75 protein-coding genes, 6 tRNA genes, 1 other RNA gene and 3 pseudogenes are annotated in these 91128 nt (G+C 28.4%); 39 read left to right on the top strand and 46 right to left on the bottom strand.

The window, feature by feature from the left end; all coding sequences use genetic code 11:
- Positions 1 to 736: 736 nt before the first annotated feature.
- Together L8X28_RS04975 and L8X28_RS04970 are read right to left on the bottom strand one after the other, a co-directional pair.
- Complete coding sequence (locus L8X28_RS04975) at positions 737 to 1240, bottom strand: hypothetical protein (protein WP_263665701.1); 504 nt, start codon at positions 1238 to 1240, stop codon at positions 737 to 739.
- Between the two features lie 134 nt (positions 1241 to 1374).
- On the bottom strand, positions 1375 to 1857 hold the full coding sequence (locus L8X28_RS04970; RefSeq protein ID WP_263665700.1) for a PIN domain-containing protein: 483 nt from the start codon (positions 1855 to 1857) through the stop codon (positions 1375 to 1377).
- 540 nt (positions 1858 to 2397) lie between these two features.
- Here L8X28_RS04970 and L8X28_RS04965 point away from each other — a divergent pair.
- Together L8X28_RS04965 and L8X28_RS04960 are read left to right on the top strand one after the other, a co-directional pair.
- Positions 2398 to 2880 (top strand): hypothetical protein, encoded by a 483-nt coding sequence (locus tag L8X28_RS04965; RefSeq protein WP_263665699.1) that lies wholly within the window; start codon positions 2398 to 2400, stop codon positions 2878 to 2880.
- Positions 2881 to 2902: 22 nt separating this feature from the next.
- On the top strand, positions 2903 to 4771 hold the full coding sequence (locus L8X28_RS04960; RefSeq protein WP_263665698.1) for a hypothetical protein: 1869 nt from the start codon (positions 2903 to 2905) through the stop codon (positions 4769 to 4771).
- A gap of 296 nt (positions 4772 to 5067) precedes the next feature.
- Here L8X28_RS04960 and L8X28_RS04955 read toward each other — a convergent pair whose 3' ends face one another.
- From L8X28_RS04955 to L8X28_RS08440, 7 genes are all read right to left on the bottom strand, one after another.
- Positions 5068 to 7197, bottom strand: a complete 2130-nt coding sequence (locus tag L8X28_RS04955) for an ATP-binding cassette domain-containing protein (RefSeq protein ID WP_263665697.1) — start codon at positions 7195 to 7197, stop codon at positions 5068 to 5070.
- On the bottom strand, positions 7194 to 7994 hold the full coding sequence (locus tag L8X28_RS04950; protein ID WP_263665696.1) for a HesA/MoeB/ThiF family protein: 801 nt from the start codon (positions 7992 to 7994) through the stop codon (positions 7194 to 7196). Before L8X28_RS04950 ends, L8X28_RS04955 begins: the two co-directional genes overlap by 4 nt.
- Positions 7995 to 8263: 269 nt before the next feature.
- On the bottom strand, positions 8264 to 9382 hold the full coding sequence (locus L8X28_RS04945) for a ThiF family adenylyltransferase (protein WP_263665695.1): 1119 nt from the start codon (positions 9380 to 9382) through the stop codon (positions 8264 to 8266).
- Positions 9366 to 9557, bottom strand: coding sequence for a hypothetical protein (locus L8X28_RS04940; protein WP_263665694.1), 192 nt, complete (start codon positions 9555 to 9557; stop codon positions 9366 to 9368). Before L8X28_RS04940 ends, L8X28_RS04945 begins: the two co-directional genes overlap by 17 nt.
- A gap of 1025 nt (positions 9558 to 10582) precedes the next feature.
- Entirely contained in the window at positions 10583 to 13117 is a 2535-nt protein-coding gene (locus L8X28_RS04935) for a DEAD/DEAH box helicase family protein (protein ID WP_263665693.1), read from the bottom strand.
- A complete protein-coding gene (locus tag L8X28_RS08445; protein ID WP_412175526.1) occupies positions 13110 to 14231 on the bottom strand; it encodes a DNA methyltransferase in 1122 nt (373 codons plus the stop codon). The genes L8X28_RS04935 and L8X28_RS08445 overlap by 8 nt, the downstream gene beginning before the upstream one ends.
- Positions 14194 to 15051 (bottom strand): DNA methyltransferase, encoded by an 858-nt coding sequence (locus L8X28_RS08440; protein ID WP_412175525.1) that lies wholly within the window; start codon positions 15049 to 15051, stop codon positions 14194 to 14196. The genes L8X28_RS08445 and L8X28_RS08440 overlap by 38 nt, the downstream gene beginning before the upstream one ends.
- A 145-nt stretch (positions 15052 to 15196) precedes the next feature.
- Here L8X28_RS08440 and L8X28_RS04925 point away from each other — a divergent pair, with 145 nt between their 5' ends.
- The 3 genes from L8X28_RS04925 to L8X28_RS04915 are packed head-to-tail and all read left to right on the top strand — an operon-like array spanning position 15197 to position 20014.
- Positions 15197 to 16474 (top strand): DUF2130 domain-containing protein, encoded by a 1278-nt coding sequence (locus tag L8X28_RS04925; protein ID WP_263665692.1) that lies wholly within the window; start codon positions 15197 to 15199, stop codon positions 16472 to 16474.
- Between the two features lies 1 nt (position 16475).
- A complete protein-coding gene (locus L8X28_RS04920) occupies positions 16476 to 19040 on the top strand; it encodes a TrlF family AAA-like ATPase (protein ID WP_263665691.1) in 2565 nt (854 codons plus the stop codon).
- A 26-nt stretch (positions 19041 to 19066) separates the two neighbouring features.
- Positions 19067 to 20014: an Abi family protein gene (locus L8X28_RS04915; RefSeq protein ID WP_263665690.1), complete on the top strand. Its 948-nt coding sequence runs from the start codon at positions 19067 to 19069 to the stop codon at positions 20012 to 20014.
- Between the two features lie 195 nt (positions 20015 to 20209).
- On the opposite strand, the gene L8X28_RS04910 is transcribed toward L8X28_RS04915, so the two are convergent.
- The 16 genes from L8X28_RS04910 to tig all read right to left on the bottom strand — a co-directional run bounded on the left by L8X28_RS04910 (position 20210) and on the right by tig (position 32039).
- Entirely contained in the window at positions 20210 to 20701 is a 492-nt protein-coding gene (locus L8X28_RS04910; protein ID WP_263665689.1) for a hypothetical protein, read from the bottom strand.
- 1123 nt (positions 20702 to 21824) lie between these two features.
- A tRNA-Leu gene (locus L8X28_RS04905) sits at positions 21825 to 21909 on the bottom strand.
- Positions 21910 to 21914: 5 nt separating this feature from the next.
- Positions 21915 to 21991, bottom strand: a tRNA-Arg gene (locus L8X28_RS04900).
- Positions 21992 to 22018: 27 nt separating this feature from the next.
- Positions 22019 to 22095 (bottom strand) — tRNA-Arg (locus L8X28_RS04895).
- A gap of 3 nt (positions 22096 to 22098) precedes the next feature.
- A tRNA-His gene (locus L8X28_RS04890) sits at positions 22099 to 22175 on the bottom strand.
- Positions 22176 to 22187: 12 nt separating this feature from the next.
- Positions 22188 to 22265 (bottom strand) — tRNA-Pro (locus tag L8X28_RS04885).
- 88 nt (positions 22266 to 22353) lie between these two features.
- Positions 22354 to 23076: a TerC family protein gene (locus L8X28_RS04880; RefSeq protein ID WP_263661625.1), complete on the bottom strand. Its 723-nt coding sequence runs from the start codon at positions 23074 to 23076 to the stop codon at positions 22354 to 22356.
- Between the two features lie 43 nt (positions 23077 to 23119).
- Positions 23120 to 23692, bottom strand: coding sequence for a phosphoribosylglycinamide formyltransferase (gene purN / locus L8X28_RS04875; protein ID WP_263665688.1), 573 nt, complete (start codon positions 23690 to 23692; stop codon positions 23120 to 23122).
- Positions 23683 to 25029 (bottom strand): NAD(P)H-hydrate dehydratase, encoded by a 1347-nt coding sequence (locus L8X28_RS04870; protein WP_263665687.1) that lies wholly within the window; start codon positions 25027 to 25029, stop codon positions 23683 to 23685. Before L8X28_RS04870 ends, purN begins: the two co-directional genes overlap by 10 nt.
- Positions 25013 to 26353 carry a DNA recombination protein RmuC gene (rmuC, locus tag L8X28_RS04865; protein WP_263665686.1) on the bottom strand — a complete coding sequence of 447 codons (1341 nt, stop codon included), beginning with the start codon at positions 26351 to 26353 and terminating at the stop codon, positions 25013 to 25015. Before rmuC ends, L8X28_RS04870 begins: the two co-directional genes overlap by 17 nt.
- A gap of 2 nt (positions 26354 to 26355) precedes the next feature.
- Positions 26356 to 27042 (bottom strand): NYN domain-containing protein, encoded by a 687-nt coding sequence (locus tag L8X28_RS04860; protein WP_263660669.1) that lies wholly within the window; start codon positions 27040 to 27042, stop codon positions 26356 to 26358.
- Between the two features lie 8 nt (positions 27043 to 27050).
- Positions 27051 to 28559 (bottom strand): YifB family Mg chelatase-like AAA ATPase, encoded by a 1509-nt coding sequence (locus tag L8X28_RS04855; RefSeq protein WP_263665685.1) that lies wholly within the window; start codon positions 28557 to 28559, stop codon positions 27051 to 27053.
- Complete coding sequence (def, locus tag L8X28_RS04850; RefSeq protein ID WP_263664912.1) at positions 28556 to 29080, bottom strand: peptide deformylase; 525 nt, start codon at positions 29078 to 29080, stop codon at positions 28556 to 28558. The genes L8X28_RS04855 and def overlap by 4 nt, the downstream gene beginning before the upstream one ends.
- Complete coding sequence (locus L8X28_RS04845) at positions 29077 to 30117, bottom strand: GGDEF domain-containing protein (protein WP_263665684.1); 1041 nt, start codon at positions 30115 to 30117, stop codon at positions 29077 to 29079. Before L8X28_RS04845 ends, def begins: the two co-directional genes overlap by 4 nt.
- A 12-nt stretch (positions 30118 to 30129) precedes the next feature.
- On the bottom strand, positions 30130 to 30720 hold the full coding sequence (gene clpP, locus L8X28_RS04840) for an ATP-dependent Clp endopeptidase proteolytic subunit ClpP (protein WP_012662167.1): 591 nt from the start codon (positions 30718 to 30720) through the stop codon (positions 30130 to 30132).
- Positions 30720 to 32039, bottom strand: a complete 1320-nt coding sequence (gene tig, locus L8X28_RS04835) for a trigger factor (protein WP_263659578.1) — start codon at positions 32037 to 32039, stop codon at positions 30720 to 30722. The genes clpP and tig overlap by 1 nt, the downstream gene beginning before the upstream one ends.
- A gap of 109 nt (positions 32040 to 32148) precedes the next feature.
- Here tig and folE point away from each other — a divergent pair, with 109 nt between their 5' ends.
- The 10 genes from folE (at position 32149) to L8X28_RS04785 (ending at position 40844) form a co-directional block, all read left to right on the top strand.
- Complete coding sequence (gene folE, locus L8X28_RS04830) at positions 32149 to 32721, top strand: GTP cyclohydrolase I FolE (protein WP_133318995.1); 573 nt, start codon at positions 32149 to 32151, stop codon at positions 32719 to 32721.
- Positions 32721 to 34028, top strand: a complete 1308-nt coding sequence (gene fliI / locus L8X28_RS04825; protein ID WP_220566469.1) for a flagellar protein export ATPase FliI — start codon at positions 32721 to 32723, stop codon at positions 34026 to 34028. Before folE ends, fliI begins: the two co-directional genes overlap by 1 nt.
- A 56-nt stretch (positions 34029 to 34084) precedes the next feature.
- The gene (locus L8X28_RS04820) at positions 34085 to 34573 is read left to right on the top strand and encodes a hypothetical protein (protein WP_133318996.1); all 489 of its coding nucleotides are present in this window, start codon (positions 34085 to 34087) and stop codon (positions 34571 to 34573) included.
- 53 nt (positions 34574 to 34626) lie between these two features.
- On the top strand, positions 34627 to 34806 hold the full coding sequence (locus L8X28_RS04815) for a putative motility protein (RefSeq protein WP_133318997.1): 180 nt from the start codon (positions 34627 to 34629) through the stop codon (positions 34804 to 34806).
- A 79-nt stretch (positions 34807 to 34885) separates the two neighbouring features.
- On the top strand, positions 34886 to 36031 hold the full coding sequence (locus L8X28_RS04810; RefSeq protein ID WP_263665702.1) for a hypothetical protein: 1146 nt from the start codon (positions 34886 to 34888) through the stop codon (positions 36029 to 36031).
- Positions 36032 to 36157: 126 nt separating this feature from the next.
- Complete coding sequence (locus L8X28_RS04805) at positions 36158 to 37336, top strand: NifS family cysteine desulfurase (protein WP_263665683.1); 1179 nt, start codon at positions 36158 to 36160, stop codon at positions 37334 to 37336.
- Positions 37337 to 37346: 10 nt separating this feature from the next.
- A complete protein-coding gene (locus tag L8X28_RS04800) occupies positions 37347 to 38318 on the top strand; it encodes an iron-sulfur cluster assembly scaffold protein (RefSeq protein ID WP_220566466.1) in 972 nt (323 codons plus the stop codon).
- A gap of 85 nt (positions 38319 to 38403) precedes the next feature.
- A complete protein-coding gene (gene nhaA / locus L8X28_RS04795; RefSeq protein ID WP_263665682.1) occupies positions 38404 to 39564 on the top strand; it encodes a Na+/H+ antiporter NhaA in 1161 nt (386 codons plus the stop codon).
- Positions 39561 to 40715: a Na+/H+ antiporter NhaA gene (gene nhaA / locus L8X28_RS04790; RefSeq protein WP_263665681.1), complete on the top strand. Its 1155-nt coding sequence runs from the start codon at positions 39561 to 39563 to the stop codon at positions 40713 to 40715. Before nhaA (L8X28_RS04795) ends, nhaA (L8X28_RS04790) begins: the two co-directional genes overlap by 4 nt.
- 54 nt (positions 40716 to 40769) lie before the next feature.
- Positions 40770 to 40844 (top strand) — tRNA-Glu (locus tag L8X28_RS04785).
- Between the two features lie 189 nt (positions 40845 to 41033).
- Here the strand turns inward: L8X28_RS04785 and L8X28_RS04780 are convergent.
- From L8X28_RS04780 to L8X28_RS04755, 6 genes are read right to left on the bottom strand one after another with little or no spacing between them, the layout of a single operon-like run.
- Positions 41034 to 41660, bottom strand: coding sequence for a trimeric intracellular cation channel family protein (locus L8X28_RS04780; protein WP_263665680.1), 627 nt, complete (start codon positions 41658 to 41660; stop codon positions 41034 to 41036).
- Positions 41661 to 41689: 29 nt separating this feature from the next.
- On the bottom strand, positions 41690 to 42733 hold the full coding sequence (locus L8X28_RS04775) for a Cj0069 family protein (RefSeq protein ID WP_263665679.1): 1044 nt from the start codon (positions 42731 to 42733) through the stop codon (positions 41690 to 41692).
- Between the two features lie 54 nt (positions 42734 to 42787).
- Positions 42788 to 43876, bottom strand: a complete 1089-nt coding sequence (gene aroC / locus L8X28_RS04770; RefSeq protein ID WP_263665678.1) for a chorismate synthase — start codon at positions 43874 to 43876, stop codon at positions 42788 to 42790.
- Positions 43873 to 44541, bottom strand: coding sequence for a ribonuclease III (gene rnc, locus L8X28_RS04765; protein WP_263659574.1), 669 nt, complete (start codon positions 44539 to 44541; stop codon positions 43873 to 43875). Before rnc ends, aroC begins: the two co-directional genes overlap by 4 nt.
- Positions 44534 to 44974, bottom strand: coding sequence for a ribonuclease HI (rnhA, locus tag L8X28_RS04760; protein WP_263660658.1), 441 nt, complete (start codon positions 44972 to 44974; stop codon positions 44534 to 44536). The genes rnc and rnhA overlap by 8 nt, the downstream gene beginning before the upstream one ends.
- Positions 44971 to 45933, bottom strand: coding sequence for a hypothetical protein (locus L8X28_RS04755; RefSeq protein ID WP_263665677.1), 963 nt, complete (start codon positions 45931 to 45933; stop codon positions 44971 to 44973). The genes rnhA and L8X28_RS04755 overlap by 4 nt, the downstream gene beginning before the upstream one ends.
- Before the next feature lie 74 nt (positions 45934 to 46007).
- On the opposite strand from L8X28_RS04755, the gene dnaG reads away from it, so the two are divergent.
- Entirely contained in the window at positions 46008 to 47795 is a 1788-nt protein-coding gene (gene dnaG, locus L8X28_RS04750) for a DNA primase (protein ID WP_263661618.1), read from the top strand.
- A 65-nt stretch (positions 47796 to 47860) separates the two neighbouring features.
- Entirely contained in the window at positions 47861 to 48844 is a 984-nt protein-coding gene (locus L8X28_RS04745) for an MnmA/TRMU family protein (RefSeq protein ID WP_133319009.1), read from the top strand.
- A 25-nt stretch (positions 48845 to 48869) separates the two neighbouring features.
- Here L8X28_RS04745 and L8X28_RS08435 read toward each other — a convergent pair.
- A pseudogene (locus L8X28_RS08435) lies at positions 48870 to 49250 on the bottom strand (methyl-accepting chemotaxis protein); the annotation flags it as partial.
- 1077 nt (positions 49251 to 50327) lie between these two features.
- Positions 50328 to 50951, bottom strand: a pseudogene (locus L8X28_RS08430) (hypothetical protein); the annotation flags it as partial.
- Positions 50952 to 51323: 372 nt separating this feature from the next.
- On the opposite strand from L8X28_RS08430, the pseudogene L8X28_RS08425 reads away from it, so the two are divergent.
- Positions 51324 to 51543 (top strand): annotated as a pseudogene (locus tag L8X28_RS08425) (hypothetical protein); the annotation flags it as partial.
- A gap of 16 nt (positions 51544 to 51559) precedes the next feature.
- On the opposite strand, the gene pbpC reads toward L8X28_RS08425, so the two are convergent.
- Positions 51560 to 53764: a penicillin-binding protein 1C gene (pbpC, locus tag L8X28_RS04730; protein ID WP_263665676.1), complete on the bottom strand. Its 2205-nt coding sequence runs from the start codon at positions 53762 to 53764 to the stop codon at positions 51560 to 51562.
- A complete protein-coding gene (locus L8X28_RS04725; RefSeq protein WP_263665675.1) occupies positions 53761 to 59046 on the bottom strand; it encodes an Ig-like domain-containing alpha-2-macroglobulin family protein in 5286 nt (1761 codons plus the stop codon). The genes pbpC and L8X28_RS04725 overlap by 4 nt, the downstream gene beginning before the upstream one ends.
- Positions 59047 to 59147: 101 nt before the next feature.
- Between L8X28_RS04725 and L8X28_RS04720 the strand changes: the two genes are divergently transcribed.
- Entirely contained in the window at positions 59148 to 59510 is a 363-nt protein-coding gene (locus L8X28_RS04720; RefSeq protein ID WP_133319014.1) for a hypothetical protein, read from the top strand.
- Positions 59511 to 59541: 31 nt separating this feature from the next.
- Positions 59542 to 59856: a hypothetical protein gene (locus L8X28_RS04715; protein ID WP_133319015.1), complete on the top strand. Its 315-nt coding sequence runs from the start codon at positions 59542 to 59544 to the stop codon at positions 59854 to 59856.
- Here the strand turns inward: L8X28_RS04715 and L8X28_RS04710 are convergent.
- Both L8X28_RS04710 and L8X28_RS04705 read right to left on the bottom strand, forming a co-directional pair.
- Entirely contained in the window at positions 59853 to 61724 is a 1872-nt protein-coding gene (locus L8X28_RS04710) for a mechanosensitive ion channel family protein (protein ID WP_133319016.1), read from the bottom strand. The genes L8X28_RS04715 and L8X28_RS04710 overlap by 4 nt on opposite strands.
- Positions 61721 to 62359 (bottom strand): carbonic anhydrase, encoded by a 639-nt coding sequence (locus tag L8X28_RS04705; protein ID WP_133319017.1) that lies wholly within the window; start codon positions 62357 to 62359, stop codon positions 61721 to 61723. The genes L8X28_RS04710 and L8X28_RS04705 overlap by 4 nt, the downstream gene beginning before the upstream one ends.
- A 160-nt stretch (positions 62360 to 62519) precedes the next feature.
- On the opposite strand from L8X28_RS04705, the gene L8X28_RS04700 reads away from it, so the two are divergent.
- The 9 genes from L8X28_RS04700 (at position 62520) to L8X28_RS04655 (ending at position 69673) form a co-directional block, all read left to right on the top strand.
- Entirely contained in the window at positions 62520 to 63221 is a 702-nt protein-coding gene (locus tag L8X28_RS04700; RefSeq protein ID WP_039629164.1) for a Bax inhibitor-1/YccA family protein, read from the top strand.
- A 102-nt stretch (positions 63222 to 63323) separates the two neighbouring features.
- Positions 63324 to 63668 carry a preprotein translocase subunit SecG gene (gene secG / locus L8X28_RS04695; RefSeq protein WP_133319019.1) on the top strand — a complete coding sequence of 115 codons (345 nt, stop codon included), beginning with the start codon at positions 63324 to 63326 and terminating at the stop codon, positions 63666 to 63668.
- 14 nt (positions 63669 to 63682) lie between these two features.
- Entirely contained in the window at positions 63683 to 64240 is a 558-nt protein-coding gene (gene frr / locus L8X28_RS04690) for a ribosome recycling factor (RefSeq protein ID WP_263665674.1), read from the top strand.
- 2 nt (positions 64241 to 64242) lie between these two features.
- Positions 64243 to 64851: an orotate phosphoribosyltransferase gene (gene pyrE, locus L8X28_RS04685; protein WP_133319020.1), complete on the top strand. Its 609-nt coding sequence runs from the start codon at positions 64243 to 64245 to the stop codon at positions 64849 to 64851.
- On the top strand, positions 64851 to 65267 hold the full coding sequence (locus L8X28_RS04680) for an RDD family protein (RefSeq protein ID WP_133319021.1): 417 nt from the start codon (positions 64851 to 64853) through the stop codon (positions 65265 to 65267). Before pyrE ends, L8X28_RS04680 begins: the two co-directional genes overlap by 1 nt.
- Entirely contained in the window at positions 65264 to 66286 is a 1023-nt protein-coding gene (locus L8X28_RS04675; RefSeq protein WP_263665673.1) for a ribonucleotide-diphosphate reductase subunit beta, read from the top strand. The genes L8X28_RS04680 and L8X28_RS04675 overlap by 4 nt, the downstream gene beginning before the upstream one ends.
- 302 nt (positions 66287 to 66588) lie before the next feature.
- The gene (locus L8X28_RS04665) at positions 66589 to 68106 is read left to right on the top strand and encodes a disulfide bond formation protein B (RefSeq protein ID WP_263665671.1); all 1518 of its coding nucleotides are present in this window, start codon (positions 66589 to 66591) and stop codon (positions 68104 to 68106) included.
- Positions 68107 to 68197: 91 nt separating this feature from the next.
- Positions 68198 to 68827, top strand: coding sequence for a protein-L-isoaspartate(D-aspartate) O-methyltransferase (locus L8X28_RS04660; RefSeq protein WP_263664091.1), 630 nt, complete (start codon positions 68198 to 68200; stop codon positions 68825 to 68827).
- A 105-nt stretch (positions 68828 to 68932) separates the two neighbouring features.
- A complete protein-coding gene (locus L8X28_RS04655) occupies positions 68933 to 69673 on the top strand; it encodes a carbonic anhydrase family protein (protein ID WP_263665670.1) in 741 nt (246 codons plus the stop codon).
- 11 nt (positions 69674 to 69684) lie between these two features.
- Here the strand turns inward: L8X28_RS04655 and L8X28_RS04650 are convergent, their stop codons facing one another.
- Positions 69685 to 70317, bottom strand: coding sequence for a poly(A) polymerase (locus L8X28_RS04650; protein ID WP_263665669.1), 633 nt, complete (start codon positions 70315 to 70317; stop codon positions 69685 to 69687).
- Positions 70317 to 72125: a translational GTPase TypA gene (typA, locus tag L8X28_RS04645; RefSeq protein WP_220567072.1), complete on the bottom strand. Its 1809-nt coding sequence runs from the start codon at positions 72123 to 72125 to the stop codon at positions 70317 to 70319. The genes L8X28_RS04650 and typA overlap by 1 nt, the downstream gene beginning before the upstream one ends.
- 127 nt (positions 72126 to 72252) lie before the next feature.
- Here typA and L8X28_RS04640 point away from each other — a divergent pair, with 127 nt between their 5' ends.
- The 4 genes from L8X28_RS04640 to L8X28_RS04625 are packed head-to-tail and all read left to right on the top strand — an operon-like array spanning position 72253 to position 76956.
- On the top strand, positions 72253 to 72591 hold the full coding sequence (locus L8X28_RS04640) for a hypothetical protein (protein WP_133319030.1): 339 nt from the start codon (positions 72253 to 72255) through the stop codon (positions 72589 to 72591).
- 3 nt (positions 72592 to 72594) lie between these two features.
- Positions 72595 to 74268, top strand: a complete 1674-nt coding sequence (locus L8X28_RS04635; protein ID WP_263665668.1) for a flagellar hook-length control protein FliK — start codon at positions 72595 to 72597, stop codon at positions 74266 to 74268.
- Positions 74269 to 74318: 50 nt separating this feature from the next.
- Positions 74319 to 75326: a flagellar hook capping FlgD N-terminal domain-containing protein gene (locus L8X28_RS08420; protein WP_220567070.1), complete on the top strand. Its 1008-nt coding sequence runs from the start codon at positions 74319 to 74321 to the stop codon at positions 75324 to 75326.
- Positions 75327 to 75330: 4 nt separating this feature from the next.
- The gene (locus tag L8X28_RS04625) at positions 75331 to 76956 is read left to right on the top strand and encodes a flagellar hook protein FlgE (protein WP_263665667.1); all 1626 of its coding nucleotides are present in this window, start codon (positions 75331 to 75333) and stop codon (positions 76954 to 76956) included.
- Positions 76957 to 76966: 10 nt separating this feature from the next.
- Here the strand turns inward: L8X28_RS04625 and L8X28_RS04620 are convergent, their stop codons facing one another.
- Positions 76967 to 77410, bottom strand: a complete 444-nt coding sequence (locus L8X28_RS04620) for a hypothetical protein (RefSeq protein ID WP_133319033.1) — start codon at positions 77408 to 77410, stop codon at positions 76967 to 76969.
- Positions 77411 to 77462: 52 nt separating this feature from the next.
- Between L8X28_RS04620 and ffs the strand changes: the two genes are divergently transcribed.
- Positions 77463 to 77560, top strand: an RNA gene (ffs, locus tag L8X28_RS04615) — signal recognition particle sRNA small type.
- A gap of 3 nt (positions 77561 to 77563) precedes the next feature.
- Here the strand turns inward: ffs and L8X28_RS04610 are convergent.
- Positions 77564 to 78787 (bottom strand): HD domain-containing protein, encoded by a 1224-nt coding sequence (locus tag L8X28_RS04610; RefSeq protein ID WP_263659558.1) that lies wholly within the window; start codon positions 78785 to 78787, stop codon positions 77564 to 77566.
- A 133-nt stretch (positions 78788 to 78920) separates the two neighbouring features.
- On the opposite strand from L8X28_RS04610, the gene L8X28_RS04605 reads away from it, so the two are divergent.
- Positions 78921 to 79592 (top strand): WG repeat-containing protein, encoded by a 672-nt coding sequence (locus tag L8X28_RS04605; protein ID WP_263665666.1) that lies wholly within the window; start codon positions 78921 to 78923, stop codon positions 79590 to 79592.
- A gap of 70 nt (positions 79593 to 79662) precedes the next feature.
- Here the strand turns inward: L8X28_RS04605 and L8X28_RS04600 are convergent, their stop codons facing one another.
- Genes L8X28_RS04600 through L8X28_RS04590 form a run of 3 tightly spaced genes read right to left on the bottom strand, consistent with a single transcriptional unit; the run spans position 79663 to position 83250 of the window.
- Positions 79663 to 80643 (bottom strand): ABC transporter ATP-binding protein, encoded by a 981-nt coding sequence (locus L8X28_RS04600; protein WP_263665665.1) that lies wholly within the window; start codon positions 80641 to 80643, stop codon positions 79663 to 79665.
- Positions 80643 to 82226 (bottom strand): ABC transporter permease, encoded by a 1584-nt coding sequence (locus L8X28_RS04595; RefSeq protein WP_263665664.1) that lies wholly within the window; start codon positions 82224 to 82226, stop codon positions 80643 to 80645. The genes L8X28_RS04600 and L8X28_RS04595 overlap by 1 nt, the downstream gene beginning before the upstream one ends.
- Before the next feature lie 19 nt (positions 82227 to 82245).
- Positions 82246 to 83250, bottom strand: coding sequence for an extracellular solute-binding protein (locus L8X28_RS04590; RefSeq protein ID WP_133319037.1), 1005 nt, complete (start codon positions 83248 to 83250; stop codon positions 82246 to 82248).
- A gap of 190 nt (positions 83251 to 83440) precedes the next feature.
- Between L8X28_RS04590 and cgb the strand changes: the two genes are divergently transcribed.
- Positions 83441 to 83869: a single-domain globin Cgb gene (gene cgb, locus L8X28_RS04585; protein ID WP_133319038.1), complete on the top strand. Its 429-nt coding sequence runs from the start codon at positions 83441 to 83443 to the stop codon at positions 83867 to 83869.
- A gap of 24 nt (positions 83870 to 83893) precedes the next feature.
- Here cgb and L8X28_RS04580 read toward each other — a convergent pair whose 3' ends face one another.
- Positions 83894 to 84367: a GlcG/HbpS family heme-binding protein gene (locus L8X28_RS04580; protein ID WP_133319039.1), complete on the bottom strand. Its 474-nt coding sequence runs from the start codon at positions 84365 to 84367 to the stop codon at positions 83894 to 83896.
- Between the two features lie 9 nt (positions 84368 to 84376).
- Positions 84377 to 86005 (bottom strand): multidrug ABC transporter permease/ATP-binding protein, encoded by a 1629-nt coding sequence (locus tag L8X28_RS04575; RefSeq protein ID WP_263665663.1) that lies wholly within the window; start codon positions 86003 to 86005, stop codon positions 84377 to 84379.
- A gap of 164 nt (positions 86006 to 86169) precedes the next feature.
- On the opposite strand from L8X28_RS04575, the gene L8X28_RS04570 reads away from it, so the two are divergent.
- From L8X28_RS04570 to L8X28_RS04560, 3 genes are all read left to right on the top strand, one after another.
- Positions 86170 to 86364: a hypothetical protein gene (locus tag L8X28_RS04570; RefSeq protein WP_263662111.1), complete on the top strand. Its 195-nt coding sequence runs from the start codon at positions 86170 to 86172 to the stop codon at positions 86362 to 86364.
- Complete coding sequence (locus L8X28_RS04565) at positions 86343 to 89837, top strand: filamentous hemagglutinin N-terminal domain-containing protein (RefSeq protein WP_263665662.1); 3495 nt, start codon at positions 86343 to 86345, stop codon at positions 89835 to 89837. The genes L8X28_RS04570 and L8X28_RS04565 overlap by 22 nt, the downstream gene beginning before the upstream one ends.
- Positions 89838 to 89847: 10 nt before the next feature.
- Positions 89848 to 91128: ShlB/FhaC/HecB family hemolysin secretion/activation protein (locus tag L8X28_RS04560; RefSeq protein ID WP_263665661.1), on the top strand; the 1281-nt coding region annotated here is incomplete at its 3' end.

Here is a 91128-nt window from a genome sequence, read left to right as displayed (position 1 = left end):
GTTATTTATATGGTGATAATATTTTAAATGAATATATCTAATTTTTCTATATATTATATTATTTTTATAATTAGTTTGTAAAATACTTTCTTTTACTTGCTTATAGATTTTTAATTATATTTTTCACAAACTATCTTTAAAATACAATTCTAACACATTTGTTGCCAATATCATCAAAAATACTTAATCGTAAATTTATTTTTTGCATAAGAAAATATTTTTTTAAATATTTTAAATTACACATTTACTGATTTTTTATTTATCTTAAAATTTTTCATAAACAAATTTGCATGTTTTTAATTTTAAAAATTATACTTTAAATTAAATTTATTAGGTATGCTATTTTTAATCAAACAATCAAATATTGATATTTTGAAAATAAAACATCTAAAGAATACATGCAAACTAAAAAAAGAGCTTTATCTTTAGCTTTGAAAACATTTAGCAAAAAATAAAAAACTTTTAAACTAACTTTCCTTATATTTTAATAAAGCTTTTAACTATTCTCTCTTTAATCTGTAATGACTTTTTTGTTGGTTTCATACTTTTTTAAAGTAATATTATAATAATTTATCATACTAAATAGATATTTTGATTAACAAACTCTAAAAATATATTGTCAACACTCATAATCAATGCGATAGTAAGTTTTTATCCGTATTTATATTAATCTAAATACTTATAAAGAGTATATTTTATCGTAACACTATTTACATTTATGTTTAATATAACCATTTTACTTAATTACTTCTATATTGCTAATATCATTAAGGCTAAAAATATCATCTTTGTCAAAAATTTCGCCAAAATCAACATCTGATGCAGAAAAATCAATCTGCGATATATCAATTATAACTATACTTTCAACTTTTAAAAGATACTCACTTTCCGTTCTAAAATAATGATCATTCAAATCTTCTATACATGAGAAACCATAATCTTCTGCATAATAATCACCTTTGAATATAAATAAATCTACAGCAACCATTATATTAAAAACAACCGGAACACCAATCTTTTTATTTCCATAATAAATTAATTTTGAAAAATCACACTCTATATTCTCTGGGGTATAGATACCAATAATTTGTGCAGAGTTATCATCACTTGGAATATGATGACTTGTAATTGTTACATTTTCAAGTTCTTTTACGTGATAATTTGTTAAAAAATTTTCAATATTTTTATTTGACTTTAAATGATCTACAAAAATTGAAGGATTTATATGATCAGTTAACATATCTTGAATTTTTTCATGTTTTATGAAATCTTCAATATTTTTAAATACAGTAATGTTAATTTTATCGCAGGCATCGTAAAGTCCATTATCAGCAACTAAAACGACAGTATTAGACTCTTTATTTTTAATATCTCCTATACATTCAAAAATAAAAGCATCGGGTATGTCTTTTCTGTTTTTTTACCTTTAAAAGGAGGTAAGCCTTTAAAATATTTCTTAAAGACTTCTTCAGCATGGTGTGGTTTAATGTCTAGTTTTTTTATTCTTAATTTAGTGCAAAAATTTGTTTCAAAGTCTTTAATTATATGTTCTATTGTATTGTTTTTAGCAATATTTATACTTTCTTTAATATTGGTAATTTCTTCAGTATTTATTAATAGCCTATTTTTTAATGTTTCTAGAGAGTCTTTTATTGAGTCGAATTGTTCTAGATATGGTTTTTTAAGTTGTTCTATATATTCATTTTCTATAATATATGGTAGATAAATTTTTAAAAGACCTTTGTCTATAAGTATCTTTAGTGATTTGTATCCTTGGCTTTTATAGTAAGCATTAGCACTTAGAACACTCGTATCGATAATTAAATGAATAGGCTGTGTAGTCTGTATAGCTTCCATATATCATCCATAATACCAATTTGAATATTTTTTATAAATATTCTATAGGATTTTTAAGTTAACCATTTGCAATCAAATTTTCACCTATAATTTCAAGTGTCATTAATTCAAATAGCTTCTAGCATATTATAAACAAATTAATTATAATGAAAACAACAAATACGATATTATAATTTATTTATTAAAGTAAAAAATAAATAACACAATCAATAGAAAACAGTATTTGTGCTTTCAAAAGTTAAATCAAATTATACTATAAAAAACTAATAAAATAATAAACACAGCCATAAAATCCGAGATTAGAAACAAATATAAATATGTGAAAAATTAAAATTATAATGTAGTATCATTTGTTTAAATGTTTTGGCCAATCTTCTGACTATTTAGATTTCTATGAAGAAAAGATGTGATTTGTATATAAAAATCCATATTATTAATATTTAATTTATCTTAATTATTTTTTTATAAATTTTAATTATAATTTTGGCAAATATATTTAATTGTAAAACTAATGAAATATTACTAATCTAGGATTGAAAAATGAAGATTATGAAAATACTAATGATTTTATATCTTATTTTTTTAATATATTATTCTTTAACAATGAACATAACTAATATTATTGTATATTTAGTTTTTATTTCTGTTATAGTTTTAGGTTTTAAAGGTTTCAAAATTGATAATACTTCGCAATATATAAAAAGTAATTTATACGAAAATACATATATAAAGAAAAATTTTAATTTAAAATATATATTTTTTAATATATCTATTATTATATCACCTTTTGTATTTAGGTTTATTTTACAAAACAATTATGATATCTTAATAAGCATTGTGTATTTTATTGTAGTATTTAGCTTATATTCTAAATTAAAAATAACAGCAGAAGCAATTCTTGCGGTTAAAAGTTGGCTTGATTATGCAAAATCAAAACCATATGCAAGAACAATTATGATATTCACAAATCTGAAAAATATAAAAAAAGAGAATATATTTTATATAAAAAAATATAATATTTAATACTTTAAATTCCTTAAAACATATGGACGATTATAAATTAATAAATCTTGGAGATAGTGAATTTTTATTTAAAACTGAATTTTTAGAAGAAACGTTATTAAGTATTGGGCATATCGCTTCTAAATATGATAGAATTTCCAATAAAGATATAGCAAAACAAATAAATAATGTTTTTTCTGATTTAAGTTTAGATGAAATTGAAAGTCTTGTATTATTACATGAATCAATAGATAAGTATCATTTTAAAGATGGGGATTTCTATATACATGATAAAAATTTAGATATTTTTATATTTTGTTCTTCATGTGGAATTGGAAAATATAACCATACAACCAACGAAGAAGAATATTTTTGTTCTGCAGTATGTCACGAAACAGAAAAAACATGTGAAAAAATTAGTAATATATTAAATCCGATTTTTAACAATAAAGATTCGCTTGAAGAGTATGCAAAAAAACGAGGTAAAATACTATCAAACATACCAGCTATAGTTACAAGTATTATTGGTGTTGGGCATAGTTGGGCTAAAAATTTTCAAGTTTTGCAAAATAGCAAAACAGGTCATGGTTTAGCAGCTGAAATAATGAACCATGAAAATGAAGATATTATTAAAAGATTCTCTGGAGCTGCGAAGATTATCGGGGGTGATAATGCTAAAAATGGAGCTGATAGATTAGTAGATGGTGTTGAAATACAGACAAAATATTATAAAACAGCCGTTAAATCAGTTAATTCGGGATTTGATAATAAAGAAAGTGGTAATTATCGTTACTATTCAAAGGACGGCAAACCAATGCAGTTAGAAGTTCCAAAAGATCAATACGATAAAGCTATCGAGATCATGGAAGAAAAAATAAAGAGTGGAAAAATACCAGGAGTTAATGATCCGGCGAAAGCAAAAGAGTTGGTAAAAAAAGGGAGTGTTACATATAATGAAGCAAAAAACTATTCCAAATTTTGTACAAAGGAAAGTTTAAAATTTGATGCTAAAAACAGTACCATAGTTGCTTCTGCTGCATTTGGAATTAGCTTTGTAATTAATACAGCAACATTATACTATGGTAATAAAAATTTAAAACAAGCATTAAAACAATCTTTTATTCTTGCTCTTGGTGCTGGTGGCAAATCGTTTGCGACTTATATGATTGGTGCACAAATCCAAAGATTGCCAATAATAAACAATCTATTAAAGCAACTTATAGATTTTAACTTTAACGGAGCAATTGGGAAGCAAATCGGGAAAAGCTTAGCAAGTTTTGCGGGAAAGGAAGCCGGAAAACAAGGAGTTAAAAGTGCCGCCAATAGTGTAATAAGAGGGAATATCGTTGCGGCGACTGCTGCAATGGCTGTTACTTCAAGTATTGAAATTACGCAAATGATGCGTGGTAAAATATCAGGCATGCAATGTGTAAAAAATATCGCGGTAAACGCCGGGGGTATAGCGGGTGGAGCAGCAGGAGCAATGGCTGGAGCTGTTGCGGGTTCTTTTATACCCGGAATAGGCACTACAATAGGAGCATTAGCTGGTGGTTTAGCTGGTGGTTTAGGTATTAGCTTATTTAGTAAAAAAATATTAGATAAATATATTGAAGACGATGATATAAAAAAGCAAAGAGTATTTTATTCTCACATGATTAACCTAAGTTCAATATTTAAATTAAATGAGAATGAAATTAATCAGTTTGGGGAGTTAGTGGATAATATGATAAGTAACGATAATAAGTTTTTTAATAAGATTGATATTAATAATATACTTCCTAGTTCGAACAGAATCTTGAAACCAATTGTAGTAACTATTGTCTCATCTAGAGAGAAACTTATTCCAAGTGTTTTTGAAAACAATGAATTGATAATGAAAATAGTAGAAGAAGATTTAAAAAAATCTGCTTAAACAATTGATTTAAGTTAAACTAATAAAAATTCTATTATTTTTTATTATCATTATCATAAAATATCTTGTTTTAAATGGTTATATAATAAAAATTATTTTTAGAGCTAGAAATCTTTTATTTTTTATTAAAATTATAAATATCACAACTATTATTACAAAAACTAGTAGATTTCTAATTTCTTATCTTTTAATACAAATTAAAATATCCAATTATGCGTGCAATTTTATTAATTTCAATTTAGCTAAATAAAACCGTAATGTGTGTAATATTTTATCTAATATTTTACAGTTAGAAACTAAAAAGAATTGTCGTTTAATATGTTAAATTTATAATCAGATAAGAATCCTTGAAATATTATCTTCCCACCATTAGAACCACTACCGGGTCCAAGCTCTATAATATAATCAGATTGCAAATATAATCTTGGATTATGTTCTATAATGATCGTAGTTAAAGTTTTTGCAGATTTTAAAATATTAATAATATTTTGGGCATTATTATAATCCAATCCAGAACTTGGCTCATCAATAATTAAAATCTTATTATCTATTTTCTTTAATAAGTTTTTTAGTATTTTTATTCTTTTTAGTTCTCCACCAGATAAAGTATTAATTTTTCTATTAAAAGACAAATGGCCAAGTGATAAATCCCGCATTAATGTAATAATTTTAGATAACTTAGAAGATCCTATATCGTCTAAATCGTTTATTTCGTAATTATAAATATCAAGTATTGATTTTTGCCTTATAGTATATTTTAACGCAAGCTCATTAAACATTTTACCATTACATTGAGGGCATACTATATCGATAGAAGATTCAAACCCTCTATCGTATCTTATAATGCCAGTACCATCACAAAATGGGCATATTATTTCACTTCCACCACTATTTATAAAATATGCTACATTTTTATTAAAATAACTCGAGAAAAAACTTGCAATCACCTTATTAGCTTCGAGATAAGATGCTACACTAGATCTTATATTACCTCTTGGAAGTCTTTGCGAAATATAAATACAGTTATCAATATTTTTTTCTAGAAATAAAGCCAATGATGATTTTCCAGACCCGGATTTCCCAACTATAGCCACAAAAGAGTCATAAGGAAGTAATAATCGTTGACTATTGATATTATTTATATTTATATTTATATTTAAAAAATTACTTTTTTTATATTTTTGATTAACCTCTATAGGTTTCAAAATTGGCAGTTTGTCTTCAATAATATAACCACCATTTTTTCCACCTACAGGGCCTAAACAAATTCTCCTATCGCACTTATTTAAAAATTCCAAATTATGCTCTACTAAAACAATTGTGTTTTTTCGCTCTTTCAGTGAAAGAATATTTTTCCATATATTTTTATAATCACTATGGTGTAATCCTGAACTGATTTCATCAATTATGATTAATAAATTCGACATGGGAATACTGACAAGATTTGCAAAATTTAACTTTTGAATTTCTCCACCAGATAAAGTAGGAATGCTTCTATTTAAACTGAGATAACCTATTCCAAAATCGCAACATGCAGTTAAAACATTTTTTATTCTTTCATGAAAAACATTGCTCTGTGTCATTCTTACAAGATCTATCATTGGGGTTGTCAAGAAATCATAAAACGAAATATTACCAATAAATATATTTTTATATATTTGCAAATTTATTTTAGAGCCATTACACGAATCGCAAATATTTTCTTTACAATATTCTATTACCTCTTTATAAACAGAAATTTTATCGCTGTTAAGTCTTTCTTGTAAATATAGCATTACTCCTATGTATTCCAGATGTTTTGTTCTTAATTTTTTATTATGCCTATACTTAATTGTAAAACAATGAGATTTGTTTATATACAAAAGTAAATTTTGTATTTCTGGCTGAAGTTCTCTGAAAGTTTTATTTTGATCAATATTATGATAATTACAAAATTCTAGAAATAATATTCTCAAATATTCATATTTTCTAAACGGAATAATCGGAGTGTCAATTATTTTGGCATCAAAATCTATAACCTTATTTGTATCAATCTCAAACACATAACCACTTGCTTTGCATTTTTGACATTCATTTTTTGGCTTATTAAGCCTTAACATATCATAATCAATATTCAGCATGCTTGATAAAGCAGAAGAAAAATTCAAATACGAATATATTGTAGAACGTGGATTTGTATTTAAATTTAATTGCTTTATAGCAATAACAGGCATAAGATCTTTATAATCTTTAACAATATATTGAATATCATCAATAAAACCATTTTCAATGGCATTAAATGAATTTGAACAAAGAGAATATATAGTATGTAAAGCAAGCGAAGACTTTCCTCCTCCACTAACACCATAAATACCTATAATCTCAGGAGTCTTGGTAAAAAAAGTAATATTTTTTAAGTTGTGCGTCTGAATACCTTGCAAAATCACTTCTGTCCGCACACCCTACATTTTGGATTTCTGCGAATATCTTTTCTCTCTATGTTCATTGTACGTATCTTAAATTCTATTCTTTGATTTAAATTTGTTAGCCTATTATAAAAACCGCACAAGATTTTAAAAGCCTCTATTGCAACCAAAGAAGCATTTATAGTACAAAGTGGGGTAAATGAACCTATTTTTCTGTTACTTCTACGAAGTTTAACAAGATTACCAGTGATCTTGTTCATGTCTTCAAGAGCATCACTAAAACACTGATAACAAGCGCTTTTATAAGGTATAATACTCTCGCCAATAAGCGATAAATGTAAATTATAACCACCACCAACAATGTGAGGTATATTTTCTTTCATACATTTATCGCCTATTATTTGCGTAGTTTTGTCGACATTCGGAAAATCAGCACAGTTTATTGCACAGCAAAAACTATCATAAAAATCATCGAAAAAAGAATCATCTAGTGCTTTATAATATTTTTTACAATTAATAAATTTACTTATATTTTGGAGTTTTTTTTCAATACAATCAATTTTAAATTTTCCTACATCATTCTCTGTAAAAAAATCTTGTCTATGTAAATTACTAAGTTCTACTTTATCATTATCGACTAATATAAAATTTCTTATTCCACTTCGAGCTAATATATCAACCACCCAACTACCAACCCCACCAAGACCTACAATAAAAACTGGTTTTTTTTCAAGCAGATCTAATATATTTATAACTTCACCTGTTGAAAAGCAATATTCCTCCAAAAAATTAATCAATCTATAATTTTCCGAAACCATATCATCTTCATACTCATTATCAACCTTAATCAGTATGTTTTTACTGTGTAAAAACGATGTAAGACTCTTTAGATCCGACTCAACGAAATTGCTTCGTCTGAATATTTCACCTAACGTAGTTTCGCCATCAAACTGTCTTAGAAGATCGATTAGATTATGATCAACCTTTATTGCTATACATTCCCTTATGTTTGTCTTAAAGAATTCCATTTTACCATTGCTATATGTTAATGCAACACTAGAACGAATTCTATATTTAACATTTTCCATCATTGCTTACATATCTCACAGTTTTTTCTTCTTACATGTTCCAGTGTTGTATATTTAATAACACCTTTATCAATAAGATACTCCCCTCTATTAGTAACATCACATTGTAACCCAAGAAAGTAATAGATTATTCTCAAGACTCCAAAACTTGCACTAAATAAACTACAAGCAGCAATACTTCCAGGTCCACCGAGTATAATATTTTTATTATCTTTTGATTTGGGTGAAAAATTCTTAATATATGTTGGGTGATAGTCTTTTAAGGCGATTTTAAAAGACTCTACATAACAATCAATGCATGGAGTAACATTCGGAATTATCATCTCCCCCGTGCTCATACTATGAGCATCAAATCCTCCGCCAACATAAAATGGAATATTAATATCCCACGCATATCTACCAATCTTCATTGAAATATGTCCGATGTACGGTTCATCTGCTGTATTAATAATCAAATCTGAATTTTTTGATATAAATTTTGCTAAATCAGTTTGAGGTAAAATTTTCTCATGGAACACTTCAATATTTATACTACTATTAATCTCCAATAGATAATCTTTAAGCGCATCGGTTTTAAATTTACCGAGATTAGCGTTATTACAATAAATATGCTTGATAAAATGTGAAGTTTTAACACGTTTGTAATCTATAAAAACAAAATAACCCACGCCCATTCTTGCTAATAGAATTGCTATAGCAGAACCAACGCTACCTAAGCCAAAAATAACAACCTTTTTATGCTTTATTTTTTGTTGTATATCTTCGTCATCAGACACACCCAGTAAATCATCAAAATATGCTACTTGTCTTTTATATCTTTCGTCAACATAGTTAAATTCACTAAGTTTAATCTCCTTAATAATACCATTTTTCAATAAGAAATCGATAAACCTAGTAACACTTTCTAATTCAAAATTATACTCGTTAACAATATCTTTCAGCGTCCTTTTTCCGTCCATTAAAGACAAGAAAAATAATATTTGATCATCAGATTTGATATAAATACTTTCCCTAGTATTAATCCGATAAAACTGTATTAAATTTTTTTCATTTTCCTGACTTGAAAATACCTCAATGCTATCTTTTAGCTTATAAATACCACTAATATTGAACAACACCGGACACAACTTCTAAATATTCACTCCAAGCGTCTAAGCTAGATTCATCTGAGTCATTATGTCTTGTACATACTCTAGTACAACAATCACTTCTATCACCACTGCAAGTTTCTGTATAATCTACATTAGAGTTTAAATATTTAATTTCTTCAAAGTCTAAAGATATTTTATTCATTTTAACTCCTTTTCTTATATCTTAAAAAATTATACATAAAAAAATTAAATATTTCATATAATATTTATAAAATTATTTTAATTTGTTTAATTTTATTAGATTTATAGAAAAATTCTGAGTGATTGTTTATTAAAACGAAAAAACTGGTAAATATTCCTAGAAATCATATATTTTATATTTTATTATTCAAAGCTAAATCCTTAAATAAGCTAAAAATAGTATTTATAAATTCATACGAGTATCTTCTAGCAAGTTTAAAAAAATACTCATAAAATATGTCAGCAAGACATAACTAATGTTTAGCTTTGTTTATCTTTAAAATGGAAATACATACTAATAAAAAGTTCTTTGAAGAAACAATTGAAATATGTTTTAAATTTTACTTTTACTTAGATTTTATAACAATGAATATTATCTTGCTTATATAAGTCCGTATTAATTAGAACAAAATAATCAAAAATTTAACAAGCCAACAATAATTAATTTTTATAGAAATTAACATCTATATCTTTTAATCTTTAAAAATAAATTTTTGTATCTATAAGTTTTAAATATATTTGTAACTTTTACCAGAGAATTAAAACCATAAAAAATGATTAATTTAATTATTTTACTTCTATTTTACAAATATAGAAAATATCCGTATAGAGCTAAATCTACAAAAATAGATTTATCTTAAGTGATTTGATTAAAACATTTGATGAAGAACTTTTGAGATATTACCAAGAGTTATAAAGGTGGGCTATACCAAGAAGTTCTTTGGAATTTATTATAATTATAATAGCCATAGCATTAAAGAAAACTAAAGCATAAAAATTACAGAGAGACAATACTATTCTAAGAAAACACTGTTGATTTTATACTCTTTCTAACTAACGACAAATAAAATCACACTCATGATTTCCTTGGTACAATATAATTATAAGTTGTAAGATCTATTTCAAATTATCTCGGAAAAATTAAAACAAGTAAATTTAAACAATAGAATAAAAATTCTAATGTTTAAATTTGAAAAACAGTGACTTTTATGTATTCAAAAATTCATCAAAACTACTAACAAATTTATCATTCATCTTTAAATCTTTGTTTATAAAAAACGGCAAGGATTGAAGGGTTAATTTCTTACCATCTTTAGTGGTAATTATTTTTCCCTTTAAAGCCTCTAAAAATTCTTCCTTCCAAGTATCTTTTGCTATTGCTAAATGCTCCCCTTTTGTTTCTATAAAACATTGTATACTTAAAAAATTATCATCATCTTTATTTTTCTTACCAAAGAAAATAAAATCAGGTTCAAATCCCATAGCATAAGTTACTTCATCTTTTCTATTGTCATAAATTTTAAATTCTTCAAATCCTTCATTTCTTATAACAAACCAGTCGGAAAAAACATTATCAATTTCATCTTTGTATTCTTCTATGAAAATTAAAAAATCTTTTTCTAATTTACTGTCAAAACAAAAAGTTTTGTGATAAAGCCACTCAAAATTCATTTCCTCGAAATTCTCTTTATTTTTAAATACTACCTTATTACCTATATTAAATTCATGAGTTATAAACTCACTTACTTCGTATTCTTGCTTTACGCCTTGCTTTATCGATTTAAAATTTTCTAAAATATATTTGGCTATTTCAAGATTGTTTATTTGATTAAATTCTTGTCGTTTTGAAAAACAAACAACTATATTTTTCAAACAATTTTCTATAAAATCTTTTTTACTTTTAAAAGCAAAATTTTCATTGATTTTATTAAAATCAAGTCCTAATATATTCATCGCCTTTAAAAAGTATATGCTATCTATATGATTAAGAGCAGATGGTTTTTGAAGATCATATTCTTCTTTGATTTCTTCAAATTTCTCCTCACTTTCTTTTATAGAATTTGAAAAATAAGGAATTTGCAAACCTTTTATTTTTTGCTCCATCTCTATTCTTGTAATGTAAAAATTTTTCAAATCACGTTTTTTGATTCTTTTATTATTAGCGTAATAAATTTTGTTATTTTTAATAATATCTTTTATTTTTTCATTGACTATTAAATCTATGCGTGTTTTTTCCTCCTCAAATAATAATCCTTCTTTATTCATACTTTCATTGAGTTGCTTAATAAACTCAACATCATTTCTAGTATGATAAGTTAATTTCTCTAAAGCATTTAACTCATTTTCAAGATCACTATCATACTTTCTTTTAAATTTAAGCTCATCATCAAAATCAAACAAATCGCTTTTGAAAGGATAATATCTAGCACCTCTTCCTATAAGTTGTGCTTCCTTTGTGGTTATTGTTTTACTTGCCTTTTTATTTCCAAGCCTAACTATATCAAAAAGATTTAAGACATCCCAACCTTCATTAAGTTTATCAACGCAAAAAATAACTCTTATTTGATTGTCTTTTTCTTCTAAGCTATTAAGTAAAATTTGATTTTTCTCTAGCGCTTTATCATCATTTGTGTTTAACATATAAAGCGTTTTAAAATTATTTTTCAAAAAATTTACAATAGTTTTTGCATAAGTATTTTGATATTCTCTTTTAAAAAACTCTAAGCTTTTATTTAAAAGATCACTTTCTTTGTTTATATTTTTATAAAAATCTTCTATATGCAAGCTTTCTAAATTATCTATAAAATCTATAAATTTTTCTTGATTTTGCATAGATTCTTTTATAGATTCACTCTTAAATAAAACAACAGGTTTTAAAACAATGTTATATTTTTGAGCCAACAACTCTCTATAAAGACTACAAAGCACAGCTCCTAAAAATCTATGTTCTAAACTATCATTATCATATTTCACTAAAAATATACGCTTAGAATATCCATCTTTACAAAATTCTCTTAAGGTGTATTCATAAATGATTTTATCTTGATATTTTTCCAAAACATTAAATTCTTGTGGAATAGTAGCACTAAATTCAAATAATAAATTTTCATTATTACTTTCATAGGCTCTTTTTATAATAGCTTCCCAACCTTCTTTAAGTTCATTTTCATTTTTATTTTTAGTATCACTATTTAAATGATGAGCTTCATCAGCTAAAAATACAAGCTTTTTGTCTTTTAAATCTTCAAAACTTAAAGAATTTTCCCTTTCATTTTTAAAAAGAGAAAACAGGGCTTGTATGGTGGTAAAATATATATTTATACAATCATCTTTACTTTCAAAAAGATTATTGATAATGTTAATTTCTATATTTTTAGAATCTATATTAATATCTTTAAAAAGATATTTGCTTGAGTATTTGTTGGCAAAATTTGCTTTTGTTTTTTCTAAAATAGAAGTAGAATTTACAAAAAAGATAAAATTTCTATATCCTTTTTTATAACAATCTAACATTAAAGCAGCCATTATAAGTGTTTTTCCACTTCCTGTTGCCATGTTAAACATTAAATGTCTTTGTTTTATGCTATCAAAATTTGCATAATAATGCTTTAGAGCTTTTTCTTGATAAATTCTTAATTCTTTTGATAAATTATCTTTTACATAAAAAGGAATTTCTATTTGTTCTATACCTCTTTTTCCAAATTCATCCTGTAAAAGCTCATGTAATTTTTTATTAAACATTTTCATCACCATAAAGTATTTCATTAAGTTTTATTGTTTCTTTAGATATAGCATAATCTTCATCTTTTATATCACCATATAAAACATAATCCATATTCGAATCTAAAACAAGTTTTAAAATTTCTTTTTTGCCTTCTAAGTCTAAATTTTCAAATTCTTTATCTTTTAAAATTTCATTTATATCTACTCTATAATCTAAAAAAGCTTTAGTTTTTAACTCTTGATAAATACTATCTAGTTCTTTTTCATCATTTAAATTTTGTATTTTTTCTTTATAAATTGCATTAAGTGGCATAAGCTCAGCATAAACAAAACTTCCACCATCTTGCCAATTTACTGCTTTGCTGATACCACCTTGTTCGCCTTCTATTACTTTTTTAAGTCTTTCTTTTGTAATAGTTTCTATATAATCCATTTGTTCTATGCCTATCCATTTGCGTTTCATTTTATGTGCTACGGCTAAAGTAGTGCCACTTCCTGCAAAAAAGTCCATTACTATATCGTTTTCACTTGTAGCAATTTCAATTATTCTTTGAAGTAAGGCTTCAGGTTTTTTTCCATTTTTAAATTCTATATTCCCTTGATTACCTATAATATCCCAGCTAATATCATTCCAAAAATTATCAAGGATTTGCTTTTTTATTATCTTATTTTTGTTGATATAAGCAATAGAATGTAACATTTGAACAATTCTTTTATTGTAAAAATATACGCTAGTATTTTGATTTTGATTTCTTCCTCTTATAGGCTTATATTCGATTTCGTAAAAGTTTTCATCTAAATTAGCAATCATTCTTTTAGCAAATGTACTTTGTGGATTATATGTTGTAAAATGACTATTAAAATTTTCTATGAAATTCTCATGTGTTAAATCAGCTGCTTTACAAATTTCATAATCAAGTTTATATATTTTCAGCATACCACATGTCTTGTCATTTTCTTCTTTTAATAAAACTTTATCTTTGATAACTATATAATTTTTGTAATTTTTCATTTGTTTCTCATCAAAATCAACATTTATATAAAATTTGTCATATGTAAAACTATTTCTATTTTTACAATATACAATAATATATTCAGTAACATCTAAAAATAAATGCGTCCTGTCCAACACCAGCCGACTGTTTCTTTTTGATATTAATTGTTCTTAAAAAATTATCTCTTCCAAAAATCTCATCCATAAGCACTTTTAAATAAGCTTGTTCATTATCATCACATTGCACAAAAATCACACCATCATCTCTTAAAAATTCTCTAGCTACTTCAAGGCGATTTTTCATAAAAGCAAGCCAAGTAGAATGATTAAATTTGTCATTATAATTAAAACTATCATTGCCTGTATTATAAGGTGGATCAATGTAGATTAATTTTACTTTATTTGCATAGAGTTTTTTTAAAGAATGTAACGCTAGTAAGTTATTGCCTTTTATGAGTAAATTTGGATTATCTTTTAAATATTCTTGTAAATTTTTATTTTCGCCTATTAGTTCAAAATTCTGCAAAGCTTTTTTATCAAATAACACATCTATTTCATCACGAGCTAGTATTTCATTGAAAAATATTTCTTTTGATTTTTGTTCATCTTTGCTTTGTCCGCCTTTTATAACACCATCTTTAAAAGCAAAATTTAATACTACTTCGTTATTTGTTTTTAAAAGAGATTTTGTTTTATTTGCAAGTCCTATTTTGTTAGCATAGCTTGTAAAACTACCACCTAAGCTTCTAAGATCTAAAAAATTCAAAAAATCATTAAGCTTAAAAACCAAAGTTTTTTTGCTAAAAATAAAAAATCTACTTTTAAATTCTTCTTTATGTTTACTTTGTTCTAAAAGATAATCAAATAATTTCTCATCATAATTTTGTGCTAAATTTCTAACTTGTCCTAAAGTTTCAAAATGTTCTTCTAAATCTTGCAATAATTTATCTTTTAGCATTTATTTCCTTTTTAATTATTTATAGTTTATTATATAACATTGTGATTAAAAACAAATATAAGCAAAATAAGATTTTTTTAACAATCAGTATTATATTATAATATAAATATAAAGTAAATTAAAATATATAATCTTAGGAGTTTATATGTCCGAAAAAGCTAGCATTAAATGCCCTCAATGTGGCAACAATATAAATGTAAATGAAATACTTTATCGTCAATTGGAATCTGAAATTTCACAAAAAAATCAGCTAGAAAGAAAAAAAATTGAAGAGGATATGGAAAGACAAAAAGAAGAATACAAAAAAGCTTTTGAGCTTCTAGATCAAGAAAAAGAAAATATCAAAAAACAAAAAGAAAGAATCGATGAAGAAATTTCAAAAGAAGCAAAAAATCTTTTAAAACAAGAAAAGCAAAAATTGGCAGATAGTATTCGAAAGGAAATAAATGATGATTACAAAGAAATGCTTGATTTGCTACAAAAAGAGCTTACAGAAAAATCCAATCAAGTTAAAGAACTAAACAAAAGCAAAGCTGAAATTGAAAAACTTAAACGTGAAAAAGAAGAAGTAGAAGCAAAAATACAAGCTGAAAATGAAATAAAATTTTCTAAATTACTACAAGAAGAAAAAATCAAAATACAAAAAACAGTTGACGAAAAAAATGAATTAAAATTTCGAGAACAGGAAGAAAAACTGGAGCAACTAAAAAAGCAACTGCAAGAAGCCCAAAGAAAAATGGAACAAGGCTCTCAACAGTTACAAGGAGAAATTCAAGAATTAGCCATTGAAGAATTTTTGAAAAATAAATATCCTTTCGATACTATCGAAGAGATAGCTAAAGGAGCAAAAGGTGGAGATTGTATACAAATCATACATACTAGAGAAGTACAAAATTGTGGAAAAATATACTACGAGAGCAAAAGAACAAAAGAATTTAAGCGAGAATGGATAGGAAAATTTAAAACAGATATAATTAACAAAGGAGCTGATGCAGGAATACTTGTTACAGAGGTATTACCAAAGGAGCTGGATAGAATGGGATTGATTGATGGCATATGGGTATGCACTTACGAAGAATTTAAAGCTTTGTCTTCTGTTATTCGAGATAGTATTATCAAAATAAACCAAGCAAAAAAATCACAAGAAAATAAAACTGATAAGATGAGTTTACTTTACAAATATCTTACTAGTACAGAATTTAAGATGCAAATTGAGACTATAGTAGAAGGATTTACGCAAATGCAAAAAGACTTAGAAAGCGAAAAAAGATCTATACAAAGAATCTGGAAACAAAGAGAAAAACAACTAGAACAAGTACTAGAAAATTCTATAAATATGTATGGCTCTATAAAGGGAATAGCTGGAAATAGTATAGCTAGTATTAATGTTTTAGAACTACCGTATTCGATCGAGGAAAATTAACATGTTAACAAATAATATTGGTTCTACTTGGCTCAAATGGGATTTACATGTTCATACGCCATATAGCAATATGAACAATAATTATAATTGTAGCGATGATAGTTTTATTAATGAAATAATCAGCAAACAAATTTCATGTGTTGGACTGACTAATTATTTTAACTTCAAAAAAGGAGATTATGAATTACAAAAAAAGTTAAAAAATAAAAATATAAGTGCTTTTTTAAATTTAGAACTTAGACTGGATTATCTAAATAAAGAAAATCAATGTTTAGATTTGCATATTATTTTTTCTGACTGTCTGAATGAAGAACACATTATTAAATTTTTGGCAAATGTGAATGTCCATGTAGATGGAGTTAAAAAAAAATTAAGTGATTTAGACTCGCAAAATGATTATGCTAAAGCTGTTGTAAATTTTGATGAACTAATAAAACATTTAAACGATGAATCTTTAAATATAAAAAATAGCTATTTGCTTGGATTTTTATCAAGAGGGCACGGAAACGCAAGAAGTAGTGCAAACTATAAAAAAATAAATAAATATACTCATTTTTTAATTCACTCAACAAACAAATTGGAAGCATTAAAAGATGATGTAGAACATTGGGAATCTTATGGAAAACGAGTCTTGCAAAGTAGTGATGCTCATGACTTAAATACAATAGGTAAAAAATTTACTTGGATAAAAGCAAAACCTACTTTTGAAGGACTAAGACAAATATTATACGAACCATCAAGAGTTTTTATTGAAAAAAATGAACCTCCAAAAGCAATACACAAAATTGAAAGTGTAGAATTAAAATTTGATGAAAATACCAAATGGGGTAACGATAAATTCTGCTTTGCAGATTTTAAAGAAATTATTTATTTTAGCCCCTATTTGACTTGTATTATAGGTGGAAGAGGTAGCGGAAAAAGCACTTTACTCAACCTAATAGCAGCTAAAATAAACAAATTAGATGAAAAATTTTTCAACGAACTTAATCCCAAAGAAATTAATTCTAAAGTTTTGTTTTCTCCAGAAGAAATAGAAAATATAGAATTTTTAGCACAAAACAAAATTGAAGAATTTGCAAAAAACTCAAAAGAATTCACCAAAGCAATATTTAACAGATTAAATAAAAATACAAATAACTTATTAATAGAAACCGAAGATGCCATTACAAAAGAACTTCAAGTATTTGAAAATCAAATAGATAATTTAAAAAATAGAATTAGTTTACATATTCGACTAAAAAACCACTGCAAGGAATTAAAAAAACTAGAATATATTGTCCGTTCTTTTGATGACCATGAGTATTTATCAAGCAAAGAAAAAATCCAAACAATAGAACAAAAACTTATAAAACTACTAAATTCTAGAGACAGAGTGAATAAACTGCTTAACAGTCTAAATGATATTGCAACTAAACATCATATTATTAAAATTGAAAATAGTTATGATTCTTATTATAATGATTTATATACAAAGATTCGTGAGCTAGCCACAAGCGATACAGGTGAAAAATATAAAGATAGTGAAGAAAATATAAACAGCCTAGAGAGTGAAAAAGAAACATATATAAGAAAAATTAAAAACTACTTAGATAGTAAAGGTTTAACGGAGGAAAACATCAATGATGTTCAAATTGCAACCTCTAAAATAGAAAACATCAAAGAAGAAATAAAAAACATCAAAGAAGAAATAAAAAAGATAAAAGAAGAAATAAAATCTTTCTCACACAATGATATTGATGAAAAAATTAAAAATTTCGAAAGCATTATCACTAAACAACTAAATATTGTTAATGAAAAATTTGAAAAAATATCCGAAAACAATAAAGATGAACTAAAAAATATAAAAATTCAATATCCAATATCTAACATAGATGATTTTTCTGACACTGCCATAGAATATTTTATAGAGAAAATTAAACATTTTAAAGAAATTGAAATTAAAGATAAAAGTACATTTAAAAATTATCTTAAAGAACTAACCATAAAAAAAGTATATGAATGTAAACAACACTACGAGTTTAAAAAAGATATAGATGAGTTCCTTAAAAGCAAAAATACCCAGACAGCTAAATTATTAAGTGAAATTTTCAGTAAAAAAATATTTTTTCAAATATATCAATTGGTAATTGCAAAAACCATCAGAAATATTAGTAAAAACAAGAATTTAGAAGTTACATATGATAATAAAAGTCTCAATAATGTATCATTTGGACAAAGATGCACTGCAGCTATTATCATTTTAGTATCATTAGGAAATAATCCAATTATCATTGATGAACCTGAAACTCACCTTGATAGCTCATTAATCGCAAACTATTTAGTAGATCTAATAAAAAAAATAAAAATGCATAGACAAATAATATTTGCTACGCATAATGCAAATTTTGTATTAAATGCAGATGCAGAATTAATTATCGAACTAGAAAATAACGATAATAAAACAAAAGCAAATTTATTTGCTATAGAAGATATTGATTTTAGATCAAAATTATTAAAGCTTGAAGGAGGAAAAGAAGCATTTAAAAAAAGAGAAGAAAAATATGGTTTTAATAACAAACAACTTTAGTTATATATTTTTAGGAATAAAGCTGCATGAATAAAAAAGGAAAATTAAATATTGATGAACAAATTGAACATATGAAAAACAAGGGTATTGTATTTAATATCATCGATGAAACTTTAGCTAAAAAAATTTTAAGCCATAAAACTTATTATTTTAAATTAAAATCATACGCAAAAATTTATCCAAAAACACAATCAGATAAATATGATAAATTAGAGTTTTCTTATATCTATGAAATATCAAAAATAGATATGGCTTTTAGAAATTTTCTCTTAAAAATTACGCTCGATACAGAACACTTGGTAAAAACATTATTTTTATATAAAATAAGTCAAGCAGAAAACGATGGTTATGAATTAGTAGATAGCTTTTTAAAATCAGAAGAAGGTTTGAATACAAAAATACTACTTAAAAAATATAAAGAGAAAATCACTCAAGGAAAGAGTGGTGGGTTATATGATATTTTAAAACATTATTCTGATGAAATACCAATATGGGTATTTGTAGAAATTCTAACCTTTAATGACTTTATCAAATTTTACACATTTTGCATAAAAAGCAATGAGAGTTTTTCTATATATAAAACATTTTCAAATTGGACTTTTGAAAGCATTAGATGGCTAAGAAATCTATCCGCGCATAACAATTCAATACTAATAAGGATAGATAATACTGTAAACGAAAAAAGAAAATATTTACTTAAAAAAATCAGTCCATATCGAAAAAATATAACAACAAAAGAAAATACATATACCCTAGAAGAAATGCTTCAAAACGCATTAATTGTTGATTTTTTAGAAGTAATTAATTTATTTTCAGAAATATGCAAAAACATCAAGAAAAAAAACTACATAGCAAGAGAATATGAAAATTTTGTTAATTATGCCTTGAGTAAACAAGCAGTAAACTCCAATATAAAACTAAAAAATTTCATAATTTTTACGCAAAAATCTTTAAAAGTTCTACTCAGAAATTAATTAAATTTTTAGAAAATTATCGATATAATACGCTATCGTCACGGCAAGTAAGATCCGTTCGAGCTTGCCAAAATTACACAAATAATAACTAAACACCACTTCCTTAACATAACCCAACAAAACAAGCTCATAAATCGATTTTAATTATTCAATGCTAGATTGATATTGCTTTATAGTAGATTTTTGATTTTAAGCTTATTTTTGTTTATATTTGGCGGTATTTAATTGCAATAAAATCTTTATAATATTTTCAAAGTCTTTAACATCTTCATTTAATAAAGCACATTTATTGCTTAATATGGCATATTTATAAGCATTGATAATATCTAAATCAGGATATTTTTCTTGTAAGCTTTTTATTTTACTTGATTGCTTTACTCTAGCAAGTTTTGATTTATAGAGATTTTTATATTTATCATAAAGCGAAGAGCTAATGCCAATTAAAGCACCTTCATTTTTAGTTTCTTTAAAGATTCTTAAGACGAATTTGATACAGCCATTTTTTCTGTTAATGCGTCTTGTATCATAAGGATTTTTTAAAGAATATTTAGTGCAATTTATTACCCAAGTGTGAATTATTTTTTCTAATCTATCACTTTTGTTTTGTGTAGGAGTTTCATCTAGTTTTATCTCATCATTAGGATTATCAGCAGATACAGTTTTTTTGAAAAATATATTTTTAAACACAGAATAACTTGCCTTTTTTAACAAAAATTTATAATATTTTATCATACAAAAATTACAAAATCATAACATTTTCATTTTTTAAAAAAAACACAGCAAATCTCAAAAAAATCTCAAAAAAATACTAAAGGTAACGAAAACATATAATATATACTTACGAAGTAATGTATTGCAAAAACGATTATTTTTAACAAAAATGACAAATTTTATAAAAATCTATAAAAAATACACCAAAAATTTATCAAAATATACGAAATATATACTTTTTAGGCTAAAGATAACGAAAATGGTATATCTGCTTAGCATGGAGTAGTGATTGTTTTAAAATGGGCTATTTTTTGATAAATTTTAACCTATAAAACTCCAAAAAGAAAGCTTTAAAATACAGCTTAAAATTTCCATTTTACTAAACTTTTTATCAAAACAAAAAAGGTAAGATTTTTTGAAAAAATTAACTTGTATTTTTTTGGATATTTTTTTATAACTTTAATAAAATGAAGATATATTTTAAGAAAAAATGAGAGTATTTTTAAGCTAGTGATCCAACTAATAAAATTTTAGTTTTTATGAAAAATAAAAAAGATAAAATCAAATTAATTTTTATTTTATTACCGATCATAATCACCTCCTTATAAATTAATAAAATATAAAAAGGATCATAGCTTAAGCTAATCGCTAGCTTAAAAATACTAAGTGATATAATTTTATAATAATTTTAAATTAAAATAATTTTTTTATATTTTTGATAAAAAGATTAAGATAATAAAATAATATTTGCTTAACCCCAAAAGCAAAAAACCGAAAAAGCTGAGAAACCATTATTTTACCAATACTAATAATTATAAAATTTCATATGTTTTAATGGTTTAACTAATTTTTAAGTCTTATGAATAAAATAAATAAATTATAATGTATTTAGTTTATACTGTCTTCTTTTAATAAAAAAAGAAATAGAAAATAGCAATTGAATATAAAAAAGTAAAATGTATTTTTTAAATATTTTTATAAAAGTCAATTTCTTTTTTAGATTATAGGAGTGTTAAAAATTAATTTTTGAGAAAAAAACCGCTACCAAAACCGCTCCCTGAGTTTTTTAAAAATTTTAGAAAGTAGCTTCAAAGCATGGTGGTGCGGATGAAAGGACTTGAACCTTCACGCATTGCTGCACCAGATCCTAAGTCTGGCGTGTCTGCCAATTTCACCACATCCGCAAAAGTGGTACGCTCAAGAGGATTCGAACCTCTGACCTACGGCTTAGAAGGCCGTTGCTCTATCCAGCTGAGCTATGAGCGCAAAAAAATAAAAGTAACAATAGGCTTATGGCGCGCCCGATAGGAATCGAACCCATAACCTACAGATCCGAAGTCTGTCGCTCTATCCAGTTGAGCTACGAGCGCTGATGGGGTGAGTGATGGGAATCGAACCCACGACCCTCAGGACCACAATCTGATGCTCTAACCGACTGAGCTACACTCACCATTTATAAAAATGGTCGGGGTGAAAGGATTCGAACCTTCGGCCCCTTGGTCCCAAACCAAGTGCGCTAACCAGACTGCGCTACACCCCGATGTATAAAAATAAAGCGTTATTCTACATAAAAAAATATTAAAAGTCAAGATAAATAAGAATATTTAGCATAAAAAATGCTAAATATTTTAAGAATTATTTGTTTGCTTTTTTTGTGAAATGATGTTTAAAATTTCAACTGCCAAAGAAAAGGCCATAGCTACATAAATATAGGCCTTATCTATATGAATATCAAAACTTTCACATACTAAAACAAAACCTATCATTACTAAAAATGCCAAAGCTAAAATTTTAATGCTTGGATATTTTTCTACAAAATCTGCAATTGGCTTAGAAGCAAAAAGCATTACTAATACTGCAATAATAACAGCAATAATCATAATCTCTATATCTTGAGCAATACCCACAGCAGTAATAACACTATCTAGAGAAAATACTATATCTATCACAGCTATTTCAGCAACTACAATCCAAAGTTTATTGCTGATTTTTATATTACTTTGACTTTCCTCTTGATGTGTTATACTTTCTTTGATTTCTTTGATAGATTTAACTATCAAAAACAATCCTCCAAGCAAAAGCACCAAATCCCTACCTGAAATTTCATTCCCTAATATACTAAATAAAGGTGTGACAAGTTTCATAACCCAAAACAAAGACAATAACAATAAAATTCTAGTAATCATCGCAAAAGCAAGACCTAAAACTCTACCCTTATCTCTATGTTCTGGTGGTAATTTAGAAACCAAAATAGCCAAGAAAATGATATTATCAATCCCTAGCACAATCTCTAAAGCTGTAAGCGTAAGCAACACTACCCACGCATCCACACTCAAAATCCACTCAAACATTTAACTTCCTTAAAATAAAAAGCGTAATTATAATGATAAAAAATTAATCATTTTCAAAAATTTCAACAATAGTTGCAGGTAAAATTTCATACTCTAATTTATGAATTTTATCTTCAAATTCTTCAAAGCTTAGTTTAGCTTTTTCAAACGCCTTTTGAGCAATGATTTTACCACCATCAAGCTCTTCGTTAACCCAATGCACGCTAACACCCGCAAGTTTCATATCGCTCTCATAACTTTCTTTGATAGCATGAGCACCTTTAAATAAAGGAAGCAAAGAAGGATGAAGATTAATAGCTTTTATATTTTGAGTGAAAATAGGACTTAAAATTCGCATAAATCCTGCTAAGATGGTCAGATCTGCTTGACTTTCTTTTATAATTTTTACTAATTCTGCATCAAATTCTTCTCTTGAAGTAAATTTTTCATGCTCTATGATTTTAGTATTAAGGTTATATTTTAAAGCTCTTTGTATACCATAAGCTTCTTTTTTATTGCACACGCATAAAACCACTTCAAAGGTATTTTTACCAAAAGTTTTTTTATGTAATTTTGCTAAAATATTTTCCAAATTACTTCCATTACCACTAAATAAAATTGCTAATTTTATAAGCATTTTAACCCCTTTATCAATTTTAAAGCATCAAAACTAATTTTGTTTTTCTTATAATTTTTAGCTACTAAAGCATGAGCTAATACTGCATTTTTAGCAGCTTCTAAAGCATTAAATTTAGCTCCAAGCAAAGCTGCTATCATACCACTTAACACATCCCCACTTCCACCTTTTGCTAAAGCTTCATTGCCACAATTTACTATAAAAAATTTTTCTTTTTGAGCAATAATAGGATTAGCTCCTTTTAATACCAAAACACATTGAAATTTAGAACTAAACTTTCTTGCATAAAAAAAGCGTTTGTTTTGAATTTCTTCTACGCTTATATCCTCATTAAAACAAAGTTTTAAAAGCATACAAAATTCTTTAGGATGAGGGGTTAAAACAACATCTTCTCTAGCAAGATATGAAAGTAAATTTTCACTTTGAAAGCAATTTGCGTCTAAAACTAAAGGAATGTTTTTTAATCTTTCATCTTTTAAAATACTTAAATCATCAAGTCCCATACCTATAGCAGCTGCATTTATTTTGCTTTCAATATCATCTTTTAGCATAATCAAAGGTGAAAAACTTTCTTTAGCCACTAAAGATACAAGTCCTGCTCCAAATTCTAAAGCACCGAGTCCAGCTAGAGTACCTGCACTTTTATTTGCAAAAATATAAATATGGCCAAAATCGCCTTTATTTGAGTTAATCTTTTTTGTAATAAGTTTTAAATCTTTTTTTTCTAGTAAAAAACTTGAAGTATTTTGCATGTAAGGTTTTAAACCCAAATTTGCAATTTTAATTTTACCTACAAATTCTTTTGCAAAATCTTCTAATAAAATTTCTTTAATCACTCCCATGCAAAGAGTGTAATCAGCCTTAAAACATAGCTCTTGTCCAAGCCCGCTAGGAACATCACAAGCTATTTTTAAAACCTTACTTTTAGCAATTTTTTTAAAAATTCTTTGCAAATTTTCATCTAAAGCTTTATTTAAACCACTCCCAAAAACACAATCAACAATGATGTCAAAATCTTTAAATTTAGGTTCTTTTTGTAAAAATTTAAAACCTATATTTTTTAAAATTTGCTCTTGCTTGATAAACATTGTATTTTTTTTATATGGCATAACAAAAGCAAAAGCTTTTTTTAAATGCCTTATAGCCACAAGTCCATCAGCTCCATTTCCACCAGTACCGAGCAAAAATAAAATTTTGGCATTTTTTATGTTTTTACTTTTTTTCTTAATCAAATTTGCAAGCTCTATGCCTGCATTTTCCATCATTAAAAACTCATCCAAACCTTTTTCAATAAGTTTTTTTTCATAAGAAATATTATCTTTAAATACTGCTTTCATCGCTCATCTCACATTTTATAAATTTTTGAGTTTTAGCGCCTAGCTCTTTAAGCTTTATCACTCTTGAAGCGATATTTCCACTTCCATGAGTAAGCTTTGTTTGCATATTATCTACATTTGAATTTAATCTTTTAACATTTTCTTTGATTTTTTCAAAATCATCCAAAACGCCTGCAAATTTATCATGAAATTTACCCAGTTCATCAAAAGCTTTTAAGATATTTTCATTACTTTGTATATTTTTCCATGAAATATTTATAGTATTTAATGCCATAAAAAGAGTGTTTGGTGTAGTTAAATAAACCTTTTTTTTATAAGCGTATTGATAAATTTCAAGATCTACATTTAAAATCAAATCTAGAATATTTTGATAAGGTATAAAAAGCAAAACAAACTCATAAGTGTGTTTATCATACTGCATATAAGGCTTTTTAGCTAACTCATCAATCCTTGATTTTAGATTATAAGCCAAATCAAGACAGGTATTTTTACTAATATCTTCAAAACTAAAATCACTTGGTAGAGAAAATTTTGCATCTATAACTATACTTTTTTGTTTATCTAAAAACACAACCGCATCAGGAATGTAAGTTTTACCCTCATCTTGAAATCTCTCTTGCAATTTATACTGCACACCCTCTACTAAACCACTATTTTCTAAAACTGATTTTAGTTGTAATTCTGCAAAATTACCACGAATTTTTTTATCTCCTTTTAAAATTTTAGCTAGCTTATCTGCATTTTCTCCCATATTTTGACTAAATTTAAACATATGATCAATTTGTGTTTTAATGCTAACTTCATTTTGACTGAGTTTTTCACTATATTCTTTAACACTTTTTTTCACAGGCAAGAAAATTTCTTCTAAGATTTTTTTTGTATCTTCATTGAGCATAAGTTTGTTTTGATTTAAGATACTAGCATTTTGTTTTTGGAAATTTTGCTCTAGCTCTTGTTTTAATCCCGCCAAACTTTGTTTATATTTTTCTTCTAATTTTATTAAGGTTTGAGTGTATTCTTCTTTTAAATTTGCACGCTCTTTTAAATGCATATTTAAAAGTTCTTGTTGAGTTTGTTCTTTTTGTGCTAATTTTGCCTCTAAAGCTTCATTTTTAGATAAATACGATATTTTTTCATCTAAAAGTTTGGAATTTTTTTCTATAAGTGTAGTTTTTTCAAACTCTAAATTAGAAAGTTGATTTTGCAAAGTCATATTGTTTTGATTTAAAAATTCTAACTTTACTTTTTCTTTCTGACTTTTAAATACCACCCATACAAAAGCTAAAATTACAACAGCCAAAAAAGCTATTAAGATATTTTCCATTTTTAAGCCTTTGCTTTTTCAAGGAAATAAATATTTTTCTCATTTGCTTCTTTAAATTGTTTCATCTTTGGTAAAAGTTCTTTCATCAAAGCTTTGAAATTTTTAAAGCCGAAATTTTGTGGAATAAAATTTGCATGTTTTCTGTTCATATTGGTACGAATTTGAGCATATTCTGCGCGACCTTTTTCTTCTATCAAAGCCTCTGCGATATTGATTAAATCTTTGATATATTCTTTTTCAATTATGACTTTTGTTTTTGATTTATCTTGATCTAAATAAAAGAATTCACTAAAGGAATTCACATAAGATTTTACAGCTTGCTTTAAACCCATGCCTATAACTTGTTTTTTATTTTCTTTTAGCTTCTGTATCAAACTAGTATAATCACTATCGCTTGATACAATAATAAAAATATCAATATCTTTTTCATAAAAAACACTCATAATATCAGTAATTAAATACATATCACTTGAATTTTTATTAGCTAAAAAATTAAATTGTTGCATAGCAATGATAGAATATTGTGCGATTTGTTCTTTCCAATTTTGTATATTTTTTTGAGTCCAATCTCCATAAATTCGCTTTATAACAATTTCTCCATAATCAGAAGCAATACCAAAAATCGATTTTGCGTATTTTGAAGGAATATTTTCCGCATCTATAAAAATTGCTATGCTTTTATTTTCCATTTTTGCTCCTAAATATTTCTCATTCTAAAACTTAATGCTTTTAAAATATGAGTTTTTAAAATCAACTCACTTTGCTCTAAATCTGCAATGGTTCTTGCTACTTTTATAGTTTTATTTACCCCTCTTTGAGAAAGATTATATGAATTTATAGCCTTTTGCAAAATTTCATTAGCAGAAGACTCTAAAATACAAAATTGTTTCATCTGCTCATCATTTAATTTAGCATTAAACTCTTCTTGCTGTCTTTGTTTTTGAAATAAAAATCCTTTAAATACCATCTCGCTCATTTGCTCTGATGTTAAACTCATTTTATCCTTATATGAAATTTCATCCATAGCTACATAAAGATCAATCCTATCTAAAATAGGAGATGAAATTTTATTTTTATATTTTTTAATTTCTATCTCTTGGCAACGACAATTTTGATTTTTAGAAAATAAATTTCCGCAAGGACAAGGATTTTGCGCACAAGCAAATAAAAATTTAGTTTCATAAATCACTTTGGTATTAACTCTTGAAATAAGAATTTTAAAATCCTCCAATGGCTCTCTTAAACTTTCTATGATTTGTTTTGAAAAATGGGGAAACTCATCAAAAAACAAAACTCCTCCATTTGCAAGTGCTATTTCTCCTATCTTGGCATTTTTAGTTCCTCCACCAAAAATACTAGCCCTAGTACTTGTATGATGAGGACTTCTAAAAACCCTACTAGCGCTAAAATCATCATCTAAAGAATTTAATGACTTATAAGCGTTTTGAGCTAAAATTTCTTTCAAGCTTTGCGGTGGCATGATAAAAGGAAGTCTTTTAGCACACATACTTTTACCGCTACCTGGACTACCTTCAAATAAAATATTATGCATTCCTAAAGCTGCTATTATACAAGCAAATTTAGCATTTTCTTGGCCTTTAACTTCCTTAAAATCATAAGGAAAGCTAGTGTTTTTTATATATTTTTCCCCATTAAGTTTTATAGCATTTTCAAATAAAGGATGAGCATTGCATATATGATAATTCTCATATTTTTTTTCTTTAAAAAAATCTACAGCCTGGGCTAAATTTTCTAAAGCATAAATTGTTAAATTAGGTATCATTGAAGCTTTTTGTGCTATGGCTTTTGGTACTACTACTTTAGCATTTTGTATTTTTGTACTTAAAAAAAGCAAGATAGAAAATAAACTAGCAGTGCTTTTTATACTCCCATCTAATCCAAGTTCTCCAAAAACAAAAAAATCATCTAAAATTTCTTTTTGAAATAAAATCAAAATTGCAATAGCTAAGTCAAAATGAGAACCATTTTTGGGAATATCCGAAGGACTTAAGTTGATAGTAATTTTTTGTGCTGGAAAGCTAAAATTCTGACTTAACAAAGTTGCTTTAATTCTTTCAGTGCTTTCTTTGATGGTAGAGTTTGCAAGACCCACTATGCTAAAGCCTGGCAAACCTCTTGTGAAAGTTGATTCTACATCGATGATATCAAGTTCTGTAGAAAAACTTGCACATTTTAGCTTTTTCATTTATTCTTTTTGGATTTTTTCTTAAAGTCTTTATCAAATTTTTGACGCTTTAAAAAAGAAAGTTTTTCTATAAATAAATGTCCATCAAGATGATCAACTTCATGTTGGATAGCCACTGCTAAAAACTCATGTGCTCGCAAACTTTGTGGCTTTCCAAACCTATCTTGATAGTCAAGTTGTATATTTTTATAACGCATTACATCTTCATAAAAACCTGGTATACTTAAACAACCCTCATTACAAGAAATTCTTTCATCATCTAAAGGTGTTATAATGGGATTGATGATTTCTAAAAGAGTTTGTTTGTCTTCTTTTTGCTCACCTTCTTCATCACCAATATCTACAAGTAAAGCTCTAATTGGCACATCAACTTGGATAGCTGCCAAACCTACACCTTTATTAGCTATCATTGTTTCATACATATCATCTAAAAGTATATGTAAATCTTTATCAAAATTTTCTACTTTTTTTGATTCTAAAAATAATCTTGGATTAGGATAGGTAATTATCTTTCTTATCATTTTTCTTTTTCCACTATTACAAAAGGTTCTAAATTTTTTCCCGAGTCTTTTAAAGCTTCAATGCATTTTTCTATTAATTCTTCACCTTTGCTGTCACTATTAACTGCACTAATAGCAACCTCCACATCTGCCTCTATTTCTTTATCTGCTAAGAAAAAATTTGAATTTTCTAAGGATTCTAAAATTTTATTGCATATTTCTTGTGCTTTTTCTAAATTAGTATGAGAGATCATTATAGCAAAAATATTATTTCCACAATGTGCTACTATATCACTTGAAGAAACATTTTTACTAAAAATTTTACAAACACTTTTTAAAAAGGCATTTTTCTCTTTTTGAGTATAAGTTTGCTCTAAAATTTCCTCTTTTACTCTAAAGAATATCAAAGAGGTATAATAATTATATTTAGCATTACTCTCTATGCTTTTTTCCAAATTTTCTAAAAAATATTTTTTATTAAAAACTCCAAATTTAGAGTCAAAATCACTCTGCTCTTCTATATGTTTATAAGTCTGTCTAACCTCATCAAAATTTTCTTTAATCTCATCTGAATACTTATCTAAAATGCTAGAAAATCTTGAAAGGTCTGTTTCAAGGGCATGGATTACATTAGAAACAGCTAAATTTCCTGTACTAATAGCAAGTTCTGAATTACGCCTTTTTAGCATATCTTTAACTGTTTCAAGATGCCTATAAATCATGGCAATATATTGCAATAATGCCGAAGTAGAATTAAAACTTTTCTTTATTTCTTGTTCTATATTTGCACGCTTAAGACCATCATTATTTTGCTCAAATTCCATAATCTCACCAACTTTTTTCTTAAAAGCTCCTGGACGCTCTTCAAGCATTTTTTGAAAATAAACCCCATAATTAGTAGGAGTTGGAGGCACATTATCTTTTACAAGTTCAGTTAAAATAGATTTCGCAAATTTCTCAAATTCGCCTCCACTAATTTTTTGAATTTTTGGAGCTTCTTTGGCTGGAGTTGGATCGCTATTTAAATTTAAATCAGCAAATAAATCATCATCTAGCATTGCTTTGTTTCCTTATTTAAAACTTTTTTCCAAAACCTTATCGATTAAACCATATTCCTTAGCCTCTATAGCACTCATAAAAAAATCTCTATCGGTATCTTTTTCTATTTTAGAAAGTTTTTGCTTAGTATTTTTTGCCAAAATATCATTTAAAATCGCTTTTAATCTTAGAATTTCTTTTGCCTGAATTTCTATATCTGTTGCTTGTCCTCTTGCACCACCTAGTGGTTGGTGGATCATAATTCTTGAATTTGGCAGAGCAAATCTTTTCCCTGGAGCACCACAACTAAGCAAAAATGCACCCATAGAAGCAGCTTGACCAATACAAATAGTACTTACATCAGCTTTAATATAATTCATCGTATCATAAATACTAAATCCACTTGTCACAACCCCGCCTGGTGAGTTAATATAAAGATAAATATCTTTTTGAGGATCTTCAGCTTCTAAAAACAAAAGCTGTGCCACGATAGAAGCAGCAAGATCATCATTGATCTCACCACTTAGCATGATAATCCTATCTTTTAAAAGTCTTGAGTATATATCATAACTTCTTTCGCCTCTGCTTGTTTTTTCAACTACATAGGGTATATATGAACTCATTATTTTTCACTTTCTTTTTCGGTTTTCTTTTTATCATTTTTTTTAAAAATATCAGCAAAAAGTTTTTCTTCAATTAAAGACATTTTAATGGCAGGTAATGCACCTTGCTTTTTATAATTATCTAAATGTTCTTGTGGGTTAAAACCATATCTATAAGCTTCAAAATAAATTGCTTGAATTAATTCTTGATCGCTTACTGTAACATTTCTAAGTTTTGCTAGCTCGTCTATAATGAAAGTTAATTTTACGCTTTTTTGCGCATCTTCTTTGAAACTCTCTCTTTTTTCTTTATATTTAGCCTCATCTTTAAATTCTTTTAATTCCTCTTCGCTTAAAGTTCTTAAAGAGCTTCTAAATTGCATATCTGTTTCTTGCTCTACTATATTTCTTGGTAAAACAAAGTCAAACTTAGCTACTAAAGCTTCTGCAAATTGATTTTTAAGCTCATCATTGATAAGTTTAAAGATTTTTTCATTTTTTAGTTGTTCTTTTAATTTTGCGTCTAATTTTTCAACACTTGGCTCTTTTTCTTCAGGAAGTAAGTTTTTTAAAAGCTCTTCATTTAATTCAGGTAATTTAAGTTCTTGAATTTCATGAATTTTTACTTTAAATACCGCATCTTTTCCTGCTAAATGTGCTGCACCATATTCTTTTGGAAAAGTTACATTAATATCTTTTTCCTCGCCTGCCTTTAAACCAATCATACCTTCTTCAAATCCTGGTATAAATTGTTTTGAGCCAATCTCTAAAACATAATTTTGAGCTTTTCCACCATCAAAAGCTTTACCATCAACAAAACCTTCAAAATCAAATTTAGCAAAATCGCCTTCTTTTAAAGCTCTTGCCTCTTTAATCGCTTCAGGAGTAGCAAATCTTTTTAATAATTCTTCTTTTTTTGCATCAATTTCTTTTTGAGTTACTTTTGGTGTATTATAAGTTGGAATTAGTTCTTCATATCCATCTAATTTTACTTCTGGCTTAAAAGATAATACCATTTGAGCTTCAATATCGCCATCTTTTCTATCAAATTTTTCAAAATATGGCTCACCTACTAAATCTTTAGCCTCTTTTTTAACTTCTTTTAAAGCACCATCTACAGCATTTCTTAAAAGATCTTGCTCCGCATCTCTTGTAAGCTCTTTTTCATATCTTTTAAGTATAGCAGCAACAGGAACTTTTCCTGCTCTAAAACCATCCATTTTCATAGTTTTAGACGCTTTTTTAGCTAATTTTTCAACTTCTGCTTTAATAGCTCCTTGAGCAATTTTCACAGTAGCATTTGCATTTGCAAAATCAATTAGTTTTGCTGTAACTTCCATAATATTTTCCCTTTTTAAATAAAATTTTTTGATAATATACCAAAATTTTCCTTATCACTTTATATAAAAATAAAAATATGTTAAAATTTTAATTTTTGATGGAGAAAAAATGCAAGAAAAATTTGAACAATCAGTAAAAAATATGTTAGAAATTATCGGGGAAAATCCGCAAAGAGAAGGACTTTTAAAAACCCCTACAAGAGTTTTTAAAGCTTTTGAATTTTTAAATAGTGGTTATAAACAAGATCCAAAACAAATACTAAATGATGCCTTATTTGAAAGCTCAAACAATGAAATGGTTTTAGTAAGAGATATAGAATTTTATAGTCTTTGCGAGCATCATCTTTTACCTTTTTTTGGGCGCGTACATGTTGCGTATATACCGGATAAAAAAGTCGTAGGTCTTAGTAAAATTCCACGCCTTGTGGAAGTTTTTGCAAGACGCTTGCAAATTCAAGAACAACTCACAGAACAAATCGCAGAATCTTTAATGGAACATGTAGGTGCAAAAGGTGTTGGAGTAGTTATTGAAGCAAGACACATGTGTGTTGAAATGCGTGGGGTGCAAAAAGCAAATTCTACTACTAGCACTTCAGCACTAAGAGGTAGCTTTTTAAAAAGTGAAAAAACAAGAAAAGAATTTTTCACTTTAATTAACTCGGCAAAACAGGTTAGATTTTAATGGGTTTAGAAAAACTTCGTAGTAAAATTGCTTCACAAAATCTTGCTAGTGTTTTTGGTCAGATTACTAAAATTTCAAGTACTAGTATAGAAATAAATGGCTTAAAAACTAGCATAGGTGATATCATTAAAATAGTTTCTAGTGAAGATGAGAGTAAAGAAGCTATGGCTATGGTGGTAGAAGTAGATGAAAATTTAAGCTATTTGAGTCCTTTTGGTTTTGTGGAAGGTTTTAAAATAGGCGATCGTGCTTTTATTAACGATGCAGGTATGCAAATAGGAGTTAGTGATGAACTTTTAGGAAGAGTAGTCGATCCTTTTATGCGACCAAAAGATGGTAAAGGACCTATTGAGGCAAGTAAATTTATGCCTATTATGCGAGCACCTATTGATGCAATGAAGCGAGGTTTGATAGAAGAAGTTTTTCCAGTAGGTGTTAAAACAATAGATGCACTTTTAACTTGCGGGGTAGGACAAAAGCTTGGGATTTTTGCAGGAAGTGGGGTTGGTAAATCAACTCTTATGGGTATGATAGTGAAAAATTCCAAAGCTCCTATTAAAGTTATAGCTTTAATAGGAGAGCGCGGTAGAGAAATTCCTGAATTTATACAAAAAAATCTTGGTGGTAAACTTGATGATACTGTCATCATCGTTGCAACAAGTGATGATAGCGCGCTGATGAGAAAATACGGAGCATTTTGTGCTATGAGTGTGGCTGAATATTTTAAAGAACAAGGTAAAGATGTGTTATTTATCATGGATAGCGTAACGCGTTTTGCTATGGCTCAAAGAGAAATAGGTCTTGCCCTAGGTGAACCACCTACAACAAAAGGTTATCCGCCAAGCGTTTTAAGTCTTTTACCTCAGCTTATGGAAAGAACAGGAAAAGAAGAAGGTAAAGGCACCATAACAGCTTTTTTTACCGTGTTGGTTGATGGGGATGATATGAGTGATCCAATAGCTGATCAAAGCAGATCTATCCTAGATGGGCATATAGTGCTTAGTCGCGAACTCACTGACTTTGGAATTTATCCACCTATAAATATACAAAATTCAGCCTCAAGGGTTATGGGGGATATTATCAGTGATGAACATAAGCTAGCTGCTAGAAAATTTAAGCGTTTAAATTCTTTGCTTAAAGAAAATGAAGTGCTATTGCGTATTGGTGCTTATCAAAAAGGTACCGATAAAGAACTCGATCAAGCTATTGCTAAAAAAGATTTTATGCAGCAATTTTTAAGTCAAAATCCTGAAGAAAGTTTTGAATTTGAAGATACGATTAATATGCTTAAGATGATTGATACATAATAGTTGGAATATTTTTTGCTTTTTTTGATAAAAAAGTCATGAAAAAAGGATAGATCATGTCAAATATAGCATTTTTAGATCATCAACAAAGCTTAGGTTTAAAATATACCGATATTTGTCAAAATATTTTTGAAAGAGAAATTTTTACACATATGTTTTTAGAATGCATAAGTTTTGTTTTATTAGAAGACAAAGCAAAATTAAAATATTTAAAAATTATCGCTTCAAAAGAAGATTTTATAATCGAATTTAAAATCAATAATCAAAAAAAATCTTTTATTATTAATAATAAAAAAGTTCTAAATGAAGAATTCAGTGCAAAAAGAATGACTCAAGATGAATATGAAAGAGAAGTGGCGAGAATTTATCAAATCGAAAGATATTTAAAAGCCCAAAATAATCTTCAAAATTTTTCTAATGAAATTAGCACTACAATGAAAAATCTTTTTAAAGATATGGATGAATTTAAAAATTATATCGATATGCTTGAAGCAAAAGAAAACACCCACAATCATTACTTATCAAAAATTTATAATATAGCTTAATATTTACCAAACTTTGCCGATAATACCTTTGATCCAAACAAAAGGAGTATGTTATGGGCGAAGTTACAAACAATCAAGCAAACTTAATGCTTAACATTGCAACTACTATGATGAAAAAAACCATAGAAGTTAATGAAAATGCAGTAATGCAAGTACTTGAAGGCGTAAATGCAAACCCTGCTCCAACTACTACTCCTACTGCTAGTTCAGGATTACTTGACATTTACGCTTAAAATTTTTCTCTTCAATTCAAAAATTTTGGCATAGCTTTTGCTTTTTAAAAGTTAAGCAATATTTTTGAAGAGAAGAGTTATGTTTGTAAATTCTAATGTTAATCCGTATCAGAATTTTGCAAATTATCCTTTTGCAAAAACTGGACACATAGAAGAAAAAAAAGAAAATACTAATATTAAAAGTGATTTACTTGATATCAATGGTTCTAATTTAGACTATAAAGTGACTTATGCAAGTGAATTTGGTTTTAGAATCAACGAGCAAGGTTTTTTTGAAAAAGATCTTAATAAAGCAGCTGCTTTGCCTCTTGATTATGATATTAATATAAAAAGTATAAGAGAAATTTCAAAACAACTTATAAAGCTTGATGAGAATTTAAATTATAACAAAATAGATTTACCAAGACTTTTAAACGCTTATCACAACACATTAAAAACTATAAATCCACAGTTTCAAAACAATGACAATGATTTTTTAAGTAAAACTCAAATTTCAGAGTTAAATCAAGGTTATAGTTATACTTATGAGGGTAAAATTTTAAAAGTTTATGAAAATGCTAAAAATTTACAAAATGCAAAAGAATCAAATAAAAATTTAAACACCTTAATGCTTGATAATAAAATAGGTGACTTTGCGTTTAACGCAAGCATAGAAAATACAGCTAGTAATCCTGTTATCAAACCTTATTTAAATAAACAAGGGGAGGTTTCTAAAAGTGGATTGCTGCTCAATTATATTTATCATGATTTAAAAGAACAAAATCACAATAAAGCTAATTTTTTTCTATCGCCTATTGAGTTGGATATGTCCTCTAGTGTAAATTTTCAAAAACTCATGAGAGGTCAAATGAGTATGCAAGATTATATTAATGAAAACAATAAAGAAAAAATGAGTTTTGATTTATATTTATATATCAATGGAGTAGATAAAAACAACACTTCAGAAGATAAGCTTTCAGTTTTCTTTCAACAATATATTAACTATCAACATAGCATTAACATGAAAGAATTTGCCAATTCAAGTTCTATTTATAGTCTTTATAGCGAGCAAGTTAGTAAAGAAATTGAAGTTTTAAAAGAAGAATTCAATCAAAATAATCCTAATATTGATCTTGAAAAAATCAATACTCAAAAAGAACTTTTAGATACTCAATTTTTAGAAAATAGAAAAAAACAAGCTAGTATTAACAAAATTTTACATTCTTATTTAAATGCTATGGCTTAACTTGTGCTAAAATAATAATGTAAATTATTACATAAGTTAAAAACTTACTTGATTTAATATTAAATTTAATATTTTAGTGTATATTAACAAAAAAGATAAAAATTATCCTAATTAAAGGAGTATAATTTGAAAGTATATTTAGATAACAACGCAACAACACAACTTGCACCAGAAGCTTACGAGCTTATGAAGCCTTTTTTAAAAGAGCATTTTGGAAACCCAAATAGCCTTCATCAATGGGGTAGTGCAACCCATCCTGCCTTAAAAGAAGCTATGGATAAACTTTATATAGGTGTAGGAGCAAGTGATTTAGATGATATTATTATCACTTCCTGTGCTACAGAAAGTATCAATTGGGTGTTAAAAGGTGTGTATTTTGATAAAATTTTAAATAGCGATAGAAATGAAGTAATTATTTCTAGCGTGGAACATCCCGCAGTAGCTGCTAGTGCTATGTTTTTAAAATCTTTAGGGGTAAAAGTTATAGAACTTGGTGTTGATCATGAGGGTGTTTCTAGCGTAAAAGATTTAAAAGAAGTTATTTCAGATAAAACTGCCCTAGTGAGTATTATGTGGGCAAATAATGAAACTGGTATGATTTTTCCTGTAGAAGAAATGGCTCAAATTACTCATGAATACGGAGCGTTATTCCATACTGATGCAACCCAAGCTGTTGGGAAAATCAAAGTTAATTTTGCAAAAGCTGGAGTTGATTTTGCTTCATTTTCTGCACATAAATTCCATGGTCCAAAAGGCGTAGGTGGGCTTTATATTAAAAAAGATATAGAACTAACTCCACTTTTACATGGTGGTGAGCATATGGGTGGTAGAAGAAGTGGAACTTTAAATGTGCCATATATTATAGCAATGGCAGAAGCTTTAAGAATTGCAAATACTATGCTTGACTTTGAAAATTCACACATTAGAAAATTAAGAGACAAACTAGAAGATTTAATTTTAGCAATGCCTGATACAAGCGTAGTTGGAGATAGATCAAGAAGAGTTCCAAATACAATTTTAGCAAGCATTAAAGGCGTAGAAGGTGAAGCTATGCTTTGGGATTTAAATAAAAATGGCATAGCAGCAAGCACTGGATCAGCCTGCGCTAGTGAAGCACTTGAGAGCAACCCTATCATGGAAGCAATTGGTGCTGAAAATGATTTAGCTCATACTGCTCTAAGACTTTCTTTATCTAGATTTAACACAGAAGATGAAATTGATTATACAGCAGAGCAGATAAAAAAAGCAACGCAAAGACTTAGAGCAATCTCAAGCACTTATGCGTATAAGCCTGAAAATATTTAAAGGATAAAAAATGGCAAAAAATAATTTAATTGGCGGATCTATTTGGGATGAGTATTCTCAAAAAGTACAAGATAGAATGAATAACCCTCAACATATGGGCGAATTTACACAAGAAGATGCACAAAAAGCAAATGCAAAACTTATTATTGCAGATTTTGGAGCTGAAAGCTGTGGTGATGCGGTTAGGCTTTATTGGCTAGTGGATGAAAAAACAGATAAAATCATTGATGCTAAATTTAAAAGCTTTGGCTGTGGAACAGCAATAGCAAGTAGTGATACTATGGTTGATCTTTGCATAGGTAAAACCGTGGATGAAGCTGTTAAAATTACAAATTTAGATGTTGAATTTGCTATGAGAGATAATCCGCAAACTCCTGCGGTTCCACCTCAAAAAATGCACTGTTCGGTTATGGCTTATGATGTTATCAAACAAGCGGCGGCACATTATAAAGGAGTCAATCCTGAAGACTTTGAAGATCAAATTATAGTTTGTGAATGTGCTAGGGTAAGCCTTGGAACTATCAAAGAAGTAATTAAACTAAATGATTTACATACAGTAGAAGAAATCACACAATTTACAAAAGCAGGAGCTTTTTGTAAATCTTGTGTTAAGCCCGGAGGACATGAGAAAAAAGATTATTACCTTGTAGATATTTTAGCTGAAACTAGAGCCGAAATGGAAAGAGAAAGATTAAAAGATCAAAGTAAAGCAGATATTGCTTTTGATGATATGACCATGGTTAAACAATTAAAAGCAGTAGAGGCTGTTTTAGATAGCGATGTGCGTCCGATGCTACACGGAGATGGTGGGGATTTGGAAGTAATTGATATACAAAAAAGTGAAAGTAAAAATATAGATGTATATATACGCTATCTTGGAGCTTGCAGTGGTTGCTCAAGCGGAAGTGGCGCAACTTTATATGCCATAGAAAATATCTTACAAGAAGAACTTAGTCCAAATATACGCGTTATACCTGTTTAAGCAGTTTTTCTGCTTAAACTTTTAAATTTCAAGCCTTTTTATGTTAAAATAACGCATTAATTAAAAATTTAAAAAGGCTATTTATATGCAAAGACTTCAAACCTTTGTTAAAAGCGAAACTTTTCCGGGTGTTTTGCTAATATTTTTCACTTTACTTGCATTAATTTTACAAAACAGCTCTTTAACAGATCAATACACCAACTTTTTAAATATTCCTTTTGGGTTTCAAGCAGGAAGTTTAGAAATTTTCAAACCTTTGCTTTTATGGATTAATGATGGACTTATTGCGATTTTTTTCTTTGCAATAGGACTTGAATTAAAATATGAAGTAACAAGAGGACAGCTAAATAGTATAAAAGCTATATCTTTACCTGTATTTGCTGCACTTGGTGGTATGATAGTACCTGCATTGATTTTTGCATTTTTTAATTATAAAGATGCTTTTGCTTTACAAGGTTGGGCTATACCAACAGCGACTGATGTGGCTTTTGCAGTAGGAATTTTAATGCTTTTAGGTAAAAAAGTACCTACTTCATTAAAATTATTCTTGCTTTCTTTGGCTATTTTTGATGATTTGGGTGCGATTATTGTGATTGCTTTATTTTACACAAGCGAGCTTTCAGTATTTGCTATGATCGCTGCTTTGGTATGTATATTAGCACTTTATTTATTAAATCATTTTCATGTTACTAAAAAATCCTTTTATATCATTATAGCTATAGTATTTTGGATAAGCATGCTAAAAAGTGGAGTGCATGCAACTTTAGCGGGTGTGATTACTGCTTTGTTCATACCACTTGAAACAAAAAATGGAAAATCTTTTTTAAAAGAAATCGAACATGATTTAGTGCCTTGGGTAAGTTATTTTATTTTACCTATTTTTGCCTTTGCAAATGCAGGTGTTGATTTAAAAGATATGGATCCAAGCTTTATGTTTTCTTCGGTTAGCTTAGGTATTATTTTAGGTTTATTTTTAGGAAAACAAATAGGTGTCTTTTTATTTTCATATATTAGTATAAAACTAGGCTTAGCAAAACTTCCACAAAATGTTAATTTCAAACAGCTCTATGGGGTTTGCATACTCACAGGTATAGGTTTTACCATGAGCTTTTTTATAGATGGCTTAGCTTATCAAAATAGTGATATTTTTGCATATTCAGATAAGCTTGCTATTTTAATAGCCTCTTTGTTAAGCGCTGTGATTGGCTATGTTTATTTAAAACTCATTTATAGTTTCAAAAAATGAAATTTAAAAACCTCCAAAGCTTTTTATCTCTTGAAATTTTAGGAGGATTGTTGCTTTTAATAGCAACAATCTTTGCTTTATTACTCAAAAATAGCCCTTATGGACAACACTATATGAATTTTTTAAGTGTAGAAATGGGTATAAAAATAGGAGCTTGGGAGCTTTTTAAACCTTCTTTGTTATGGATTAATGATGGGCTGATTGCAATTTTTTTCTTTGCAATAGGACTTGAATTAAAAAAAGAATTTGTTCAAGGAGAATTTAAAACTCTTAGCAATATTACGCTACCCTTAATAGCTGCTATAGGTGGTATAGTAGTACCTGCTTTGATATTTTGTGCTATTAATTTTAATGATACTTATGTTTTAAAAGGTTGGGCTATACCAACAGCAACTGACACTGCATTTGCTCTAGTTATACTTGCAATGCTAAAACAACGTATACCAAGCTCTTTAAAAATATTTTTAGTTTCTTTGGCGATTTTTGATGATGTAGGAGCTATTTTAATCATTGCTATTTTTTATACAGGTGAGCTTTCAACTTTGGCTTTTTTTGTTGCCTTTTGCTGCATTGTTGGCTTGTTTTTACTTAATCGCTTAGGTAATGAAAGAAAATCATTTTATTATATACTTGGTGCTCTGCTTTGGCTTAGTGTATTAAAAAGCGGAGTACATGCGACTTTAGCAGGTATTATTACTGCTTTATTCATTCCTGTATATACAAAAAACAATCATGCTTTATTAGAAGAAATTGAGCATGGGTTAAAATTTTGGATAGCTTTTATAATATTGCCACTTTTTGCTTTTGCAAACGCAGGAGTTGATCTTTCTAAAATAGAATTTCATATGCTTTTTAGTGGTGTAAGTATGGGTATATTTTTGGGACTTTTTATTGGAAAACAACTAGGTGTATTTGGCTTTGCCTATATGGCGATTAAATTCAAACTTGCAAAACTACCAAAAGATGCAAATTTTAAACAACTCTATGGAGTTTGTATACTCACAGGTATAGGTTTTACCATGAGCTTTTTTATAGATGCCCTTGCTTATGAAGTGAGTGATATATTTAATTTTGTAGATAACTTTGCAATCTTACTAGCCTCATTAGCTTCTGGTATATTTGGCTATTTTTACCTGCGTTTTATTAAATAATTAAGCTTTTTTTAAATTAAATAAGATATAATTTCATTTCTTATTTAATGTTTTGGCCCATTCGTCTAGCGGTTAGGACATCGCCCTTTCACGGCGGTAACACGAGTTCGAGTCTCGTATGGGTCACCACTCTTTTAACTCCTAAATAAAAATAGTATAAACAATAATTTTAATATTTAAGCTTAATATAAATTTAATATATCAAATAAATATTCTAAAATAGAATATAAATAAATATTGCTTACTAGCAGAGCTCGCAGGGATTTTATAAAAATATTATAAATAACAAAACTGCATTTTAAAATCTAAAAGATAAAATTAGTTTTCTTTATTTTCTCCATCCTTAAAAGAAAATATAGGCAAACTTAAACCATAATATATAGCCAAAAGTCTTGCTATGGTTCCTACAATCAATGAAGCAAGAATTACCCATAATTCATCTATGCCTAAAATATGCAATATATAATACAAAGCTCCTGTTAATATGGCCACACCTGCATAAATTTCTTTTTGAAATACAAGTGGTATCCTAGCACATAATATATCTCTTAATATCCCACCAAATACACCTGTAATCACAGCTGAACTCACAGCCACTATAAAACCATACCCCATTTCTATTGCAATTTGTGCACCTAAAACACTAAAAACAACCAAACCTATAGCATCTAAAATTAAAAAAAGTTTTTCAAGTCTTATAACATATTTAGCAATTTTTGTTGTAATCATAGCCGCAACACAAATCAAAATGACATATTCAGGAGTTTTAATCCAAGTTAATGGATGATGATCAAGTAAAATATCTCTGATAGAACCTCCACCAATAGCTGTTACCAAAGCTATAAATATCACTCCAAAAAGATCCATTTTATGTCTTCCTGCAGCAATAGCCCCCGTCATTGCATCAACAGTAATTCCGATAATATAAAGTATAGTTAAAAGCATAATGAGTTAAAACCCTTGTTAAACAAGGGTTAATTTTTACTTACAATATCAATGATATTTTGAGCTACTTTTTTAGCAATAGGCTCAACAAATTCAGCAGGAGAAGTAAATCCTACGCAAGAGCAGTTAATCTCACCTAAAACATATTTATCTTTACCATCTTCATCTGTATCTAAGATAAAATCCGCTGTCCAAATTAAAGGAATATCGTAATTTCCAAGTTTTGAACGAATTTCTGGTAAAGTTGCTAAAAACCAATCTACCAATTCTTGCCAATCTTTTGGCTCATCATATCTATATTTTGCACCTGAAAAAAGTGTAGCAGAGAATGCATCAGCACCTTCTGCAGGCTTTTTATGCACTACATAAATTGGAGTATGATAAAGCATTAAAATTCTAATTTCACCTTCTTTAATACGCGGTAAAAAAGTCATATCTACAAGCATACCATTATCACCCACAATGTATTGCTCACAAAAATCCATAAATTCACCAAGCTCTCTTTCTTCTGTATGATTGTCTTTTGCTTCTGTGCATTTGATTTTTGCATTTAATGGCACACTTGTAGCCCCCGCTGGCAGTTCATCTATTAATCTCACACGCCAAATTCCCTCGCCTGTTGAACCACGATTTTGCTTCAAAACCCTCTCGCCTTTTGCTAAGGTTTTTACAAAACTTTCTTTAAAAGTTTTAATATCATAATACGCATAAGTATCTTCAGGCACTAAAGCTGTTTTATTAAGCTTAGTAAGTGCATCTTTAGCACCATATCCTATCATCGCATCGGGATGAGGCATACCTATAACACCATTTGCACAAAGTTTTCTTAACATATCAAAGTATTCATTTTCTTCTTTTAAATTCCCTGGATTAATTCTAGAAACATAAGCATCAGCATTATTTTTTACATATTCATAAATTTTGTCTTTTTTTTCAACTTCAAAAAAGATAACCTCAGCGTTCCAACCTTGCTCTTTTAAAGCATTTACCATAGGCATAGTGTCTTTTCTATGGCCATCTTCACCTTTATCGCTACCACCTCTAACTTCAAAAAATACGATATTTTTTTTCATATTACTCCCTTTTTAAAGATATTTTATCATCATATCAAAATAAGTATTAAATTTTTATTTATTTTTTCCATAAATACATTGTAAATTTTGCAAATTTGAACTTGCATTTAAAAGCAAAGCATCAGCCATGCATATAGCTACCATAGCATTTACTACAACACTACCTCTTATACCCACACAAGGATCATGTCTACCTTTTAACTCATACATGATATTTTTTCCTTGAATATTTTGTGTTTGCTGGGGTAAAAATATAGAAGGGGTTGGTTTAAAATATGTTTTTATATTGATAAAATTTCCATTAGAAATTCCACCCAATATACCTCCGCTATGATTACTTAAAAATACTCCATCTTTTAACTCATCATTATTTTCGCTTCCATACATATAACTACTTTGAATGCCACTTCCTATTTCTACAGCCTTAACTGCATTTACACCCATAATCGCATGAGCAAGTTTAGAATCAAGCTTATCATACAAAGGCTCACCTAAGCCTATGATAGGGTTTTTCACTCTAGTAAAAACTCTTGCGCCTACGCTATTTTTAGCATTTTTAGCCTTTAAAATTTCATCTTTAAAGTTTTGCTCTAAATTTTTATCTAAAGCATAAACTTCACTATTTTTAGCATAATTAAAATCGAACTCATCATTACTAAGTTTGCTATCAATACTTCCTACCCCAAAAACTCCACTCACTATCTCTATGTCAAATTCTTTTAAAAGCATTTGTGCCACAGCTCCTGCTGCCACTCTTGCTACACTTTCTCTAGCGCTAGCTCTTCCACCACCTCTATAATCTCTAATGCCGTATTTGTGATAATAAGTAAAATCAGCATGTGCAGGACGAAACACATCTTTTTCATAATCTTTTGAGCGTGTATTTTCATTATACACCAATACACTTATAGGAGTTCCTGTTGTATAACCCTCAAAAACCCCACTTAAAACTTGAGCTTTATCTTCTTCTTTTCTAGGAGTGCTAAATTTATTTTGACCTGGTTTTCTTTTATCTAACATTTCTTGCAAAAAATCAAAGTCAAACTTCACCCCTGCTGGCATACCATCTATCACACAACCTATAACTTGACCATGAGATTCGCCAAAACTTGTAAATTTAAATCTTTTTCCAAAGCTATTCATAGTTTTCCTAATTTTTCAAGTGCTATTTTGGCACATTGTTGTTGGGCTTCTTTTTTACTACCTGCTATAGATCTTGCTACTTCTATACCTTGAATTTTTACTGCAATTTCAAATTGCTTTTTATGATCAGGTCCAAAAGCTTTCATCACTACATACTCGGGTGTGCCTGCCATATTTGCTTGTGTAATTTCTTGAAGTCTTGTTTTATAGTCTTTAAATAAACTTTGTGTATCAATATGTGGATAAACTTCATTGAGTAAATTTAATGCTATGTTTTTAGTTTTTTCAAAACCTATTTCTAAATACAAAGCTCCCATTAAAGCTTCAAAGGCATCAGAAAGTATAGAAGGTTTATTGCGTCCATCATTATTTTCTTCTGCAATAGACATAAAAATACATGTTCCAAGATCAAGTTTTTGTGCTAAGGTTGCAAAAGATTTTTCATTTACCAAAGCTGCCCTAAGCTTAGAAAGGTTTCCTTCTGAGTCTTTTTGGAATTTAAAAAACAAAAACTCCCCTACTACTAAATCCATTACAGCATCACCCAAAAACTCTAATCTTTCATTATTATAAGGCTTTTTATAGCTTTTATGTGTCAAAGCTTCGATGAGCAATTGCTCATTTTTAAAATGATAACTTAATCTTTCTTGGAGTTTTTTAAGCATTTATCAACCTTTCTTCTTGGAGTTTCAAAGCTGCATTTCTTGCTAGTTCATCACAACGCTCATTTAATTCATGGCCATTATGTGCTTTGATCCAAAAAGCAGTTATTTTATGATCTTTAGCAACATTTAAATACTCTTTCCAAAGATCAATATTTTTTTTACCTTTAAAATCTTTTTTTATCCAACCTTCAAGCCATTCATTAATACTTTGCACCATTAAATTTGAATCTGTGTATAATTTTACCTCGCATGGCTCTTTTAAAGCTTTCAAAGCTTGTATAATAGCCATTAACTCCATACGATTATTTGTTGTATTCTCACATGCCCCACTTTGTTCTTTTTGATGATTTTTATAAGTTAAAACATAAGCCCACCCTCCAAAACCAGGGTTATTTAAACACGAGCCGTCTGTATAAATTTCAATATTTTTCAAGCTTTTACCTCATAATAAATCTCACATTTTCCAAATTCATAACAAAATGGACAATGATAAAAAAACAAAGGACTTTGATTTTTGCAATTATTACACACATAAGTAAAGCTAAGATTAGCACTTAGCTTATTATCATTTAAAATTTTTAAAATTTTTAGTTTATGATTTTTAATAGAAATAGCTTTGGTACTTAAATTTTTTGCATAAAAAAACTCATGGTATTTTTCATCTTCAAGATTAAGTGGGCTTTTACATTCATTAAGTAAATCAATGACATTTTCAAATTGAGGCATTTGAGTAAGCTTATCTTTATAATGCAAAAAACAAAATCTTAAAACATACTCATTATCTTTGCTAAAAATTAAAATTTCTTTAATCTTTTGCTTTTGCTCTTTAGAACTTGCTTGAATTTTTAAAGCCTTTATCAAAGCTTTTTCTGCATATATATTTTCTCCAAGCTCAAATAAACATTCTAAAACATCTAAAACCTTATCATAATCTTTAAGTTTTAAATACACAATTTTTAAAAGTTTTAAGCTTTCTTTATTGCGTGCTTTGATTTTTAAAGCATTTAACAAAGCTTCTACACTACGCTCTAAAAATCCTGCTTTTAGATAAACTTGTGCTAATGAAAAAAAGATAAATTCTTTCTGGTTAGCCTCATTTGTCTTTTGCAAAGCTATGAGATAAATTCCCACAGCTTTTTCAAATTCACCACTTTTGGTAAAAATTTGAGCTAGGAAATTTAAATTTTCTATACTTAAATTGGCATTTTTTAAAATCTGCTGATGGGTAGAATTGATTTCAAATTTTTTTACAAAACGATCAAGCTTGCTTTTTTGATCTTTGCTTGCAAAAAACCGCCATATATAATGTGAGCTAGCAACGATAAAAATCAAAGCCGTCAAAACAATAAGACCGAATAAAGGATCGCGGTATTCTACAAAGAAAAAATCCATAATCTTGCAACTTAACTTTCAAATTTATAACAATTATAGCTAAATGCTTATATAATTTTCTTTAAGGTTTAAATATGATAGAACAAGCAAGTATAGAACAACTTTTACAAAAAACAGATATTGTTGATATTATAGCTCATTATGTTGAAGTAAAAAAACAAGGTTCAGGCTATGTATGCGTTTGTCCTTTCCATGATGATAAAAATCCTAGCATGCATATTAATTCTATTAAAGGATTTTATCATTGTTTTGCATGTAAAGCTGGGGGCAATGTTTTTAAATTTGTAATGGATTATGAGAAATTAAATTTTGTTGAAGCGGTAGAAAAGGTTGCTTCGTGGAGTAATTTTTCACTTACTTACACCTCACAAAAACAAGACAATAAAAAATCTATCACTCACATCTTACCTACTCTTAATGCTTTTTATAAGCAAAACTTAGCTAAAAACAAAGAAGCTTTAACTTATCTTTATAAAAGAGGTTTAAATGATGAGGATATTAGAACCTTTGAGCTAGGCTTTGCACCAAGTTCTAATGAAACACTAAGACTTTTACAAAATGAGCAAATCACTCAAGAAGAAGCCTTAGAGGTTGGCGCAATAAAACAAAATGAAAATGGTGCTTATGCAAGTTTTATCAACCGCATTACTTTTAGTATTTATGATCATAAAAATTTACTCATAGGCTTTGGTGGTAGAACTTTAGATGAAGCAAATATGGCAAAATATGTTAATTCACCTCAAAGCAAACTTTTTGATAAATCACGCGTTTTTTATGCACTCAATTTAGCAAAAGATACCATTTACAAACAAAAAGAAATGATAATTTGTGAAGGTTATATGGACGCCATAGCCTTTCATAAGGCAGGATTTAAAAATGCTGTAGCAGTTTTAGGAACAGCTTTAGGTGAAAATCACATACCTTTGATAAAAAGATTAGAGGCGAGAGTGATTTTGTGCTTTGATAATGATAATGCAGGACTTAATGCTGCCGTGCGTTCAGCACATTTACTAAGTTTAGCAAAAATTGATGGAAAAGTAGTTTTAATAGAAGGCGGGAAAGATCCGGCTGAACTAGTGGCCGCTCATCAAGAAAAATTGCTTTTTAATATTTTAGAAAAAGGTATAGAACTTGGAGAATTTTATATAAGAAATTTGATCACAAATTTTGATTTAAGCTCAGCACTTAGTAAGCAAAAGGCTTTAGAAGAGGTACAAAAATACACTTTTAACCTTGAACCTTTAATAGCAAATTCCTACACTACCTTAGTAGCAAATCTTTTGGGTGTAAATGTTAATGATATAAAACTTTCTAAAAATACTAGACAAAATATAAATTTTTTTACTCCTACAAAACAAAATAAAATCAACAACATAAGCGAGTTGGAGCTTTTGAAATTTTTATATGAAAATCAAAAAGCCATAGGACTTTTTAAACTTTTAAGTGCAAAAGAATATTTCTTACATCAAGATATTGCTAAGGCTATTTTAGAACAAAAAGACTTTAATGATCCTAGCATAAGAGAACTTTATGAGATCGAAAATATTAAAATTTTAAACAATTTAGAAGAATTTTTATATGCTATTTGCAAAATTAATTTTGCTCATTTTAACAAATTAAAAAACTTAAATTTAAAACAAGCCTTTAAAAAGCAAATTTATAATTTGCTCAATCAAAATTTAGAAAAAATCAAAAAAAACTATCAAAATGATGAAAATTTTTTTAATCATTTAATGGAAGTTTTAAAAAATGTCCAATTTTTAGATGATGAGGGAAGTTTAGAATTATTTTTAAGTAGATTACAAAAAAATATAAAAGATAAAAAAGCAATTCATTATAACTTTGAAGAAGAAGTTTTTTAAATAAAAACTTACATAAAAATTAAAAAATATTCACTACAATATGCCAAAAATTTCGAAAGGAAAAAATGAAAGCATTAGCACTTTTTAGTGGTGGTCTTGATTCTATGCTTGCTATAAAACTTATAAGCTCTCAAGGCATAGAGGTAAAAGCTTTAAATATCAATATAGGCTTTGGTAGCACAAGCGATAAAAGCGAACTCATGGCAAAACGCGCTGCTATGGCAGGGGCTAGTTTTGAAATGATAGATGTAAGAAATGCATATTTGCAAGAAGTTTTATTTAATCCTCAATATGGTTATGGAAAACATTTTAACCCTTGTATAGATTGTCATGCTTTTATGTTTAAAACCGCTCTTTCTATGTTAAAAGATGAAAACGCAAGTTTTATCATCACAGGAGAAGTAGTTGGTCAACGCCCTATGAGTCAAAGAAATGATGCTATGGCTAAGGTTAAAAAACTAGCACTTGATGAAGAAGATTTAATCTTGCGTCCAATGTGTGCTAAAAATTTACCTTTAACCAAACCTGAGCGTGAGGGTTGGGTTGATAGAGAAAAGTTAGAAAACATCAGCGGAAGAAGTAGAAAAAGACAACTTGAACTAGCTGCCAAATTTGGTTTTGAAGATTTTGAAAGTCCGGGTGGTGGATGTTTACTCACACTTGAGAGTTTTTCAAATAAAATCAAAGATTTTATTAAATTTGATAAAAATATGCAAGTTAATGATGCACAACTTTTAAAATATGGACGCCACTTAAGACTTCCAAATGGCTCTAAAATGATAGTAGGTAGAAATGAGCTAGAAAATCAATTTTTAAAAGAATTAAAAACTCAAAAATATGAAGAATTAAAACTCTTTGATTTAATCGGTGCTTATTCTTTGGTAGATGAAAATATCAATCCACAAGATCTTGAACTTGCTCTAAGCATAGCACTAACTTATGCTAAAACTCAAAATAATACAAAATACAAAATAGGTTTTAAAGATAAAATTTTCCAAAGTATGGCTTTTGAAGATAAAAATAAAATTCAAGAGTATTTTATAAATTAAACTACCCTTAAAAAGGGTAGTTTTTTTAGAATTTCTTTCTTCTAACTTCTGCTACAATATCAGCCGACATAGAATCAACTTCATTTGCTACAGAATTAGTTGCATGTGCAATTTGTGAGTTTTCTTTAGTTAAACCATCTATTACTGAAACAGATTGATTAATTTGTGAAATTCCTAAAGCTTGTTCTTTAATACTCTCACCCATTTCATTAATAGATTGAACTAAGATATTAGTATTAGCTTCAATCTCACCTAAAGACTTTTGAGTTCTTTCTGCTAAGTTTCTAACTTCATCAGCAACAACAGCAAAGCCACGACCATGTTCTCCTGCACGAGCTGCTTCAATAGCTGCATTTAATGCAAGTAGATTAATTTGATCAGCAATATCTCTAATAACATCAGTTACATCTTTAATATCGCTACTTTGTTTAATAACCTCTTCAGTTCTTGCTGCTACTGCGTTCATAGAAGCACTCATTTCTTCAACAGCAGCTGCGCTTTCTTGTAAAGAATCAGCTTGTTTTTGTGCGCCATCATTAAGCTTTAAAACACTCTCTTTTAAAGCATCAGCTTTAGTTTGAAGCATTTCCCCTTGTTTTAATGAAGCTTGAAGTATTTTTCTTATTTCTTCTCCGACTGCATTAAGCGATTTTTCTATCTCACCATCAGCATACTCAAGTTTATCTGAAAAATCAAGATTTTTAAAACTTTTAAAAACTCTTTCTATTTCATTTAAATCTTTACCAATTTTCATTTGCATATCATCAAGCATTTTATTTAATACTTCTTTTAATTCCACAAGTTTTGGATTAACAGGATTTGCTTTTATTCTTTGAGTAAAATGTCCTTTTTCTATATCACAAGATACTTCTAAGATATTTTGCACAGTTATGTCATCTTTTTCTAAACAAGTATGTATATATTGAACATTATCATTAATCATTAATGCCATTTTTCCAAGTTCATCATTATATCTAGGAATTAAAACCTCAACGGTTGGAAGCTCATGATTTAAGTATCTAAAAAATTTCATTAAATGATCTTGAAGTCTTTGTACTCTTATAGAAACTATTCTTTTTACTGAAGTACCAATCACAACTACTATAACAATTATCGCTATAATAGAATTAATCAAAATAATATTTCTTAAATCCACAATAGAAGCATATACAGATTCATTTGGGACAATAGCCAACATAGCCCAATAAATTCCCGTATTTGGCCATATTTCAAATACTCTTATAGCACCATGATATTCACTACCATCATCTGCTTTATAATCAATAGCTCCTGCATGGATAGTTTTTTGTGCTTCTATTATATGAGCTGTATTTTTATTAACCTCTGTAATCTTTTTTGTAACAAATTCAGCATTTGGATGCGTAGCTATAACACCATTACTTGCTATTAAAATCCTTCTTGCTCCTTGATAAATAGATCTTGAAGAATCATTTAAAAAATCAGCCGTAGGTTTAAGATCAAAAAGCATACCAACAACACCTATAGCCTTTCCTTTTTTATCTGCAATAGGTGCAGCTACATGAACACCTAGAAATTTATTTCCATGTATGTTATACCATCTTGGTTCTCCAAAATATAACTTACCCCCCCCCATCAAATTTTTTATAGCATTCGTTTTAGCAATCTCTTCACTTGCTGCTAAAGTTTGCATACCGCCAGCATTGTTAATATCTACATCTCTCATTAACACCATAAATTCATTATTATTTGAAAAATATTTTACATCAACACCCAAATTTTTATATGCAGTTCCGTCTTTTAAATAATAATAACCATAAGCTATATCTCCATTTGCATCAATGGCTTCTCCAAGGATATTTTCTATCCTTTTTGGGTTTATAGCACCTTCTGAAATAAGATTGTTTAAAGTTCTTTGTGTACCAATAGTACTGACGAATAAAGACCTAATGCTCGCTTCAGCTTGATTTCCATAACGATGCACAGAAGCTGTGAGTGTATTTTCTATTTGTGTATTTAAAATAGCTGTGGATCTGTTTATAATCAAAAAAGATAAAATACTTAAGATTAAAACAACCGTTATAATAGCTATTGCAACTATTTTAGCACCAAGACTCCAATTACGCATTTTTTCTCCTTTAGTTAATAAATTATAAATTTTTATAATTATAAAAACTTTTCATTAAATAAAAATTAAAATTTATTAAAATATTAAATATTTTATAAACAATAAAAATTATCAAGTTAAAGCTAAAGAATTGAGTAGTTTTTACAAAGAAAAGAAGTTGAAGATTTATTTAAATGGATGAATGAAAATACCAAATCACCTCGTTGGCTGAGCGTAAATGGAATAGATTATGATGAAGCTTATGTTAAAATTTTTCACACAAGCAAAAGCATAGATGAGTTTAAAGAAAAATACCTTGAGCTTCAAAATACATACTTTGTTGATTTTAGCAAAAAGATTAATAAACCTCAGGAAACTTTAGAAAAAGACAAAGAAAAATCTTTCAAACCTATACAAGGTGAAAGTAAAAATAAAGAAACCTACAAAGATGATAATACAAAAATGAACTTATAAAAAACTTTTAAAAAATAAATTTAGCACAAGAGAAGAATTAGAAATTCTTTTTGGTATGAAATTTAATGACGATGTGGGAGAATTTAATCAATTTCTTTCTCAAAATATCACTCCAAAAATTATAGATATTAAAGTTTAAAAATATTTTTATAATATTAAAATATATTAAATTTTATAAAATCATTAGAACCATTTTCACTAATAACATTAATAACATATTTACCTTTTTTTAAATCTAAAGATAAACTTTCTTCTTTTCCTTCAAAAATCAATTCTTGATTTAAATACCAAAAAAGTTTTTCTTTTTTAGGGTTTATAAGTTTAATTAACAATTTTTGCTTACTTTTTAAATCTTTTGGCAAAATGATATTAAGATTATTTAGCGGATATATGATTTTTAAATTTTGATTAGAGCTTTGTAAATTTTGCTTTTCTTTTGCAAAAAATGCTTGTGCATTAGAAGGTAAATTTAATATAATCTTTTTCTTTGCATGGATGAAATTTTCATCTAAAGAATTAACTTCTTTATTTTTATACATAAAAACTTCTTTTAAAAATGGTGAAGTTCTTAAGACATTTGCACTTTGCGGGTAAAGCACTTCTTTAAAGTCAAATTTATAATCATATCTATATCCTGTTTGATTTTCAATTTTGATAGAAACTAAATCATTAGGCTTTTCAAATTCTAAATTAACTCTCTCAAGTAAGGCTAAAAGTTCAAAAAACAATTCCCCTGCTATGCTTACACCATATAAATTTGCATTTGCCTCGCCATTAAAATTTCCAACCCACACTCCTAAAGTGTATTTTGGAGAAGTTCCTATAGCCCAGCCATCTTTTCTACCATAACTTGTGCCTGTTTTCCAAGAAATAATAGTATTAAAATCATATTGTCTTAAACCTGCTCTATCTAAATCCTTTAAGGTTTGTAAGGTTAAAAAGCTTGCTCCATCGCTAATAAGCTTTTTATTTTCTTTAGTAAATGCATTTTCTTCATATAAAAGCTCTTTAAAATTTCCATAATTTCCAAGTCCTAGATAGATTTTTACCATATCTTCTAAACTAAATTCTTTTGTGCCCAAAATCAAAGAAAGTCCGTATTTTTTAAAATTTTCATCTTCAAAATCTAAAATATCTTTGAGCTTATAAAAAAACTTCTCATACCCATATTCTGCAAGTAAGCTTACAAAAGGAACATTAAGTGATTTTTGCAAAGATTCTTTTGCACTAATAAAACCATGGTATTTTTTATTTGCATTTTGTGGAGCAAAGTTAGAAAAAAATGTAGGCACATCAAGCATTAAAGATTCAGGCACTATAAGTCCCTCATCTATGGCAAAAGCAAAAAGCAAAGGTTTTAAGGTTGAACCCACACTACGCTTTGCTATCACCCCATCAACTTGACCAAAACTTGCAAAATCATAAAAATCATTAGAGCCTACATAAGCTAAAACTTTATTTGTTTTGGTATCTGCTAACAATATAGCTAGATTTTTTATGCCTTTTTGTTGTAGTTTATAAGAATATTCTTTAGCTTTTTCTTCAAATTTAATTTGAATTTTTTTATCTATACTAGAAACGATTTTTTCTTTATCCGCTAAAAGCCTACGCGCTAAATGTGGAGCCAAGTTTTTCCTTGTTTTAAAGCTAGGAAGTTTTTCAGCCTTTGCAAGAGTTAAAATATCTTTAGAAAAATATCCCTTTTCAAAAAGCCTATCAAGCAAAGCATTGCGTTTTTTTAAAAGTCTATCTTTGTTTTTTTCAAGATTAATTAAACCTGGATTATTAGGAAGCACAGCAAGCAAGGCTGCTTCACTCCAAGTAAGATCTTTTAAATCTTTTTCAAAATAAAATAAACCCGCACTTGCAACACCTACTAAATTTCCTCCATAAGGAGCATTATTTAAATAAAGTCTTAAAATTTCTTCCTTATCATAAACGCTTTCTAAAGCAAAAGCTTTGATGATTTCATTAAATTTATTAAAATATGTGCGTTTGTTTTGCTCTAGAAGTTTGATTGTTTGCATAGAAATTGTACTTGCACCACTTCTTTTGCTTGAAAAAAGATTATTTTTAAAAGCCCTTATAAGCGCTAAAAAATCTACTCCATAATGAGAATAAAAATTTTTGTCTTCATATAAAAGAACTGCGCTTTTTAATTTTTGCGGTATAAACCCACTCTCTAAATGCCATTGTTCGTTAGAATCTAAAAATACACTAAGAATTTCTTTATTTTTATCAAACAAAACCTTACTATAAGTGCATTTAAATAAATCCTTACTATCAAAGCTAAAATAAATTAAGCCTATGTAAAAACATAGACTTAAAAAGCATATTGCAAGGCTTATTTTGATTTTCACTGCACTACTTTGACTCTTTTACTCTCACTTAAAGCTCTATAAGCATTATCATACATTGCTTCAGCATAAGCTCCACTCAAAGTATAAACACCTGGAGTAACAGCACTTAATTTCACAAAAAATTCTCTTGACTCATCAGAGTATAAAGGAAAGAAATACATGATTTTATCATCTCTTATATCTACAAAATCATAATAAGAATTTTTCACAAAATCAGGAGTTTCATCATCTAAAAGATCATGTACTATCTCCCATCCACTTGGTAAAATTTGAGTTAAAGCTATATTAGAAGTGCCCGGATAATTTTTATTTGATATTTTTAATTTCATATAAAAAATTTGAGAGCTTTTTATAGCACTTTCATCTATTTCATTTCCATTTTCATCATAAAAACTTCTTTCTATATACATACGCTGCGCAAAAGGTTCGACAATGCCTTTTTTAATTCCCTCTACTCCAAAATGCACATAAGTATCTTCTTTAGCTTCTATCAAAGCGCTGCCTTGATTAAACTCAAATTTAGAAAAACTTGCATTGAGCTTTTTACTCTCACCATTAATTTTTACACTTGCATTGATAGTTTTAGGATTTTCATCACTAAAGCTATTTGCCAAAGCATATAAAGCATAGCCTGTGCTTTGAGTGCTAAGCCAAGCTTGGCTTTCTAAAGTTTTTTTAATATCATCTAATAATTCATCATTATTTTTACCATAAATTATTTTATACGCATTTGCAATAATAGCTTCATCTCTTAGAAAAGATCCATAAGTATGAGTATAATTAGCTTTTTCATCAGGCTTTGTGCTTAAATTTTTAGCTATATTTAAAGCTACCTCATCAAAACCTGCTAATTTATAAGCTGCACTAAGTTGCCAAAGACTTACATTGTTTAAGCTTTGCAAATAAGTACTATCTTCATAAATAGCATTCATTATGCTTAAATTTGGCTCTTTGGCTAAAGCTAAAAGATATAAAGAATTTATTCTAATTTCTTTATTTGTTTGAGCTTTTAAAACATAGTGTTTTTGATAATCAAGCCATGCTTTAAACATTCCCTCGCTCACATAATAGCCTCTTTCTTTGGCTAAAATCATAAACATACCCGCATAATTACTTCCCCATGCATCAGAATCTTTAAGTCCTTGCCAATAAGCAAAGCCACCATTGGCAGTTTGAAAATTTGCGTATTTACTTAACAATGCATTGATATTGTTAATATTTTTTTGTTCATTTGCCCCTTGATCAAGTTTTTGCAAAAAGAGTTGCGGTAAAACTGCTGAAGTACTTTGCTCTATACATCCATAAGGATAATTTTGCAAGTATTTTAATCTATGATTTATATTTAAAATAGGCTTAGAACTCACACTTAAAAACGCCACTGGGTTGATATAATCTTGTGTGATTTTAAACTCCATAGAAGTATTTGCAGGAATTTTAAAAGATTTTCCCTCATAAGTAATCGTATTTAGTGCTTTTATGTCAATTTGAGTATTTTGAGTATAGGTGTAATCTTTTGCATTTAAACTTAACTCTATTTCTTCCACCCCAAACTTGCTTGAATTTACTCTTGTGTTAATATAAATATCTTTTGTTTTTTCATTACCAAAATCAATTAAAATTTCATCTTTTTCAAAATTTATGAGTGAATTTTTTGTTTTTAGTTTAAGTTTTGCATTTTTTACATCATCATCTACTTTAAATACCTGCACCAAAAGCTTAAACTCATCATCAAGTCTTAAAACCCTTGGCAAAGTTTCAAGCATTACAGCAGGTGCGCTAACTTGGATATCTTTAGAAGCACTGCCAAAACCTGCTAAGTTGTTCGCCACTACCATAACTCTAACCGAACCTAGATACGAAGGCATATTAAATTTTAATTTTGCATAACCATTTTCATCACTTTGCACTGGCTCTTGAAACAACACAATAGGTTTAAATCGCCTTGCTTTTTCATCATTTTTACTTTTATTTGCTCTACTTTCTAAGAAAACATCACCACCTGTAGTTAATACCTTGGAAGCATTAGAAATATTTTTAGTAATGATTTTATCATAGGTATCATATATGCTCATATTAAAGCGAATTTTTTGATAAAAATATCCCCAAATATCTGGGCTTTTAAAAGCATTCACATCAAGCAAACCCTCATCTACAATAGCTATGGTATAAGTATAACTTTGCTTGTTTTTACTTTGAATTTCTACTTCAAAATCTTGTTTTGGCATGATTTTATCCGGTACTTTTAAATCAAGCTCGATTTTACTTTGTTCATCTACTACATTCAAAGGCACTACACCAAAAAGTCTTAAGGCTCTATCGTTAGTGTATTGATTATAATCTTGAAGCAAAATCACACTCACATACACATTTGGCTTATATTCTTTAAGAATAGGAATTTCAACCTTTGTAATATCTTCATGCGTATCTATCACAAAGCGTTTTAAAACCTTTACATTATCATTTAAAGTAACGATGGCTTTTGCACCCTTAACACTTTCAAATTCAATAAAAGCTGTTTCGTTTGGTTTGTATTCTTTTTTATCGCTTTTTATTTTTAAAGAACTCACTATATCAGCATTACTTGGCGCACCAAAACTACTAATATAAAAAAACTCTCCTGTGCTTGTTTTACTTTGTGTATCTTCAAGCTCTATAAACATTTCACCATGGTATTCTTTGGGATCAAATTCTATTTTAACCGGTTTATCCTTACTTAAAATAGTTCCTTGGGTAATGATTTGTGTGTTTTTATCTTTTTTGAGTGATTTTAAAAAATCATCATAATTATCATAATCCCACCACCAAGAATAATCATTTGCATAAATAGTATATTTAATCTCCCTATTTGCTATCAAATTCTCATCTAAATCACTCACAATAGCTTCAAAATTAATTGTAGAACCCGAGCTTAAATAGTGATTTTTTAAACGCTTAATACCCACAAAATACTCATGTAATATCACTTGTGAATTCACAAGCGCTTCAACCGATCTTGAACCTTTTTCAAAAACCCTAGCCCTTATGTTAGCTTCAAGATTATATGGAGTATTTTTAAAAAAATCTTTTAAAGCAAATTCTTGCTTTACAAAGCCACTTTCATCTAAAATACCTTTTAAATTATCTTGATATTTTTGCACTAAAACACTAGGATTTGAAAAAATATATTCTGGATATTTTGAATTTTTATATTCTTTTTTACTTACAAATAAATCAGCTTGATATTGTAAATTACTTGCTGGTGTTCCAAAAAGATATTTTGAGCTAATATTAAAATCTAATTTTTCATTTTCTTTTATACTTTTTGGAGCTTGTATAGATACTTTTATACGATTTGGCACTATATTTTGCACTAAAATTTCTTTATCAAAAATAGCATTTGCAAATTCTACTCTAGCTAAATACACTCCGCTTAAAGCTTGTTGATCAAGTGAAATCTTTTTATAAAAAGTTCCATTACTCAAAGGATCAAGTTTAATTTTATCTAAAAACTTTTTATTGCGTGGATCAAAAAAACTCAAAAATATAGGGTGATTAACAGCTCCTTTATCATTTCTTGCAACCATAGTTAAATGTATATCATCACCTGGTCTATAAACCCCTCTTTCTGTGTAAATAAACACTTTGTTTTGAGAATTTTGCTCTAAACCATCTACATCAAAACCATCATATAATAAAGGCGAACTTAAGCGTAAAATAGAAGCTTGCTTATCTTTTGAAGCAATGATAAATAAAGTTCTTGACTCATCAATATCATCAAAAACAGCCAAACCATTATCATCGCTTGTCTTAGAAGCTAAAATTTGATTGCTTTTGCTAATTATATCAACCCTAACCCCACCTAAAGCCTTTTGTGTGGTAAAATCTCTTACATCGACAAAAAGTTTTTTATTTAAATTTTGAGCAATTAAAGCTATATCTGAGAAAATCAAATTTTTACTAATCTTTGCTTTTTGATCAAAAAATCTTTGCTTTTTCCAACTCTCCATACTCTCATCAAAAACATAATCAATATCTTCTTCTTTAAAATAAAGTTTGACTATAAACACACCACTTAAATCTTTTAAACCATCTAAAACTATCTCATTTTCTTGCCATTGATTTTTAATATTTTTAATATCAAAGTCTTTTTTTAATACTACTTCACTAGTATAATCACTCTCTGAAAAAATATCGCTATCATAATCACTTAAATTTTTAGCACCTTGAAGATTTTTATATCTTAAATATTCACTTAAATTATTTGAAAATACCTGATGAACTTCTAAATGGATCTTTTTAATATTTAAACTTTTAAAAGCTATTTTTTTACTCGCTTTGCTAGATAAAAATACCCCTTGATTTGTAAAACTTATAGCAGGCTCATAGTCTTTTAAGCTCACTTGAGTTTTATAGCTTTCTTTTGTACTAATTCCATCAGCGCTTTTAATCCCTTGAGCAAGTTGAATTTCATAAGTTTTATTTGGAGTAAAATTTCCTGTGAGCTTGATTTTATTCCCAAATACCAATGCTTTAAAATCTACTTTGGGTGTAATAAAAATCAACTCTTTTAAATTTTGATCTTGCGAAATACTTTGAGAAAAAAGTAATTCTATGTTTTTATTGATTATATTTGCATTTTGAAATACAAATTCGTTCTTTGCAAGTAAAATATATTCTAAATCTATATTTTTCTCTAAACCTAAAATTTCTTTATCAAAAACTACTTTTATATTAGTGTTTGTATTTTTAATTTTTAATGGCTTAGAATACACACTTGCTATATCATCTTGGATGATAATTTTATCTATTTGAATTTCTTTTTCTTGTGCATTAATTTTTACAGCTTTTAACAACTCATCTTTATCAAAAGCATAAAAACTTTGAACATTTAAAATCAACACACTCTCATCATTTGATATATTTTGAAAATATCCTTTGACATCTAGTTTTTCAAAAGGAGTTTTTACTTTTAATTGTATTTTTTCATCAGCTACAATATCACTTAAGTCTATAAAAATATCATAATTTTGATTTGCTTTTAAAGAAGTGTATATGTTTAATCTTGTGGAAGTTTCAAGTTCATACTTTGCTTTTATTTTTTGATTATTAATAACAATTTCTCTTTCTTTTACAACACCTATGTTTTCTGTAATGATATTGGTATTAAATTCTATAAAAATACTATGCGTATTTTCATTAAAACCATAAGATCTTATAATAGAATTCTTATCTTCATTTTTAGAACATGCAAACAACAAGCTTGCAAGCAAAACAATAAAAAAATAATGTAAAAATCCTTTCATGGGTATCCTCTTTTTGGTAAATTTTTCAAATTATATCTAAATTCACTCTTGCTTCACTCAAAAAATTATATAATTCTTACATAAAAATAAAGGAGAAAAAAATGAAAAAGAAAATCGCTGCATTATTAACAACTTTAAGTCTTTCAAGTCTTGCTTATGCAGATGGAATTTATGGTGTGATAGTAGATGTAAATGATGGCGCAAAGACTATTTTAATCGATACTACCTATGGAGAAAAAATGAATATAAAAATTCTACCAAATACAGAAATTGATATGGATGATTGCGGTATTTTTGGTATGGATAAATATGGCACTTTTAGAGATTTAAAAGTAGGAACTTTTATAGAAGCTGAAGTTTTTCATGGCTATGCTCAAACAACACCAAACCCACAAACGCCAAATCAAATTCAAAATATAACCGCTAAAGAAATTAAAATAGAATGCAAAAAAAGAGCTTATTAAGCAAAATAACTCCTAAAAAGGAGTTATTTTAATGCGTTTTTTTCTTATATTAATTTGCATTAGCACTTTTGCATTTGCTTATAAAATTCAAGGTATTTTAAAAAACACTACTACACATACAATAAGTATTCAAACAAGTTTTGATAATAACTTAATTATTACCATTTTACCCCAAACACATATAGATATTTATAACTGCGGAATTTTTGGTAGCAATAAAAAACAAGCCAATGTGCAAGATCTAAAAAAAGGAAGTCTTGTTAAAGTTAAAGGCAGTAAAAATGGAAGCATTATCATTGCTGAAAAAATTATAGTAGAGTGTGATGATCAAAGAAGAGCTTATTAAGATAATAACTCTTCTTTATCGTCTTTATTGATTTTTTCTATATAAAGACTTTGTGAAGGAAATGCAAAACTTAGTTTATTTCTTTCGACAATCTTCATTAATTCAAGCAAAATACTTTGTCTTGCTTCTCTAAAACCTGCAGCATCAACTGCTTTAGTATAAAAATATACTTCTATGTCAATAGAACTTGCGCTAAAGCCACTCACAGCCACATAAGTATTATTTTTATATCCTTCTAAATCATTCACTGAAACTAAATTTTGTCTATATCTAGCGCGGGTTCCACCATGATTTAGCGCACTATCATCAACTTGAGCTATCAAAGGACTAGTAGCTAATAAATATCTTATATCTTCTACACATTGCTCAAGTTGTTCAGGTCTTGCATCATAAGTTACACCTATAAATAATTTTACATGGCGTCCTATTTTTCTTTTACTCCAATTTTTTATATTAGTTCCCATAATAGTTGAATTTGGTAAAAATACCAAAGAATTATCAAAAGTTCTAATAGTAGTTTTTCTAAGCCCAATTTCTACTATAGTTCCTTCTATACCTGAAATTTCAACCCAATCGCCTTGATTAAAGCTGTTATCAAAAAGCAAAAGCACAGAAGCAAAGAAATTTGCAATAATATCCTTAGCTGCCAATGCCACAGCCAAACCACCAATACCTAAAGATGCAATCAATGCTGAAATATTAAATCCTAAATGTGATAAAACAAATAAAACAGCTATTACTATAATAATAAAATATAAAATTTTAATAATTAAATTAACCACTTCGCGTTTGCCACTTTTTTCAGCAAGCTTTGCCACAATTACCATACCATAACTATCAAAAATATTTATCACAAGCCAAGCAGTTAAAATAACATAAACAATTGATAAAATATTACTAATTCTTATATCTACAGGTGCAGGATAGTAAAAAATAGTAAAACAAATTCCAATAGCATAAGCAAACAAAAACCAACCCACTGGTCCTTGGAGCTTTTCTAAAAAGTGAGTTTTTATTTCTACATTTTCTGAATTTTTTCCAAATAAATGTATCAATACAAAATACAAAATTTTTGCAAGATAAAATTTCAAAGAATAAAACAAAACAATGACAATAATAGAAATAACTATTTTTCCAACATTTACACTACTAATAGAGGTTTGTTTATTAATATAATTAATGGCATTTTGCAAGCCCAAGCCCGTAAATAAAAAATTAGTTTCAAGCAAATTTGCATTATTTCTTAGATATACCAAAATTTCATTATATGACTTGATGGTATTTCTTAAATTATTTTCACTAAGCTCCAAAGTTCTAAGTTGAGTAATATCATTAATTTTCTCTTTATCTAAAGCAAAATTAAAAACTATATCTTCTTTTAATGAGTCAATGCTTTCATCAATAATTTTTTTTATTTTTTGACTTTGAGCGCCTTCTATAAAAACTTTTTCCAATTCAAATATACAAAGATAAAAATGTTCTGCAGAGGTTAAATTTAAAAGTTTGATTTTATTATCCACATAATCATAATATCTTTTTTTAGCTTGGGCATTTTCAACACTTTTTTGTAAAGCATTCTTAGTTTTTAAAAAATCTTTTGCTTCTTTATCATCAATCTTTTGAGATACCATTTTTAAAGGTAAAGTAGTTAAAAGAGCTGTTTTTTGTTTTTCTATTTCTTTGATATTATCTTGAAATTCGGTGCTATTTGTATCACCGGTTTTAAAACTTTCCAAAAGTAAATTAAGCTCTATATAATCTTGTACCAAAGCAAAAATACTATTCTTATCCTCTAAAGCATTTTTTTCCTGTGCATTCAAAGTGCTGATAAATAAAAATAATAAAATAATATTAACAATCTTTTTCATACTTTTTTCACCCTCTCTTGTATTAAAACAAAATTTTCAAAATTAAAATCATACTCATAAATTTCACCCGTTTCTATGATGTAATACCAAGCATGAAGTTCTATTTCTTTTTTATTTAAAGCTTCTTCTATACCTGGATAGGTTAATAAATTTTGCAAAGAATTAACCAAGTTCATTTTTTCAGTCATCCAAGATCGCATGGCTAAATCACTGCCTGCAACTTTTAAAACCTTATTTTTAATAGGCTCGAGCAAGGTAAGCCATTTTCTCACATTCGGCATACTCTTTAGCTCATTTTCATTTGCATATAAAGCCGCACAGCCACCACAATTACTATGTCCACAAACTATGATATTTTTTATATGTAAAGAACTAAAAGCATACTCAATAGCTGAAGTAGTTGCCAAAAAATCATCTCCTACTCTATAAGGTGGAACTATATTGCCTATATTTCTTACAACAAAAAGCTCTCCTGGACCTGTATTAGTAATTAAATTTGGTATAACTCTTGAATCAGCACATCCTATAAAAAGCGTGTGGGGATTTTGTTTATTTTTTAAACTTTCAAAAAGTTCTGCATGCTCTTTAAAATCTTCTTGCATAAATTTTAAAGCACCCTCGATCAAGTCTTTCAAAAAAAGTCCTTTTTTGCATTTTAATAAAGAATTATACTAAATTATTTTTACTTAAAATAAATCTATAAATTTATTTTTTGTTATATTTTTATACAATTTTAATCTTTTATTTATCTTTTTTTTGTAAATTTTAATTTTTAAAAATTATTGGAGGATTTTAATGAGTCTTTATGATAGAGATTATTCTAACTCTAAAACTCAAGAATTTGAAGGTTATGCTAGAAGTGATTTGAGCATTTTTATAAAACAAACTTATCAGCTTTTTGCTGCTTCATTATTAGCTGCAACAGCAGGTGCTTACATAGGAATTTTTGCCTTAGCACATTTATTTGCACAATCTCAAGCAACTTTTTGGATTTTATTTATCGTAGAAATTGGCTTGTTATTTGCATTACAATGGAAAAAAAGAGAAGCTCCGCTTAATTTAGTTTTACTTTTTGCCTTTACTTTTGTTTCAGGACTTACTTTAACACCACTTTTATATTCTGTTTTAGCACTTCCTGCAGGAGCTAGCATTATCGCTCAAGCTTTTGCTTTAACAACAGTGGCTTTTGGTGCTTTAAGCGTTTTTGCTATGAATACAAAAAGAGATTTTACTATGATGGGAAAAATGCTTTTTATAGCTTTAATTGTTATCGTAGTAGCTTCTTTAATTAATATCTTTTTTCAAAGTTCACTTTTAAGCTTAGCAATTTCTGGTATTGGTGCAATTTTATTTTCTTTTTACATTCTTTATGATACTCAAAACATCATTAGAGGAAATTATGAAACACCAATCGAAGGTGCAGTTGCGCTTTATCTTGATTTTATCAATCTTTTCATCTCTCTTCTTAATATTTTAAGAAGCTTTAATAGCAGATAAAAATTTGCGAGAAAAATTCTCGCAAATTTTCTTTACCTCTTTCAAGTTTTTATCAAACTTTTTAAGTTAAAATACTCATTTTATTTTCAATAAGGAAAATTCATGACTACTCTTTTAATTATTTTGCAATTTGCAATTGTTGTGATTATTTGTATTGCTGTTTTATTACAAAAAAGCTCAAGCATAGGACTTGGAGCATATAGCGGAAGTAATGAAAGCTTGTTTGGAGCAAAGGGTCCTGCAGGGTTTTTAGCTAAATTTACTTTTGTGATGGGTGTTTTACTTATCGCTAATACAATTGCTCTAAGTTATATGTATAATAATGCTAATTCTAACTCACTTGCTGAAAAAGCAGAACAAATTTTACCAAAGGCACCTGAAACAAACACAACTAGCATTCCAGTTGCACCAAGTGCTCCAATTAGCGAAAGTAATACTAGCAAATAAAAAAAGGAAATACCATGCTAAATGAAATTTATACCAAGCAAAAACAACAATCAGACAAAAGCTTAGAGGCCTTAAAAAAAGATTTTACTACCATAAGAACTGGCAAAGTAAATATAAATATACTTGATCATATTCATGTAGATTATTATGGTAGTGCAACTCCATTAAATCAAGTAGCAACAGTTTTAGCAACTGATGCTTCAACTATTAGCATTACTCCTTGGGAAAAATCAATGCTAAAATCTATAGAAAGTGCTATAGCTGCGGCAAACATTGGAGTAAATCCAAATAATGATGGTGAAAGTGTTAAATTATTTTTTCCTCCTATGACAAGAGAACAAAGAGAAGAAAATGCTAAAAATGCTAAAGCTATGGGTGAAAAGGCTAAAGTTGCTATTAGAAATATTAGAAAAGATGCAAATGATGCAGTAAAAAAACTAGAAAAAGATAAAGCGATCTCAGAAGATGAAGCTAAAAAAGCTTATGATGAAATACAAAAACAAACCGATAATTATACAGCAAAAGTAGATGAGTTAGTTAAAAACAAAGAAGCGGAACTTTTAAAGGTTTAAAAATGAACTTAGAACAAATTTATAAAGATTGTGGAGCATACCTACAAGGACATTTTTTACTTAGCTCAGGGAAACACTCTGAGTTTTACCTTCAAAGTGCTAAAGTTTTAGAAAATCCAAAACTAGCAGGTGAGCTTTGTGATGAGCTTGCGAAAGTTATTGCCAGTTTTAATATTGAATTTGATAGTATTTGCTCGCCTGCCTTGGGTGGAATTTTAGCAGGTTATGAACTTGCTAGAGCTTGCAACAAACGCTTTATTTTTACTGAACGCGTAGAAGGAGTGATGAGTCTTAGACGCGGTTTTGAAGTAAAAAAAGGTGAAAAATTTATCGTTTGTGAAGATATTATTACAACAGGTGGCTCAGCACTTGAGAGTGCAAAAATCATCGAGAATTTAGGTGGAGAAGTAGTAGGTTTTGCAGCTTTAGCAAATCGTGGTTTTTGTGCTGTAAAAAATTTAAACAATCCAAGAAAAGAAAATGCAAAATTACCACAAAATTTACCACTTTTTGCACTAGGAAATTTTGAATTTGATATTTATGATGCAAATACTTGCCCACTTTGTGAAAAAGGCACTAAAGCTATCAAACCTGGTAGTCGTGGTAACTAATGAAAACTAAAGCAAAAATAGCCACTCGCTTTTTAAGATTTAAAGCCTTTTTGATTGATCTATTTTTGCTTTATGTGCCCATTTTGTATTTGTTTTATTTTACTCTTGGCTCTAAAGAAGCTTTTTTAAACAATCAACTTATAATTTTTTTGTGCCCATTGCTTTTTGGATTTTTACAAGCATTATTTTTAGTAAAAAAAGCTCAAAGTCCTGGACTTAAAGCTTATGATTTATACTTGATTGATATTAAAAATGGACACAAACTTAATTTTTTTAGAATAATCCTACGCTATGTAATTTTCATTATAAGCTTTGGCTTGTTGATTGGCTTTTTGGTAAGCTTTTTAAGAAAGGATACCTTAGCCTTGCATGATATTTTAAGCCAAAGCGCTATTGTAACAAAGGTGGAAAAATGAATAGAAAAAGAATTTATAATCCAAAATCAAATGAAACTTTAAATGATAGAAAAGTATTTAACGGCAACCCACATGGTATTTTAAATTTTACTAAAGCAAAATACACATGGGCTTTAAAACTTTGGGATTTAATGGAAGCAAATACTTGGTTTCCAAAAGAAGTAGATACAACAAAAGATGCACTAGATTATCGTTGCAATCTAACCGTAGCAGAAAAAAGAATGTATGATCTAGTTTGGTCTCAACTTATCTCAATGGATAGTTTTCAAACAAACAATCTTGCTGATAATATCAACCCTTATATCACAGCACCTGAAATCAATGCGGTTTTAGCAAGACAAGCTTATGAAGAAGCAAATCACTCAAAATCTTATGCAGTGATGGTTGAAGCAATCTGTGAAAATACAGACTTAATTTATGAAATGGAAAAACACGATGAGACTTTAAGAGAAAAAAATGATTTCATTTCAAGTATTTATGAAGAATTAGCTGGCGAAGTAGATGATAATAAACTTTTACTTGCAATGGTAGCAAATCAAATTCTAGAAGGAGTGTATTTTTATAGTGGTTTTACTGCTATTTATGCTTTAGCGCGTGCAGGAAAAATGCTAGGTTCAGCACAAATGATACGCTTTATACAAAGAGATGAAATTACTCATTTATTATTATTTCAAAATATGATTAATTCTGTGCGTAAAGAAAGACCTGATTTGTTTAATGATATCAATATAAAAAAAATTTATGATATGTTTAAAAAAGCAGGTGAACTTGAGATCAAATGGGGTAAATACATCACTCAAAATCAAATCATGGGTTTTACAGACGATATTATAGAAGAGTACATTCACTATCTTGTTGATCAAAGACTAATAGCTATTAATCTTGATAAAATTTATAATGCAAAACATCCTATTAAATGGGTGGATGATTTTTCTAAATTTAATGATCAAAAAAGCAATTTCTTTGAAAGCAAGGTTACAAACTATTCTAAAGGGAGTTTGAGTTTTGATGACTTTTAAGTCACAAAACTACCCATATTTTACATTTTTTTAAACTAAAATTCTCTTTTTATTTAATATTTTATTTTTATTTATTTCATTATTGTAAAATCCGCCATTTTATTTTATTAGTAAAGAGGTAATTATGGAGTTTTTAGAACTTTTGCTAGTCTTTATTGCCATAGTTCTCATGATAATTAAGCCTGAAAAAGAAAAACTAGCTTTTTCTATACTTGTAATTTCATGGACTATTATGGTATTTGACTATTTAGGTCGCAAATCAGGCGCAATCTTAGGCCTAATGAATCTATAAGGTGGCAAATATGTGTGATATTAACAAAACTAAATTTTTTTATTTTTTAATGTGCTTGGCAGGTTTTTTAATCATTTTAATGCCTGTTGGAATTGCAAATTTGATTTTTGGTTATATGCTAGGTGATAGCCCTTGTACTTCTTGTTGGGGCCAAAGAGAATCAATGATTTTCATTGGTGTTGCAGCTTTATTTATCGTGCGTTATGGTATGAAAGGTAAGTTCTTGGCTTTTCTTTTAATTGCAACTGCATTTGGTTTATGGCAATCATTTAATCATATAAGCGGACATGCGCATCGTGATCTTGATCAAGGTTTTGGTTTGCCTATTTTTGGTTTGCATACTTATTTTTGGGCTGAAGTAGTATTTTGGGCTGTAGTTTTATTACTTGGTGTAATTTTTGCTTTTGCTCCAAAATTTGGCTCCTTTGAAAAAGAAATGGAAGGAGTTAGTTTTAGAAAATTGACTAAATTTAACCTAGCTGCTATGGTTATTGTTGCTTTTATCGTAGCTTCAAATGTCTTCCAAGCTTTCGTAAGCACTGGTCCTATCCCATATAGCGGACAAGGTGATCCAGTTCGTTTTAGTTTAAATCCAAAATATATTATTTGGGATGATTCAGGCTGGAATAAAAGTTGGAAAAGCATTTCTTTCTTAGGAAAACGCGATGTTAAAGAACCTGATTTTGCTTTTGCTCCTGCTAATGAAAAACTAGGTATTGAATTTGATAATAATATCAGTAATGCTCCATTTACAAATATCGATGATAATCTAAAAATCGTAAATGAAACAAAAATTGATTTTCCTAAAGCTATCAATACACTTGATTATATCAATGGAGAATATGTCGCAAGTTCAAAATGGGAAGTATTTTTCCTAGATGATAATTTTAGTACTAAAACAGATTTTCTATTAGACCCATATTTTTCAGCCACAATTAATCCTATCATAGGAATTATTCCTTATTTGGACAACAAATACATCTTAATGGGCTCTAATAAAACTTTCTTAAGATTTGCTCAAAATCCTAATGCAGATGAAGCTTTACAATATGCTGATTTTATTAGAGGGGCAAATAATTTTGAAGGACAAGGTGAAAACCTTGGTCGTGGTAGAATTGACACAGTTAGAGCTAAATTCCATCATGTTTTAAGCACAACTACTGACGGAAAATACATGTATCTTGCTACCGTTCCAAACAATAAGGATGCTAAAACTTTTGTAATTTCTAAAATTTCTTTAGCAGATAGAGTTCTTTCAGCTGAATTTACTCCTAAAGCTGAGTTAAAAGTAGGAAAAACTTTGGGCGATCTTTATATAACTTCAATGGCTTTTAAAAATGGTAAAATTTATGCATTAAGTAAAAAGCATAATGTTATTGCTGTAATTGATCTAGACAAAGAAGAAGTTATAAAAACTATTTCTTATCCAGAAAATATAACTAACGCAAGAAGTTTATTCTTCAAAGATGGTAAAATGCACATCTTATCTTATCAAGATGGATCAAACATCCTTTATACGCTTGATTAATCTTTAAGGCGTTTTTACGCCTTAAAGACTTTAAAGCTAGATAAATAAAATTTAAGATAAAATAACACTTTTTATCAAGGAGTGCTTATTGATTCATATATTCGAACAAAAACAATGTCAAACTATGGCAGAAGAAATTCGCAAAAACACTTTCATTAATGAAGAATTATTTGAAGCTTTTTGTTCTACTCCAAGAGAAATTTTTTCACCTTTAAAAATGCATGCTTATAGACTTGATGCACTTCCTTTAATGGGTAATCAATGGATAAGCTCGCCTTTAACTGTGGCCAAAATGACTATGGCGCTTGATTTTAAAGATGCTGATAGTGTTTTAGAAATAGGTTGTGGTAGTGGGTATCAAGCTGCGATTTTAAGTAAGCTTATTAGAAGAGTTTTTACCATAGAGCGCATTGAAAAACTTGCAATTAGCGCTATAGAAAAATTTAAAAAACTAAACTATGCTAATATTCATGTAAAATTTGATGATGGGCAAAATGGTTGGAAAAATTATGCACCTTATGATAGAATTTTACTCTCAGCTTATATAGAGCATATTCCAAATGTATTATTTGATCAACTTGAAAACAATGGAATTTTAGTAGCTCCTTTACTCATAGGAAATCAACAATTTATCACTAAATTTACCAAAAAAGATGGCGAGATTAGCAAAGAAGTTTTAGATGAATGCCTTTTTGTGCCTATTAAAGATGGTAAAGAATAATCTTGCTAATTTTTAAGATAAATATTTAATTTTAATATAATTATTTTTAAACATAAGCTTTTTATAGGGGATGTTTTTTTATAATTATGCTAAAAAAGGAATATTATGAGTTTTAAAAAAATACTTTTTGGTTTATTTACCACTAGCATGCTTTTTGCCTATGAGCAAATGCCTCAAAATGCCTCACATGGAAATTTCATAGACAAAGACAAATGGAAAAATTTAGATAAAAACTGGATTTACTGTGAAAGTGGGTTAAATCAAGATTTCATCAATATAAACAGTAAAAAGGTTACAAATAAAAATCATTCTTTAGAATTTAACTACTCAAATGATTCTTTTGGCTTAATAAATGATGGTTATACCATAAAAATGCATTTTGCAAGCAATGGAAGCCATATCGTGCTAGATAATACAGCTTATAATTTATCTCATTTTCACTTTCACGCTCCATCAAAAATTTCTATTGATAAAAAATCTTATCCTTTAGAAATTCATTTTAGTCATGTAAGTCAAAAAGGTGATATAGCAGTGGTTGTGCTGTTTTTACAAGAAGGTGCGGAAAATCCTTTTATTAAAAAAATCATTCGTGCTTTTCCTAAAAAAGAAGGCGATAAACTTTATGTTCAAGGCTTAAGTGCTAATGAGTTATTGCCAAACAATCTTCAATCTTTTTATATCTTTAAAAATAAACTCAACAAGCCTTGTAATCAAAAAATCACTTGGATAGTTTTAAAAGACATAAGCTATGCCTCTAAAGAGCAAATCCAAACTATACAAAATTTAATGGGAAAAAATGAGAATTTAAAAATACAAGAAATTAATAATTTAGAACAAAATGATTAAGTAAGCTAAACTTAATCATGTATAAAAGCTTGAATTTTTTCTAAATTAGCTCTAAAAAGTTTAAAATTTAACTCGCTTGAAATTTTTAAATCAGCAAAAAAAGGATTTTTCAAACTAGCTATGAGCAAATAATCATCTTTTTTCAAAACTCTTTGTGTAGAAAATTCTTTATCCTTTACTTTTTCAAAAATACTTTCATTTGACTTAATATCTTCTTTTAATTTCTTACTATAAAGCAAAATTCCACAAAAGAAATTCCCAAATTCATCTTTAAATTTCACATCATAAAGAATAAAATCATCAAAAATAAAAGAATTTTGAGAATGATAAGTTTTTAAAGAAAAATCAAAAGTAATTTTTTCAAAATCTTTTTGATCAAAGCCTTGTTTGTCAAATTTAGCATTGTTTTGCTTTAAAAATTCTTCACACATTTTAAATACAAGCTCATTGCGTCCCCACATAAGCTTTCTTCCTAAAATTCTAAAAAACAAAACTCCTGCTAAAACAGCAAAAAACAAAGCTATAATCACATCCTTGCTAAATTGAAAAGCAAGAAAAAATATAACCAAAGCTTCAGCAAATGCTAAAATTTGTAAAGCTTTGAGTCTTTTATTTAAAGCTTGTCTTATGGCTTCAAAATCCATTAAGACTTAGCCTTTTCCATTCTTTTTCTTTGAGTAGGATCAAGATATCTTTTTCTAACTCTAATATTTTGTGGAGTAACCTCTACAAGCTCATCTTCTTCTATCCATTCTAATGCTCTTTCAAGGCTTAATTTTCTAGGTGGTACAAGCTTAATTGCATCATCGCTTCCACTTGCTCTAACATTCGTTAAATTTTTACCTTTAATCGGATTAACATCTAAATCATTTGGACGCGAATGCTCACCTATAATCATACCTGTATATACTTTTGTTTGAGGATCGATAAACAATACCCCTCTATCTTGTAAATTAAATAAAGAATACCCTAGCGCAACACCATTTTCCATAGAAATTAACGCACCATTATTTCTTTTTTCAACTGCCCCGCTAAATGGACGAAACTCTAAAAAGCTATGGTTCATCACACCCTCGCCTTTGGTATCTGTTAAAAATTGTGATCTAAATCCTATAAGCCCGCGCGCAGGAATTTCAAACTCAAGTCTTGTTTGACCATCTCCAGTTGGTGTCATAGTTTTCATTTCAGCTTTTCTTTTGCCTAGTTTTTCAATCACAACCCCGGTAAAATCATCAGGCACATCAATCACTAAATGCTCAAATGGCTCTGTTTTAACCCCATCTTCTACCTTAACGATAACTTCAGGTCTTCCCATACAAAACTCAAAACCTTCTCTACGCATATTTTCAGCCAAGATAGTTATTTGAAGTTCACCTCTTCCACTTACTTTAAATTTACCCTCGCCTGTGCTTTCATATTTCATGGCAATATTAGTTTTCATTTCAGCTTCTAAGCGTTCTGCGATTTTATTTGAAGTTACATGTTTACCTTCAGTACCCGCTAAAGGACCATCATTTACTGAAAATACTATACTTAAAGTTGGCTCTTCTATATGTAAAGGATCAAGTGGCATAGGGTTGTTTGGATCTACCACGCTATCTCCTACATCTAAAGCTTCAAAACCTGCAATCGCTACAATATCGCCTGTCCCTGCTTCTTCAATATCCATTTTTTCTAGACCCATAAAACCAATAAGCTTTGAAATTCTTCCATTGATTTTAGAGCCATCTGCTTTAGCAAGCATAACATTTTGATTTTTCTTTACTTTACCATTAAAAATTCTTGCAATACCTATTTTACCAACGAAATTATCATAACCTAGAGTAAAAACTTGAAGCTGTAAAGGATTTTCATCACTACCACTTGGAGCAGGCACACGCTCAAGTATGGTCTTAAACAATGGTTCCATGTTAGTGCTTTCATCTTCAAGTGCAAGTTTTGCATAACCATTTTTAGCAGCTGCATATACTACTGCAAAATCAAGTTGTTCATCATTTGCCTCTAAAGCCACAAAAAGATCAAAAATTTCATTGATTACTCTTTCAGGATCAGCAGCTGGCTTGTCGATTTTATTAATAACAACAATAGGTTTAAGCCCTAAAGATAAAGCCTTTTTTACCACAAATTTAGTTTGAGGCATAACCCCTTCTTGTGCATCAACTAAAAGCAAAACCCCATCAACCATTTTTAACACACGCTCAACTTCACCACCAAAATCAGCATGGCCTGGAGTGTCTATGATATTTATTTTTGTGCCTTTATAATTAATAGCAGTATTTTTAGAAAGTATAGTGATACCTCTTTCTTTTTCTATATCATTACTATCCATTACACGCTCTGCTATTTGTTCACGCTCATTAAAAGTTCCTGATTGTTTTAAAAGCTCATCTACCATTGTTGTTTTACCATGATCAACATGAGCTATAACAGCTATATTTCTAATATTATCCAAGTTTTTCTCCAAAGTCTTAAATTTAAAATCTAACATTATATAAAAAAAATGCTTAAAAATTAAGATTTAAAAATTGGAACACTTGTTGCTTTTGTCTTGAGTAAGAATTATTTTTAAGGAGAAAAATATGTCAAACCTAAATACTCAAATCTTTAACGCTAACTTAGAAAAACAAGGAACTTCAGTTTTAAATAGTAAGCATTTTATGGAACTTTTAAATTATTTAGAAGTTATAAATTCAAATGAAGAAAAAGAATTAAATTATGCAAAACTTTCAAGCAAAGTAAGTGAAATTTTAGATGATGCGCAAAATGAAAATGCGGTTTTAAATGCTAAAAACATAGAAGAATTATTAGTGATATTTAAAAATTTTAATCTTACTCATGAAAATTTAAAACTTGATTGTGCAGCACAATTACAAAATTTATTTCCAAATTTAGCAAAAAATAATTTTTTAGTAGGTTAATTAATGTCTAATATCCAAGCTAGTGATGCTTTAAACTTACTAAGCATCACTCCACAAAATGAAAACCCAAGTAAAGAAAACGCTAGCTCACAAAGTGATGGCGAGGAATTTTTAAATTCCTTATTGCAAGCAATAAATGAAAAAGATGGAAGTTTACCAAAAGATTTCAAGACTCCACAAAAAGATGATAAAGTTAATGATAAAATTTTAAAAGATGATGTCAAAGATAAAATACCGCTGGATGAAAAAGATGCTTTGAAGCTTTTTGAGGGTGCAAATTTTATGCATATTCTTTCTTTATTGGAGGTTTTACAAAGCGATAGCAAGGATATAAAACTAAACAAACTTGTCCAGGATAATACTGCTATTTTAGCTCTTGAAAAAAATCTACACAAGCTAAAAAATATAAAAAATATTAATGAGCTTTTTAATGTGGCAAAAGAGCTTGGATTAAACATCAAAAATATAAAATTTGAACAAATTAAAGATTTAAAAGAAGCCTTTCCAAATCTTGATAAAAAAGGTTTTTTTGAAATACCAAAACAAAATAATAATACTAATGTTTTTCAAGATTTAATCAATCAAAAAATTACCAAGCTTTTAAAAGAAGAACCAAATACAAGCAAAAATATAAAAAGCAAAGAAAACGAAGGTATGTCTTTGCTTTCTTCTGCTTTAAAAAATATAGAACTTCCAAAAAAAGATATAAAAACACAAGCAAAAGAAAACATTCAAAACATAGATTTTAAAGAAAAATTAGTAGAAAAAATTCAAATTCAAGATGAAAAAGAAATAAAAAACGCAAAAAATATCCAAAATACAACAACAAAATTCAATGAAAAACTAAGTGATATTGAGTTAATTAATCTTACTCAAAACACAAACCTAAAAAAAGATATTAAAGAAAAAGAAAAGCTAGATTTTAAAGAAATATTAAAGAATGAAAAACTAACTATTAGCGAAGATAGCTTTAGTAAAAAAATAAGTTCTGTTTTAGAAAATTCAAAAGATTTAAAAACTGAATTAACAAATATAAAAAATACTCAAAATATACAAAATCAAAATCAAGATTTAAAAATTAACTTAGAAAATCAATTGGCCCCTCAAGATAAACATTTAAAAATAGATAAAAATAATCAAAATATAGATAATTTTAGTGATATTTTTAAACACACAAAAGAGTTTTCAAAAGATGAAAATGATCATAGTGAAGAGAATTTAAATTCTTATGTAAGGGAAATGAATAGGGTTTCTAATAATTTTATAAAAAATCAAAATATTCCTATGAAAGAAACTTTCAATGATTTTGCCCAAGAATTTAAAGAAAAACTAGAAAGCTACAAAGCACCTATAACTCGCTTTAGTATAACTCTTAATCCACATAATCTTGGAGAAGTAGAAGTAACTTTAGTCCAAAGGGGTTCAAATTTAAATATTAGCTTTAACTCTAATCAAAATACCCTAAATCTTTTTATACAACATCAAGCTGAGTTTAAAAATGCTCTTGTAAATATGGGATTTACAAATTTAGAAATGAATTTTAGTAATCAAGAAAGAAAAGAACAAAGCAATCCGCAAAGACAAAAAAACAACAATAGTAAAGAAGATAAGGTGAATTTTGAAAAAGAAATTCAAGAAAAACCAAGCTTAGAAATGGTTTTAGCAAAATATTTTTAAATGGAATATTTTTTGCTTTGAGCTTTAAAAATATATAAAAAAGGATTTTTATGTCAAATATAAACACACAAACCCTTCAAGGTCCTTTAGCAACGCTTAATACTAAAGATATGCCAAATGCTAAAGGAAGCACTAGAGCCGGTGAAGGTGATAGCGGGTTGATTTACAACCCTGGGGCAGAACTTGACAAGGATGCGTTTTTAAAGCTTCTTTTAATAGAACTCCAACATCAAGATCCAACAGATCCTATGGATACTGAAAAAATGCTTACTCAAACAGCACAACTTTCAGCACTTGAAATGCAAGATAATACTAATAAAACCATGACTCAACTTGTAACTGCGATGACAAAACTACAAAATTCTATTGCAGCAAGCACAGGTATGAGCGCACTAGCTGCAGTTGGAAAGCTTGCAACAGTTAAAGATAATTACCTTGTAGTGGCAGATGATGATATACAATTTCAAATTAATATGTATTTACCACAAGAACCACAAAAAGGTAAAAAGACTGATATTGATATTGAAGGTTTTGAACTTAAGAAAAATGGCGAAGATAAACTAGATATAACAGGTAAAGTTGATAAAGAAATAGCTGAACCTGGAGAAACTATACATATAAAATTAAAAGATGACAAAGGTCAAGAAGAAACGGTTCAAGCAGTAGTTGGAGAAGATCAAACATTTAAAATAGTAGGACATACCCCAAGTGTTGATATCAAAACAGCAAAGATTGATTCAGCTTATAAATCAGACAGCACACCTGTAACATTTACTATTTATAATGAAGCAGGAGATCCTGTAAGAACAATGAGTGTTAAAGATATGAGTGCTGGTATGAAACAAATCGTTTGGGATAGAACAGATGATAGTGGAAGTCCTGTACCATCTGGAAAATACTATGTAAGAGCAAGCTATATAGGTGAAGATGGCACAACCGTTAATTCAACTTATGGTGCTTATCCTATCACTGGAGTTAAATTTGAAGAAGGTGAAGCTCTAGTTGGTATGGGCGGTAGCTGGGTTAAATGGGAAGATATTAAAGAGATTACAGGATAAAATCATGTTTACAGCATTTTACAATGGAGTAAATGGAGTAAAATCCCAAAGTTATGGTATAGACAATACCGCTCATAATATAAGCAATGTCAATACAGTCGGTTTTAAATACTCTGATGTGGCATTTAAAGATGTATTTTATAGCACCATAACAACACAATCATATAACAAAGGTCAAACTGGTTATGGTAGTGTAGCAGGAGCTACTAATGATATTTTTGAACAAGGTCCGTTAGTTTCTACCGATAATGAATTTGATGTAGCAATTGCTGGAAAAGGCTTTTTTGGTGTAAGTAATGCTAATGGGGTTTATTATACTAGAAATGGTGCTTTTAAACCTGATGCAAATGGATTTTTAGTAGATTCAAATGGAAATTATGTACTTGGAACTATGAATCCATCATTACAAGAAATTCAACTAAGTGATAGAGTTTCTAATATGTTTGGTCAGATTATGGGACAAAAAGTCACTACAGCTTGGAGTGGAACACCTGGACAGAATTTACAAATGGGCGGAGTTAATACTCAAGGACCTATTTCTGTACCTAAAAATCTTTACTTACCACCTCAACCAACGCAAAATATAACTTGGAGTGGAAATTTAGACACAAGCACCAAAACAGAAGCAGTAAATGTAGATGTAGATGCTTCTAAATTTGAATTTAGTAAAAATGAAGATGGTAGTGTAAAAATTTCAGGTAGTGTAAAAGATGAACAAATTTATGGTATAAAACCTGGCGATACTATATATTTTAAAATCACTGATGAAAAGGGTGCTAATCAAACATTACAAGCTACTTTAGATGAAAATTTAGCTTTTAGTATCGACAATCAAAAACTAGATAAAGTCGATTTAGAAACAGCCAAATTAGAATCATCTCACTTAAGCGTTGAAAAAGAAGTAGCTGATAGCACAGAACTTTCTGCAAAATTAATAAATCCTGATGGATCTATTAGTTGGGTAAAAGTTAAATTAGATAGAGTTTTACCGCAAAATGGTACAGATTTAGAATACAAAGCTGTTGCTCAAGTATATGATAATGATGGCAATAAAATAGGTGGAACAACCGAAGGTTTAATCACTTTTAACGAATCTGGAGCTTTAGTATCTAACACCTTAAATTCAGTAGATAATAATGGAACAAGGGTTAATATAAATCTTGGTTCTTATTATGATCCAAATATACCAAATTCAGGCTATGATGGGCTTCATGCTTTACAAAACAAACAACCTTCAGTGCATACACAAACAGATGGTAAGGGCGAGGGGTTTTTAAATAATTATTCTATTAACACAGATGGTACTATCATCGCCACTTTTACCAATGGAGATCAAATAGCTATGGCAAAACTTGCTTTGTTTAATTTTACAAACGAACAAGGCTTGGAAAAGCTAGGGGAAAATCTTTATGGACAAACAGGAAATAGCGGTAATCCAACTTTTTTACTTGATGCTAATGGAAATTTCAGCACAGCAACTTTTAAAGGTTCTTATTTAGAGCAATCTAATGTAGATTTATCGGTAGCTTTTACTAACTTAATCACTCTACAAAAAGCTTATGATTCAAGTAGTAAAAGTATCACAACAGCCGATCAAATGATACAAAAAGCAATCAACATGAAACGCTAATTTTAGCTTTTCATGTTTTATTTATATTTTTTTGCTCTAAGATATATTTTACCTCTTGCTCAAAAAATTCATACACCCTAAGCTGAACCAAAGATTCTTCTTCATTTTTATCTATTAAACGCTCAAGTTTATCAAATTTTATCTTTTGTATATATCTTGGATTTTTTTTCAAAAGCAAAGCAATATTTTTAAGTAAAGTATCCAAACTAAGCTCACTTTTTAAAACTCTATCTACATATTCTTTAGAAGTTTGCACCAAAATTGCTTGCCTGCTTTTATCTTTTGGATAAATTTCACTAGCAATATCAGCTAAAACTTGCCAAATTTCTGCTTTTATATTTTTATTTGCCACAATAATAGCCGCAAAAGATTTTGCTCTAAATTCTAAAGACAGATGACTAGGAACAAAAAATTCTCTAAATTTAGATAAAAAATTTGCAAATATACTCAACATACTTCACCTCAATGTTTTTTAAGATATTTTAAGATATTATTTCAACTGCCTTCTCTTAGACCTGTGCAATGCTATTTTTAAGCACCGCTTCAGGGTGGGAACACAGCAGAGCACTTAGACTTAGTGTGTGCCGCAGTCATCTGGGAGAGGGTTTTAAAGTTTAAAATACCCTTTAATATCCTCGCAAATTCTAAAGAAATTTACCCCATTAATAGTCGGATTTGTTTTAAAATACTCATACATTCCCACAAAACCGCTTTCAAGCTCTTTAGACTTTACTCCATAGCTAATCGATAAAGCCGCTTCTATAAAAGCTGCTAGCTTATCACAATACTTCAAAGCCTTTCCATCAATAGCCTTAAAACGATCCTCATTAACCGCATCCAAACTACCGCTATAAACACTTGGTTTGTTATTAAAAATACGATTTTCAAATTCATTTTTTACAAAGGCACTTTCTTCATTTTGTCCTTCTCTAATACCAAGTATATAACTAAATTCTTCTCTAAAAGATAGTGGTATAAAAGGTAAAATTTTCTCATTAATAAGTTTCATTTCATACTCATTGATGATTTCATTTAAACCATCTATGCCATATTTTACCGGAGAGATGATATCTCTAGTTAAACTTTCGGGTAAATCATGAAACAAAGCACAATAAAAATTGCTTTCTATCCTACCATCGCATGCTTTTACTTCTAAAGAATAAAAATAAGACAAAATAGCTACCACAAGCATATGTCCTAAAACCGCAGTTTCTGGAATCCTTGGAGTTTGTGCCCATCTTTTTTGAAAACGCAAGCGTCCGCTTAGATCGATTATTTTAGAAATTTTTTGATTAAGAGCTATTTTTCTTGCGCCAATTAACTCATAATAATCTTCTAATTCTTCTTCAACCTTAGCCTTAATCTCATCAATATCACTTAAAAATGAACTAGTTTGATAAACTATATTAAACTCCCACCTTGTCGCAAAATACGAAGCAGCTTTTAAAACAAGCCTTTCTTTTGCACAATCTTTACCTTGCAAAAAAAGCTCATAGCGTTTTAAAAACTCACCATTTTCTATATCTTGAATCATTGGTGCGATTTTACTTAACACCCAAGCACTTACTTGCTCATTTTTTGCACGCGTTATCTCATGATACACATCAGGGCGTATATCAGTCACTACCACCCTACTTAAAAACTCAAAAATTCCTGCTTCTATGATAAAACGCATATTGACATCTTTTTCCATTTTAGCAATGAAATAAGCAATGATAAATTTATGTGCTTGTTTATCAAGCTCAACTAAATTTGTCATTCTAGGATAATCATTCCACCTTGATATAGAAGCAGCTTTAAAAATATGCTCTATCAATTCTACACTAATCATTTATTTCCTTTTTTTGCTGTGATTTTACTTTATTTTATAATCTTTAGCAAATTTTATTTTGATATTGTGATTTGATATTTTATTGTAAAATAATCTTTAAAACTTATCATCAACATAAATACGAGGTTCTACCATGATTAAATTAAACAACAACCAAGGTTTTGTAAATATAAATGGTAAAAAAATGATGTGGCCGATTTTTGATGAAGTTTTATTTTTTCACAATGATATAGCAACAGTAAAACTCAATGGCAAGTGGGGCTTAATAAATAAAAATGGAGATTTTATAATAAACCCAATATATGACTATATTAGTCACCTTAATGAAAATTTTATAACTATTCAAATAGGTAATAAGTACGGTTTCGCTGACAAAAACGGAAAAATTATAACTGAACCAAAATTTGACGATACGAATGGTTTTTACGAAAATTTGATATCGGTTTTAATAAATGACAAATGGGGTTTTATTGACACAAATGGAGAATTTATAATAAAACCTAAATTTGATTATGCGGGAAATTTTAACGAAGGACTTGCAGATATAAAACTAAATGAAAAATGGGGGTTTATAAACAATAAAGGGGAAATTGTTATAAATCCTATATTTGATGAAGTAGAGAGTTTTAGCGAAGGCCTCGCAAAGATAAAATTAAACGAAAAATTTGGGTTTATAGACAAAAGTGGAAATATTGCTATAAACCCTATATTTGATGAAGTAGAGAGTTTTTATAATAAAGCCGCAATAGTTCAGCTAAATGGAAAATGGGGCTTTGTAGATACTAATGGAAACATTATAAAATAGCAAATATAATTTGATATTATTCCAATTACTAGAACTTTTATTTTCGCATACTCATTATAATTTTAGCAAATTAAAAACTTTCTATATCACTTAACTTAAGATAAACCTCATCATTTTTACTAAGCTCTTTATGATGATAAATGCTAAAAATATGTCCTTCCAAACTCACGCCTAGCTCATAAAAATCCCCATAAAACACACATTCTAAAACGCTAGCCTTTAAAGGAGTTTGTGAGGTTGAAATTTGTATATCATTAGGGCGTAAAATGCCATTTTTACTTTGTAAATATGCTTTAAAATTCTCATCTAAAATTGTATTTGGATCTATAAAAAATGCTTCGCCCAAAAAACAAGCACTATCTATATTTTTAGGCTTATAAAAAAGCTCTTTAGCACTTCCATAGTCTAAAATTTTTCCATCCTTAATCAAAGCGATATTGTCTGATAAATAAAAAGCATCGTCTTTATCATGCGTAACAAAAATAGCACTAAGCTTATGCTCTTTTAAAATATTTTTGATTTCTTTGCGCATTTTAACGCTTAAAGTGTGATTTAAATTTGAAAAAGGTTCATCAAAAAGTATGATTTTTGGCCTTGCGACTATGGTTCTTGCTAGTGCTACTCTTTGAGCTTGCCCACCGCTTAGCTCATTTGGATAGCGTTTTAAAAGTGTATTTAAATTTAAAATTTCCAAAACCTCATCAAGCCTTTGTTTTTGCTCGTTTTTACCTAAAAAGCTTATACCAAAGCATATATTTTCTTCTACATTTAAGTGCGGAAACAAAGCATAATCTTGAAACAAAACCCCCACATCACGCTCTTGTGGGGCTAAATACACACTCTTAGAAGCAACTAGTTTATCCCCTATATAAATACTACCATCATTGATTTCAAAAAAACCCGCTATACAACCAAGCAAAGAACTCTTACCACAGCCACTTTCTCCCAAAATACTGACAATCTCGCCTTCTTTTAAGCTCAAAGAAATTCCCTTTAAGACCTCTATTTTTCCAAAAGATTTGTAAAGATTGTCAATTTTTAAGATTTCCATTATTGTCCTTTTTGGTTGTTTTTATTTTGCAAATAATGCATTAAAAATGTAGGGATAATCCCAAATAACACTATAATCAAAGATGGCAAAGAAACATTATAAATTAACTCATTTTCACTATAAGCAAATACAAGCGATGAAAGCGTTTGAAAACCTGAAGGTGAAAGTATAGTTGAAATAGGCAATTCTTTTAAAATATCCACACAAATAATCACCACAGCCAAAGCTAAATAATGCTTCATCAAAGGAAAATGAATTTGAGTGAAAATTTTAAGTGGTTTTGATTTTAAGGTTAAATTTGCATAGTCTATATTTTTAGAAATTCTCTCATAGCCTGATTGAGTTGCAAAAATTCCAGAAGCTAAAAATCTCACAAAGTATCCAAAAAACAGCACTAAAAATCCACCACCTATGGCATATTCAAAAGACAAAAGATCAAAAATATAATTTAACACACCCAAAATCACTAAAATTCCCACAGCTACCACAGCTCCAGGTAAAGAATACCCCAAAGTCGTAAGCCAAAGGATGATTTTAGAAGCTTTTGTATCGTTTAAACGCACTATAAAACATAAATAAAATGCCACTCCCACAATAGCAAAAGAACTCACTAAAGACACACTAAGACTATAAAATGCAGGTGTTAAGACATTGCTTAAATTTTGCATAAAATCAAACCCGGCCCAATAAACAAGCCACATAATAGGCACGACAAAGGCTAAAAATGCCACTAAAAAGCACCATAAAAAGGCTAAAAATGCCTTTAAGCCTTTTAACTCATCTTTTGGAGTAGGCAAAAACACATTTTGATTAAAGCCTTTTTTACCTCTTTGAATTTTTTCTAAAAGCATTAAAAGTGCGATAAATACAAGTAAAGTCACGCTTAAAGCCACAGCACTGACTTCATCGCCACCACTTCCCCATGTTCTAAAAATTCCTGCGCTAAAAGTATCTACGCCAAAATACGCCACCAAGCCATAATCACTCAAAACCTCCATAGCCACCAACAGCAAAGCACCCACTATACCCACACGGCAAAATGGCAAAATCACTTTAAAAAATGTTTTTAAATTAGAAGCCTTAAGTGTTTTGGCACTTAAAATGATATTTCCAAGTCCATAAGCAAAGGTATTTTTAGCAAAAAAATACACATAAGGATAAAGAGCAAAAGATAAAATCACAATCACCCCATATGCATTCATGATATCTATACGCCTATCAACACCTAAAAGCGTGGGAATTAAGCCTTGAAATTCAAACAAATCAATCCAAACAAAACCCATTACATAAGAAGGTATAGCCAAAGGTAAAATCAAAAACCATTCAAAAAATTTCGAGCCAAAAAATTTATAAAAAGCTATCAAATAAGCACTAACTAAACCTATAATCAAACACAACACTAAAGTACCAAACAATATAAAAGCACTACCAAAAATATACCTTGGTAAGACATTTTTACTCAAATGTTTTAAGGTATTAATATCTATAAAAGGAAGGTGTAAAATAATAGCAAGTATAGGCAGTATGATTAAACTACAGAAAAAAAAGGTGGCAAAAGACCACCTTAAACTTAAAAATTTCAAATTTTATTTTTCCTTAAAATTATTTCCATTGAACTTCATCAAAAATCATTAAAGCTTCTTTAGCATTACCCCAATAAGCTTCGAAATTTGGCTTTTCTACTTTAAACTCGCCCCAAGATTGTAAAATTTTAGCAGGTTTTACTTCTTTATTTACTGGATACTCATAGTTTTGGTTTGTTAAAATTTCTTGTGCTTCTTTTGAAAGCATAAACTCGATAAATTTAACCGCAGCTTCTTTATTTTTAGAAGTTTTTAAAACACCTATACCACTTACATTGATATGTGTTCCTCTATCATCTTGGTTTGGAAAAATCACTTTTACTGAATTTGCAGCTTCAACATCTTTAGGATTTTTTGAATTTGCTAGATGTCCTAGATAATAACTATTTGATATAGCCACATCGCCTTCTTTTGCATAGATTGCACGAATTTGATCACGATCCCCACCTTTTGGAGTGCGTGCAAGATTATTTGCTATGCCTTGTGCCCATTCTTTTGCTTTTTCTTTGCCCAAAGTATCTATCATAGCACTTAACAAAGAAATATTATAAACATTATTTGAACTTCTTACTAAAACCTTACCTTTAAATTTAGGATCAGTTAAATCTTCATAAGTTTTAATCTCTCCATCTTTAATTCTATCTTTAGAAGCGATGATGATTCTTGCTCTTGTTGTAAAAGCATACCATTCGTTATTTTTGCCTCTTAGCTCTTTTGGAGAAAGTTTTTCTAGCTCAGGCGAGCTAACTGAAACAAAAAGATTATTTGTGCGAACTTGTTCTAAATTTCCCGCATCAGCAGTCATAAATAAATCTGCTTTTGAATTTTTACCTTCAACTTCTAATCTTTTAGCAAGCTCATTAGCCTTAGCTTGCACCACATTTACACTAATGCCTGTTTTTTCTTGAAATAATTTGAAAATTCCTTTATCAGAATCATAATGACGATGAGAATAAATCGTAAGCTCTTGAGCACTTAAGCTCATAGCAGCTAGTAAAGATAGTAAAACTACTTTTGCTTTCATTTTATAAATTTCCTTAATTTTAAATTTTGAAATTGATAAGGATTATTATATTAATAATTCACTTTATATTTACTTAAATTGATATACATAATCAATTTAAAATAAAATAATACAAAATTAACATAAATCAAGATATTTTTTCTCTTATTTTTATATAATCATCAAAAATACAATATACAAAGGAGATAAAATGACACAAGAGCAAATTCAAATCATCAAAGATTGTGTACCAATTTTACAAAAAAATGGTGAAGTTTTGACAAAAGAATTTTATAAAATCATGTTTGAAGAATATCCTGAAGTAAAACCTATGTTTAATATGGAAAAACAAGCTTCAGGCGAGCAACCAAAAGCTTTAGCAATGGCTATTTTAATGGCAGCAAAAAATGTAGAAAATTTAGAAAATATGAGAAGCTTTGTTGATAAAGTAGCTATCACTCATACAAAATTAAATGTCAAAGAGGAGCATTACCCTATAGTAGGTGCTTGTCTTTTAAAGGCTATTAAAGTAGTGTTAAATGCAGATGAAACTACACTAAAAGCTTGGGAAGAAGCTTACAAAGCTATCGCACAATTTTACATAAACATTGAAAAAGAAATTTATGCAAAAGCTAAGTGACAATAGGCTTTGATTTTTCAAAGCCTATTTTAAAAACGCTATCCCCGCTTTTGCTATTTTTACATCCTCATCTAAGTGTGCTCCACCCACACCTATACCACCAACAACAACTCCATCTATAAAAATCGGTACCCCACCAGGCATAATAGAAAACTTATCATCTAAATAACGAATATCTTCAGGTATTTTACCCTCTTTTACACCTTTAAAAATAACTGCTGTTTCTCTTTTTTGCGAAGTGGCTGTGTAGGCTTTTTTATAACTAGCATTAATCGTATGCACACCTGCTTTATCATCTCTTAAAACTGCTAAAATTTGACCAGATTTATCTACTATGGTAATACTTACATGAAAGCCATTTTTTCTTGCTTCTTTCTTTGCAAGATCCAAAATCCCTTCAACCATTTGCGAAGTTAGAACAGGCTCTTTTACAAGCTCAAAAGATTTTGCCATCAAACTTACTCCTAAAAATAAACATAAAATAAATAATTTTTTCATTTTTATCCTTTAAAATTTTTCTACTGCATTTTTTGCTAGTTCTTTAATATCGCCTTTTAATTCACAAATTTGACCATTTTGTGCGAGTAAAATTCTATCAGCCATGTCAAAATATACTTCATCATGTGTTATAGCAAATATTGTAATGCCTTTTTGCTTTAAAAGTGGCAAAAGCTTAGTGTAAAAAAACTTTCTAAACATAGGATCTTGATCAGCTGCCCACTCATCTAATATTAAAATATCTCTTTTTTCAAGTAAAGCATTAAGCATAGCAAGGCGCTTTTTTTGTCCAGCCGAGAGCTTTATAGTGCTAAAATTATTTTCCACAAGCTCTACTTTTTCATTTAGTTCTAAAATTTCAAGCCAGTATACCAAGTCTTCTTTGCTAAATTTCTCATCTTCTAAAACATGCTCAAATAAATGAAAATCACTAAAAATCGCACTAATTAAACTTCTATATTCATAAATATTTTCTGAAGTTACTTTTTCATCATCTAAAAAAATATCCCCTTTAAAGTCTATAAAAAGTCCTGCTAAAATCATAGAAAAAGTAGATTTACCACTACCATTTTTCCCTATTAAAAATACGCATTCGCCCTTTTTAAGCTCAAAATTTACAGGTTTTAGTGCAAAATTTTCATTATAAGAAAAAGATACATCTTTAAAACAAAGTTTTTGCCAAGTTTTTTTATTTTGACTAATTTTAAACTCATGAGAATAATTTTCTAAATTTAAATTTGAAATTTTATCTAAAGCGATTTTTGCCATCATAAGCGTAGGAAAACTTCCTATCATAGCTCCAAGTGGTGATCTTAAAAAAAGCACACTTAAAGCAATAGTAGTAGCACTTTGCAAACTAGCAAGTTCATAACTTAAAGCTATATAAAACTCCACTCCTACTAAAGCTAGCATGGCGCTATTGCTCCAATTATTAGATAAGATATGTAAGATATTTCCTATAGTGGAGCTTTTTTTCTTTTTTAGAGCATTTTTTTCAAACTCGTTTTCATAATAATACTTTGCCCTTAAAGGATTTAAGGTTAATTCTTTATGCCCTTGTAAAATATTTTGATAGTTTTTTTGCAAAGCATCATCATTTTCCCTAGCATTTTTAAAATAAAAATATACCTTACTCATCAAAAAATTATCCACCAAAAAAACGCACACTATCCACACAAAACATAAAAAGAAAATTTCTAAAGAAAGATAAGCTATATAAGCACTTACACAAATAATCAAAACACTTGATTGTATGAATTCAGGAAGTCTTAAAAGTCCAAAAGAAATACTACGCACATCATTATTTAAAGAAGCCAAAATCTTTGCTTTAGTAGTATTTAAAATACTCAAAACACTTGTATCTAAAATTTGCTTTACAACCCTTCTTTGCATTTTAAAAATAAAACTTTGTCCAAACGAGCTTAAAGCAATTTCTACAAAAGAAGAACTCGCAAAAAATACAAGCAACAAAAGCACAAAATACACGATAATATTTGAGTTTTCAAAATTAGCTTTTAATAAAAATTCATTAATAAAAACTAAAGTCAATACACCTAATATACTCGTAAAAATACTAAAAAGCAAAAAAAGAATGATTTTTAATTTGCTTTCTTTAAATAAAAAAACTAAAAATTTCATTTAATCTAAACCTTAACTCTAAAAGCAAATTATATAACAAAAATATGCATAATAAATTATTTATATTGTTTATGTTTATTTGTTTTTATTTAACTATAAATAAATTTTGTTATAATATATTTAAAAATTACATATTGATATTAATAATTATTTAAGGATAGCTGATGTCTAGTTTTTCTAACCATATTCTTTTATCTGGTATTGTTATTTCTATCTTATTTGATCAAAGTCTAGCGCTACCTAGTGGTGGTAAATTTACACATGGAACTAGTGGTTCTATTAGCATAAATGATAATCATATGAATATCCACGGAAATGGGCAAAATTCTGTAATACAATGGGGGGGGGATTTAGCATAGGCAAAAATGAAAGTGTAAATTTTAATGGCTCTAACAAAAACTACCTAAACATTGCTCATGGTACAAATAAATCTACCATAGAAGGTTTATTAAATGCAAGTGGCAATAATGTCTTTTTAATCAATCCTAATGGAGTAATCATAACTAAAACAGGAACTATCAATGCCAATCGCTTTGTAGCTTCAACCTCATCAATAAGTTCTGATGAAATGCAAAAATTTGCAAATGGAAAAACAAACACCATACAATCACCCATTATAAAATTAGATAAAAACAATGGCAATGTAGTTAATATGGGAAATATTAACGCTGAAGAAGTTGTCTTTATAGGAAATAAAATTTTATTAAATTCAAATATTAAAAATTCAAATGATTTATTAACTAAAATCAACTCAAAAAACATCAAACTTATAGGAAACGAAATAGACATTGATACATCAAATATAAACGCAAATTCTTTATCAAAATTAGAAGTAAGTGCTAAAGAAAGAGGTTCTATATATTTAAATGCTAGTGGATATTACTACGATCCTAATTCTTTTGCAGTTTTTGATAAACTTAAACAAGCTGATTTTCAAAATATAAAACATAATAATAACTCTTTTAACATATATGATTTTGTAGGAATATCTTCAGATGTTGATTGGTGGCATTTTTCCAAAGGTTGGAATGAAAATAAAAAAGATTTTAGAAATACAGCTACTGAATACAGACTAACAAATGATATAGATTTTAAAGGAAAAAACTATGCAAATTACTGTATAGAAGGATATGGTTGCACCAATATGATAGTAGGATATAAAGATCCTATTTACAATGATGATTGGAAAATTATAGAAGATAATAGCTTTTATAATAAAATTTTTGACGGACAAAATTTTGCTTTAAAAAATATATTCATAGATACAAATGTATTATCAGATTCTTTAAGATATGTTGGTATATTTGGAAATGCTAATGGTTCTGAATTTAAAAATATAATAATTGATTATAACGATAACTCTATTCTATCAAACTCAATGTATACTGGAGGTTTTGTAGGATATGCAAGTGGTGGCAGTAAATTTGAAAATATAGAGTTAAAAAATATCTCTAAAATCTCTACACAAAATAAAAACAACCTCTACGCAGGAGGTTTTGTAGGATATGTTAATGGTGCTAACTTTAACAAGATTGATATAAAATCAATAGGAGAAATCAGCGGTATTAGCCTTGAAAATAGATCACATATTGGAGGTTTTGTAGGTGGAATTAACAATGGAAAATTTGAAAATATAAACATATCACAAATAAATAAAATTATTAATGATAAAACAACAAAAGCAACATATACGGGTGGTTTTGCCGGAGAAGTATGGGGAGGAAAATTTAGCAATATCGATATAAGACAAATTGATGAAATTAATGGAGGTTTTGTTACAGGTGGTTTTTCAGGTAATATAGGCTATGCTGATCTTGAAAATATAAATTTAGATATAAACAACATAACCTCCACTTTTACTACTTTACGCCATACTTATGCTGGTGGATTTGTAGGAAGTATTGATTCTGGTGATACTTATTTTAAAAACATCAATGTGCGTGTTAAAAATGTAAAAAGCATTAGTCAAGATAACAAAGATGGCTCGTTGGAAGAAGATTTTTTTGATACAGGAAATGCTTATGCTGGCGGGTTTGTAGGTTTTGCTAATGGAGGTGTTTTTGATAATATTAGCATAGAAGCTGAAAAAATAGAAAGCATTAATAATAACTCCATGGAAGGCACTCGTGCTGCAAGCGGTGGCTTTGCAGGAAAAATAGAAGGATATAGAAGTGATAATTTATCTCTTTCAAATATCACAATAAAAAATATTGACACTATTTCAGGCAAGATTGAAAAAGACAAAAGTGGAATGGTGAATGTTGGAGGTTTTGCAGGATGGATTCAAAAAGAAGGTAAAGGAAGTTTTTCTAACATAAGCATATATGATATAAAAAATATACAAGCTTATGGACAAAAAGACTTTGCCAATGCTGCTGGGTTTATCGGATATATTGAAGGGCGTTCAATGTTTCAAAAATTTAATTTAGATTTTAAAAATATATATTTATTTTTTGAAAATGACTCCCAAATACAATCTTTTGCAAGTGATGGTAAAAATTTAAGTGGAAAATTTATTAGTGCCTATAACGATAAAAATGTAAATTTAGCTTTTAAGAATATACATATTTATCATCATGAAAATGATTTTAATGATGTTTTTAGCGACTTAAAATTATGGAAAGATATGAAAATTAATATTCATACCTATAATGATGATAATAAAAATTTAAAATTTGAAGATTTTTTAAGTAAAGATAATACAATAGCAAGACCTATTATAGAACTACCAAAAAAACCAGATTTTTCAAATAAAATAGAAATTAATTACCCAAATATAGACAATATCATACAAGAAGAAGCCATCCTTGGTAAAGATGATTTATATGAAGATGTCATCAAAAATGAAATTCTAGCAGATCTTATCAATCAGCATTATAAAATATATATTGATGTTTTATTGGATATGTTAGCAGAAAAAGATTATAATCTAATGACAGAAGATGAAAAAGTAGATTTTGTGGCAAAATACTTCATCAAAGATACAGCAAATAATAAATCACAAGCCTTGAAGATAGTTCAAAGTTTAGATTTTATAATGGCTTATCAAAACAACGGATTAAATAATGCAAATAATGATAAATTTGAAGAAGGTGTAAAAGATTTTTATCAAAACAATATAAAATCAAATATAGACAAAACAATTGAGAAAAAAATAAGTATATTAGAAATTCTAAAAGGAGAGTTAAAAGATATAGTTTTAAATTCACAACAACTTCTAAAAGAATTGGAAAATATAAAATTACAACTTCAAATAGCAGAAAAATCTTATAATGACTATATAAAAAACAATTCTTCACTAGATCCTAATAAGCTAGCTCAATTACTTAAAAATATCAATATGCTAGAAAAACAACAAGAAACAGTAGCTTCCAAATTAGGATTAGCAGAAATTAAAAATAAAATAGAATATCAACACAATAAAGGTAGTTTTTTAATAATGGGAGATTATCAATATGACTTATATAAACCTATTTTAGAAAGCATTGATCTAACACCTAGCATTCCTATTGAACCTGATTTGCCTTGGACTGATCTAACACCTAGTATTCCTGTTGAACCTGATTTGCCTTGGACTGATCTAACACCTAGTATTCCTAGCATTCCTACACTAGAAAACAATCAAGCAAAATCAAGTCTAAACAATAATCAAAACTATCCTGCAATGATTAATGACAATATTGCTAATTTATTTTTATTTAATTCTTTAGGAGATGATTTAGTTAAAGATGAAATAATAATCAAAGAAATTGGGGAACTTGATATAGAAGCTCGTAAAAAAACTTGTATTGTAAGCGATGGGTTTAAAGCTATGAACCCATGTGCTAATTAAAGAAAGTTAAATGCATAAGATTATTGTTTGCACCTTAATTTTAACATGTGCTTTACGAGCTACAAATGACAATATAAAAATAATAGAATTATCTCCTGATAGAAATATACCACAAAACAAAGCTTTAAAAGAAAATTTAAAAACTGAACAAAATTATGAAAAATTTCAAGATGCTAGAGAAATCATAAATACACACCAAGAACATTATGAAAAAGAAATACTTACTCACTATAATTTTCACATCACAAACAAAGGAATTGATTTTGAAAATTTAGGAATTGAAGAAGAGGAATTACATAATCTCATATTAAATTATGAACAGAAAAAATTTAATATCCAAGATTTGCAAGATGTATCAAATATTGTTGCTTATTATTTCCAAGTTAATGGCTATCCTGCTGCAACAGTGTTTATTCCAAAACAAAATTTTGAAGATGGCAATATAGAACTAAACATTGCTTTAGGAGTATTTGGAAAACACATAATAGAAAACAAAACCTCGATCAAAGATCATTTCATAAAAGATAAATTAGATAAAAAACTTAAAGGTAGAATTATCTCCACTAAATTAATAGAAGATAGCGCATATAAAGTCAATGAAATGTATGGCATTCAAACCCTAGCAGGCTTACAAGCAGGAGAGAATGTAGGAGAAACTGATGTAGTTATAGAAGTAGTGCCTGATACTAAGGCCAATGTATTATTATATGCTGATAATTATGGTATTGAAAGTTCTGGCAAATATAGAATAGGCATCAGCATGGGATTTAATTCTATATTTAATATGGGAGATTATTATAATTTTTACTTACAATCAAGCAATGAAAAACAAATCAACTATGGAGCAAGTTATACTTTCTTTTTAGGAAATTTAAAAATTACTCCAAGTGTATCAAAAGGAAATTATTCCTTGGGAGAAGATTATGAAAATGCCGGATTTTATGGTACTTCTAGAAATTTTGGTATAGACTTTTCTTATCCTGTGTGGATTAATACTAATTCATCATTTTACTTTACTTCAAGTATTTATCATAAAATACTTAGTGATACAAGTGCTGGATTTTTAACTTTTAATAAGCATTCTAATGTAGGTAGTATGGGTTTAGAAGGTTTATTTAGAAATTTTCATAACACTTTTATTTATAGTACCAAAATCAACCTAGGCAAGGTCTATGACGATGGGGTTAATTTTTTAGGCACTAATTATAAAAATAATAGTAATGGCATGGGTTGGTTTAGAAAACTCAATGCTAGTTTGAATAATTATTATAGTATTAATGAGTATATTACT

This window comes from Campylobacter sp. CNRCH_2016_0050h (genome assembly GCF_025772605.1).
GTDB classification, from domain to species: Bacteria; Campylobacterota; Campylobacteria; order Campylobacterales; family Campylobacteraceae; genus Campylobacter_D; species Campylobacter_D lari_D.
The sequence above is the reverse complement of the archived record's forward strand: the minus strand, read 5'-3'. Positions and strand labels throughout refer to the sequence as shown.

Bases quoted from the DNA above. Each gene is read 5' to 3' on its own strand.
- L8X28_RS04975 (WP_263665701.1), bottom strand. From the start codon at position 1,240: ATGTTAACTGATCATATAAATCCTTCAATTTTTGTAGATCATTTAAAG.
- L8X28_RS04970 (WP_263665700.1), bottom strand. From the start codon at position 1,857: ATGGAAGCTATACAGACTACACAGCCTATTCATTTAATTATCGATACG.
- L8X28_RS04965 (WP_263665699.1), top strand. From the start codon at position 2,398: ATGAAGATTATGAAAATACTAATGATTTTATATCTTATTTTTTTAATA.
- L8X28_RS04960 (WP_263665698.1), top strand. From the start codon at position 2,903: ATGGACGATTATAAATTAATAAATCTTGGAGATAGTGAATTTTTATTT.
- L8X28_RS04950 (WP_263665696.1), bottom strand. From the start codon at position 7,994: ATGGTTTCGGAAAATTATAGATTGATTAATTTTTTGGAGGAATATTGC.
- L8X28_RS04940 (WP_263665694.1), bottom strand. From the start codon at position 9,557: ATGAATAAAATATCTTTAGACTTTGAAGAAATTAAATATTTAAACTCT.
- L8X28_RS04935 (WP_263665693.1), bottom strand. From the start codon at position 13,117: ATGTTTAATAAAAAATTACATGAGCTTTTACAGGATGAATTTGGAAAA.
- L8X28_RS08440 (WP_412175525.1), bottom strand. From the start codon at position 15,051: ATGCTAAAAGATAAATTATTGCAAGATTTAGAAGAACATTTTGAAACT.
- L8X28_RS04925 (WP_263665692.1), top strand. From the start codon at position 15,197: ATGTCCGAAAAAGCTAGCATTAAATGCCCTCAATGTGGCAACAATATA.
- L8X28_RS04920 (WP_263665691.1), top strand. From the start codon at position 16,476: ATGTTAACAAATAATATTGGTTCTACTTGGCTCAAATGGGATTTACAT.
- L8X28_RS04915 (WP_263665690.1), top strand. From the start codon at position 19,067: ATGAATAAAAAAGGAAAATTAAATATTGATGAACAAATTGAACATATG.
- L8X28_RS04880 (WP_263661625.1), bottom strand. From the start codon at position 23,076: ATGTTTGAGTGGATTTTGAGTGTGGATGCGTGGGTAGTGTTGCTTACG.
- purN (WP_263665688.1), bottom strand. From the start codon at position 23,692: ATGCTTATAAAATTAGCAATTTTATTTAGTGGTAATGGAAGTAATTTG.
- L8X28_RS04870 (WP_263665687.1), bottom strand. From the start codon at position 25,029: ATGAAAGCAGTATTTAAAGATAATATTTCTTATGAAAAAAAACTTATT.
- rmuC (WP_263665686.1), bottom strand. From the start codon at position 26,353: ATGGAAAATATCTTAATAGCTTTTTTGGCTGTTGTAATTTTAGCTTTT.
- L8X28_RS04860 (WP_263660669.1), bottom strand. From the start codon at position 27,042: ATGGAAAATAAAAGCATAGCAATTTTTATAGATGCGGAAAATATTCCT.
- L8X28_RS04855 (WP_263665685.1), bottom strand. From the start codon at position 28,559: ATGAAAAAGCTAAAATGTGCAAGTTTTTCTACAGAACTTGATATCATC.
- def (WP_263664912.1), bottom strand. From the start codon at position 29,080: ATGATAAGAAAGATAATTACCTATCCTAATCCAAGATTATTTTTAGAA.
- L8X28_RS04845 (WP_263665684.1), bottom strand. From the start codon at position 30,117: ATGCTAGATGATGATTTATTTGCTGATTTAAATTTAAATAGCGATCCA.
- clpP (WP_012662167.1), bottom strand. From the start codon at position 30,720: ATGAGTTCATATATACCCTATGTAGTTGAAAAAACAAGCAGAGGCGAA.
- tig (WP_263659578.1), bottom strand. From the start codon at position 32,039: ATGGAAGTTACAGCAAAACTAATTGATTTTGCAAATGCAAATGCTACT.
- folE (WP_133318995.1), top strand. From the start codon at position 32,149: ATGCAAGAAAAATTTGAACAATCAGTAAAAAATATGTTAGAAATTATC.
- fliI (WP_220566469.1), top strand. From the start codon at position 32,721: ATGGGTTTAGAAAAACTTCGTAGTAAAATTGCTTCACAAAATCTTGCT.
- L8X28_RS04820 (WP_133318996.1), top strand. From the start codon at position 34,085: ATGTCAAATATAGCATTTTTAGATCATCAACAAAGCTTAGGTTTAAAA.
- L8X28_RS04815 (WP_133318997.1), top strand. From the start codon at position 34,627: ATGGGCGAAGTTACAAACAATCAAGCAAACTTAATGCTTAACATTGCA.
- L8X28_RS04810 (WP_263665702.1), top strand. From the start codon at position 34,886: ATGTTTGTAAATTCTAATGTTAATCCGTATCAGAATTTTGCAAATTAT.
- L8X28_RS04800 (WP_220566466.1), top strand. From the start codon at position 37,347: ATGGCAAAAAATAATTTAATTGGCGGATCTATTTGGGATGAGTATTCT.
- nhaA (WP_263665682.1), top strand. From the start codon at position 38,404: ATGCAAAGACTTCAAACCTTTGTTAAAAGCGAAACTTTTCCGGGTGTT.
- nhaA (WP_263665681.1), top strand. From the start codon at position 39,561: ATGAAATTTAAAAACCTCCAAAGCTTTTTATCTCTTGAAATTTTAGGA.
- L8X28_RS04780 (WP_263665680.1), bottom strand. From the start codon at position 41,660: ATGCTTTTAACTATACTTTATATTATCGGAATTACTGTTGATGCAATG.
- L8X28_RS04775 (WP_263665679.1), bottom strand. From the start codon at position 42,733: ATGAAAAAAAATATCGTATTTTTTGAAGTTAGAGGTGGTAGCGATAAA.
- aroC (WP_263665678.1), bottom strand. From the start codon at position 43,876: ATGAATAGCTTTGGAAAAAGATTTAAATTTACAAGTTTTGGCGAATCT.
- rnc (WP_263659574.1), bottom strand. From the start codon at position 44,541: ATGCTTAAAAAACTCCAAGAAAGATTAAGTTATCATTTTAAAAATGAG.
- L8X28_RS04755 (WP_263665677.1), bottom strand. From the start codon at position 45,933: ATGGATTTTTTCTTTGTAGAATACCGCGATCCTTTATTCGGTCTTATT.
- dnaG (WP_263661618.1), top strand. From the start codon at position 46,008: ATGATAGAACAAGCAAGTATAGAACAACTTTTACAAAAAACAGATATT.
- L8X28_RS04745 (WP_133319009.1), top strand. From the start codon at position 47,861: ATGAAAGCATTAGCACTTTTTAGTGGTGGTCTTGATTCTATGCTTGCT.
- L8X28_RS04725 (WP_263665675.1), bottom strand. From the start codon at position 59,046: ATGAAAGGATTTTTACATTATTTTTTTATTGTTTTGCTTGCAAGCTTG.
- L8X28_RS04720 (WP_133319014.1), top strand. From the start codon at position 59,148: ATGAAAAAGAAAATCGCTGCATTATTAACAACTTTAAGTCTTTCAAGT.
- L8X28_RS04715 (WP_133319015.1), top strand. From the start codon at position 59,542: ATGCGTTTTTTTCTTATATTAATTTGCATTAGCACTTTTGCATTTGCT.
- L8X28_RS04710 (WP_133319016.1), bottom strand. From the start codon at position 61,724: ATGAAAAAGATTGTTAATATTATTTTATTATTTTTATTTATCAGCACT.
- L8X28_RS04700 (WP_039629164.1), top strand. From the start codon at position 62,520: ATGAGTCTTTATGATAGAGATTATTCTAACTCTAAAACTCAAGAATTT.
- secG (WP_133319019.1), top strand. From the start codon at position 63,324: ATGACTACTCTTTTAATTATTTTGCAATTTGCAATTGTTGTGATTATT.
- frr (WP_263665674.1), top strand. From the start codon at position 63,683: ATGCTAAATGAAATTTATACCAAGCAAAAACAACAATCAGACAAAAGC.
- pyrE (WP_133319020.1), top strand. From the start codon at position 64,243: ATGAACTTAGAACAAATTTATAAAGATTGTGGAGCATACCTACAAGGA.
- L8X28_RS04680 (WP_133319021.1), top strand. From the start codon at position 64,851: ATGAAAACTAAAGCAAAAATAGCCACTCGCTTTTTAAGATTTAAAGCC.
- L8X28_RS04675 (WP_263665673.1), top strand. From the start codon at position 65,264: ATGAATAGAAAAAGAATTTATAATCCAAAATCAAATGAAACTTTAAAT.
- L8X28_RS04665 (WP_263665671.1), top strand. From the start codon at position 66,589: ATGTGTGATATTAACAAAACTAAATTTTTTTATTTTTTAATGTGCTTG.
- L8X28_RS04655 (WP_263665670.1), top strand. From the start codon at position 68,933: ATGAGTTTTAAAAAAATACTTTTTGGTTTATTTACCACTAGCATGCTT.
- L8X28_RS04650 (WP_263665669.1), bottom strand. From the start codon at position 70,317: ATGGATTTTGAAGCCATAAGACAAGCTTTAAATAAAAGACTCAAAGCT.
- L8X28_RS04640 (WP_133319030.1), top strand. From the start codon at position 72,253: ATGTCAAACCTAAATACTCAAATCTTTAACGCTAACTTAGAAAAACAA.
- L8X28_RS04635 (WP_263665668.1), top strand. From the start codon at position 72,595: ATGTCTAATATCCAAGCTAGTGATGCTTTAAACTTACTAAGCATCACT.
- L8X28_RS08420 (WP_220567070.1), top strand. From the start codon at position 74,319: ATGTCAAATATAAACACACAAACCCTTCAAGGTCCTTTAGCAACGCTT.
- L8X28_RS04625 (WP_263665667.1), top strand. From the start codon at position 75,331: ATGTTTACAGCATTTTACAATGGAGTAAATGGAGTAAAATCCCAAAGT.
- L8X28_RS04620 (WP_133319033.1), bottom strand. From the start codon at position 77,410: ATGTTGAGTATATTTGCAAATTTTTTATCTAAATTTAGAGAATTTTTT.
- L8X28_RS04610 (WP_263659558.1), bottom strand. From the start codon at position 78,787: ATGATTAGTGTAGAATTGATAGAGCATATTTTTAAAGCTGCTTCTATA.
- L8X28_RS04605 (WP_263665666.1), top strand. From the start codon at position 78,921: ATGATTAAATTAAACAACAACCAAGGTTTTGTAAATATAAATGGTAAA.
- L8X28_RS04600 (WP_263665665.1), bottom strand. From the start codon at position 80,643: ATGGAAATCTTAAAAATTGACAATCTTTACAAATCTTTTGGAAAAATA.
- L8X28_RS04590 (WP_133319037.1), bottom strand. From the start codon at position 83,250: ATGAAAGCAAAAGTAGTTTTACTATCTTTACTAGCTGCTATGAGCTTA.
- cgb (WP_133319038.1), top strand. From the start codon at position 83,441: ATGACACAAGAGCAAATTCAAATCATCAAAGATTGTGTACCAATTTTA.
- L8X28_RS04580 (WP_133319039.1), bottom strand. From the start codon at position 84,367: ATGAAAAAATTATTTATTTTATGTTTATTTTTAGGAGTAAGTTTGATG.
- L8X28_RS04575 (WP_263665663.1), bottom strand. From the start codon at position 86,005: ATGAAATTTTTAGTTTTTTTATTTAAAGAAAGCAAATTAAAAATCATT.
- L8X28_RS04570 (WP_263662111.1), top strand. From the start codon at position 86,170: ATGTCTAGTTTTTCTAACCATATTCTTTTATCTGGTATTGTTATTTCT.
- L8X28_RS04565 (WP_263665662.1), top strand. From the start codon at position 86,343: ATGGGGGGGGGATTTAGCATAGGCAAAAATGAAAGTGTAAATTTTAAT.